99 protein-coding genes and 11 pseudogenes (2 of these 110 cut by a window edge) are annotated in these 114,017 nt (G+C 70.3%); 51 read left to right on the top strand and 59 right to left on the bottom strand.

The features are described from left to right. Positions 1 to 606: the 5' portion of a LysR family transcriptional regulator gene (locus OG519_RS29975; RefSeq protein ID WP_405590371.1), read on the bottom strand. It extends 288 nt beyond the left edge of the window; the window shows 606 of its 894 coding nt (coding positions 1–606); the start codon lies at positions 604 to 606; the stop codon falls past the left edge of the window. Positions 607 to 757: 151 nt separating this feature from the next. Between OG519_RS29975 and OG519_RS29970 the strand changes: the two genes are divergently transcribed. Then, positions 758 to 1,846 (top strand): alcohol dehydrogenase catalytic domain-containing protein, encoded by a 1,089-nt coding sequence (locus OG519_RS29970; RefSeq protein ID WP_405590368.1) that lies wholly within the window; start codon positions 758 to 760, stop codon positions 1,844 to 1,846. A gap of 402 nt (positions 1,847 to 2,248) precedes the next feature. Here OG519_RS29970 and OG519_RS29965 read toward each other — a convergent pair whose 3' ends face one another. From OG519_RS29965 to OG519_RS29940, 6 genes and pseudogenes are all read right to left on the bottom strand, one after another. After that, the gene (locus OG519_RS29965) at positions 2,249 to 2,695 is read right to left on the bottom strand and encodes a MarR family winged helix-turn-helix transcriptional regulator (RefSeq protein WP_405590365.1); all 447 of its coding nucleotides are present in this window, start codon (positions 2,693 to 2,695) and stop codon (positions 2,249 to 2,251) included. 207 nt (positions 2,696 to 2,902) lie between these two features. Further along, positions 2,903 to 3,877, bottom strand: a complete 975-nt coding sequence (locus OG519_RS29960) for an amidohydrolase family protein (RefSeq protein WP_405590362.1) — start codon at positions 3,875 to 3,877, stop codon at positions 2,903 to 2,905. A gap of 134 nt (positions 3,878 to 4,011) precedes the next feature. Next, a pseudogene (locus tag OG519_RS29955) lies at positions 4,012 to 4,188 on the bottom strand (transposase); the annotation flags it as partial. 199 nt (positions 4,189 to 4,387) lie between these two features. Next, positions 4,388 to 4,780: a hypothetical protein gene (locus OG519_RS29950; RefSeq protein ID WP_405590359.1), complete on the bottom strand. Its 393-nt coding sequence runs from the start codon at positions 4,778 to 4,780 to the stop codon at positions 4,388 to 4,390. Between the two features lie 126 nt (positions 4,781 to 4,906). Continuing rightward, the gene (locus OG519_RS29945; RefSeq protein ID WP_405590356.1) at positions 4,907 to 5,893 is read right to left on the bottom strand and encodes an SMP-30/gluconolactonase/LRE family protein; all 987 of its coding nucleotides are present in this window, start codon (positions 5,891 to 5,893) and stop codon (positions 4,907 to 4,909) included. 76 nt (positions 5,894 to 5,969) lie between these two features. Further along, a complete protein-coding gene (locus OG519_RS29940) occupies positions 5,970 to 6,827 on the bottom strand; it encodes an NmrA family NAD(P)-binding protein (RefSeq protein WP_405590353.1) in 858 nt (285 codons plus the stop codon). A 127-nt stretch (positions 6,828 to 6,954) separates the two neighbouring features. Between OG519_RS29940 and OG519_RS29935 the strand changes: the two genes are divergently transcribed. Beyond that, positions 6,955 to 7,356: a winged helix-turn-helix transcriptional regulator gene (locus OG519_RS29935; RefSeq protein WP_405590351.1), complete on the top strand. Its 402-nt coding sequence runs from the start codon at positions 6,955 to 6,957 to the stop codon at positions 7,354 to 7,356. 81 nt (positions 7,357 to 7,437) lie between these two features. Here the strand turns inward: OG519_RS29935 and OG519_RS29930 are convergent. The 3 genes and pseudogenes from OG519_RS29930 to OG519_RS29920 form a co-directional block, all read right to left on the bottom strand. Next, positions 7,438 to 7,860: pseudogene (locus tag OG519_RS29930) on the bottom strand (SDR family oxidoreductase); the annotation flags it as partial. Then, positions 7,767 to 8,060, bottom strand: coding sequence for a MarR family transcriptional regulator (locus OG519_RS29925; RefSeq protein WP_405590348.1), 294 nt, complete (start codon positions 8,058 to 8,060; stop codon positions 7,767 to 7,769). The pseudogene OG519_RS29930 and the gene OG519_RS29925, both read right to left, overlap by 94 nt. 171 nt (positions 8,061 to 8,231) lie before the next feature. Beyond that, on the bottom strand, positions 8,232 to 8,798 hold the full coding sequence (locus OG519_RS29920) for a TetR/AcrR family transcriptional regulator (RefSeq protein ID WP_405590346.1): 567 nt from the start codon (positions 8,796 to 8,798) through the stop codon (positions 8,232 to 8,234). A 112-nt stretch (positions 8,799 to 8,910) separates the two neighbouring features. Between OG519_RS29920 and OG519_RS29915 the strand changes: the two genes are divergently transcribed. Both OG519_RS29915 and OG519_RS29910 read left to right on the top strand, forming a co-directional pair. Beyond that, positions 8,911 to 9,651: an SDR family oxidoreductase gene (locus OG519_RS29915; RefSeq protein ID WP_405590343.1), complete on the top strand. Its 741-nt coding sequence runs from the start codon at positions 8,911 to 8,913 to the stop codon at positions 9,649 to 9,651. A 47-nt stretch (positions 9,652 to 9,698) separates the two neighbouring features. Beyond that, positions 9,699 to 9,899, top strand: coding sequence for a hypothetical protein (locus tag OG519_RS29910; RefSeq protein WP_405590340.1), 201 nt, complete (start codon positions 9,699 to 9,701; stop codon positions 9,897 to 9,899). A gap of 642 nt (positions 9,900 to 10,541) precedes the next feature. Here the strand turns inward: OG519_RS29910 and OG519_RS29905 are convergent. Beyond that, entirely contained in the window at positions 10,542 to 11,570 is a 1,029-nt protein-coding gene (locus OG519_RS29905) for an aldo/keto reductase (RefSeq protein ID WP_405590337.1), read from the bottom strand. 104 nt (positions 11,571 to 11,674) lie between these two features. On the opposite strand from OG519_RS29905, the gene OG519_RS29900 reads away from it, so the two are divergent. Further along, complete coding sequence (locus tag OG519_RS29900) at positions 11,675 to 12,616, top strand: AraC family transcriptional regulator (RefSeq protein ID WP_405590334.1); 942 nt, start codon at positions 11,675 to 11,677, stop codon at positions 12,614 to 12,616. Between the two features lie 196 nt (positions 12,617 to 12,812). On the opposite strand, the gene OG519_RS29895 is transcribed toward OG519_RS29900, so the two are convergent. The 3 genes from OG519_RS29895 to OG519_RS29885 form a co-directional block, all read right to left on the bottom strand. Beyond that, positions 12,813 to 13,256, bottom strand: a complete 444-nt coding sequence (locus OG519_RS29895) for a PAS domain-containing protein (protein ID WP_405590332.1) — start codon at positions 13,254 to 13,256, stop codon at positions 12,813 to 12,815. Positions 13,257 to 13,867: 611 nt separating this feature from the next. Next, positions 13,868 to 14,476 carry a TetR/AcrR family transcriptional regulator gene (locus tag OG519_RS29890; protein WP_405590329.1) on the bottom strand — a complete coding sequence of 203 codons (609 nt, stop codon included), beginning with the start codon at positions 14,474 to 14,476 and terminating at the stop codon, positions 13,868 to 13,870. Between the two features lie 225 nt (positions 14,477 to 14,701). After that, positions 14,702 to 15,067, bottom strand: coding sequence for a DUF1330 domain-containing protein (locus OG519_RS29885; protein ID WP_405590326.1), 366 nt, complete (start codon positions 15,065 to 15,067; stop codon positions 14,702 to 14,704). 202 nt (positions 15,068 to 15,269) lie between these two features. Here OG519_RS29885 and OG519_RS29880 point away from each other — a divergent pair, with 202 nt between their 5' ends. After that, positions 15,270 to 15,464 carry a hypothetical protein gene (locus OG519_RS29880; protein WP_405590323.1) on the top strand — a complete coding sequence of 65 codons (195 nt, stop codon included), beginning with the start codon at positions 15,270 to 15,272 and terminating at the stop codon, positions 15,462 to 15,464. Positions 15,465 to 15,728: 264 nt separating this feature from the next. On the opposite strand, the gene OG519_RS29875 is transcribed toward OG519_RS29880, so the two are convergent. Together OG519_RS29875 and OG519_RS29870 are read right to left on the bottom strand one after the other, a co-directional pair. Next, positions 15,729 to 16,388 (bottom strand): response regulator, encoded by a 660-nt coding sequence (locus OG519_RS29875; protein WP_405590320.1) that lies wholly within the window; start codon positions 16,386 to 16,388, stop codon positions 15,729 to 15,731. Further along, entirely contained in the window at positions 16,385 to 17,575 is a 1,191-nt protein-coding gene (locus tag OG519_RS29870) for a sensor histidine kinase (RefSeq protein WP_405590317.1), read from the bottom strand. The genes OG519_RS29875 and OG519_RS29870 overlap by 4 nt, the downstream gene beginning before the upstream one ends. Before the next feature lie 171 nt (positions 17,576 to 17,746). On the opposite strand from OG519_RS29870, the gene OG519_RS29865 reads away from it, so the two are divergent. Both OG519_RS29865 and OG519_RS29860 read left to right on the top strand, forming a co-directional pair. Next, complete coding sequence (locus tag OG519_RS29865) at positions 17,747 to 17,974, top strand: hypothetical protein (RefSeq protein WP_405590314.1); 228 nt, start codon at positions 17,747 to 17,749, stop codon at positions 17,972 to 17,974. Between the two features lie 407 nt (positions 17,975 to 18,381). After that, a complete protein-coding gene (locus OG519_RS29860) occupies positions 18,382 to 19,104 on the top strand; it encodes a polysaccharide deacetylase family protein (RefSeq protein WP_405590312.1) in 723 nt (240 codons plus the stop codon). Positions 19,105 to 19,345: 241 nt separating this feature from the next. Here OG519_RS29860 and OG519_RS29855 read toward each other — a convergent pair whose 3' ends face one another. After that, complete coding sequence (locus tag OG519_RS29855; RefSeq protein WP_405590310.1) at positions 19,346 to 20,284, bottom strand: NADP-dependent oxidoreductase; 939 nt, start codon at positions 20,282 to 20,284, stop codon at positions 19,346 to 19,348. 103 nt (positions 20,285 to 20,387) lie between these two features. On the opposite strand from OG519_RS29855, the gene OG519_RS29850 reads away from it, so the two are divergent. From OG519_RS29850 to OG519_RS29820, 7 genes and pseudogenes are all read left to right on the top strand, one after another. Beyond that, positions 20,388 to 20,954, top strand: coding sequence for a TetR/AcrR family transcriptional regulator (locus tag OG519_RS29850; RefSeq protein WP_405590308.1), 567 nt, complete (start codon positions 20,388 to 20,390; stop codon positions 20,952 to 20,954). 154 nt (positions 20,955 to 21,108) lie between these two features. Continuing rightward, positions 21,109 to 21,834, top strand: a pseudogene (locus tag OG519_RS29845) (transposase); the annotation flags it as partial. A 271-nt stretch (positions 21,835 to 22,105) separates the two neighbouring features. Next, entirely contained in the window at positions 22,106 to 22,366 is a 261-nt protein-coding gene (locus tag OG519_RS29840; RefSeq protein ID WP_405593217.1) for a hypothetical protein, read from the top strand. A 395-nt stretch (positions 22,367 to 22,761) separates the two neighbouring features. Then, positions 22,762 to 24,366 carry a glycosyltransferase family 2 protein gene (locus OG519_RS29835; RefSeq protein ID WP_405593113.1) on the top strand — a complete coding sequence of 535 codons (1,605 nt, stop codon included), beginning with the start codon at positions 22,762 to 22,764 and terminating at the stop codon, positions 24,364 to 24,366. Beyond that, on the top strand, positions 24,363 to 25,403 hold the full coding sequence (locus OG519_RS29830; protein WP_405590305.1) for a glycoside hydrolase family 26 protein: 1,041 nt from the start codon (positions 24,363 to 24,365) through the stop codon (positions 25,401 to 25,403). Before OG519_RS29835 ends, OG519_RS29830 begins: the two co-directional genes overlap by 4 nt. After that, complete coding sequence (locus OG519_RS29825; protein WP_405590303.1) at positions 25,403 to 26,992, top strand: ArnT family glycosyltransferase; 1,590 nt, start codon at positions 25,403 to 25,405, stop codon at positions 26,990 to 26,992. The genes OG519_RS29830 and OG519_RS29825 overlap by 1 nt, the downstream gene beginning before the upstream one ends. Before the next feature lie 186 nt (positions 26,993 to 27,178). Then, positions 27,179 to 31,522 carry a choice-of-anchor D domain-containing protein gene (locus tag OG519_RS29820; RefSeq protein WP_405590301.1) on the top strand — a complete coding sequence of 1,448 codons (4,344 nt, stop codon included), beginning with the start codon at positions 27,179 to 27,181 and terminating at the stop codon, positions 31,520 to 31,522. A gap of 283 nt (positions 31,523 to 31,805) precedes the next feature. Here OG519_RS29820 and OG519_RS29815 read toward each other — a convergent pair whose 3' ends face one another. Next, positions 31,806 to 32,639 (bottom strand): SDR family NAD(P)-dependent oxidoreductase, encoded by an 834-nt coding sequence (locus OG519_RS29815; protein WP_405590299.1) that lies wholly within the window; start codon positions 32,637 to 32,639, stop codon positions 31,806 to 31,808. Between the two features lie 145 nt (positions 32,640 to 32,784). On the opposite strand from OG519_RS29815, the gene OG519_RS29810 reads away from it, so the two are divergent. Continuing rightward, positions 32,785 to 33,459 (top strand): TetR/AcrR family transcriptional regulator, encoded by a 675-nt coding sequence (locus tag OG519_RS29810; protein ID WP_405590297.1) that lies wholly within the window; start codon positions 32,785 to 32,787, stop codon positions 33,457 to 33,459. Here OG519_RS29810 and OG519_RS29805 read toward each other — a convergent pair. Then, positions 33,451 to 33,819, bottom strand: coding sequence for a hypothetical protein (locus tag OG519_RS29805; RefSeq protein WP_405590294.1), 369 nt, complete (start codon positions 33,817 to 33,819; stop codon positions 33,451 to 33,453). The two genes, OG519_RS29810 and OG519_RS29805, sit on opposite strands and share 9 nt — an antisense overlap. Before the next feature lie 113 nt (positions 33,820 to 33,932). On the opposite strand from OG519_RS29805, the pseudogene OG519_RS29800 reads away from it, so the two are divergent. Then, a pseudogene (locus tag OG519_RS29800) lies at positions 33,933 to 34,211 on the top strand (transposase); the annotation flags it as partial. 25 nt (positions 34,212 to 34,236) lie between these two features. On the opposite strand, the gene OG519_RS29795 reads toward OG519_RS29800, so the two are convergent. After that, complete coding sequence (locus OG519_RS29795) at positions 34,237 to 34,545, bottom strand: hypothetical protein (RefSeq protein ID WP_405590292.1); 309 nt, start codon at positions 34,543 to 34,545, stop codon at positions 34,237 to 34,239. Between the two features lie 52 nt (positions 34,546 to 34,597). Between OG519_RS29795 and OG519_RS29790 the strand changes: the two genes are divergently transcribed. Continuing rightward, positions 34,598 to 35,077: a hypothetical protein gene (locus tag OG519_RS29790; RefSeq protein WP_405590290.1), complete on the top strand. Its 480-nt coding sequence runs from the start codon at positions 34,598 to 34,600 to the stop codon at positions 35,075 to 35,077. 173 nt (positions 35,078 to 35,250) lie between these two features. Here OG519_RS29790 and OG519_RS29785 read toward each other — a convergent pair whose 3' ends face one another. Further along, positions 35,251 to 36,162, bottom strand: a complete 912-nt coding sequence (locus OG519_RS29785; RefSeq protein ID WP_405590287.1) for an SDR family oxidoreductase — start codon at positions 36,160 to 36,162, stop codon at positions 35,251 to 35,253. A 144-nt stretch (positions 36,163 to 36,306) separates the two neighbouring features. Between OG519_RS29785 and OG519_RS29780 the strand changes: the two genes are divergently transcribed. Next, entirely contained in the window at positions 36,307 to 37,263 is a 957-nt protein-coding gene (locus tag OG519_RS29780; protein ID WP_405590285.1) for a LysR substrate-binding domain-containing protein, read from the top strand. Between the two features lie 409 nt (positions 37,264 to 37,672). Here the strand turns inward: OG519_RS29780 and OG519_RS29775 are convergent, their stop codons facing one another. Next, a complete protein-coding gene (locus OG519_RS29775; protein WP_405593111.1) occupies positions 37,673 to 38,167 on the bottom strand; it encodes a TetR family transcriptional regulator in 495 nt (164 codons plus the stop codon). Between the two features lie 141 nt (positions 38,168 to 38,308). On the opposite strand from OG519_RS29775, the gene OG519_RS29770 reads away from it, so the two are divergent. The 4 genes from OG519_RS29770 to OG519_RS29755 all read left to right on the top strand — a co-directional run bounded on the left by OG519_RS29770 (position 38,309) and on the right by OG519_RS29755 (position 41,224). Continuing rightward, positions 38,309 to 39,280: an SDR family NAD(P)-dependent oxidoreductase gene (locus tag OG519_RS29770; RefSeq protein WP_405590282.1), complete on the top strand. Its 972-nt coding sequence runs from the start codon at positions 38,309 to 38,311 to the stop codon at positions 39,278 to 39,280. A gap of 817 nt (positions 39,281 to 40,097) precedes the next feature. Then, on the top strand, positions 40,098 to 40,439 hold the full coding sequence (locus OG519_RS29765; RefSeq protein ID WP_405590279.1) for a CocE/NonD family hydrolase C-terminal non-catalytic domain-containing protein: 342 nt from the start codon (positions 40,098 to 40,100) through the stop codon (positions 40,437 to 40,439). Further along, positions 40,436 to 40,621, top strand: coding sequence for a hypothetical protein (locus OG519_RS29760; protein ID WP_405590277.1), 186 nt, complete (start codon positions 40,436 to 40,438; stop codon positions 40,619 to 40,621). The genes OG519_RS29765 and OG519_RS29760 overlap by 4 nt, the downstream gene beginning before the upstream one ends. A 165-nt stretch (positions 40,622 to 40,786) precedes the next feature. Next, a complete protein-coding gene (locus OG519_RS29755) occupies positions 40,787 to 41,224 on the top strand; it encodes a MarR family winged helix-turn-helix transcriptional regulator (RefSeq protein WP_405590274.1) in 438 nt (145 codons plus the stop codon). 21 nt (positions 41,225 to 41,245) lie between these two features. Here the strand turns inward: OG519_RS29755 and OG519_RS29750 are convergent, their stop codons facing one another. Continuing rightward, positions 41,246 to 42,556 carry an amidohydrolase family protein gene (locus tag OG519_RS29750; RefSeq protein ID WP_405590272.1) on the bottom strand — a complete coding sequence of 437 codons (1,311 nt, stop codon included), beginning with the start codon at positions 42,554 to 42,556 and terminating at the stop codon, positions 41,246 to 41,248. Between OG519_RS29750 and OG519_RS29745 the strand changes: the two genes are divergently transcribed. Both OG519_RS29745 and OG519_RS29740 read left to right on the top strand, forming a co-directional pair. Beyond that, the gene (locus OG519_RS29745; RefSeq protein WP_405590269.1) at positions 42,555 to 43,121 is read left to right on the top strand and encodes a nuclear transport factor 2 family protein; all 567 of its coding nucleotides are present in this window, start codon (positions 42,555 to 42,557) and stop codon (positions 43,119 to 43,121) included. The two genes, OG519_RS29750 and OG519_RS29745, sit on opposite strands and share 2 nt — an antisense overlap. A gap of 132 nt (positions 43,122 to 43,253) precedes the next feature. Continuing rightward, the gene (locus tag OG519_RS29740) at positions 43,254 to 44,417 is read left to right on the top strand and encodes an epoxide hydrolase family protein (RefSeq protein ID WP_405590266.1); all 1,164 of its coding nucleotides are present in this window, start codon (positions 43,254 to 43,256) and stop codon (positions 44,415 to 44,417) included. 201 nt (positions 44,418 to 44,618) lie between these two features. On the opposite strand, the gene OG519_RS29735 is transcribed toward OG519_RS29740, so the two are convergent. Continuing rightward, positions 44,619 to 44,747, bottom strand: a complete 129-nt coding sequence (locus OG519_RS29735; protein WP_405590263.1) for a hypothetical protein — start codon at positions 44,745 to 44,747, stop codon at positions 44,619 to 44,621. On the opposite strand from OG519_RS29735, the gene OG519_RS29730 reads away from it, so the two are divergent. The 4 genes from OG519_RS29730 to OG519_RS29715 all read left to right on the top strand — a co-directional run bounded on the left by OG519_RS29730 (position 44,739) and on the right by OG519_RS29715 (position 49,666). Next, complete coding sequence (locus tag OG519_RS29730) at positions 44,739 to 45,713, top strand: ISAs1 family transposase (RefSeq protein ID WP_405590260.1); 975 nt, start codon at positions 44,739 to 44,741, stop codon at positions 45,711 to 45,713. The two genes, OG519_RS29735 and OG519_RS29730, sit on opposite strands and share 9 nt — an antisense overlap. 688 nt (positions 45,714 to 46,401) lie before the next feature. Continuing rightward, positions 46,402 to 47,874: a non-reducing end alpha-L-arabinofuranosidase family hydrolase gene (locus tag OG519_RS29725; protein ID WP_405590257.1), complete on the top strand. Its 1,473-nt coding sequence runs from the start codon at positions 46,402 to 46,404 to the stop codon at positions 47,872 to 47,874. Between the two features lie 694 nt (positions 47,875 to 48,568). Then, positions 48,569 to 48,712 carry a hypothetical protein gene (locus OG519_RS29720; protein ID WP_405590254.1) on the top strand — a complete coding sequence of 48 codons (144 nt, stop codon included), beginning with the start codon at positions 48,569 to 48,571 and terminating at the stop codon, positions 48,710 to 48,712. 78 nt (positions 48,713 to 48,790) lie between these two features. Beyond that, positions 48,791 to 49,666 carry an integrase core domain-containing protein gene (locus OG519_RS29715; RefSeq protein WP_405590251.1) on the top strand — a complete coding sequence of 292 codons (876 nt, stop codon included), beginning with the start codon at positions 48,791 to 48,793 and terminating at the stop codon, positions 49,664 to 49,666. A 116-nt stretch (positions 49,667 to 49,782) separates the two neighbouring features. Here the strand turns inward: OG519_RS29715 and OG519_RS29710 are convergent, their stop codons facing one another. Then, a complete protein-coding gene (locus tag OG519_RS29710; protein ID WP_405590248.1) occupies positions 49,783 to 51,264 on the bottom strand; it encodes an arabinofuranosidase catalytic domain-containing protein in 1,482 nt (493 codons plus the stop codon). Between the two features lie 96 nt (positions 51,265 to 51,360). Next, entirely contained in the window at positions 51,361 to 53,145 is a 1,785-nt protein-coding gene (locus tag OG519_RS29705) for a glycoside hydrolase family 27 protein (protein ID WP_405590245.1), read from the bottom strand. Positions 53,146 to 53,821: 676 nt separating this feature from the next. Here OG519_RS29705 and OG519_RS29700 point away from each other — a divergent pair. From OG519_RS29700 to OG519_RS29680, 5 genes and pseudogenes are all read left to right on the top strand, one after another. Continuing rightward, positions 53,822 to 54,920: pseudogene (locus OG519_RS29700) on the top strand (integrase core domain-containing protein). 766 nt (positions 54,921 to 55,686) lie between these two features. Next, positions 55,687 to 55,875, top strand: a complete 189-nt coding sequence (locus OG519_RS29695; protein WP_405590243.1) for a hypothetical protein — start codon at positions 55,687 to 55,689, stop codon at positions 55,873 to 55,875. A gap of 1 nt (position 55,876) precedes the next feature. Beyond that, positions 55,877 to 56,683 (top strand): flavoprotein, encoded by an 807-nt coding sequence (locus OG519_RS29690; RefSeq protein WP_405590241.1) that lies wholly within the window; start codon positions 55,877 to 55,879, stop codon positions 56,681 to 56,683. Positions 56,684 to 56,825: 142 nt separating this feature from the next. Continuing rightward, entirely contained in the window at positions 56,826 to 58,496 is a 1,671-nt protein-coding gene (locus OG519_RS29685) for an ATP-binding cassette domain-containing protein (protein ID WP_405590238.1), read from the top strand. Continuing rightward, a complete protein-coding gene (locus OG519_RS29680) occupies positions 58,493 to 60,217 on the top strand; it encodes an ATP-binding cassette domain-containing protein (RefSeq protein ID WP_405590235.1) in 1,725 nt (574 codons plus the stop codon). Before OG519_RS29685 ends, OG519_RS29680 begins: the two co-directional genes overlap by 4 nt. 42 nt (positions 60,218 to 60,259) lie before the next feature. Here the strand turns inward: OG519_RS29680 and OG519_RS29675 are convergent, their stop codons facing one another. The 11 genes from OG519_RS29675 to lanM form a co-directional block, all read right to left on the bottom strand. Next, entirely contained in the window at positions 60,260 to 62,617 is a 2,358-nt protein-coding gene (locus OG519_RS29675) for a LuxR C-terminal-related transcriptional regulator (protein ID WP_405590232.1), read from the bottom strand. 204 nt (positions 62,618 to 62,821) lie between these two features. Continuing rightward, complete coding sequence (locus tag OG519_RS29670; RefSeq protein ID WP_405590231.1) at positions 62,822 to 62,947, bottom strand: hypothetical protein; 126 nt, start codon at positions 62,945 to 62,947, stop codon at positions 62,822 to 62,824. A gap of 126 nt (positions 62,948 to 63,073) precedes the next feature. After that, entirely contained in the window at positions 63,074 to 63,199 is a 126-nt protein-coding gene (locus OG519_RS29665; protein ID WP_405590228.1) for a SapB/AmfS family lanthipeptide, read from the bottom strand. Between the two features lie 60 nt (positions 63,200 to 63,259). Beyond that, positions 63,260 to 65,815, bottom strand: coding sequence for a class III lanthionine synthetase LanKC (gene lanKC / locus OG519_RS29660; RefSeq protein WP_405590226.1), 2,556 nt, complete (start codon positions 65,813 to 65,815; stop codon positions 63,260 to 63,262). A 231-nt stretch (positions 65,816 to 66,046) separates the two neighbouring features. Then, positions 66,047 to 67,306 carry an MAB_1171c family putative transporter gene (locus tag OG519_RS29655; RefSeq protein ID WP_405590223.1) on the bottom strand — a complete coding sequence of 420 codons (1,260 nt, stop codon included), beginning with the start codon at positions 67,304 to 67,306 and terminating at the stop codon, positions 66,047 to 66,049. Then, positions 67,299 to 67,871: a ParH-like protein gene (locus OG519_RS29650; protein ID WP_405590220.1), complete on the bottom strand. Its 573-nt coding sequence runs from the start codon at positions 67,869 to 67,871 to the stop codon at positions 67,299 to 67,301. Before OG519_RS29650 ends, OG519_RS29655 begins: the two co-directional genes overlap by 8 nt. Positions 67,872 to 67,923: 52 nt before the next feature. Further along, a complete protein-coding gene (locus tag OG519_RS29645) occupies positions 67,924 to 68,397 on the bottom strand; it encodes an XRE family transcriptional regulator (RefSeq protein WP_405590217.1) in 474 nt (157 codons plus the stop codon). A gap of 22 nt (positions 68,398 to 68,419) precedes the next feature. Beyond that, entirely contained in the window at positions 68,420 to 70,486 is a 2,067-nt protein-coding gene (locus OG519_RS29640; RefSeq protein WP_405590214.1) for an AAA family ATPase, read from the bottom strand. Positions 70,487 to 70,655: 169 nt separating this feature from the next. Continuing rightward, the gene (locus OG519_RS29635; RefSeq protein WP_405590211.1) at positions 70,656 to 70,832 is read right to left on the bottom strand and encodes a hypothetical protein; all 177 of its coding nucleotides are present in this window, start codon (positions 70,830 to 70,832) and stop codon (positions 70,656 to 70,658) included. A gap of 82 nt (positions 70,833 to 70,914) precedes the next feature. Beyond that, positions 70,915 to 71,100: a hypothetical protein gene (locus tag OG519_RS29630; protein ID WP_405590208.1), complete on the bottom strand. Its 186-nt coding sequence runs from the start codon at positions 71,098 to 71,100 to the stop codon at positions 70,915 to 70,917. 129 nt (positions 71,101 to 71,229) lie between these two features. After that, positions 71,230 to 74,595 carry a type 2 lanthipeptide synthetase LanM gene (lanM, locus tag OG519_RS29625; protein WP_405590205.1) on the bottom strand — a complete coding sequence of 1,122 codons (3,366 nt, stop codon included), beginning with the start codon at positions 74,593 to 74,595 and terminating at the stop codon, positions 71,230 to 71,232. 338 nt (positions 74,596 to 74,933) lie between these two features. Between lanM and OG519_RS29620 the strand changes: the two genes are divergently transcribed. The 5 genes from OG519_RS29620 to OG519_RS29600 all read left to right on the top strand — a co-directional run bounded on the left by OG519_RS29620 (position 74,934) and on the right by OG519_RS29600 (position 78,119). Next, the gene (locus OG519_RS29620) at positions 74,934 to 75,365 is read left to right on the top strand and encodes an XRE family transcriptional regulator (RefSeq protein ID WP_405590202.1); all 432 of its coding nucleotides are present in this window, start codon (positions 74,934 to 74,936) and stop codon (positions 75,363 to 75,365) included. Between the two features lie 68 nt (positions 75,366 to 75,433). Continuing rightward, positions 75,434 to 75,808, top strand: coding sequence for a transposase (locus tag OG519_RS29615; RefSeq protein ID WP_405590200.1), 375 nt, complete (start codon positions 75,434 to 75,436; stop codon positions 75,806 to 75,808). A 596-nt stretch (positions 75,809 to 76,404) separates the two neighbouring features. Beyond that, a complete protein-coding gene (locus OG519_RS29610; protein WP_405590197.1) occupies positions 76,405 to 76,659 on the top strand; it encodes an integrase core domain-containing protein in 255 nt (84 codons plus the stop codon). Positions 76,660 to 77,148: 489 nt separating this feature from the next. Beyond that, a complete protein-coding gene (locus OG519_RS29605) occupies positions 77,149 to 77,655 on the top strand; it encodes a hypothetical protein (protein WP_405590194.1) in 507 nt (168 codons plus the stop codon). A 308-nt stretch (positions 77,656 to 77,963) separates the two neighbouring features. Next, positions 77,964 to 78,119 carry a hypothetical protein gene (locus OG519_RS29600; protein WP_405590192.1) on the top strand — a complete coding sequence of 52 codons (156 nt, stop codon included), beginning with the start codon at positions 77,964 to 77,966 and terminating at the stop codon, positions 78,117 to 78,119. Between the two features lie 48 nt (positions 78,120 to 78,167). Here OG519_RS29600 and OG519_RS29595 read toward each other — a convergent pair whose 3' ends face one another. Beyond that, the gene (locus OG519_RS29595; RefSeq protein ID WP_405590190.1) at positions 78,168 to 78,842 is read right to left on the bottom strand and encodes a hypothetical protein; all 675 of its coding nucleotides are present in this window, start codon (positions 78,840 to 78,842) and stop codon (positions 78,168 to 78,170) included. A gap of 222 nt (positions 78,843 to 79,064) precedes the next feature. Between OG519_RS29595 and OG519_RS29590 the strand changes: the two genes are divergently transcribed. Then, positions 79,065 to 79,838 (top strand): IS701 family transposase, encoded by a 774-nt coding sequence (locus OG519_RS29590; RefSeq protein ID WP_405590188.1) that lies wholly within the window; start codon positions 79,065 to 79,067, stop codon positions 79,836 to 79,838. Between the two features lie 234 nt (positions 79,839 to 80,072). Here the strand turns inward: OG519_RS29590 and OG519_RS29585 are convergent, their stop codons facing one another. Then, positions 80,073 to 80,261 carry a hydroxyethylthiazole kinase gene (locus OG519_RS29585; protein ID WP_405593109.1) on the bottom strand — a complete coding sequence of 63 codons (189 nt, stop codon included), beginning with the start codon at positions 80,259 to 80,261 and terminating at the stop codon, positions 80,073 to 80,075. A gap of 94 nt (positions 80,262 to 80,355) precedes the next feature. Then, positions 80,356 to 80,940: pseudogene (locus OG519_RS29580) on the bottom strand (hydroxyethylthiazole kinase); the annotation flags it as partial. Between the two features lie 507 nt (positions 80,941 to 81,447). On the opposite strand from OG519_RS29580, the gene OG519_RS29575 reads away from it, so the two are divergent. After that, the gene (locus tag OG519_RS29575) at positions 81,448 to 82,392 is read left to right on the top strand and encodes an NADP-dependent oxidoreductase (protein WP_405590186.1); all 945 of its coding nucleotides are present in this window, start codon (positions 81,448 to 81,450) and stop codon (positions 82,390 to 82,392) included. A gap of 304 nt (positions 82,393 to 82,696) precedes the next feature. On the opposite strand, the gene OG519_RS29570 is transcribed toward OG519_RS29575, so the two are convergent. Together OG519_RS29570 and OG519_RS29565 are read right to left on the bottom strand one after the other, a co-directional pair. Further along, the gene (locus OG519_RS29570) at positions 82,697 to 82,930 is read right to left on the bottom strand and encodes a hypothetical protein (protein WP_405590184.1); all 234 of its coding nucleotides are present in this window, start codon (positions 82,928 to 82,930) and stop codon (positions 82,697 to 82,699) included. After that, positions 82,927 to 83,187: a nitroreductase/quinone reductase family protein gene (locus tag OG519_RS29565; protein WP_405590183.1), complete on the bottom strand. Its 261-nt coding sequence runs from the start codon at positions 83,185 to 83,187 to the stop codon at positions 82,927 to 82,929. The genes OG519_RS29570 and OG519_RS29565 overlap by 4 nt, the downstream gene beginning before the upstream one ends. Before the next feature lie 159 nt (positions 83,188 to 83,346). On the opposite strand from OG519_RS29565, the gene OG519_RS29560 reads away from it, so the two are divergent. From OG519_RS29560 to OG519_RS29535, 6 genes and pseudogenes are all read left to right on the top strand, one after another. After that, on the top strand, positions 83,347 to 83,958 hold the full coding sequence (locus tag OG519_RS29560; protein WP_405590181.1) for a DsbA family protein: 612 nt from the start codon (positions 83,347 to 83,349) through the stop codon (positions 83,956 to 83,958). Positions 83,959 to 84,006: 48 nt separating this feature from the next. Beyond that, on the top strand, positions 84,007 to 84,546 hold the full coding sequence (locus tag OG519_RS29555; RefSeq protein WP_405590179.1) for a cupin domain-containing protein: 540 nt from the start codon (positions 84,007 to 84,009) through the stop codon (positions 84,544 to 84,546). A 141-nt stretch (positions 84,547 to 84,687) separates the two neighbouring features. Further along, positions 84,688 to 85,671 (top strand): alpha/beta hydrolase, encoded by a 984-nt coding sequence (locus tag OG519_RS29550; protein WP_405590177.1) that lies wholly within the window; start codon positions 84,688 to 84,690, stop codon positions 85,669 to 85,671. Between the two features lie 768 nt (positions 85,672 to 86,439). Continuing rightward, positions 86,440 to 87,051: an HD domain-containing protein gene (locus OG519_RS29545; protein ID WP_405590175.1), complete on the top strand. Its 612-nt coding sequence runs from the start codon at positions 86,440 to 86,442 to the stop codon at positions 87,049 to 87,051. Between the two features lie 93 nt (positions 87,052 to 87,144). Further along, positions 87,145 to 88,127, top strand: a pseudogene (locus tag OG519_RS29540) (transposase family protein); the annotation flags it as partial. 171 nt (positions 88,128 to 88,298) lie between these two features. Then, positions 88,299 to 88,935, top strand: a pseudogene (locus OG519_RS29535) (integrase core domain-containing protein); the annotation flags it as partial. Positions 88,936 to 89,189: 254 nt separating this feature from the next. Here OG519_RS29535 and OG519_RS29530 read toward each other — a convergent pair. The 5 genes and pseudogenes from OG519_RS29530 to tpg all read right to left on the bottom strand — a co-directional run. Beyond that, a complete protein-coding gene (locus OG519_RS29530) occupies positions 89,190 to 89,855 on the bottom strand; it encodes a hypothetical protein (protein WP_405590173.1) in 666 nt (221 codons plus the stop codon). 394 nt (positions 89,856 to 90,249) lie between these two features. Further along, positions 90,250 to 90,849, bottom strand: a complete 600-nt coding sequence (locus tag OG519_RS29525; protein ID WP_405590170.1) for a hypothetical protein — start codon at positions 90,847 to 90,849, stop codon at positions 90,250 to 90,252. Between the two features lie 357 nt (positions 90,850 to 91,206). Further along, positions 91,207 to 91,719: a hypothetical protein gene (locus tag OG519_RS29520; protein ID WP_405590167.1), complete on the bottom strand. Its 513-nt coding sequence runs from the start codon at positions 91,717 to 91,719 to the stop codon at positions 91,207 to 91,209. A 217-nt stretch (positions 91,720 to 91,936) separates the two neighbouring features. Beyond that, positions 91,937 to 92,266, bottom strand: a complete 330-nt coding sequence (locus tag OG519_RS29515) for a hypothetical protein (RefSeq protein WP_405590164.1) — start codon at positions 92,264 to 92,266, stop codon at positions 91,937 to 91,939. 145 nt (positions 92,267 to 92,411) lie between these two features. Next, positions 92,412 to 92,822 (bottom strand): annotated as a pseudogene (tpg, locus tag OG519_RS29510) (telomere-protecting terminal protein Tpg); the annotation flags it as partial. 1,883 nt (positions 92,823 to 94,705) lie between these two features. On the opposite strand from tpg, the pseudogene OG519_RS29505 reads away from it, so the two are divergent. Continuing rightward, a pseudogene (locus OG519_RS29505) lies at positions 94,706 to 95,107 on the top strand (RICIN domain-containing protein); the annotation flags it as partial. A gap of 240 nt (positions 95,108 to 95,347) precedes the next feature. On the opposite strand, the gene OG519_RS29500 reads toward OG519_RS29505, so the two are convergent. Both OG519_RS29500 and OG519_RS29495 read right to left on the bottom strand, forming a co-directional pair. Then, positions 95,348 to 95,560, bottom strand: coding sequence for a hypothetical protein (locus OG519_RS29500; protein WP_405590163.1), 213 nt, complete (start codon positions 95,558 to 95,560; stop codon positions 95,348 to 95,350). Next, positions 95,542 to 96,066: a hypothetical protein gene (locus OG519_RS29495; RefSeq protein ID WP_405590160.1), complete on the bottom strand. Its 525-nt coding sequence runs from the start codon at positions 96,064 to 96,066 to the stop codon at positions 95,542 to 95,544. The genes OG519_RS29500 and OG519_RS29495 overlap by 19 nt, the downstream gene beginning before the upstream one ends. Before the next feature lie 236 nt (positions 96,067 to 96,302). Here OG519_RS29495 and OG519_RS29490 point away from each other — a divergent pair. Further along, positions 96,303 to 97,420 (top strand): annotated as a pseudogene (locus OG519_RS29490) (IS701 family transposase); the annotation flags it as partial. A gap of 784 nt (positions 97,421 to 98,204) precedes the next feature. Here OG519_RS29490 and OG519_RS29485 read toward each other — a convergent pair. Then, positions 98,205 to 99,662 carry an arabinofuranosidase catalytic domain-containing protein gene (locus OG519_RS29485; RefSeq protein ID WP_405590158.1) on the bottom strand — a complete coding sequence of 486 codons (1,458 nt, stop codon included), beginning with the start codon at positions 99,660 to 99,662 and terminating at the stop codon, positions 98,205 to 98,207. A 468-nt stretch (positions 99,663 to 100,130) separates the two neighbouring features. On the opposite strand from OG519_RS29485, the gene OG519_RS29480 reads away from it, so the two are divergent. Beyond that, entirely contained in the window at positions 100,131 to 100,265 is a 135-nt protein-coding gene (locus tag OG519_RS29480; RefSeq protein ID WP_405590155.1) for a hypothetical protein, read from the top strand. A gap of 1,072 nt (positions 100,266 to 101,337) precedes the next feature. On the opposite strand, the gene OG519_RS29475 is transcribed toward OG519_RS29480, so the two are convergent. From OG519_RS29475 to OG519_RS29435, 9 genes are all read right to left on the bottom strand, one after another. Beyond that, complete coding sequence (locus OG519_RS29475; protein WP_405590152.1) at positions 101,338 to 104,259, bottom strand: NEW3 domain-containing protein; 2,922 nt, start codon at positions 104,257 to 104,259, stop codon at positions 101,338 to 101,340. Positions 104,260 to 104,761: 502 nt separating this feature from the next. Further along, complete coding sequence (gene kduD / locus OG519_RS29470; protein ID WP_405590149.1) at positions 104,762 to 105,535, bottom strand: 2-dehydro-3-deoxy-D-gluconate 5-dehydrogenase KduD; 774 nt, start codon at positions 105,533 to 105,535, stop codon at positions 104,762 to 104,764. Continuing rightward, positions 105,532 to 106,575, bottom strand: coding sequence for a zinc-binding dehydrogenase (locus OG519_RS29465; protein ID WP_405590146.1), 1,044 nt, complete (start codon positions 106,573 to 106,575; stop codon positions 105,532 to 105,534). The genes kduD and OG519_RS29465 overlap by 4 nt, the downstream gene beginning before the upstream one ends. Continuing rightward, a complete protein-coding gene (locus tag OG519_RS29460) occupies positions 106,572 to 106,913 on the bottom strand; it encodes an L-rhamnose mutarotase (protein ID WP_405590143.1) in 342 nt (113 codons plus the stop codon). The genes OG519_RS29465 and OG519_RS29460 overlap by 4 nt, the downstream gene beginning before the upstream one ends. Before the next feature lie 55 nt (positions 106,914 to 106,968). Continuing rightward, positions 106,969 to 107,916, bottom strand: a complete 948-nt coding sequence (locus OG519_RS29455; protein WP_405590140.1) for an aldo/keto reductase — start codon at positions 107,914 to 107,916, stop codon at positions 106,969 to 106,971. Then, on the bottom strand, positions 107,913 to 109,871 hold the full coding sequence (locus tag OG519_RS29450) for a hypothetical protein (protein WP_405590137.1): 1,959 nt from the start codon (positions 109,869 to 109,871) through the stop codon (positions 107,913 to 107,915). The genes OG519_RS29455 and OG519_RS29450 overlap by 4 nt, the downstream gene beginning before the upstream one ends. Before the next feature lie 79 nt (positions 109,872 to 109,950). Beyond that, the gene (locus OG519_RS29445; RefSeq protein ID WP_405590134.1) at positions 109,951 to 110,901 is read right to left on the bottom strand and encodes a carbohydrate ABC transporter permease; all 951 of its coding nucleotides are present in this window, start codon (positions 110,899 to 110,901) and stop codon (positions 109,951 to 109,953) included. Continuing rightward, the gene (locus tag OG519_RS29440) at positions 110,891 to 111,805 is read right to left on the bottom strand and encodes a carbohydrate ABC transporter permease (RefSeq protein WP_405590132.1); all 915 of its coding nucleotides are present in this window, start codon (positions 111,803 to 111,805) and stop codon (positions 110,891 to 110,893) included. Before OG519_RS29440 ends, OG519_RS29445 begins: the two co-directional genes overlap by 11 nt. Then, complete coding sequence (locus OG519_RS29435) at positions 111,802 to 113,145, bottom strand: ABC transporter substrate-binding protein (RefSeq protein ID WP_405593107.1); 1,344 nt, start codon at positions 113,143 to 113,145, stop codon at positions 111,802 to 111,804. Before OG519_RS29435 ends, OG519_RS29440 begins: the two co-directional genes overlap by 4 nt. A gap of 392 nt (positions 113,146 to 113,537) precedes the next feature. Here OG519_RS29435 and OG519_RS29430 point away from each other — a divergent pair, with 392 nt between their 5' ends. After that, positions 113,538 to 114,017, top strand: the 5' portion of a protein-coding gene (locus OG519_RS29430; protein WP_405590131.1) for a FadR/GntR family transcriptional regulator. The gene runs 318 nt beyond the window's last position; 480 of the gene's 798 nt are visible here — the first part of the coding sequence; the start codon lies at positions 113,538 to 113,540; its stop codon lies off the right edge, out of view.

The following is a 114,017-nucleotide window of genomic DNA, read 5'->3' as shown; positions in this document are numbered from 1 at the left end:
GGCGGCGATCCACGATGCGTCGACCAACTCGTCGACGTCCACCGTGGTGCGTCCGGCGAACTGCCCGTTCGACGGCACCGCCACGACCAGTTCGGTGTCCGCGACGGTCTCGACGTGCAGGCGGGGCGACTCGCCGTCGAAGGGCCGGTGGGGCGGGCGGGACGTGAGTACGGCGAGGTCGAGGGAGCCCGCGCGTAGCGCCCTGATCAGGGTGGGTGTGGTGCCCTCGCTGGTGGTGATCGTGATCTGCGGGTCGGCCGCCGCGAGGTGTGCGAGTGCGGCGGGCAGGATCGCCGCGCCCGCGCTCAGGAACATGCCGAGCCGTACGGGTTCGGTCTGCGGGACGGTGCCGGTGAGCTCACGCTCGGCCGCCGCGAGCGAGGCCAGGACCGTGTGGGCGTGACGTAGCAGGGTCAGGCCGGCGGGGGTGAGCCGTACCCCGTCCGGGCGGCGTTCGAACAAGGTGGTGCCCGTGCTGCGTTCGAGGGCGGCGGCCTGGCGTGAGACCGCCGACTGTGTGTAGCCGAGTCGGGCGGCTGCCGCGGTGAAGCTGCCGGATTCGGCGATCTGCCGCAGGACTCGCAGTCCAGCGCTGGAGATATCCATGCTGCCTACGCATACCACGGATGCCAGATCATCGCTTCCCGCATGCTCACTCGGCTCGTAGTGTCGATCTCACAAGCACGAAGAACCACAAAGAACCATGAAGAACCACAGCGATCCATGATGAACATGGACGAACACGGAGGCCGACAAGGTGCGAGCAGCAGTCCTGACGCAGTTCGGCGCCCCGCTCACAGTGCGGGAGCTGCCCGACCCCGAGGCCGGGGGCGGTGAGGTGCTGGTCGAGGTCCTCGGCACGTGCGTGGCGCCCTACGCGGCCGAGGTCTTCAGCGGCGAGCGGAACTACCCCCTCGTCCTTCCCGTCGTGCCCGGTATCGGTGGCGTGGGGCGGATCGTCCACGTCGGCCCGGACGCCACCCGGCTGCGCGTCGGCGACCTGGTGTGGTGCGACTCGACGGTACGTTCGCGGGACGACGCCCTGACGCCCGACATCACGCTCCAGGGCTGGAGTTCGCGCGGCGAGGGTGGCGCGCGGCTCGCCCGGCACCTGCACGACGGCTCGTTCGCCGAGCTCATGCGGGTCCCGACGGAGAACGCCTTCCCGCTGCCCACCGCGGCAGGGGACGATCCGGCCCGCTGGGCCGCACTCAGCGTGCACGCCATCCCCTACGGCGGCCTGCTGGCGGGCGAGTTGGCAGCGGGCGAGACGCTGCTCGTCAGCGGAGCCACCGGCAACCTCGGCAGCAGCGCGGTCGCAGTCGCGCTCGCGATGGGAGCGGGCCGTGTGGTCGCCCCGGGCCGCAACCGGGCAGCGCTCGACCTTCTCGCCGACCGGTTCGGTCCGCGTCTGCGCCCCGTGCCGCTGACCGGAGACGAGGCCACCGACCACGCGGCGATGTCCACGGCGGCCGACGGCCCGATCGACATGGTGATCGACCTGCTTCCGCCGAGCGCGCCCAGCTCGGCCTCGCGGGCCGCGGCCATGACCGTCCGCGAGTACGGCCGCGTCGTCCTCATGGGCGGCGTCGGCATGCTCGGTGGAGACGACCTCGCACTCCCTTACCCATGGATCATGCGCAACTCGATCACCCTGCGTGGCCAGTGGATGTACCCGCGTACAGCCAACGTCGGCATCATCCGCCTCCTCTCCTCGGGCACTTTGGATCTCGCCCCCGAACGGGTCCGGTCGTTCGACCTCGACTCCGTCAACGACGCCATCACGTACGCCTCCGCACACGGCGGTCCCTTCGACCGCACCAGCCTCACCCCGTCCGCCGGCTGACACCGCCCACCGGTCCATGACATACAACCGCGCCTCATACACAACGCCAGGAGTCAGCCCCGGAATCGCACCAGCAGCGCACCGACCGGAGCGCCTGCGGATGTTCCCACGACTGCCTCAGCTCCCGCCAGGTCGACACCGGCCTCGCGCAGCCCTGTGAGCAGACCGGTCTGCCAACCGACACCGACGGCGCCGCCGCCTCCGAGAACGAGAGCGCGTGTTGGTGAGCCATTTTGCGGAGAAGTCGTTGTTGTTCCTTCACGGTGATGTCGATCGTCCCGTTGCGCGTGTTCGCAGGCCGGGCCTCTTCCGCCCGGTATCAGAAGTGGGAATCTTCACAGCGGGTCCTTCGACCCTGTGCGGTGGCGCAACGGCAGATCGGACGGGGCACGATCGCCGGATCTACCGGGCCCCGGGGCGGGTTCGGGCGACCAGCCTGGTCTCGATGTTGCGCAGGGTCGAGATCGCGGCGTCGATGTCGTCGGAATCGGTCACGGCTTCCTCGAGAAGGCGGCTCCAGGCCTCATGCAGCCGCTGCAGGTTCTCCTGGGCCTTCTCGGTGGGATAGAGGCGTACCCGCCGCGCATCGTGCGCATCGACTTCGCGGCGCACGAAGCCCGCCTGCTCCAGGCGGCGGATCGCCCGGCTGAAGTTGCTGGAGATCAGCTGGGTGGCCTCGGCGGCCGCGCTGGCCGTTCCGCCGGGGTGGCGGTCGATATAGCGCATCACCGCTCCCTCCAACGGCGTTCCCGACTCGGCTTCGGCCTCCTTCGACGCCTGGATGTGGCGACCCACCGCCAGGATCAGGTCGGCGAGCTCGAACAACCTCGAAATCTGCTCCTCATCCATCTGCCAGGACCTCCGTAGGCGCCGCTTATTAGTATCAATTGATAGGGATTTTGGAATTTCAGCCGCGCGGTGGCTAGCCCTGCCGAATGACAGGCAATGGCAGGGCTGGTGCCGCCCGAGCCGCCGTCCGATGCACTGGGTATCGCTGCGGTTCATGCGTGCCGGGCGGCGCTGACGGCAAACGCGGACGTGTCCTGTTGCGACTGGTCAGGCTTCGAGGCCGTAGAGCGCTGCCGCATTGGCGTAGGTGAACTTCTGCCGGTCTTCGTCGGATGCGAAGTGCCCGAGGAAGGCGGCGATCTCTTCCCGGGTCGGGTGCTGGAACGGGTAGTCGGTGGAGAAGACCAGCCGGTCGACGGAAGTCACCGACAGGGCGTGCTGCAGCAGCGCCGGGTTCAGCATGCCGGAAGACGTGATGTAGAAGTTCGTACGGATGTAGTCCGAGACGGACCGTTGCAGGCCGGCGATGCGTGAGAGACTGTTTGCCCGGTCCAGCCAGAACAGCAGCATCTCACCCCAGTGGCCGAGGACGATCTGCAACTCCGGGTGCCGGTCGAAGGTGCCGCTCAGGATGAGCCTGAGAGCCGCCGTCGCGGCGTCCAGGTGCCAGCCCCATCCGAAGGTCGCGAGGCCGAGCTCGGTGATCGTGTCGAAGCCTCGGTAGGAGGCGTCGCGTACCGCGTCCGAGGGGATCTGCGGGTGGAGGAACACTGGCTGGCCGAGCTCCGCGGCGGCCGCGAAGAAATCCTCGTAGGCCAGGTCATCGAGGAAACGGTCGCCCGATCGGCCGTAGACCATCGTGCCGACGTGGCCTTGCCCGGCGGCCCGGACGAGCTCGTCGGCCACGTGCTCCGGGGCGGACATCGGCAGGGTCGACAGCGTCCGGAACCGCGTCGGGTTCTTGTTGGCGGCCGCGATCGCCGTGTCGTTCGCGGCGCGGCTCAGGCGCAGGGCGTCTTCGGGTGGCAGCGGATGTGCCCCTGGAGGCGTCAGAGCGAGGATCGAGACGTCGATCCCTTGCGCGTCCATCGCGGCGATCCGGCCCTCACCCAAGTCCTCCAGCCGCTGCCGGTGGTCGCCCATCTCGTTGAAGGCGAGGCTCTCGTCCCGACGAGGCATAGCGTTGAGGGCGGATGTCAGTTCCGGCGAGATCCAGTGTTCTTCGATGGCGACGAGAGGCATGGCGCTCGATCCGATCGCAATAGGTATCAATTGATAGTTAACCTAGCGCCCACAGAGGACGGCTGTCAAATGATACTAATCAACTGACAGGTAAATTGGCTCCATGGGCACGCACCGGACGGCGGCAGCCTGGGTCAGCGAGAGCGTCTTGGTTTGTCCCCCGGTCTGGTCCGGCGGTGAGCGGGGCGGATCGAGCCCGGGCAGCGGCCGGTCCCCGTCCGTTCGTCGTTCCGCTCGGCCAGCACCGCGCCGACCAGGCGGATCAGGGCGGTGCGGTCGGGGAAGATGCCGACCACGTCGGTGCGGCGGCGTGGCCACCCACGGCTGGGCGGCGTACGCAGCCGCACGGCCAGATCGGCAGTACACCGCCGCTGATGGGTGGGCGACTCGACCAGACAGGCGGCAGCGGACTGACGGCACGTCGAAGCTCCGGTCGAACAAGGTGACTTGGCGAGGTCACCCCTCTCAACCGGAGCTTCGTCGCGTTCGCAGCGCCCCACTGGCACGTCGTCACGCCGCCGTGACCAGTACACCTACATGATGAATCCGATTCTCAAACGCCCTGCGGACGATCGTCATGTCGCGGAGTTCATTGAGCTGCCGGATGTGCTGCGCTGTGCCGGACGACCACAGGGTTCGGCCATCCTCATCGCCAAGTTGAAGCTCACCTCGATGAGCCCATCGGGCAACACGCGAGACTCCCGTCCGTTCAGTGTCGGCCGACGAGCGAACAGCGTCGCAGCCGGTCTCGGGCAAGGAGAGGCAGAACACCAGCAGGACCGTCACCTTCAGCGACGGCCAGGGCCGGAAACTGTTCTCCGGCGTGGGAGAGGTCCGGCCGGCCGTGTGCACGACCCGACCGTCCTGCGCACCGAGGGCATCCCCGAGCAGTTCCACCAGCATCCGACGGTGACGGCGAAGGTCGACTCCGTTTACCAGGGCCTGGCCAGGAAGTTTCCCGACCAGGTGGCCGCCCTGCCGAAGGAACGCCCACCCGCCGCGAGCACAGCACCGAACCGATGGTGCGGGTCAGTGCAGTGGCAGGCTTTCGAGGGTGAAGACCGGGCTGGTCAGCGGGTCGCCGTACAGGTAGGTGTCCATCTGGGAGTTGGTCACCAGCAGCCGGTCCCGGCTCACGGCGACACCGGTGGTGGTGTCGGCGCCGGGGTAGGTGCGGGCGGAGACCACGGCGGCCCGGGTGTTGTCGCCGGACAGCCGGACGGCGTCGACCTCGTTGTTCACGGAACGGGCGATGTACAGGGTGTTCCCTTGCCTGGCGATGCCGTCGGCGCTGGTCAGGGCCAGTGCGGCGATCTTGCGGATCTCACCGGTGGCGAGGGTGAGCCGGTAGAGCGCTCCGCTGTACCAGTAGCCGATGATCAGCGACTTGCCGTCGGGGGCGGTGACGATGCCGTTGCCGTTGGACTGGCCGGCCACGTAGTCCGGCAGGCGGTATGCCACCTCCAGGGTCCGACGGGCGCCGGTGGCGGGGGCGTTCACCTCGGCGGCCGGGATCCGGTAGACGACGGCGCGGAAGGAGTCGGTGATGTAGACATCCCCGTCGGGGGTGACGGTCTCGTCATTGACGAGAGTCGACTCGCCCGTGTCGGGGACGGTGTAGGAGGAAACGAGCTTCCCGGTCTTCGTGTAGACGAAGAAGTGCCCGGTGAAGGCTCCGGCGACCAGCAGGCGGTTGCCGGTGGCCTTGATCCCGGTGGCCTGGGTGCGGCCGTCCTGGCCGGCCGGCAGGAAGGGTTCGAGCCTCTGCGCCCCGGGGCGTCCGCGGTAGACGGTGCCGTCGGCGATGCTGGCGGTGTAGACGTAGTGGCGGTCGGCCGCGACGCTCTCGGGGAACGCCTGACCGCCGTTGACCGTGATCGTGTAGCCGTTGCCCTCATGGTCGTGGGCGGGCGCGGCGGCGGCGGGAAGCGCGAGGGCCGCCAGAGCGGCGGACGTCGCGGTGAGGGTGAGGAGCGCGCGCCGCCACGTGGCGTGCGGGGTGGTACGGGTGGACATCGTGAAGGTCCTTTCCCCCGAGTGACCGGGAGGGACGTAGGCAAATGGGAGAAGCGAGCCGGGGGTCGGCGGGCTGTCAGCGCAGCGCGTCGGCGATCGCGTCGGCCGGCGAAGTGGTCGGCCGTTCGATCAGGCGCCGCAGGTCACCGGAAGCGGTGAACAGCTCGCCGCGACTCATACCGAGGTCGGCGTCGGCGAGGACGTGCGCCAGCTCGGCGGGCAGGCCGGCGCCGGTCAGCACCTGGGCGAGGCCGTCGGCCGGGAGGTCGGTGTACGTGATCTGCTTCCCGGCGGCGGCCGAGATCGCCGCGGCGAGTTCGGCCAGGGTGAACGCCTCGTCGCCGCCCAGCTCGTACACCTCGTCGGCATGGTCCTCGGTGGTCAGCACGACCGCGGCGGCGTCGGCGTAGTCGGCGCGGGCCGCGGCGCTGATCCTGCCTTGGCCGGCCGACCCGGCAACGCTTCCGTTGCGCAGCACCAGCGGGAGTTGGGCGGTGTAGTTCTCCAGGTACCAGCTATTGCGCAGCATCACACTGGGGACTGCGCGTTCGCGCAGGTACTGCTCCGTGGCGCGATGGGTGGAGGCGAGGACCGTGGTGGCCGTGTCCGCGTGCGACATGCTCGTGTACGCCACCAGCGACACGCCTGCCACCACCGCGGCGTCGATGGCGCGGCGGTGGTTGGCGACCCGCTCGTCCACGGTCGTGGTCGAGATCAGCAACAGCTTGTCCGCGCCCTCGAAGGCCGCCGCGAGACTGTCCGGCTCCGCGAAGTCGGCCCGACGCACCACGACGCCACGGTCGGCGAAGTCCTTGATCCTGGCGATGTCCCGGCCGGTCGCGACGATGTCCGCGGCCGGCACCCCGCGCGCCAGCAGTGCCTCCACGGTGAGCCCGCCCAGATGGCCAGAGGCTCCGGTGACAACGATTGACATGGGTTCGCCCCTTCCTGCCACGGACCTCCCGCAGCACGAATCCCAGGGTGACCTGGTCACTCTCTTTTGGTAAGTAGCCACTTCGAGGTAAGGTGGCCACCCGGACGAAAGGATCGAGGTGAGGTCTGTGGCGACCGCCGAGGATGTGATCGAGCCCATACCGTCATGGGACCCGTACACCCGTGGCTGCCCCTCGCGTGACGTGCTCGACCAGATCGGCAGCAAGTGGGCGGTTCTCATCCTGGGCGAACTCGGCAAGCACGGGGCATGCCGGTTCACCCAGTTGCGGCAGCGGCTCGCGGGAGTCAGCGAGAAGATGCTCACCCAGACGCTGCGCACGCTCGAACGCGACGGCCTGGTCCTGCGGACGGTGTACCCCGAGGTGCCGATCCGGGTGGAGTACGAGTTGACCCCGCTCGGCCAGACACTGAGAGGTCCCCTCAGGGAGCTCACGGAATGGTCAGTGCGGCACATCGAGGAAGTCCTCGCCGCCCGCGAGAAGTACGACGACCACACCGGAAAGCGTTAGTACGGCAAGGGGCTTCGTCACGACGAATGGGGCGACTCTTCTTTTGAGGTTTACTCCAGGTTGAGCATTTCTTCCGCGCCCTCAGCCGGCGGACTGACCGCCGTCGGCGGAGAGGGTGATTCCCGTACTGAAGGTGGCGTCCGCGAGCAGGTACACGATCGCGGCCGCGATCTCGCTCGGGTGGCTGATGCGCTTCATCGGCGACAGGCTCGCCAGGAAGTCGCGCTGTTCTTGCGTACCCGAGGCGAGCATTTCGGTGTTGGTCCCGCCGGGCGCGACCGCGTTGACCCGAACGTTCCGGGTGGCGAATTCGAGACCCACGCTCTTGGTCAGGCCGATGACCGCGTGCTTGGCGGCGGTGTAGGCGGACAGGCCCGGCACGCCGACCAGGCCGCCGACGCTGGCGGTGTTCACGATCGCTCCGCCGCCATTGTCGAGCATGACGGGGATCTCCGCGCGCATGGCGAGCATGACTCCGCGCAGGTTGACCTCGACCGCCCGGTCGAAGTCCTCTGCCCCAGGATGACGGCCCCAGCCTCCGTCAGTTCCAGCCGCTGCTTGCGCCGGTCGTGCACGTCGGCGGAGTACTGGGCCAGCTCGTCGGCGACCAGTGCGTCTGCGACCCGCTGCACGGCCTGGCGGGAGTATCCGGTGGACCTCGCGACAGCCGCCACCGATGTCTTTCCGGCGGCCACCCACAGCATGACCCCTACTGGTCGCCGCCGTGCTGGCGCTGATACTGGTCGGCATACGCAAGCCGGTACAGCCGACGGTCCAGGTCGAGCAGTCGGCGGACCCCGCCCCAGCCCCGGAGAAGACAGCCCGACAGCGGCGGCGCCAGACCGGCCCTGGCGAAAGCAGAGACGTCCCCTCTGTCACAACGCGCTGTTCCTGAGGCCGTCGAGGATGACCGAGAGCAGGTGGCGGGTGCGTTCTTCCCAATCCGGGCCGGTGTCGCTCTTCCACAGGAACGAGACGAGCAGGAGCAGGTCGTCTGCGTCGATGTCGTCGCGGATCTCGTGGCTCGCCTGGCCTACGGCCACCAGGCGTCCGAGAGCCGCGATGACCGGCGGATAGTAGTGGCTTCCGAGGTCGGCCCGGGTCGCGGCCTCGACGGCAAGGGAGGCGCCGTGCTTGATCCGGCCGTAGGCGGCGAGCTGGTCGAGCCACAGCCGCAGAGCGTCGACCGGCGGGTGCGCGCCGAGCAGGTGGTCGGCCGCGTCGATGAGGGCTTCGACGTCGGCGCGGTAGACGGCGAGAAGCAGCGCCTCGCGGTTCGGGAAATGCCGGTAGATCGTTCCCTGGCCGATGCCGACTGCCTTGGCGATCGACTGGACAGTGGCGTCGGGGGACTCGGTGAAGGCGGCGCGCGCGGCATCGAGGATGCGTAGTTCGTTGTTCTGCGCGTCCGAGCGCCGTGCACGCTTCCGGGGCTGGGTCATGGAGCGATTCCGATCTCGAGTACGCCGCCTAGCTATACGGACATATGTCCGCTACGGTTCTCTCTAGCGGACTCATGTCCGGATAGTCGATTAGCGTACTGGAGGACGGGCGATGGCGGGGACTCTCGAGCAAAAGGTCGTGGCTGTCACGGGGGCGAGCAGCGGGATCGGCGCATCCACGGCCCGGCTGCTCGCGCGGTCGGGGGCCCGATTGGTGCTCGGAGCGCGGCGCGAGGATCGCCTGGCCGAACTGGCCGAGGAGCTGCGCGGCGCCGGAGCCGAGGTCGCCTACCGTGCGGTCGACGTGCGTCGCCGCACGGACCTCGCCGCCCTCGTCGAGCTTGCGGGCAGCCGGTTCGGACGCCTCGACGTGCTGATCGGCAACGCGGGCATCGGTCCGATCTCCGAGCTCGACGAGCTGCGCGTTGACGACTGGGACGCGATGGTCGACATCAACCTCAAAGGCCTGATGTACGGGGTCGCCGCCGCCCTGCCGGTATTCCGGCGCCAAGGCCGCGGCCAGTTCGTGCACACCGTCTCGACGGCCGCCTACAAGACCGTGCCCGGCCAGGTCGTCTACTCGGCGACGAAGGCCGCCGCCAGGACGTTCACCGAGGGTCTGCGCCAGGAGGCCGGCCCGTCGATCCGGGTCACGATCGTCTCACCGGGATTCGTCGGCACCGACTTCCTCGAGTCGGTTCCCGACGCCGACCTGCGCCGGAAGATGCTGGAGATGCGGGACCGGATCGCGCTGACGCCCGATGCCGTCGCCCGGGCGATCTCCTTCGCCGTCGAACAGCCCGACGAGGTCGACATCAACGAGATCGTCCTGCGCCCCACCGCGCAAGCCTGAACCCGCCGACCCGACGCCAGTCGCTACCAGGAACGAAGCCTATTCCCATGAAGTTCGACACCAGGGCCATCTTGTCCGGTCTGCACTTCCTTGAGTCACCGCGCTGGCACAACGGTCGCGTGTGGGTGAGCGACATCTACGGCCGCCGCGTGCAATCGGCTGCTGAGGACGGACGCGACCTGCGCGTCGAAGCCGGGTTCGACGGGCTGCCCTCCGGTCTTGCTGGCTTGCCGACGACACGTTGTTGATTGCGATGACCGGCCACGACCACCGGCTGCTGCGTCGCAGTCCGACTGGAGAGCTCAGCGCGCACGCCGACCTCGGAGACGCCCACGGCCCCCTGTGTGACGTGGTCACCGACTTCGACGGCAGTGCATACATTGTGTGTCGCTCCCGACAGCAACCCGACACGTCGTACGGAGCTGACCGAATCCAGTCTGCTCGTAGCCCACGTCGATGTGCCCGTCGCAACCAGCTGACGCGGAGGCTGTGATCCCCGTGCATCCCACTGACCGGCAGTTCGACGTGCCAGTCCCCCCAACGGCGAATCGGCCGGCCTCACACGCCGTGATCACCGGTTCGATCAACGCCCAGCGTTCGTCGGTCACATCGCTGCGGTAGGGCTTGCGCTCGCTCATGCCGCCGCCCCAAAGGCCGCCGACCTGCCGCTTGTCCCCGGACTCACCCGTCCTAGCGGTATCAAAAGGGCGACTGTGCACCGTAGATGGCCAGAGTTTTCACGCTACTTGGCCAACCGGCGGGCAGCTCGTGGTCGGCCAGGTTGACGTTCATGAGAACGGACTCGTGAACGGAGCCAGGTGGGTCTGGCGGCTGGGACTCCGGACCGGCAATCCTGAGCCTCCGCACCGCGCTGTGCCGTCGCGCTGTTGTCACGCCGCTGCGCGTTCGACCGGCGGCCGGCGCCTCAATTCCCGCTGGCGGATGGCTGGCGGCTGGTAGGCCATGTCGAGCGTGCCCGTGTCCGTGCCGGGCGGCACGATGGCGTCGATCCGGTCCAGGACGTCGTCCGGGAGCGTGACCTCCGCGCCCGCGAGCAGATCGTCCAGGTGTGCCATGGTCCGCGGTCCGAGGAGCGCGGATGTGACGCCGGGGTGAGCGAGCACGAAGCCCATCGCCAGATGCGTCAGCGGCATGCCCGCCTCTTCGGCGAGCGGGATGAGCTGTTCGACGGCGTCGAGCCGCCGGTCGTCCTTGAGGTGTTCGAAGCCGTACTGCGAGCGGTGCGTCGCGGCCTCCTGGCCCTTCCGGTAGCGCCCGGTCAGCAGCCCGCCGCCGAGCGGCGACCAGACCAGAGTGCCCATGCCGAACTCCTGCGCCACCGGGAGCACCTCGCGCTCGATGCCCCGGTTGAGGACCGAGTACACCGGTTGCTCGGTACGCGGCCGGGCGAGGCCGCGCCGCTCGGCGACCCAGTGGGCGCGGACGAGCTCGGAGGCGGGCATGGCCGAGGTGCCGAAGGTGCGGATCTTGCCGGCTCGCTGCAGGTCGGTGAGGGCCCCGAGCGTCTCCTCGATGTCCGTGTCGGGGTCCGGGCGGTGAATCTGGTAGATGTCCAGGTAGTCGGTGTCGAGGCGGCGCAGCGAGTCCTCCAGCGCGCGCACCAGCCAGCGCCGGGACGCGCCTTGGTGGTTCGGTTCGTCGCTCATCGGGAACCGGGCCTTCGTCGCGAGCACGATGTCGGCCCGGCGCCCCTTCAGCGCACGGCCGACGATCTCCTCCGACTCGCCGTGCGCGTACATGTCGGCCGTGTCGATGAGGTTGATGCCGGCGTCCAGGGCCCGGTGGATGATGCGGACGCAGTCGTCGTGGTCGGGGTTGCCGAGGGCACCGAACATCATGGCGCCGAGAGCGTAGGGGCTCACCTTGATCCCGGTCTTGCCGAGGCCGCGGTAACGCATGTTCTCTCCTGAGGTCCGTTTGCGAGGTACTGCCCCCAGTCTGGCGGGGAAACGACGGACGATGAATACTTGTAAGTCCAGGTTATTTGAGCGAGAGTACGGGCATGACCCCCGACCGACTCTCCGAAGCACTCGATCTGGTCGAGGTCCGCGGCATCCTCACCGGCGGCATCGCGGCCCGCGGCGGATGGTGGGGCCGCGGACCGCTCTCCGACCCGGTCAAGTTCTTCGCGCTCGTCAGCGGTCGGGCTCGCCTTACCACCGACGGGATCGACGAACCGGTCGACCTCGTGGCGGGTGACGTGGCGATCCTCACCGGCCGCTCCTGGGTCGCGTTCGAGGCCGGCGCGGAACCCCGCCAGGAGGTGCGGCCGGAATCCGACTTCTCCACCGACCGCTTCGCGCGCTCTGACCGCGGCGCCGACGACATCGTCATCGGTGGCTGCGTCAGTCTGAACGAGGCCGGAAGCACGCTCCTCCTCGAATCACTGCCGCCACTGGCCCACATCAGGTCGGCCGGTGACGACGACCGGCTCCTCGCCGCCCTGCTGCGTCTCTTCGACGAGGCGACCGCGCGGCGGCTCGGCTCGGCCTTCGCGATCCGGCAATACGGTCAGCTCTTCCTGCTGGAGCTGTTGCGGACCTACGTCGACCAGTCGGTACTGCCGTCCGGCTGGCTGCGGCTGCTCGTCGACGAGCGCCTCCGTCCCGCTCTCGACCTGCTGCACGGCCGTCCAGGGTACGCCTGGGGGCTCGAGGAGTTGGCGCGGGCCGCCGCGATGTCCCGGACGACCTTCGCCGAACGGTTTCGGGAGGCGGCCGGTGTGCCACCGCTGACCTACCTGGGACGGTGGCGCATGCTGCTCGCCCAGCGGGCGCTTCGGGACGGTGACACGCGCGTCGCGTCGCTCGCCGAGGCGTTGGGCTACGGCTCGGAGAGCGCGTTCAGCACGGCGTTCAAACGGGTCGTGGGCGAGTCGCCGCTACGCTACCGGGCCCGCCTGCGACAGGACGCCACCGGCCGCGTTCGGACCGAGACGCTATGACGCGTCGGTTCCGCTCAGCTTCCTGCGACCTAGGGCGTGTTTTAGAAGTAGCGTCGTCCGCCCGCAGGGCGGGGCTCACGGCGTCTGGTGCGTGCGCTCGCAAGGCGGAGGGTCGTCCTCGTAGTGGGCCGACAACGCAGCGAGCGTGCGTGCCAGGCGCCGTGAGACAGACGGGACTTCTAACACACGCCCTAGTTCAGCCCACGGCTGCTCTCCCGTGGAGAACAGCCCTGATGTGGCTGGGCTTGGACGACTTTCCGTCCATACTGGCGAACCCGATCACGGAGCCTTTCCGATCATGGAGACGGGAGGCTGAAGCCGAAAAGACGTATTCGTGGTCGGGGTCGTCGGGCGGATAGCCGCGCTTCTCAAAGCCGATCATGGGGTCCCCGGTCTCCAGTAGATCCGACAGCAAAGGCTCCTGCGAACCGGCGTTGGACCGGGGCCAGATCTCAGAAGGGCGGAGACCGAGGGACTGCGGAGTGAATATCCCCTTCAGGCTCTCCGCCGCGGGGTTGTACCGGCGCAGCCGGGGATCGGGGCCGAAAACCGCCAGCCCGGTGGGTGACTCTCGGAAAAGAGCTTCGAGAGTGGCATCATCCACTTCGTGCGCGTCCGAAACCACCGGGGTGAGCTTCACCGACCAGGCACCACGCTCTCCCGGAGGAGTCGGCCGGATCCGCACCGCGCAGCGAACACCGGCGCCGCCCTTGGATCGGAGGACGGCCTCCGTGCCCGATGGCGGGAGTCCGGCCACTCCACCGCCCCCACCGCCCAGCGTCACAAAAAGCTCAGCGGCCGGCCGCCCAGAAACCACCGAACGCCCGTAAGCGAGAAGTCTTTCGGCCCGCTCACTCCAATGAACGATCCGGCCGCCCGCGTCGACCACGATTTCTGCCTCTGCGTCCGGTTCACAATGGGAGATCTCCCGGTCGTTCCCCTCAGGGCCATCCATGCCATCGACTCCCTCCGGGCAGGTGGGCATCTTCCGGCTCATTTCTTAGTTTGCCAGTCACCGCAGCGCAAAAGGCTGTGCTGCGCCCAGCCGGGAGTCGCTTGACGGTACGGCGGACCGGGCCCGGGTCTGCCGTCGAGCGGTGGCCCCGGCCGCGGCCGGGGCCACCAATCCGGCGAACGATTCCGATCACCGCACTGCGGGTCACCGACAGGTGGGCGTACCTCGTTCGTTCCTGTTCGGGCGGAGCCCGGCCGGATCGGCCGCGGCGTGCCGGGGCGCCGGTCCGGGCCCGGCTAGGCGGCGTCGACCGCGCCGTCCGCAACCGCTTGGCCCCCGTCGTCGGTCCGGGCGCCTTCGACGGCCCCCATGACGGCCTCCTGCGCCGCATGGAGAATGCGCTCCGACAGGGCCGTTCCGGTGGTGGCGCGGGCGAGGAGAATGCCGCCCACGAGGGTGGTCAGGGCTGCCAGACCGGCGTCCCCGGGTGCTATCCATGCCGCCATTTCCGCGACGCCGTCGGCGTACGTCCTGCTGTACTCGGGGTGGCGCGCGGTGTCGCCGGCGAAGCCTGCCGCGGGGCAGCCGCTGCCGGGGTCGTCGCGGTGCTCGACGGAGAGGTAGGACTCGACCAGCGACCGCCAGGCCGCGCCGTGCTCGCCTGCGTCCTCGTCCAGGGACGTCAGGTAGTGGATGTTGTCGGCCAGGCCCTTGGCTATCGCCTCCTCGACCAGCGCGGACTTCGAGGCGAACTGCTTGTAGAAGCCGCCCTGGGTGAGACCGATCGACTGCATCAGGTCGATGATGCCGACCTCGGCGATGCCTTTCTCGCGCATCAAGCGGGAGGCGGCCTCCACCGCTCGCTCCCGGTTGGCCCTCGCTTCTGCCTGTGAGACGCGGCCCATCGTTCATCCTTCCCTGCTTCGGCGGTCACTTGACATGACGCGATCTGCGGTGCAGGCCCCCCCATGGAGCCCTGTCAGGCCTGGGGCGCGGGGGCGGGAGCCCCTCCGACCAGTTTTGTGGGCCATCATGGCCCAACTGTGGTGCCGGAGTTGAGTCCCGGCCGTGCGTGCCCCCTCGAAGTCGGCGGCCCGTGTTCACGGGGGCGGGGGCCTGCTCCTGCGTGGTCAGTCCTGAGGGGCGGATGCCGCCTGGACGGCAGCCCTGACCTGCTGGGCGAATCCTCGGACCGTGTAACCCTCGGGAAGGCTGTCGACCAGCACGATGTCGGCGATCGAGTTGTTGGTGCGCAGGGGCAGGATCGCCTGGTATTCGGGCGAGTTGTACCAGGCGTCGACGGCGGCGCGGTCGGGGAACTCCATGAGGACGACCAGGCCCGGCCACGCTCCCTCCACGACGCTGACCTCCCCGTTGGCCAGCCACTTGCCGCCGTGGGGATGGACGGCGGCCTCGACCTGTTCCAGATAGGACAGCGCCTGCTCGTTCGGGACGCCCCCGGGGATACGAAGGTGGTTGATCAGGTACGTGCTCATGTCGGTCCTTCCTCCGGAGGGTGCCCGTGCGCCCACCCTCCCCCATTAGATGACGTGGATAATCTTATATCCGATGGGCTGCTTGCAGAGTCCGGCGGAGAAAGATTATGGGTGACATCTATCACATGGACGCCTCACGGGCAGGACGGAACGATGGGCGGGTAGGCCGTCACGTAGGAGATGTGAATAGATGGCATGGTCCATGACGGGCAGTCCCGAGGTGTTCCGGTCAGAGGCGGAGGCCTTCGTCGCCGCACGTCCCGACCTGCACACCATGCTGCTGTCCGGACTCGACACGATCGAGCGCCTGAGATCCGGGGGAACGGCGCCGACCATAGCGGTCCACCGGGGCCGGACAGTCCGCGCCCTGCCGGCGGACGCCGGTGGTGGGACCTGACGGGTGAGCCCCGGACCCCCGGGTGGGGCGGTCCGGGGCTCACCCGTTGCGGATGGTCGGCCGGGGCCGACCTACCGGGCGGGCGTCAGCTGTGGATAGGGGGGATCGTCCCCTGCATTCGATGGCCGCCCTCCCTGCGGAGCGCTTCCGCCGTGTGGCCGAGCCGGGGCCCGTACGCGGTACGGCACGCCGCTGCGGCGGACCGGGTCACCGCCTACCCGACCGTCCCCCAGCAGCCCTGGTCGAGCGCGCCCGCTGGGACCGTCAGGTCAGGCCCGCGGAGTGAACGGCCAGGGCGATCTGCACCCGGTTGGTGAGTTCCAGCTTGGTGAGGATGTGGGAGACGTGGGCCTTCACCGTGGCCAGACTCATGTACAGCTCCGCGGCGATCTCCGCGTTGGTCTTGCCCTGCCCCACGGCCACCGCGACTTCCCGTTCCCGGGGGCCCAGCCGATCGAGTCGGGTGCGCGCCTCGGCGCTCCCCGGGCGCCGGTCCGTTCCGATGCCCCGGGTGACGCGGGCGATGAGCTGCTCGGTCACCGCGGGTGACAGCACCGGCTCGCCCGCGTGCGCCCGGCGCACCGCCGCGACGATCTCGGCGGGTGGGGTGTGCTTGAGCAGGAAGCCGGCCGCGCCGGCCTGGAGCGCGCGGAGGACCTGCTCGTCCTCCCGGAAGGTCGTCAGCATGACGACGGTCGGCGGATCGGGGCGGGTACGGAGCGCCGTGGTCGCTTCGAGGCCGTCCACGTCGGGCATCCGGATATCCATCAGCACCAGGTCGGGGCGGTGCTCGTCGACCAGCGCGGGGACCTCGCCGCCGTCCCCCGCCTCGGCCACGACGTCGATGTCGCCGGCGCCGCTGAGCATCAGGCGGAGCCCGGCGCGGACCAGCGGGTCGTCGTCGACGAGCAGTACACGGATCATACGGGCCAGGGTAGCCAGGCCCGGAGCACGTAGCCGGTCGTGGTCCTGCCGTGGCTGAGCCTGCCCCCGGCCAGTGTGACGCGTTCCGCCAGGCCGATCAGTCCCTGGCCGGCGCCGGGGATGCCGTCACGCGTCGTGCCGCCCGCGGCCGGGTTGGTCAGTTCCAGGCTGAGCCCCGCGCCGGGGCCGCCTTCCACCGTGATCCTGACCGGGGAACCGTGGGCGTGCTTTCTGGCGTTCGTCAGGCCTTCCTGGACGATCCGGTAGGCCGTGAGGCCGGCGAGACCCGTCGGACCGCCCGGTTCGGCGCAGCGGATGTCGAGATCGACACGCATGCCGGCACTCTGCGACTCCTCGACCAGGTCGGGTACCTCGGACAGACCGGTCTGCGGGGGCCGGGTTCCGTCGCCGGTGGAGTCCTCGGCCGGCGAACGCAGGACGTGCAGCACCACCTGGAGGTCCTCCAGTGCCTGGTGCGCGCTCTCCCTGATCACGGCGGCCGCGCGGGCTGTTTCCGCCGCGGAGGCGTTGGAGTTGAACTCCAGCGCGCCGGCGTGGACGCTCAGCAGCGAGAGCCGGTGCGCCAAAACGTCGTGCATCTCCCGGGCGATGTCCTCCCTGGCCTGCTGCTGGGCGCGCTGGGCACGGAGCACAGCCTCCGCTTCGGCCCGTTCGGTGCGCTCGTTGAGGGAGCGGACGAACAGCCCCCAGCCGACCGCCGCGGCGATCAGGACCGCCACGATCACCGCGCCGGCGATCGGCCCCCCGGAGACGGAGGGGTGCATGAGGAAGTAGACGGGTATGGGCAGCAGCGCCAGCAGGCCGACGGTCAGGATGGTGCGCGGTGGCTTGAGGACGGCGACCGTGAAGAGCGCCACGACCAGGGGCACGACGGCCGGGGTGACGCTCGCGGCCGCCGCGGCCACGACGGCGACAGCGGTCGGCCACCGCCTTCGCCACCACAGCATCCCGGTTGCCGCCAAAGTGATCGGGTTCACCACCCAGGTGAGACCGAAGAGCAGCGGCGACGACAGGCTCAGCGTGCGGGCGGGCCACGTACCGGCGCCGAACTCCGGACTCAGATCCAGGGCGCCCCTGCTCCGCCCGTGGGACAGGGCAGCCGACAGCACCACGGTCAGGATGACTATGCCGAGGTCGATGGTCTTCTCGCGCCGGGAACCGCTCACAAGGGACAAAGGTAAGCGACCGGCCGGGATCGCCCGGGGCGGAAGAGCCGGCCGGGGAGAACCACAGACTTTGGTCTGCGCGGGAACCGACTTTGAGCCGAGGCGGCCGGCGGACCGGCACACCTAGCGTTCGGGGAGTCACCTCACAGGTCTTCCGAGAAGGGTTCGGCCATGAAGAAATACGTCCTGCTCCTGGTGGGTGCGCTGCTCGCGCTCTCCGGCGGTGTGCCGCTGGCAGAGCGGCTCTACGCACACCTCACGCTCTGGGGATTCGGCGTACCCGGCTACGGGCCGCCGTTGATCAAGCTGGCCCTGGCGCTCGCCGGTGTCGCGGCGCTGGTCCTCGCGACGCGGCTGCCCGGCTCCCCCTGGCGCCGTTCCCGCCCCGAGGAGGGGTAGCGGCGCCGCGACCGACCGATGGGCGCGTCCGCCCCCGTCCCTCCCCGACGCCTACGCCCAAGCCCACGCCGCAAGGCCGGGCCGGCCGTCACCGCGCGCCGGCGCGACGGCCGGCCCGATCCGGCGGCGTACCCTCCACGCGGTGGCCGCGACCTGGGCGCGGGCGCGCCGCGTCCGGCCCGGTCCGGGCTCGCCTCCGGCCACGATCCTGACCGCGGCCCGACACTCCCGGGTACCCGCCCGGCCCCTTCCGGACCGCAGAACAGCACCACCCGGTGAGAGGTTTTCCGATGTCCCTGTACGACCGCATACGACGAACGCGCCTACGGCGGGAGTTCATACCACCGTTCCGCACGCCACGGCCCCGCATCCGGCGACCGCGCCTCGTCATCGCCCTCGCGACGGCCGTGACCGCCGTCGTGGCCGTGGCGTTGACCCTGTCCCTGACCGTCACGACGTACGATCACACGTCTCCCGCCGCTGCCCGGGGCAAGGCTTCGGGAGCGGCCACCGGGCCTGTCGACTGCCGCGAGACGAAGTGTGTGGCCCTCACCTTCGACGGCGGTCCCAGCCCGACCACTCCCGGCCTGCTGGACATCCTGAAGCAGCAGCACCTGCACGCGACGTTCTTCCTACAGGGCAAGGGCCACATCGACACATACCCCGAGGTCATCCGCCGTATCGCGGACGAGGGGAGCGAAATCGGCAACCACACCTGGAACCACCGGGTCCTGACGCAGATCGACGCGGACGACGCCCGTCAGGAACTGACCAGTACGCAGGAGGCCATCGAGAAGATCACCGGCACCAGGCCCGTCCTGATGCGTCCGCCGCAGGGCCGCACCGACCGCCAGGTGTCCGAGATCTGCCGGGAGCTGGGCCTGGCGCAGGTGCTGTGGAGCGTCACGGCGAAGGACTACGAGACGACCGACCCGGCCCTCATCACCCGGCGGGTGCTCGACCAGACCCACCGCGACGGCGTCATCCTGCTGCACGACCTGCACAAGGGGACCGTGCCCGCCGTCCCGGGGATCATCAAGGCGCTCAAGCAGCGCGGCTACACCATCGTCACGGTGTCCCAGCTCCTTGCCCCCGCCCAGCCCCAGCCGGGAATGGTCTACCGGCCCTGAACCGTCGGCGCTCCGGAGTCTGACGGTCCGTCGGGCACATCTCTGCTCGGTCCAGATGGTCATGCCGCGCTGCGTGTATCTCGTGCCCCAGCGTTGCGTCAGCTCCGCGGTCATGAAGAGCCCGCGGCCGAGGGCTTGCCCGGGCCTTGACCAAATATCCGGAGAGTGCTCCTGACCTGCGACGATGAGACTTGTCTAGGGTCCGGCCGGGTGCGGGGCAACCGCAAACGAAACGCGGAGGCTAACTGGTATGGGTCATGTCGAGGACGATCTTTCCCCGTCGGGGCGGTCGTGCGGCTGTCTCGTGTGCCTGTGCTGCCTGATGGGCCGGGTAGGTGTCCCGGACTGGAACACGGAAGCGGCCCCGGTCGGCGAGTGCTGTGGCTGACGTGAGTCCGTGGACGCCGTCGGGCTGGCCGCCGATGCGGCCCATGGACAGCCGAACTCCGTAGGTTGAAGCCTTGAAGTCGGCCAGTGTGACGACGCTGTCCGCGGTACCGGTCAGTTCGATCAGTTCACTCAGCGATCCGGCTCCCGCGACGTCGAGTGCCCGGTCGACCGGAGCGGCGGTCAGCGCGCGGATCCGGGCGGGCAGACTGTGCCCGTAGTCCACTGGTTCCACCCCCAGTTCCCTGAGGAACGGGTGGCTGTCGGGGCGTGCGGTGCCGATCACGCGGGCGCCGCGTGCCACCGCAAGCTGCACGGCAATGCTGCCGACGCCGCCGGCCGCACCGTCGACCAGCAGTGTCGTGTTCTCCTTGATGTCGAGCAGGTCGAGGGCGCGGGTTGCGGTCTCGATGCCGGTGCCCGCCGCGCCGGCTTCGGCCCACGACATGCCGTGTGGTTTGTGCGTCCAGAAGTCCAGGACCGCGTACTGCGCGCTCGCGCCGCCCAGCCGTGCGACATCGACCGCGCCGAAGACCTCGTCGCCGACGGCGTAGTCCACTACCCCGGCGCCGATCTCGTCGATCACTCCGGCGGCATCGACGCCGGGAATGTGCGGCAGGTCGAGGTTCTTGCTCATGGGGGACGAGCCGGCGCGCAGTCCGAGGTCGACGGGTGAGACGGCCGCGGTCCTGACGGCGATCCGCACCTGGTGAGGACCGGGGTGCGGCTCGGGCGCGGGGCCCAGAGTCAGGACCTCGGGCGGGCCGAACCGCTGGAACTGCACAGCAAACATGATCACCTCTCCCGCCCGGAGTCTCCGGGCGCTTCGATGAGGTAAACATGTTTCCGGAGCGCCCGTTCCAATTCGGGAGCAACTGAGAGGGACGCGGAGAAAAGTGACTCGGAAAGTCAGGGCCGACGCGACCGACAACCATGCACACATCGTTGCGACCGCCCGTCAGGCCATGGCCGCGGAGGGCGTGGACCTTCCCATGCGCGAGATCGCGCGGCGTGCCGGCCTGGGCATCGCGACGCTGTACCGACACTTCCCCACCCGCACGGAATTGGTCAGCGCGGCCCTTGCCGGGGACGTGGCGGCCTGCCGGGCTGACATGCAGGCCGCACTGGCGGAACCGGACGCATGGACCGCGCTCAGCGGAGTCATCCGCCAGTTCGCGGAACACCAGATCCGGGCCCCCGGCCTCAATGAGGCCCTGTTGGGCTCACACACGGCAGGCGACGCGTTCCACAACGACCGGCGGGCTCACGCCGCAGCACTGGAACAACTCGTCGCCCGCGCACACCAGCAGCGGGTCCTGCGGCGAAAGACCTCGGTCACAGACGTCCGCGTAGGCCTGATGGCGATCTCCTCGCTGCGCCCCACGCAGGCCGATCGACGGCCCGATGCGATCCGCACCTTGCTGGGTCTGCTTCTGACGGGACTGCACTCGCCCGATCACTGAACTGCCGAGGGCTCAGGCCGCGCCGCGCCCCTGCCCTCTACCGTAAGCGGCCATCGGTCGAGGGCATACGTCGGCTTCGGTAGGAACATCGGAACAAAACCGGCGCTACCCGGCAGCCTCGGGCCATGGGCGTCACGCACGGTCATTCTCATACATGTTCATCTGTGAGAGTTCTGCGACTCGAGTCATGGCACGTCCTTCTTCCTATCCGCCTGAGCTGCGCCGCCGTGCGGTGCGCATGGTCGCAGAGGTCCTCGGGGACTATCCGAACGAGTCGGCCGCGCTGCGGGCCGTCGCTGAGAAGCCGGGCATCGGCTCCGCTGAGACGCTCCGCAACTGGGTGCGCCGGGGCCAGGTCGACTCCGGGCAGCGTGCGGGGACGACCACCGAGGAATCCGCGCAGATCAAAGCGATGAAGAAAGAGATCACCGAACGGCAATTCATCGCAACTGTCCTGTCCTTCGGTGGACGCCGTCGGAGCGGCGTCCGGTTCCGTCGTCCGCTCACCCTCGGGGCATGCGCCGCGGCGCAACCTCGTCGCCGAGCGGCCGCCTTTGGTGAGCCGGGCCCAGTGGGGGAACCGGTCGTACTGGTTCTGCACACCGGCCGGCCTCGCGGAGGCGGCCGCGTCCGGACTGCTGCCGGCCCTCAACGGATCCGCCGCCGGCCGCACGACGGGCAGGAAGGCCGCGTCGGCGAAGACGGGACTGTGCGAGCACGGCTGGCCCTGGTCGACACCGTCCTCGCCTTCCACCGCGCGGGAGCCGCCGACGCGGCGGACTGGCAACTGGAGGCCGCGCATCCGACTCCGGCCGGGCAGCTCATCCCCGACGCCGTGGTCTTGCTCACCTCGGGGAAGTTCGCGTTCGTGGAACTGGACCGCACGATGTCCTACGCCCGGCTGCCGGCCAAGCTCGACACCTACGCCGCCTACCGCACTGCCCCGGCCGCCGGGGCGCCGCGCTCGCACTGGCAGGAGCACTACGCCGGACTCGGATCTGTCGCGGCCGTTCCCGCCGCTGCTGCTGGTGTTCGCCCCCGCACCGCGCCGCGCGGCACCAGCGGCGAGGCCGGGCAGACCACGCGAAGCGTGGTCGCGCAGAGCGAAGCGAGGCCGGTGGGCAGTCCTGAACTGGCGATGGTGCTCGCCGGTGTCCCGGACTCCCTGGCAGAGCGGCGGCGACCTGTACAGCGTCATTGCCAACGTGGCGGTCAACGCGTGGATGGCCGGCCGCATCCACGGCGAGGACGGCTGCACCGGGTGCGACCGCAGCCGCGGGCCGGCCGGCCACGACTGGCAGGCACGGATGCGCACCATCACCGACCTGCAGCCGGATATCACCGAGTGGTTCGACCGAGACGTGCGGACCACCGCCGTCAACGACGCTGGTTCCACTGTCAGCCGCTGCTGACTAGCCCCCGGGGATCGGCCTCGCAGGATTCACGGGGGCCGGGACGAAGGGAATCCACGAACGGTCAGCGGACGACCGCAGCGAAGCCGACCCGGCCGCGGCCCAGCGCGGCAGTGTCCCCGTTCCCGAAGTCCTGCGTGCTTCCACTTCGGCCACCGTCGTTTGAGGTGGACCGCCCCACGGGCCACTCCGGCACCGCCCAGCGTCCGTTCCCGTTGGGCAAAGGCTCCCTCCAGCGTGACCGCCTTCGTATAGGCTCCCTGGCCTCGGCTCCGTGTTCGAACGCGGTCAAGGCGTCTTCGGCAGCCGGGTGCGAGACGCCGTGGGGACGGTGGCGTTCGTTGCTTGGCGACGGGCAGGGCGGTCACGGGTATGCACCCGGGGGGAAAGAGAGCATGAGCGCAGTGACACCCGGTCGCGCGGCCGGGCAGCCGGTGGCGTCTGGCGGACGGCGGCGGGCGGTGCGGGCGGTGCCCGACACGGGGCTGCTGCCGCAGCCTCCGTCGGACTACGAGAAGTACACCTACGCCAAGCGGCACCTGTGGATCCTCACGGTCAGCTCGCTGGTCAGCTTCTGCTGCCTGCTGGTGAGCCAGGTCGCGCTCGCCACCACCACCGTGTGGATGTGGGCGTACCTGCCGGTGCTGGTCTTCACCGTCGTCTACTACCTGATATCCCTGTGGGTCAACGGCTTCTCCCGGGACTTCGACGTCAAGGCGCACCGCAAGCTGGTCCGCGAGTGGCACCCCGAGCACTACCCGTCGGTCGACGTCTTCCTCCCGGTGTGCGGCGAACCCATCGAGGTGCTGCACAACACCTGGTCGCACGTACGGCAGCTAGCCGACCGCTACCCGGGCACCGTCGTCCCCTTCGTCCTGGACGACGGCGCAAGCCCCGAACTGGCCGCGATGGCCGCCGACTTCGGCTTCCGCTACGGCAGTCGGCCCGACCGCGGCTGGTTCAAGAAGGCCGGCAACCTGCACTTCGGCTTCGGCTGCTCGGCCGGCGAGTTCATCCTCATCCTCGACGCGGACTTCACCCCCCGCGCCGACCTGCTGGAGGAACTGCTGCCCTACCTGGCGCTCGACGAGCGCATCGGCATCGTCCAGTCGCCGCAGTACTTCCGGGTGCTCGACTCGCAGAACTGGATCGAGCGCGGCGCCGGCGCGGTCCAGGAGCTGTTCTACCGCTCGGTGCAGGTGTCCCGGCAGGGTAGCGACGGCGCGATCTGCGTGGGCAGTTGCGCGGTGTACCGGCGGGCGGCGCTGGACACCAACGGGGGCACCACGCTGATCGAGCACTCCGAGGACGTGCACACCGGCTTCGACCTGCGGGGCCTGGGCTGGGACCTGCGCTACGTGCCGATCGCGGTGTCCACCGGGGTCTGCCCGGACACCGCGGGCGCCTTCTTCAACCAGCAGTACCGCTGGTGCTCGGGATCGATGAGCCTGCTGACCAGCCGGAAATTCTGGCAGCGCAAGCTGAACCTGTCCAGCCGGCTGTGCTATATGTCCGGCTTCTTCTACTACATCCACACCGCGCTGTTCACCTTCGCGGCGCCGATCATCCCGATCGCGCTGCTGCTGTTCGCGCCGGACCGGCTGCGGCTGCGGAACATGCTGTTCGTGCTGCCCAGCATCGTCTACACCACGCTGGTCTTCCCGCTGTGGCACAAGTCCCCGTACCGGCTGGAGGCCTGGTCCGCGCGCATGATGTACGGCTGGGCACACGTCTTCGCGATCTGGGACATCCTGCGCAAGAACCGGATGGGCTGGCAGCCCACCGGTTCGTCGGCCGCCAAGAAGAACAGGACCCGGCGGTTCTGGCTCGGCCTGTCGCTGTGGAGCGGCGGCACCGCCGTGGTCTGGGTCGTGGTGGCCGTGTGGCGGACGTTCACCCTCTACCCGCCGGACTTCGCGCTGATCCTGTCCTCCGGGCTGTTCTACGCGGTGGTGGTCGGCCGCGCCCTGGTGCAGCCCCGCACCGGGACCGCCGCGTGACCGCCCGACGCCCCGGCGCGGTCCGCGCCCTGCGCCGGCGGGTGACCGGCGCGGCGGCCGCGCTCACCGCCGGCGCGCTCCTCGCGCTGACCGGCTGCTCGGCGTCGGCCGGGTCCGGCGGCAAGCAGGCCGACCAGCCGCCGGGGATGGTCACCGGCTCCGGCAAGGTACCCGCCGTGCCCTACGACGTGCGCCCGCTGATCCGGCCGGCGAAGAAGTACTTCGGCGCAGCCCTCGACCAGGCCCCGCACTCGCTGGCGCCGGTGACCGCGTACACCGCCATGGTCGGCAAGCAGCCGAACCTGCTGGAGTACTACGCGGAGTGGGGCGCCGGCTTCGACGCCTCCGGGGTGCGCCGGGCCTGGCAGCAGGGCTCGCTGACGCTGATGTCCTGGGAGCCGTTCCACATCACCCTCGCCAACATCGCCGCCGGCAAGGGCGACACCTACCTCAAGCAGTACGCGACGGCCGTGCGCACCCTGAACCTGCCGGTCGTGGTGGACTTCGCGGACGAGTTCAACGGCAACTGGGATATCTGGGGCACCAAGCACGTCACGCCCGCCCAGTACGTCGCCGCGTGGCGGCACATCCACGACGTCTTCGTCGACGTGGGCGCCGGGAACGTCATCTGGGCCTGGTCGCCGAACATCGTCAACCCGGTGCCGGGCGTCGACCTCAAGCCGTACTACCCCGGTGACGGCTACGTCGACTGGGTCGGCATGGTCGGCTACTTCACGCTCGGCTCGGACAACGCCTTCGCCAGCGTCTTCGGGCCGACCATGAAGGAGGTCCGGACCTTCACCCGCAAGCCGTTCATCATCATCGAGACCGCCTCCGAACCGGGCCAGCGGCGGCGCGCGGACGTGCGGAACCTGTTCGCCGGTGTCGCCGCCCGCGACGACGTGCTCGGCTTCATCTGGTTCAACTACCGCAAGAAGGCCGACTGGCGGCTGCAGGTCAGCCCGCTGGCGCTGGCCGAGTTCAAGAAACTGGCCGCCGACGACCGGTTCGGCTTCGACGTACGGAAGCCCGCCTGATGACCTCCAGCCATGACGCTCAGGCGACCTGGGACGACACCGGCCGGCGGGCCCCCGCGTACACCGTGCCCGAACCCCGGGAAGCGGGCTGGGACATGGCGCCCAGCCGGCGCCGGGACTGGCTCAGCCGGGCGCTGCTGGCCTGCATCCTGCTGCTGCAGGCGACGCTGTCGCTGCTGCTGACCAACACCGCCTTCCAGGACGAGGCCCTGTACCTGTACGCCGGGCACATGGAGATCGCCAACCTCCTGCACGGCACCCGGCTGCCGGTGGACTACAACGCCTACTTCTCCGGCTCGCCGGTGCTCTACCCGGTGCTCGCCGCGGCCGTCGACTCGTCGTTCGGACTGGCCGGCGCCCGCGCGCTGAGCCTGCTCTTCATGCTGGGCACCACCAGCCTGCTGTACGCGATGACCCGGCGGATGTTCAGCGAGCGGGCGGCGCTGCTGGCCGCCGCACTCTTCGCGGTCACCCAATCGGCCATCGTGATGGGGCACTTCGCCACCTACGACGCGGCCGCGCTGTTCCTGCTGGCGGTCACCGCGTGGATCGTGGTGCGCACCGACCGGGCGCCGGTGGCCGCGGTGCTGCTCGCGGTACCGTTCGCGGTGCTGGCCGTCGCGGTGAAGTACGCCTCGGCGTTGTACCTGCCGACCATCGTCGTGCTCGCCGTCCTGACCGGGTGGCCGCACCGGCGGATGCGCGCGCTGTGGCGGGCGGTCCTGATGTGCGCCGGGGTCGGCGTGCTGGTGGCGATCGGGCTGAAGTACACCGGGCTGCTGGCGGGTGTGCAGCAGACCACCACCAACCGCCAGCACGGCACCGACTCCACCGCCTCGATCCTGGACAAGTCCTGGCAGTGGGGCGGGGTCCTGTTCGTCACCGCGTGCGTGGGCGCGGTGCTCTTCGCCTGGCGCGGCCGGATGAACGAGTCGCCGCTCACCCGCGCGCTGACCGGTCCCGGCCGGCGCTGGCGGTCGCTGCTCGGCATCGTGCTGTGCGGCACCGCGCTGCTCGCGCCGGCGTACCAGGTCCACCTGCACACCAGCGTCTCGCTCTTCAAACACGTCGGCTTCGGCCTGTTCTTCGCCGCGCCGATGGCCGGCGTCGGCGTCACGCGACTGGTCGGGCGGCACTTCCGCTATCCCCAACTGGGCATCCTGCTGTGGGTGGTGCTGCTGTGCATGGGCATCGCGCAGTCCGAGTGGCGCTTCGACGTGTGGCCGGACTCGCGCGGCCTGATCACCGCGCTCAAGCCGCAGGTGAACGCCAAGGGCCACTACCTCGCCTCGACGTCCGAGGTGCCGGTGTACTACCTGCGCCACCAGACCAGCCAGCGGCAGTGGACGTCGACGTACACCATCACGTACCAGGACAAGGACGGTGTCACGCACACCGGCCGCGACGGCTACACCCGGGCGATCAAGGACGGTTACTTCGACCTCGCCGTGCTCGACGGGGTGACCACCGCGGGCACCGACACCTTCCTGGCCGGGCAGCTCAACGCCAGCCCGCACTACCGGCTGCTCGGCACGGTGCCGTTCCCGTCGGGGCACGGCGTCTACCGGATCTGGGTCAAGACCCGCTGACGCGGCGGTGGATGCGATCGGCCGTGCCGGTCCGCGCCGCCGCCGGTGACGATCGAGGAGCAAAGCGCGCGAACCCGCCACCGCGGCGGGTCCGCGGGTGATAGGAACACCTCTGCGATATCGGGACGGGCGCCGCGTCCCCGGCCAAATCCCGGCGCTCCACGCTCCACCCCGAGGAGGTCCGGCTTGTCCCGGTTCGTCATACTGTCACGCCGTGACCGCCGACGGGCGGAGCACCGCCCCGGCCGGCCCCGCCGCCGCTGGCTGGCCGCCGTCTCCGCGGTGGCCTCGGCCGCCCTGCTCGGCGCGATGACCGTCCTGGTCGCACCGCAGGCCCTCGCCGACCAGGGCACCCAGGGCGTCGACGACCTGCGGACCAACTGGGACGCGAGCGAGCCCGGGCTGTCCCCCGCCCTCGTGCAGTCCTCCGCTTTCGGCCAGCTCTTCGCCACCAAGCTGGACGGGCAGATCTACGCGCAGCCGCTGGTGATCGGCGACGAAGTGGTCGCGGTGACCGAGAGCAACACCGTCTACGGTCTCGACCGCACCTCCGGCGCGATCCGCTGGTCCCACACCTACGGCGCGACCTGGCCAGCGTCGGCGATCGGCTGCGGCGACCTCACCCCCGACGTCGGCGCGACCGCGACACCCGTCTACGACCCCGCCACCAGCACCCTGTACTTCACCACCAAGGTCGACGACGGCACCACCACCCACCGCCACCCGACGTGGCTGATGCACGCGGTGGACCCGGCCTCCGGGGCCGAGCGCACCGGCTGGCCGGTCAGCATCGCCGGCAGCCCCGACAACGACCCGGGCAACACCTTCGACGCGTTCTACGAGCAGCAGCGCCCCGGCCTGCTGTTGATGGACGGCGTCGTCTACGCGGGCTTCGGCGGGCACTGCGACGTGTCGCCGTACCGCGGCTACGTCGTCGGGGTCGACACCGCCACGCACAGCATCACCTCCCTGTGGGGCACCGAGACCGGCGCCGGTGTGAACGGCGCCGGCATCTGGCAGGCGGGCGGCGGCCTGGTCTCCGACGGGCCCGGCCGGATCTTCTTCAGCACCGGCAACGGCATCAGCCCGGCCCCCGGCCCCGGCGGCACCGTCCAGGGCACGCTCGCCGAGTCGGTGGTCCGGCTCCAGGTCAACGCCGACCGCAGCCTGAGCACCGCCGACTTCTTCAGCCCCAGCAACGCCGCCACCTTGGACCTGAACGACCAGGACATCTCCTCGGGCGCCCCGATGGCCCTGCCCGACGGCTTCGGCACCACCGCCCACCCGCACCTGATGGTGGAGCAGGGCAAGGACGGCCGGATCTTCCTGCTCGACCGCGACCATCTCGGCGGCATGGGCCAGGGCGCCTCCGGCGGCGACGCCGCGGTCGGCGTCACCGGCCCCTACCAGGGGCTGTGGGGCCACCCGGCCTTCTTCGGCGGCGACGGCGGCTACGTCTACGTCATCGGCAACAACGGCCCGCTGCGCGCGCTGAAGTACGGCCTGAGCAGCCTGGGCACTCCCGCGCTCACCCTCACCGGGCAGAGCCAGGACATGTTCGGCTACACCAGCGGCTCGCCGCTGGTCACCTCGGACGGCACCGACGACTCCACCGCCCTGGTGTGGGTGGTGTCCGCCAACGGCGCCAGCGGCGCCGGCGGCGTGCTGCGCGCGTACAGCCCCACCCCCGACGGCAACGGCCGGCTGCAGCCGCTGTGGTCCGCGCCGATCGGCACCGCGACCAAGTTCAGCACCCCGACCGCCAACGCCGGCAAGATCTACGTCGGCACCCGCGACGGCATCCTGTACGGCTTCGGCAGCCCGGCCCGGACCGCGCTGACCGCCGGACCGCTCGACTTCGGCCAGGTCGCCGTCGGCAGCCCCGCGACCGGCACGACGACCCTGACCGCCACCCAGGACGTCGCCATCACTGGCCTGACCGCCTCCGGCCCGTTCACGGTCACCGGCGCCGTCCCGACGCCCACCAACCCGGAGCCGCTGGCGTCCGGCCTGTCGCGGGCTGTCCCGATCGGCTTCACCCCGACGACCACCGGCGGTGTCAACGGCACCCTGACCGCCACGCTGTCCGGCGGCCAGCGGCTGGTCTTCGCGCTGCACGGCGTCGGCACCAGGGCCGGCCTCGGCGCGGCCCCCGGCACCGTCGACTTCGGCCAGATCCCCACCGGCACCACCTCGACGCTGAACCTGCAGATCACCAACACCGGCACCGCCGTCGAGACGGTCACCTCGGTCACCTCCCCGTCGGGGGCGTTCGTCGCCTCCGGGCTGCCGGTCGCGGGCGCCGTCGTACCCGTCGGCGGCTCGTTCGTGGTCACCGTCATGTACACGCCGACCACCGGCGGCACGGCCACCAGCACGCTGGCCGTCGCCAGCAGCAGCGGTGGCACCCCGCACACCGTGACCGTGCCGGTCACCGGCTCCGCCATCACCGGTCGGGGCCACCTGGAGTTCACGCCCACCTCGCTCGCCTTCGGCGCGGTGCCGGTCGGCAGTTCCAAGACGCTGCCGTTCACCATCGCCAACACCGGCAACATCCCGGTGAGCGTCACCAAGGCCAAAGCGCCGACCGGTGACTTCACCAGCCCGGTCCAGCTGTCCGAGGGCCTGGTCATCGGCCCCGGCCAGACCGTCGTGCAGAACGTGACCTTCACCCCGCGCTCGGCCGCGGCACAGAGCGCCTTCTACGAGGTCACCGCGACCGGCTCCAACACCGACGGCACACCCCAGGGCGCCCAGACCGTCCCCATCACCGGCTCCGGCACCGGCGCGGCGACCACCGTGTCCACCAAGGACGGGCTGTGGCAGGCCAACGGCACCACCGTCTTCGGCGCCGACGGCAGCGCCCAGCTGACCTCGGCGGTCCAGTACCAGACGGGCACCGCCGTCTACACCAAGGCGCTGCCCACCGAGGGCCTGCGGGCCACCTTCACCGCGCAGTTCGGTCCCGGCAACGGCGGTGACGGCACCACCTTCGCGCTGCTGGACCCGGCGCAGAACACCCCCGGCGCACTCGGCGGCTGGCAGGACGGCGGCCTCGGCATCGGCGGCAGGCCGGGCGTCGTGGTCGCGCTCGACACCGGCTGGAACAGCACGCTGCGGATGCAGAACTTCGTCGGCGTCGGCTACACCACCGCGGGCGCCACCGGCATCACCTACACGGCGGTCGCCAAGCTCAGCACCTCGCTGCGCCAGGGCACCCACCAGATCGACCTCCAGGTCACCGGCGGCCACGTGCACGTCCGGGTCGACGGCACCCAGATGCTCGACGCCACCGCGACCCTGACGGCCAACGCGCTGATCGCCTTCTCCGGCGCCACCAGCTACGGCTACGACGTGCACGCGGTCAGCGGCCTGGTCGTCAGCGTCCCGCCGCCCCCGGTCCCGCCGAGCTGGAGCGGCTACAGCCCGGTGGCACCGGCCCGCGCGCTGGCCACCCGGTCGATCCCCACCCACGGCAAGGTCACCGTCGCGCTGGCCGGCCACTACGGCGTCCCCGCCGACGCCACCTCGGTCCTGGTCGACGTCGGCGCCAGCGGCACCAAGACCGCCACCGGGGCGGTGATGGTGCAGCCGCACGGCGCGGCCGTACCCGGGACCGGGACGGTCTACTGGAACAGCGCCACGCAGTACGCCGTCCGCTCGGCGGCGGTCCGGCTCGGCGGCGGGGCGGTGGACGTCTACAACGGCAGCACCGGCACCGCGCCGGTGTTCGTGGACGTCCTCGGCTACTACGCGCCGAACACCGGCAAGCGGCTCACCCGGCTGCGCGCCGGGTACGTGCTGAACACCGCCCAGGCGGGCGTGGGCCAGCCGAAGAAGGCCCCGATCGCATCGCACGCGACGATCACCGTGCCCGTCCGCGGGATGGCCGGCGTCCCCAGCACCGCCACGTCGGTGGTGCTGAGCCTGGCGAGCGGCACCCCCGGCACCAGCGGCAGCCTCGCGGTGTGGCCGCACGGGGGAGCGCGCCCCGCGGTGCCGCTGCTCGCCTGGACCGCGAAGGGCGACCAGGCGTCCAACCTGGTGACCGTTCCGCTCAGCGCGGACGGCCGCATCGACCTCTACAACTCCGGTACCAGCGGTATCGACGTGACCGCGGCGGCGGTGGGCTACTACGACAGCACCGCCGGCCGCACCTTCGTCCCCACCACGACGACCACGGTGCTGGACACCCGCCACGGCATCGGCCGGGCCGGCACCAGCCCGCTGGCCGCGGCCGCCACGCTGGTCCTCCCGGTCGCCGGCCACGGCGTCGTCCCCACCGGCGCGACGGCCGTCCTGATCCAAATGGCCACCGTCCCGACCGCCTCCGCCACCGGCTCCCTGACCGTCTGGACGGACGCCACCACCCGCCCGGCCCCGGCCAACGTCTCCTCCAACCTGAGCGGCCACACCACCACCAACCTGGTCCTGGTCCCCCTGGGTTCGAACGGGAAGCTCGACATCCGGAACAACGGGACGAAGAGCGCGGCGGCGTTCGGAGCGGTAGTCGGCTACTGGATCGGCTGACCCGCCCACGGTCGGCGGCGGCTTCCCGACCCTCGGGCCCCGGTAGCCGCCGCCGACGGGCGGGCGCGAAGCGCCTTCCCGGAGTCGCCGTCGGGCCGCCGGGCGGCGGCTCGGGGCAGGCACTGCGGGCCCTTTCCGTACCTTCACGCTGACCGCCTGGCCCGCCGACGACTCGGGAGCCGCGCTGACGGTGTCGCGCACTCGTGCTGTTCCGCGTGGTCGCCGCCCGCCCAACCCTGTCCTTGCCGATTACCTCATCCGCCCTGCTCAGACGGGGCGGCGATCAGTCCCAGACGGACTCGGAGACTTCGCGCCACTGCTCGTCGGATTCGGCCAGGGCCCGAGCGGCAGCGTCGGCGTACTGGACGGCGTCACGACCCAGAAGGAGGCGGACGGGGGCGTCGTTGCGTCCGGCCAGCTCCACGACGGTCTGCGCGACCCGGGCGGGGTCGGCCGAGTTCACCTGTGCTTCGGGCCCCGGGTTCCGGAACATGTCGGCGAAGGCGCCGACTGTCTGCTTGTAGGCGGGGCTGATCGGGGGAATCGTCATGGAGGAGCCGCCCCAGTCGGTGCGCATGCCGCCCGGTTCGAGCACGGTGACCTTGATGCCGAAGGGTTCGACCTCCTGGGCGAGGACGGTCGAGAAGCCGCCGACGGCCCACTTGGCGCTCTGGTAGGCGGCCAGGCCCACAGTGCCGATCCGGCCCCCGAGCGAGGAGACCTGAAAGATGTGCCCGAAGCCTTGCTCGCGCAGGATCGGCACCACGGTCTTGCTGACGTAGTAGACACCGTAGAAGTTGGTGTCGATCTGGGCGCGGAAGTCCTCGACCGTGGCGTCCTCGACGGAGGCCAGGTCGCCGTAGCCGGCGTTGTTGACGACCACGTCGTAGTGGCCGTAAGTATCCAGGCCCTCCTGGACGGCGCTTTGTACCTGGCCTTCGTCGGCGACGTCGAGGGCGACGGGGTGAATCCGGTCTCCGTAGCGGGTGACGAGGTCGTCGAGTGGGGCGGGCTTGCGGGCAGTGGCGACTACCCGGCCACCAGCTTCCAGTGCCGCGATGACGAGAGCGCGGCCCAGGCCACGCGAGCTGCCGGTGATGAACCAAACCTTGGACATGAGACTGCTCGACTCTCTCTGGAGGGACGGGCCAGCAGTGGCCAAACGTGAGGCGCGGTTTTCAGACCGCCGGTCCGTTGTCTCCTTCGAACGTAAGGTACCGCAGGTCTGATGTCAAAAGACCTAGGGTCTGTAATATGGTGGGATGACGACTTTCCAACGCGCACGCAGCCAGGAGCAGCGCGAGATCCGCCGCCAGGTGATCCTGGAGACGGCTGCCGCCATGCTTGAGGAGATGCCTGTCGCCGAGGTCACTCTGAACGAGCTCAGCCGTCGCGTCGGTCTGGCCAAGTCCAATGTGCTGCGTTACTTCGAGTCCCGCGAGGCAGTGCTCCTGGAGCTGCTTGACCACTCCTGGAAGCAGTGGATGGCCGGCCTGCCCGAGCTGCTGGCCGCGGCCGTCGACACGAAGGCGACTGTGGGTGTACGCGGAGAGGAGTTCGCCGCCGCTGTCACCCTCTCCCTTGCGGAACGCCGGGTGCTGTGCGACCTGCTCAGCGCACAGGCCGGCGTCCTGGAGCACAATGTCTCTCCCGAGGTCGCTGCCCGCTACAAGAGAGCCGCGATCGCCAACGTCGGCGAACTGGCCGCCCTCGCACGCGCACACCTACCCGAGCTGGGTGCCGGCGCCGCCCAGCTCGCCGCATCCACGATCATGGTGATCGGTGCGGTGTGGACCCACTCGCGCCCGTCTCGGGCCATGGTCACCGCCTATGAAGCGGACCCTTCCCTGGCCGCCTTGAAGCTGGACTTCGGCACCTCCCTGCGGCACATGGTGGCCACTCTCATCGCAGGCACCCTGGCCAGAACCTCACCCTGAACCGGCCCGCCGCACCGCTGTCGCAACTGCGACGGGCCGATCTTCGCACGCCGCCCGACCACTACGGCTTTGTGCAGGCGTTATTCGAGGCCGGCAGGTGAGCGTCAGCGTCCCGGTCCGACTCCAGGCCGGCGCCATCCTGTCGAGGTGGTAAATGGTCGGCCCAATCTGCCACGTCGCGTCGTCGAGGGAGCAGAATGCCGCACGGAAGTCTCCCGCCGCGTTCTGGCTGATGGCGGTCGCCGTCATCTGGTCCACGGTCTCCAGCGGTGTCCCGGTAATGTCGGCGAACTGCGCGCAGTCCGGGCCGTGGACGGCGGCGAGAAGCCCGTCAACCTCGGTGAAGTCGGCCTGCATCATTCGCCCACCTTGTACTCCACGTCCTGCAGCGCGAACTGAAGGGTGAACAGTTCGTTCACACAGGCGTGGCCCGCCTGCAACTGCCGCCGGGGCCCGAAAGAGGCGGTCCTCGGCCCCGCGTCGGCCCCGGGCGACCCCGCACCTGGCTGCGGCGTCGGGGCGTCGCCCCTACCATCCCCGAACGTGCTGACCAGGTCCGAAACCGAGCCCGGCGCGGCAGCCGCGGCGGCCGGCCACCGGCCTTCGACCGTGAGATCTACAAGCGACGCAAGGTGGTGGAACGCTGCTTCAACCGGGTGAGGCAATGGCGGGGCATCGCCACCCGCCACGAGAAAACCGCCGAGTCCTACCGCGCGGCTGTCACCCTCGCATCGCTCTTGATGTGGGCGTGATGTCCCGCGAGGACTGCCGGCTCATTCACGGACCGTGGAGTTCGGTCTCCCAAGCCTGGAACGGCGGCTCGACCTCGTACGTCGGGTCGCAGGAGCGGCGAATCCACTGTGCGGCACGGTACTGCGCGTCCCCGTCGTTCAGCACCTCGCCGTCCGCGTCGACTTCCAGCACATTGCCATAGATCGCGAAGACCTGCTCCAACGACGAACCGAACTGGAAGAGAACCGGTCGATAGTCAAAACCGTCGAGCAGGTCAACGTCGATGGTGCCGTTGGCCAAGTAGAAGGCGAAGAACCGAAGCGAAGCCCGCACGTCGACAGGAAGATGTCCCACCAGCACATCATGCCTGGTGTCGGTGCCCCCCAGGCAAGGTCTTTTGACGACAGTGCCTAGCACCGCGGCCCCGCTCGCGCACGTGCGCTCCCGCCATCTCACCCGACAACAGCTCTGTCTGTGCGGCGTGCTGCTGCCGGCGGTCGAAGAGCTCGGCATCGTGGGCCGTGAGGTGCGCGCCGCGGCCCGCGCGCAGCTGCGCCTCGTGGTCGGCGAAGCGGGCCAGCGCTGCCGCCGAGTGCGGCAGGCCCTCCAACAACGGGAGCAGCAGGTCCTGGACGCCGTCGGCCGCAACCGCGCACAGCGGATCAGGACACGCCTACTGCGCCGCCGGACCGGGAAGCGGGCGACGGCGACACGGTGGGCGGTGCGGGACCAGGCGCTCAGCGCCTGGTCCCTGTCGCGCCACGCGGCGGCCAGGTCACCGGCGGGCAGGGAAGCGGACAATCTGCTCCTGGCCCTCGTTGAAGGGGCCTGCGGACACGATGACGACGTCACTGTCCTGCGGGTCGGGGTCCTCGGCGCTTTTTGAGGGCCGGCGGTCAGGTGGGCGAGGGCCGTGCCCTGGAACTCGGCGGTGCTGTCGGCGAGTTCGGACAGGTTCTGCGGCAGGCCAATGGTCGCCATGCTCGAACTGCTGGACGCGCCGGTCCGACCCGAGCCACACCGGCCCAACCCGGAGGGACGACGTCAACATCCCGCTCCTTACGCCGCGTCCTTGAAGTAGTGGCCATCCTCGATGTCCGCGATCAGCCCGGGGTGCGCGGGAGCCCAGCCGAAGCGCTCCCGGGTCAGCGCGCTGGACGTCGGGTTGTCGAGCGACACAAGCGGGGCGAGAAGGCCGAAGTGCCCACTTGCCTCCGCAGCCGTCAGACCCACCGCCGGAAGCTTCAGCTGACGGCCGATGGCCTCGGCGATGTCCCGGAACCGCACACCCTCCTCCGCGACCGCGTGCACCGGAGTGCCGGGCGGGGCGGATTCCACGGCCAGCCGGAACAGGACCGCGGCATCACGCCGGTGCACCGACGGCCAGCGGTTCGCCCCCTCGCCGACAAAGGCCGAGACACCCTTCGCACGAGCGATACCGATCAGCATCGAGACGAACCCGCGCGCGTCCCCCCGACCGTGCACGGTCGGCGCCAGCCGTACCGACGACGAGCGCACCCCGCGCCCGCCCAGGGCCAGAACGGACGTCTCAACCGGGAGCCGCAGGCCGGTGACGGCATGGGGAACAGCCGGGGTCTCCTCGGTCAGCACCTGTCCCGGCGTGCGGCCGATGACCCCCGAGGTGACCACGAAGGGCTTGCCGGTCTGCTCCAACTCCGAACCGATCGCCTCCACAGCCTTCAGCTCGACCCGCGCACGAGCGGCAGAGTCGGTGGTCTCGGAGATGTGCTGGTTGGCGGCGAAGACCACGCCGTCCGCCTTCGCCGCGCCGGAGCGCAAGCTGTCCAGGTCACCGAGGTCACCTCGGTGCACCGCGATGCCTGCCCTGGCCAGAGTCGCGGCGGAGGCGTCGGAGCGGGCGAGACCCACGACCTCGTGGCCCGCTTGCAGCAACTCACTCACGATGGCCGATCCGACGTACCCGGTTGCCCCTGCGACGAAAATACGCACGATGAGAATCCCTCGATGATCTCAAGTTGGCCCGCCGCACGGCGCCGGGTTCGTACCGTGACGGTAGGAGCGGCCGGAGCACGGCGTCCAAGACCTGTTCCGCACCGCGCGATACGGATCAGGTATCACGAGTACGATGCGGGAGTGCCCAGCGCCCACGTACCCCCGGTCGACTTCGACCTTCGCCTGGTGCGGTACTTCACGGTCGTGGCCGAGCACGGCAACTTCCGCCGAGCAGCAGCCGAACTGCGGCTTGCGCAACCGTCGTTGAGTCGGCAGATCCAGAGCCTCGAGAAGCGGTTGGGCGTCCGCCTGCTCGACCGCACCACCAGGGGCTGCCACCTCACCGCGGCCGGACAGACGTTTCTGCCCCAGGCGGAAGCACTCCTGCGCTCCGCGGAACTGGCCGCGACGACGACCCGCGCCGCAGCGGCATCCGGCGCCGTCACCATCGGGTACGTGGGCGGACTCATCATCACCACCGCGGTGCGCGAACTGCGCAGCCGCCATCCGCAGGCCGAGGTCACCACCCTGCACCTGGACTGGAGCGATGTCCACACGGCCCTGCTCGACCACCGCGTGGACGCGGTCATCGCCCGAGAGCCGTTCCCGACCGACCGGCTGCGGGTGACGCCCCTGTACCAGGAGCCCCGGGTGCTCCTGGTACCGACGACGCACCGCCTCGCGGGCAGGGAGTCGGTCACCCTCGACGACTTCGCCGGCGAACCCCTCGTCCGTTACCCGGACCCCGCCTACGACGCCTTCTGGCGCCTCGACCCCCGACCGGACGGACGCCCGGCACCCGACGGCCCGCTGGTCACGGCGCACGCGGACAAACTCGAATCCATCGCCGGCGGCCAGGCCATCGCGCTAGCACCGGCCGCCGACGGGAACAGCACGCCCAGGCACGACCTGGCAGCCGTACCCGTCCAAGGGATCCAGCCGTGCCACGTCGTTATCGCCACCCGCACCCGCGAACGCAACCCCCTGGTCACGACCTTCCACGAAACAGCCCGGTCACATCTCACCGGTCGCGACACGCTCCCAGCCGTCTCCATCGCCCCTACCAGCCGCGCGGGCCATTCCGGACCGCGGAACTGAACCGCCCGGCGGACGCCCCCGTACCTGTGGCGGGAAGGGGTTCTCCTCCCGTGGCACGCCGCCGCGGGCGGCCGCTTCTGTGGATCTTCGAGTTGATGATGGGGTGGTGGACGTCATGCAACGTCACACAGCGAGTCGGAAAAGACAGCGAACGACGGCACGAGGCCGCATACGACGCGGACGCCGCCGAGGAGCCCAAAAGGGAGCCGGGTGTGTCCTCCGAGGAGGTCGACGATGTACTCGAAGGCATGGCCGAACCACTCACCGCGCACTCAAGGCGCTGACGCTGAGACCGAGGCCGCTGGGACCGGGAAGTCATCGACACACCCAAGCAACGCCCACAGCCCTGGCCGGGTGGGCGGACCTGGCTGTTCGGCCTGGGCTCTCTCCGCGGCTTCGGTAAGCGTCCTCAGCGCACCAGGAGATCGATGGCGACCTCCATCCGTTCGAGGTAGAAGTCCCGTGACGCGGCCTGGTGCTTGAGGCCGGTCGATGCGCTGATCATCGTCTGGGCGACTTGGCGGGCCGCCGCTTGTCCCGCCTCGACGGCGATCGCGTCTGTGATCAGTTGCTCGAAACGTTGCGGCGTGGTCTCAACGATCTCCCCCAGAAGGCCGGGGTTGTCCTCGATGACCACCGCCACATCGCGTGTTAGCGGGCCGATGTAGCGGCCCGCCCACTGGTCGAACGCATCGAGGAGGCGCTCCGCAAGGGGTCGGCCGGTGTCGGCCAGGACGTGTTCGACCGCGGTGATGTCGCGCTCCAATGCCTGGGTGACGGCGGCGCGGAACAGGCTCTCCTTCGAGGAGAAGAGGAAGTAGAGCCCGGGCCGGGAGATGTCCGCCGCCCGCGCCACCTCCTCCATCGAGGTCTTCCGGTAACCGAATCGCGCGAACGTGACCATGGCGGAGTCCAGAACCATGGTCCGACGGTCGGTGTCGGCGACTGCCGACGGCGGGTGGCTGGCAGCGAGACTGTTCACGGACCGAGCATACGAGCGAGAAGCTCACTATACAATTAGAGACTAGCGAGTATAGTCACCGTCATGCTTGCTCGCGAACCCATCTCCATGCCCTTCACCGCCTCCAGCACCGCGGACGAGGTACTGCGGGGCGTCGACCTCACCGGCGTCCGCGCGATCGTGACGGGAGCTTCCTCCGGAATCGGGATCGAGACGGCTCGCGCGTTGACCGCTGCCGGGGCGGAGGTGACGCTCGCTGTCCGGAACACGACGGCGGGGGACGCCGTCGCTGAGACGATCGGGAAGTCGACCGGAGGGATACGGCCCCGAGCCGTCCGGCTCGACCTTGCCGACAGGACCACCGTCAGTCGATTCGTTGACGCGTGGGACGGCCCGCTGCACCTGCTGATCAACAATGCGGGCGTGGTCACTGGTGGCCTCGAACGCACGCGTGAGGGCTGGGAGCTGCAATTCGCGACGAACCATCTTGGCCACTTCGCCCTCGCCGCCGGCCTTCATGGCGCCCTGGCCCTGGGAGCGGCCGACCGCGACGGAGCACGGATCGTCTCGGTCAGTTCGACGGCGCACATGCGGGCCGGCATCGACTTCGACGACCTCCACTTCGAGCGTCGCAGCTACGATCCGCAGATTGCCTATGCCCAGTCGAAGACGGCGAACTCGCTATTCGCCGTCGAGGCAAGTCGCCTCTGGGCGTCCGACGGCATCATTGCCAATGCGGTGAACCCCGGCGGTGTCGCGACGGGACTGCAGCGGAACTTCACAACGCAACAGAAGGAGTCGCTCGATGCGGCCGAAGCCGCCGGAGTCTTCACGTACAAAACGGCCGAGCAGGGGGCTGCCACCAGCATCGTTGCGGCCGTCGCCCCGGAGTTCGCGCACTCCGGAGGCCACTACCTCGACGATTCACAAGAGGCCTACACGGTGACGAACGACGCCGACCTCGCGCAGCACCCGCACGGTGTCAAGGAATGGGCGCTCGATCCCGCCACCGCCAAGCGCCTCTGGACGGTCTCGACCGACCTGCTCCGCGTCTGACCTCTCGACGCCACAGCAAGCGGTATCGCCGCCTTCTTGCCTGGTCACCGCATCGACCCACAAGGCCGGTAGCACATGGCCTGCGAAGATGGCCATGTCCGATGCGCAGAGCCAAAAACCCGGTCGGTTCCTCTCCGAGAGCCCGGTGCGGGGTCCCGCCTTCGGGACACCCCGCAAGTCCCCCGGCCATGGCGGGCCTTGCTCGGCCTTGACGCCGTACGTGCCCAATATTGCATCCTTGCTGGTCACAGCTCTGAAGGGTGTGCGGTCGGCAGCCGAGCGTCCCATGCGAGGAAGGATGCTGGTGGAGAGCCGCGGGCGCCTGAGGATGTTCAACTGTGCTGTTGCGACTGCCGTACCTCTTCCTGACGACTTCCTGACGACCGTCGTCAGCCACTCCTCGCGGCGCTCCCGCACCGCCTCCCCCGCGGGCGGCTACGTCAACTCCACCTGATCGTCTCCCCCCACACCCTGCTGCGCTGGCACCACGCGCAGACACGACCGACTCGGCGGCATCCTCCACGAGTACCATCACGCCGCTTGACCTGCGCGGACATAATTCTCGGCACCTACAGGGCTTAACGCGGGTCGGCGAGGTGGTGGCCGGGATCCGGAGCCGACCGCGGCGCTGACCGTAGCTGCGCCCCGGCGTCGGCGCCGAGTAATCGTCAAATCCTGTGGATCACTGTCTGCGCCTCGGTGCGGGGCGGGCGGATCAACAGGGATCGGGCCTGCGGTGCCCGGTGGTATGCAAGCGTGAAGCCCCTGGTAGGACGGTTCTCATCACAAGATCGTCCGCTGAACCAGAGGCTTCACGTTGATCACCTATGTTGCCACGCTCGACATCCCGCGCCGGACCGTCGAGTTCCTTGCCGGGTTGCTGGCCGCCCCCTGGAGCCCGGTGCACATGCACCGGCGACTGTCCGAGGTGGTGTCAGGCCGGCGCTACCCGCTCAATGTCGAGATCTGGTCAACAGCCCTTGTGGTGCCACCCGGCGGCGTGCTGCGACTGACGGTTCTCGGTCGAGATCCTTTCCATGTCGGGGAGTGGCAACACGACGACCCCGACGACCGCCCCAACACGTCCTTCACGGACTTGGCCACGATCCACAGTGGACCCGACGCTGGGTCGCACCTGCTGGTGCCGGTCGTCGCGTGAACCAGGCACTGCTCGCGGCCAACGCACTTGTGTCCGCGGCATCGGGGGTCTTCTGCCTGATCGCGGCGGTCAGGCCGTCGATCCTGCTGCGCCGCGACGGTCCCGCCACCGCGGACACCCGGTTCTATGCGCGGTTTTACACATTCCGGCAGCTACCCCTGTCCGTGGCTGTGGTCGGATGAGTAACGATCGGCACAGTAGGGCCTGTATCGAAGTCGGTCAGAGCCGTTCGTTGATTGCGGCGATGTGCCGCCGAGCCTCACTCGGTGTCTGGCCAGCAGGAACCGCCAGACTGAGCGAATGAGCTTCTCCGGACCCGCGTATACGTGTTGTTATATGCTGTCAGGATGTCGACTGATCAGGACGTGCCCAGCGGTGTCGATGTCGCGATGCTGCTGCGGCGAGCGCAGCTGCGCAAGCAGACGGCCTGCGAAGCCGCGCTCGCCGAGGTCGGGGTGACGTTGCCGCAGTGGGGCATGCTGTACGCCGTCGCAACCGAGCCCGATTCCTCGACCCACGCGCTCGCCCTCTTCATCGGACAATCCGACCAGTCCGCCGGCGCGGTGGTCGCCCGTCTGGAACAGCGCGGGTTGATCGAACGGCGGCCCGGCGTCGGCAAGGCGATCCTGCACCGGCTCACGCCGGACGGCGACGAGCTCGTGCGACGTTGCAACACCATTGTCGAGGACGTGATGACCCAGCTGCTCGCCGGCCTGTCCGAGCAGAGCCGTCGGGCACTGAGGACCTCGTTGCGGTCGATCGCGGAGGCCGCCCTCCCTGCGTGACCAGGCCGGACGCCGGGGATCTCAGCGGGCTGTCAGGGCGCCGCCGCGCCACACGTCCCTGATCGAGAGGGTGTCGTCGATCCTGCTGGTGGGATCGCCGTCGACCAGCAGCAGATCGGCGCGCGCACCCGGCGCGATCCGGCCGCGGTCGTGCAGGCCGAACGTGGTCGCGGGCACGCTGGTCGCAGCCCGAAGTGCCTCGGTCGGGGTGAGGCCGGCCCGAACGAGCAGCCTCAGTTCGCCATGCAGGCTGGCCCCGTGGGCCATGCCGAGGGCGCCGAAGTGGTGGTTGGCGTCCGAGCCGGCCAGGATCGGCACCCCAGCCGCGTGCATCGCCCTCACCGCGGCCAGGGCGTCGTCGAAATTGCCGGCCGGAACCGTGTCGAATTCGCGGCCGAGGTTGTCCAGCCAGGACTGCGGTAGGCGATCGGCGACCCGGCTGTCGCGCGCGAGATCGGCGCCGAGGTGCTGGTTGGTGAGCGAAGCCAGCAGGTTCAGCGTCGGGGTCAGGAACACCCCTCCCGTACGGAACTCCTCGATCAGATCGGGCGTGCACGGACCGTCGATGAACAGGTGCGCGAACCCGTCGACACCGGCGGCCAGCGCCTGCCGGGTCGCCTCGATGGTCAGCGCGTGGGCGATCACCATGCGGTCGCGGTCGTGTGCGGCGGCCACCGCCGCCTTGACGATGCGCTCCTCGACGACGGGGACGTTCTTGCCGAGTGTCTGGCCGCTCTCGATGAGCACCTTGATGTAGTCGGCGCCTTCCGCGATCCGCTCGTCGACGAAACGCGCGGCGTCTTCGGGGCGGGTGACCGTCGGCAGCTCCGGGTCGTTCAGGCCCCCGTGGAGCTGGGTCGGGTGCCCGCCGGGTGCGGTCAGGCCGATCGAGGAAGAGCGGACGTCCGCGATGTCGGTCCGTTCGGCGGCGGCGCGACGTACCGGGTGCATCGCGTGCGGGAAGGAGAACAGGTCGAACTCGGTGGTCACGCCGAATCGCAGGGCTTGACCCAGTGTCTCCACGTCGGCGTGGGTGTGCGCGTCGATGAGGCCGGGCAGCAGGGTGGCGCCGCTGCCGTCGATCCGCTCGGCCGCTTCGGATGCCGGCGCATCGACCGCGACGATCCGTGCTCCCTCGATCTCCACGGTTCGCACGCCGATCGGCTGCTCGCCGTCGAACACTCGGGCACCTTCGATGACATAGCGCGTCATGACCCCTCCGATGTATGAGTTGTTATATACTAACCCATAGATACGACGACCGGGTTTCGGTGCGAGCGATGGAAGGTGTGCGGCTGCAATGCCCAACAACGAATCCGACTTGACGAGCATGCTGGCGCTGGTCACCCACGAGCGGCAGGCACGAGACCGGGGCTGGTGGTCCGCCCTCGCGCGCTGCTACACGCCGGAGGCGACCATCCGGACGAGCTGGTTCGACGGCACCGCGGTGGAGTACATCGAGGTGTCCAAACGAGCGTTCGGCCACACCCCGTCCAACCATCGCCTCGGACTGCCCGTCATCGACGTCAACGACACCCGCGCGATCGCCGAAGTACCGATGATCATCGAGATGCGCGGCACCTTTCGCGGCGTCGAGACCGACCTCACCGCCCACTTGCGGATGCTGCACCGCGCAGCAAGAGGAGCCGATGGCTGGCGGCTGGCTGCGTCGGTCGCGATCTTCGACCACGACACGATGACTCCTGCCATACCCGGCACCGCGCCGACGCTGACCCCGGACGACCTGCAGGGCGCGCGGCCGTCCTATCGCATGTTGGCCCTGTGGATGACCGAGCGCGGCTACACCGTCGCTGCTGATCGCCCCGGCATCGACCGGCCCGCCGAACTCACCACGCTGTATGACGACGCCTACGCCTGGGCCGGCCTGCCCCGCTGACCAGGCCCATCACGCCCCAGAAAATGAGTGTGCCGGACAGTCCGAAGCGGACAAGCGGCGGACCGCCGACAACGTGCGGACCAGAGAACTCGCGGCCACAAAGTGCCGCGCATCAGAGGTAGTGAGGTAGTTGTGCCGGAATCCGAGTTTCTTCCTGAGCCGTTCACTGTCCAGGCCTCCCCCGAGGCGCTCGCGGACCTGCGCGCCCGGCTGCGGGCCACCCGCTGGCCAGACGCACCCGAGGACGCCGGCTGGTCTCTCGGCACGGACCTCGTCTACCTCCGCGATCTGGTCGCCTACTGGGCCGAGGGCTTCGACTGGGCAGCCCAGGAGAAGGCTTTGTCCGCGTTCCCGCGCTTCCGCGCCCGGCTCGACGGGTTCGGCATCCACTACGTACACGCCCGGGCCGTCAACCCGGCCGGTCCGGTGCTGCCGCTGGTGCTCTGCCACGGCTGGCCCGACTCGTTCTGGCGCTACACGAAGGTCATCCCGCTGCTGACCGACCCCGGCGCGCACGGCGGCGACCCCGCCGACGCGTTCGATGTGGTCGTGCCCGACATGCCCGGCTACGGGTACTCCGACCGCCCCGCCGGCCCGCCGCTCGACACGATCGCCGTCGCAGACCTGTGGGCCCGACTGCTGGACGGCCTCGGCTACCAGCGCTTCGGCGCCGTCGGCGGGGACATCGGCGCCGGCGTGAGCAACTACCTCGCGCTGAACCACCCCGAACAGGTCGCGGCCGTCCACCGCATGGACGCGGGAGTGCCGGCCTACTCGGGAGACCCCGCCGACCTGACACCAGAGGAGCGTGCCTGGATGGCGGACATGGCGGCCTGGGGTACAGCCGAGGGCGCCTACATGGCGATGCACCGCACCAAGCCGCAGACCGCGGCGGTCGGGCTCACCGACTCCCCGGCAGGACTCGCCGCGTGGATCGTCGAGAAGATGCGGGCGTGGAGCGACTGCGGCGGCGACATCTCGCGATCGTTCACGATGGACGAGATCCTCACCAACGTCACGATCTACTGGCTCACCGAGACCATCGGATCGTCAATGCGGATGTACCGCGCGAACGGCGAGATCCCGCCCGCACAGCAAGCCCGCCGAGTCGAGGTCCCCTCCGGCTTCGCGGTGTTCCCCGCCAACATCAGCCGGGCGCCGCGCGCGTGGCTGGAGCGCACCACCAACCTCGTCCGGTTCATGCAGGCTCCGTGCGGCGGACACTTCGCGCCGTTCGAAGAGCCCGAGTTCTACGCGGAGGAACTGCGCGCCTTCTTCCGCCCCTACCGGGCCTGATTCCGCCAACTACCGGGCATCTCCGGCGCGGCTTCCTTCAGCAGCGCTGTCGTGCCTACGGCAGGGCTTCGGCGTAGTCGGCCGCCGTCCCGTTCGTGACGGTTCGTTGGGTGGGATGGAAGCGGGACAGGCACGGGCCTCCAAGATCATGGAGTTCTCGACGCCCCGTGACCCGCTTGGAAGACCCTGCCTGCCGACGCATCATCCCTGATCCCGCACGCCCTTGACCGGCTGCGTGAGCAGCCGGACGTCGGGCCCGGGGAGGCGCCCGGCCGGCTGGAGCGGCTGGCGCAGGTGCCGGACCCGCGCGACCCGCGTGGTGTGCGGCATGCACTGTCCGTGATCCTCGCGCTGACCGCGTGCGCGGTGCCGGCCGGGGCGACCTCGCTGCTGGCGGTCGGCGAGTGGACCGCGGACGCCCCACAGCACGTGCTGGAACGGCTCGGCGTGCACCCCGACCCGGTCCTGCCACGGCCGCTGGTGCCGGCCGAGGCGACGGTTCGCCGGCTGCTGACCCGCGTCGACGGCGACGCTCTGAGCCGGGCAGTGGGCGGCCGGCTCGCCGACCGCAGGCCCGCGAGTTCCGGGCCGCGCGGGCTGTCCGTGGACGGCAAGACATCGCTCGGTGCGGCGAAGGCCCAGGGGCGGAAGATTCACCTGCCCGCCGCGGTGGAGCACACCACCGGCCTGGTCCTGGCCGAGCTCGATGTGGGTGAGAAGACCGGTGAGACCACCTGCTTCCGGCCGCTGCTCGACATCGTCGCCGCCCTCGCCGGCATGGTCGTCACCAGCGACGCCCCGCACACCCAGCGCGAGCACGCCACCTACCTCCTCGGCCGCCGGGCCCACTACATCACGATCGTCAAGGGCAACCAGAAGAAGCTGCGCAAGCAGCTCAAGTCACTGCCATGGACGGACATCCATCTCCAGGGCCGCACCCGCGGCACCGGCCACGGCCGCTCCGAGATCCGCCGGATCAAGGTCGCCACCGTCGACAACCCGCTCTTCCCCAGCGCCCGGCAGGCCGTCCAGATCAAGCGCCGCCGCACCGAACGCAAGTCCAGCAGGACGACCATCGCCACCGTCTACGCGGTCACCAGCCTGACCGCCGCGCAGACCACCCCCACCCAGCTCGCACGACTGAATTGGGACCACTGGAAGATCGAGGCCCTGCACCAGTCTTCCGCAGCCTGGTTCTTCAAGCCCCAGTCGTCATGGAACTCACCGGAATCGGTCCAGCTCATGCCGGCTGTTGGGAAGCCAGGTGGAGCGAGACTCCGGCCTGGCGGTTGGTGACCCCGCCTGCGATGCCGGTACGGCGTTGAAGGGCCGACCTGTGATGCCGACGGCCTTGGCGGGGTGGTGTTCGGCAGGCTCCCGGTGTGGGGATCGTCGAGCGGCCGGGGAGCACTGCGCCAAGGGTTGACACCGCACACCCCGGTCCCGCACAGTGCCGTCGTTAGAGCTGATGCTCCTCCCACAGACCGTCTCCCGGTTCATGTTAGCGCTAACAAGTACCTCGCGCCCCCTTGCCCACACCCCCACGCTGCAAGGAGATCCCCGCGTGAACACTCGTGACTCGCGCCTGTCCGACCACCTCGACACGCGACACCATTCGGCCCGCGTGCGCCGCTGAAGCCCCTCGGGCGGTGTCACCGCGCGAGCCCGGCCCGCCGGTGCGCGGTGAGTACAGGCGCCGACAGCCGTCTCGCTCGCCGCCTCGGGCCCGGTCGGGCCGGCACGCCTCCCTCGCCGCCTCCGGCCGGGTCGGGGCCTGCTACGTCCCTGGCGTACTCGCGGAAGCCGTCGGCCCAACGCGCCTGCCCGGTAACACGTCGTGCGGGCCGGCTTCCTCGCCGGTCAGGGCACCGCGCCCCGAACACCTTCCAGCTCAACGGCGGCACCCGCACGACCGCCTGACAGCCGCCGACGCGCCGCGGCGCGGCCGATGGCCTCCATGCCCCCCACTCAAGGAGAGTGTTCTGTGAAACGCAGGTATACGTTCAAACGCTACAAGCCGATGCTGATCACCCTGCTTTCCATGGTGCTGGCCGCCGCGGGGATCTCGTTCGCGACGACATCGGCGCAGGCAGCCACCGGCTGCAAGGTCGACTACAGCATCACCAGCCAATGGTCAGGCGGCTTCGGCGCCAGCGTGAGCGTTACCAACCTGGGTGACACGGTCACCAGTTGGCGGGTCGGCTGGACCTTCCCCTCCGGGCAGACCGTCACCCAGTTGTGGAACGGCACCTACACCCAGAGCGGCTCCCAGGTCACCGTGACCAATGCCTCCTACAACGGCAGCCTGGCCACCGGCGCCTCCACCAGCTTCGGCTTCAACGGCGCCTTCACCACCAGCAACTCCGTACCCAGCACCTTCACTCTCAATGACACCACCTGCACCGGCAGCACCACATCCGGCGGAGCCACGACCGGCGGCACGACTACCGGTGGCTCGACCACGGGTGGCACGACCACCGGCGGCTCGACCACGGGTGGCACCACGACGGGCGGTACCACCACCGGCGGTACTACAGGTGGCACTGGCGGTACGTGCACCCTTCCGTCGTCCTATCACTGGTCGTCGACGGGTCCGCTGGCGCAGCCGGCGAACGGATGGGTCTCGCTGAAGGACTTCGACACCGTGGTCTACAACGGCAAGCATCTGGTCTACGGCTCGACCGTCAACCAGTCCGGGTCGTACGGCTCGATGGCGTTCGCGCCCTTCACGAACTGGTCGGACATGGCGTCGGCCCAGCAGATCGGAATGAACTCGGGCACGGTGGCGCCCACGCTGTTCTACTTCGCGCCCAAGAACATCTGGGTGCTGGCGTCCCAGTGGAGCCAGTGGCCCTTCTTCTACCGGACGACGAGCGACCCGACCAACCCCAACAGCTGGTCCTCGCAGCAGGCGCTGTTCACCGGCAGCATCTCCCCGTCCAACCCGATCGACCAGACCCTCATCGGTGACGGACAGAACATGTACCTGTTCTTCGCCGGCGACAACGGCAAGATCTACCGGTCGAGCATGCCGTACGGGAACTTCCCCGGTAACTTCGGCTCCTCCTACACCACCGTCATGAGCGACTCGCAGGCCAACCTCTTCGAGGCGGTGCAGGTCTACAAGGTCCAGGGTCAGAACCAGTACCTGATGATCGTCGAGGCGATGGGCGCGCACGGGCGCTACTTCCGCTCGTTCACCGCCTCCAGCCTCGGCGGATCCTGGACCCCGCAGGCCACCAGCGAGTCCAGCCCCTTCGCGGGCAAGGCCAACAGCGGCGCCACCTGGACCAACGACATCAGCCACGGCGACCTGATCCGCAACAACCCCGACGAGACCATGACCATCGACCCCTGTAACCTCCAGTTCCTCTACCAGGGCAGGAACCCCTCCTCGGACGGCACCTCCTACAACCTGCTGCCCTGGCGGCCAGGTCTGCTCACCCTCCAGCGCTGACCCGCACGCCCCCCGATCCGCCGAGGGGCCCCGGCCGCACCCCGGCCAGGGTCCCTCCTCGGTAACGCCATGTCGATCCCTTCGCGAAAGGGCAGCCCCCGGACCAGGTCAACCGAGACAGCGGCTGGCATTCACGGGCCAGGGGACCGGAACATCCGAGATCTTCCACAGGCCCGCGTCTCAGACAATCTGGTCGTCGCACTTTGCCGCCTTGGACTCAGCCCAGATCAAATGAGACGGGACACACGGACTCCCCAAGCCGGCAGCGCGTGGGCCGAGCACCGAGCACCGAGCACCGAGCACCGAGCACCGAGCACCGAGCACCGAGCACCGAGCACCGAGCACCGAGCACCGAGCACCGAGCAACCCTTCATGCCCTCGCAACTCAAGTCAACGAGGCGAAGACGGCGGCAGCCGCCACCGGCTCGGGCTGAAAGGGGGCGGCAGCAAGATTTCTCCGGCCCCTACCTTGTAAGGAGGCGATCACTGGGGAGTGATACTGGGGGCACATTCAGTTCGAGCAGCGCATGTTCGCGCATCTGAAGTTCTTAGAGGTCATGGCGGACCTTGTCCTTGCTGATTACCTCATCCGCCCTGGTCAGAACGATTGTGTCCTGATCTCCGAGCTACCGGGCATGGAGGCTGATCCGGAACCGTGGCGGACATGACGATCACCTCGGCATGATGATCGTTCGTGATCTGGAAACTCGCTCACCTGGGCGTGACGAACGCCTCCGCGATGCTGCCCCCGCTGCCCATGACGGACCGGGACAAGGACACACATATTCTGGCCCTACGCCATCAGATCGCCGTGCTGGAGCGGCAGCTGAACGGGTAACGAGTCGGGTTCACAGCCAGCGATCGAGCGTTCCTGGCAGCGCTCCTGCACGGCATCCCGAAGGATGTTCTTCCGCGCATGCGGTTGCTGGTGCGGCCGGACACGGTCCTGCGCTGGCACCGTGACCTGGTCGCCCGCCGGCACGCCGCCCGGTCCCGACCCCACCGCGGAGGCCGACCCCGCACCGTCCAGTCCATCCGAGCCCTGGTCCTGTGCCTGGCCCACGAGAACCCCGACTGGGGCTACCGGCGCCCACACGGCGAACTGCTCGTACTCGGAGTGAAAGTAGCAGCCTCCACGGTCTGGGAAATCCTGAAGGACGCCGGCATCCCACCAGCCCCCGAACGCGCGTCGAGCACCTGGGCGGACTTCCTACGCTTCCAAAGCGACGCCATCCTGGCCTGCGACTTCTTCGAAACCGTCACCCTGTCAGGAACCCGACGCTACGTATTCGCGGTGATCGAACCCACAAGCCGCCGCATCCGGATCCTCGGTGCCACACCCCATCCCACCGCGCCCTGGGTCACACAGACAGCGAAGAACCTCCTGACGGACCTCGAAGACGCGCGCAGCCAAGCGCGGTTCCTGATCCGGGACAGGGACGGCAAGTTCCCCCCTCTGTTCGACGCCATTCTCGCCGACACCGGGATCGAGGTGGTCCTCAGCGGCGTGCGCGTACCGCGCATGAACGCGATCATGGAACGCTGGGTGGCGACCTGCCAACGAGAACTGCTGGACCGCACACTCGTCTGGAACCACCAGCACCTCCTCCATGTCCTCAAGGAGTTCGAGACCTTCTACAACGAACATCGGCCACATCAGGGCATCACCAACGCCCGACCACTGCACCCCCTGCCCGCGCCAATCACCGATCCAGAGCAGATCGCCCGCCTCGACATTCGAAAACGCGACCGACTCGGCGGCATCCTCCATGAGTATCAGCATGCCGCATGACCAGCGCGGATGAGGTTTTCGGCAAGGACAGCGGTGCGGAAGGCTCTCCGACCGCGGACGCCCGGCACCGAGGCAGTCGGCCTCGGTGCCGGGCGTCCGCGGTCGCGGCGCGGCGGTCAGGACAGGGACCACCGCTGATTGGAGCCGCCGTTGCAGGCCCACAGCTCGACCAGCGCGCCGTTCGCGCTGGAGGCGCCGGTGACGTCCAGGCACAGGCCCGACTGCGCCCCGGTGACCGACCCGTCGGAGTTGACGTTCCACTGCTGGTTGCTCTGGCCGTTGCACGTCCAGGTGACGACCTTGGTGCCGTTGGCCGTGCCCTGCCCGCTGGCGTCCAGGCAGAGCTGGCTGCCCCCGCTGTAGACGGTCAACTGCCCGCTGGAGGTACGGGTGAACTGCTGGTTGGCGCCGCCACTGCAGTCCCAGATCTGCAGCTGCGTGCCCGTGGCCGTCGAGGAGTTGGGCACATCGAGGCACTTGTTCGCACCCACGGCGTGCAACGCCCCCGAAGTGCCGCCGGTGCCGGTCGACGAGCCCCCGTATCCGGCGGCCGCGATGTTCGCCTGCACCGCGTTCTCCGTGGCGTCCGACGGATAGCCGGAGGTCATGGCGCCCTCGTAGAAGGTGCCCTGCGACTGGTTGGTGTTGCCGTTGCAGCAGTCGCCCCCGCTGCCGAGGATGATCGCGCCCTGCTTCTTCATCGGGCTGTAGCCCGGTGGCAGAGCGCCGTCCCACAGTGTACTCAGGCCCCCTGACTGGGCGTTGGCCCCCTTGATCGCGAATCTGGAGGTGCCGTTGTTCTTGAGCATCGCGGTGACGTACGGATTGGTGAACGCCTTCTGGTTGCTGTTCCAGGACTGGCTGCCGCCGGAGTACAGGCCGTATTCGAGATCGGCCTCGACCCAGGGCCCGCTGCCGGAGCATCCGCCGAACCAGCAGCTGGTCCCGAAGTAGATGGCGTCCATGGCACCGGCGCCGTCTGCCCTGCGGTCGGTCTCGCTGTTGCCGTAGTCGAAGCAGCAGCCGCTGTTCACGTGGGTGCCGCTGGTCACCATGTACTCGCCCTCGGGCGCGCTGCCGGTCGGTACACCGGTTTGGTGGCCGTCACGCCAGTAGCTGTTGCCCGGTTTGATGTAGAGCGGGTACGCCTTGCCGCCGGCCACGGTCAGCGACTGCGTCGTCGCGCTGGCCGGGGTGTCCGAGCCGCCCGCACCGCCCGGGCCCTGGTACTTCAGGTCGTTGCCGTGGCCGGACTGGTCGTAGACGGTGGTGATCACGCAGGACGTACCGGTGCAGAAGGAGTCCTGGGCTGCCGCGTCGGCGCGGCCGCCGACCGCCACCACGCCGATGTCGCGGGTCGTGTTGTCGGACGACCGCCGCACCTGGTAGAGGCTGCCGCCGAAGGAGGCGTACAGCGCGCGGACGGTGCTGTGCGCGGCCACGCAGGGCGTGCCGCCGGCGGCGTAGATGTCGCACGGCCCCTGTCCTGCGGCGTGCGACGGCGCGGCCGTCCCGGCCAGGACACCGGCGGCCAGTGCCACCGCGGCACCGCCGCTCAGGACGCTGCGCCTGAATCTGCGCAGCCATGTTCGGATCATTGCTGGGTCCTTCCCTTCTGTCGGGATGTCACGGGACCGCCGGCCGTCGGGACGGCGTCGGTCGGGTCGCTCCTGGGGGCGGCGGCACCTGCCCGGTCAGGAGGAGCTGCGCAGGCTCCACCGCTGGTTGGCCTGTCCGTTGCAGGTCCACAGGTCGAGCTTCGTGCCGTTGGCCGTGCCCTGGGCGGACGCGTCCAGGCACAGGCCCGACTGCACGCCGGTGATGGTGCCGTCGGAGTTGACGTTCCACTGCTGGTTGGTCTGGCCGTTGCAGTCCCAGATGATGGCGGCCGTCCCGGGGGCCGTTCCGCGGTTGTCGGCGTCCAGGCACTTGTTCCCGTAGACGGTGAGCTGCTTCCCCGCGGTGTAGGTCCAGGACTGGTTGGCCTGGCCGTTGCAGTCCCAGAGCTGGGCCTGGGTGCCGTTGGCCGTGCCGGCGTTCGGCACGTCCACGCAGCGGCCGGACTGTCCGCCGACGATCTGCTTCCCCTGCGCCGGCTGGCCGCCGTCGGTACCCGTGACGGTGAGCAGCACCGCCTGGTTCGCCGGGACGCTGGTGGTGTAGCCGGTGGTGGAGCTGCCCAGGTCCGTGGCCGTCCAGGGGTCGCGCACCGCGGCGGAGCCGGTCAGGCCGAGGGACGACCAGCGCACGGTGACGGCGGCGGCCGCGCCGGTGCGGTTGAGCAGCACGACGGCCCGGCGGCCGCCGCCGGAGAGTACCTTGCTGTAGACCTGCAGGCCGGAGGAGTCCTCGGCCACCTTGGTGCCCTGCTTCCCCAGCGCGTCCTGGTCGATGGCGACGACCTCGCGGTTGGTCAGGACCGCCCTGGTGTCACTGCTCATGGCGGCCAGGTCGTTCCCCGCCAGCAGCGGGGCGCCGGAGATCGCCCACAGCGCCATGTGGGTGCGGTTCTGCGCTCCGCTGAAGCCGGACATCCCGACGACGAGCATGTCCGGGTCGTTGGAATGGCCGGGACTCTGCGCGGAGGGGTGCTGCGCCGCGTCGAAGTTGGCCAGGACCCGGCTCATCGACGGGCTCTCCCCGTAGTAGATGATGTCCTGGCTGGTCCGCCAGAGGTTGGAGATGCCCGGCGCCCAGTTCCACGGGGAGCCGTTGCCCCAGTCGCACACCGAGAGCACCATGGGCCGGCCGGTCTGCGCGGTGGCCCGGCCGATCGCCGCGCTGATCGCCGAGTAGCTGCTCGCGGGGTCGAGCCCCTCGGCGTTGCCGCCGCACCAGTCGACCTTGACGTAGTCGAAGCCCCACTGGGAGAACTGCAGGAAGTCCTGGTCGTAGTGGCCCTCGCTGCCGCTGCCCGGCGCCGCGGGGCGGCCGGTCGGGTAGTAGTAGCCGCAGCCGTTCCTGCCCGCGTCGGTGTAGATGCCCGCCTTCAGGCCCTTGCTGTGCAGGTAGTCCGCGATCGCCTTCATGCCGCCCGGCCAGTCGGCGGGGTCGACGGTGATGTTGCCGGCGGAGTCGCGGGTGCCCTGCCACCAGCCCTCGTCGATGTTCACGTACTGGTATCCGGCGTCCTTCATGCCGGAGGAGACCAGGGCGTCGGCCTGCGCCTTGATCACGCCGTAGTTGATCTTCGCGGCGAACGAGTTCCACGAGGCCCATCCCATGGGCGGCGCGGTGAGCGACGCCACCGAGGACCGGGCGGCCGACGAGCCCGCGGCGGGGGCACTCGCCGCAGCCGTCACGTGCGCGGGGCGCTCCGGTGGCCCGGCGTTCGCGGCCTGGGCGGTCTGCACTCCGGTGAGGGCGGAGAGGGCCAGCGCGGCGGCGGCGGCCAGGGCGCCGGCGGCCCGTCGCCAAGGGGGACGCAGGGTTCGGCGGCGGCGGGGTACGGCCATGGGGCGCCGGTGGGAGTCGGTCATGATGACCTCCGGTGTGGGGGGAGGGACTGAACGCGGGTGACGGCGCGAGGACACGGTTGCGCGGCTGGCCCGATTCATGAGAACGCTCACACTTCAGCGCCACTGAGCCTAGGAAGAGGCTGACCGGTCGTCAATGTTTCTGTCCGGCTTCTTGTTGACTCGTGTGGGGTTCTTTTGCGTTCCGGCCATCCGGGGTGCGAGAGGGCGCCGGCTCGGTGGCCGCGGGGCGGCCTGCTCGCAGGGTCGGAGAGGGCGCCGACCGGCCTGCGGATACCGGCATGTTCCGCGTGACGCGTCGCGGGAAGGGTTGACACGGATCGCGGGGTGATGCACGCTGCCGCCGTCACCAGTACGACACATACTCCCCCACCCCGCGAGGACATGCGTCGTACCGATCTGTGCGTTAGCGCTAACAGAAATAGCGGAGTGAACGCGCACATTCCTCGGCCCCCGCCCTTTCACGTGCGCACCGGGAACGGGAACTGCCGCCGCCGCTCTCGTTCGGCGCGGGCGGCAACCCGGAGCGGGCGGGCCGCGGATGCGTCGCGGCCCTGTCCCTGCCGATAACCTCATCCACCCTGGTCAGGGCCGGTTTCGTGGACTCCGCGCTGTCGCGTCCCAGAGCGGGCCTGGCGCTCTGGCGGGGATGACGGTCTCCTCGGCATGATGATCACTCGTGCTGCTGAAACTCGCCTACCCGGGCATGCCGAATATGTTCGCGGCCTTGCGCCTGCTGCCGATGAACGAGCGGGACAAGGACGCGGAGATCCTCGCCCTTCGGCCAACAGATCACCATGCTGGAGCGGCAACTGAACGGGCAGAGAATCGGCTTCACAGCGGGCGATCGGGCCTTCCTGGCAGCTCTGCTGCACCGGCTCCCTATGGACGCATTGCGACGTATACGGTTGCTGGTTCGGCCGGATACGGTCCTGCGCCGGCATCGGGACCTGAACGCCCGCCGGCACGCCGCCCGGTCCCGACCCCACCACGGAGGCCGCCCCCGCACCGTCCGATCCATCCGAGCCCTCGTACTACGCCTCGCCCGAGAGAACCCCACCTGGGGATACCGGCGCGTGCACGGGGAACTGCTGGTCCCCGGAGTGAAAGTGGCTGCCTCTACCGTCTGGGAAATCCTGAAGGAAGCCGGCATCCAACCCGCTCCTGCGCGGGCCTCCACTACGTGGGCAGACTTCCTGCACTCCCAGGCCGATGCCCTCCTGGCCTGCGACTTCCTCGAAACCCTCACCCTGTCCGGGGCACGGCTGTACGTCTTCGCGATGATCGAGCACGCCAGCCGCCGCATCCGGGTCCTGGGCGCGACCGCGCACCCCACCGCAGCGTGGATGACACAGCTGGCGAAGAACCTCGCCATGGACCTCGAAGACACCGGCTGCCGCGCACGGTTCCTCATCAGGGACCGCGACCGGAAGTTCCCCGCGCTCTTCGACACCATCCTCGCCGACACCGGGATCAAGGTGATGCTCAGCGGCGTACGCATACCGCGAATGAACGCGATCATGGAGCGGTGGGTCTACACCTGCCGACGTGAACTCCTGGACCGCACCCTGATCTGGAACCACGGGCACCTTCTCCACGCATCACGCGAGTTCGAGGGGTTCTACAACGAGCACCGTCCACACCAGGGCATCACCAACGCCCGACCACTGCACCCATTGCCCCCGCCGATCACCGATCCAGGCCAGATCGCCCACCTCGACATACGAAGACGCGACCGGCTCGGCGGCATTCTCCGCGAGTACCAACATACCGCCTGACCTGCACGGACGAGGCTATCAGCAAGGACACCGCCGTGAGACCGAGCGGCTGGGAGGCGTAGTAGTCGGCGACGCCCGGCCGGCCGGCGCTGTGGGGGTGCAGGCCCTGGAAGATAGCTTCCTCGGTGAACTGGGCGGCGGCCTGCTCGGGTTCGTGTGCGCCGACGGCAGCCTTCCACCGGTCCAGGACGCCGCGGAGGGTCGACTCGTCACCACGATGGACACTCTTGGTAGCCGCCACATCCGTCGTACTTGACACTGGAGCGGGCGACGTGAGGGGCGTCAAGTCGGCGTCGTAGGAGGTCTCCTCACGAGCTGGTGGCCCGTAGCCCCGCAGGACGCGTGAGCGTTGGGCTTGTCCCGCGACACCGACAAGCAGCGGCGGCGGCCGGCCCCGCACTGGAACGGCGCGGCCGGAACCGAAGTCCCGCTGCCGGCCGACACGTTCGGCCGGCAGTGCGCCGCCCTGCGCCCGCACCAGGGGCCTCGCCGTAGTCGATGACGCCTTCGGCAGCGGCTCCATCCTCACCCGCCGGCCTTCCGGGCCGACTGCCACTCCCGGCTTCCCACCCGCAACCGTGGCGGTCAAGGGTTTTCCCCAATGCTTCTCCGCTGCTCCCCAAGCACTGTGGTCGGGTCGGACGCCACGGCCGGCCCGACGGACGGAGGAGAGATCCACGATGGAGTTCGAACCCGGAATGTTGCTGGTGCCGCCCGGTGGGCGCGCCCGCCTTCGCCGTCCCGACTCCCGCTTCGGGGACCCGCGGTGAACATGAAGGTGTACAGCCCCGAGGGGGTGGTCCTGCTCACCTCCCACCGCTGTCTCCCGGCCGAACCCGCCACCCCGGACAGCGGAGTCCGGCACGATCCGACGCACCACCCGGTGGCCGAGGACAACCGCACCACCGCCGAGCCGGTGGACCGGCCCGTGGGACGTACCCCGGGGAAGGACTGACGTGCCGGCCGCCCAGGAGGCGAACACGGCCGGAACGGTCCGGGCGCGCCCGGACGCGTCGCGCCGGCTGCCGCCGATCGACCTCGACCGGGGCCGGGTGCTCCTCGTCGCCTCGGGCGCGATCGGTGTCACCGCGCTGCCCGACTGGGCGATGCTGCTGCGGGTCCAGTACGGCTGGTCGGTGCGCATCTGCCTGACGTACTCCGCGGACCGGCTCGTCTCCCGGGAGGCGCTCGCGGCGGTGACCCAGGCGCCGGTCGCGGGGCCCGGCTGGCAGACGGCACAGGGCATCGTCCCGCACCAGGAGCTGGCCGAGTGGCCCGATCTGGTCATCGTCGCCCCGGCCACCACGAATTTCGTCGCGAAGGCCGCCGCCGGCATGTCCGACAGCCTGGCCCTGACCACGGTGCTCTGCACGGCGGCCCCGGTGCTGATCGCCCCGAGCATCCCGGAGAACGCGCTCGCCCGCCCCGCCGTCCGTCGCAACCTCCAGTGCCTGGCCGACGACGGCTATCACGTCGTGCCCATGGGACCGGGGGTGTCCGTGCACCGCGGCGCGGTCAGCGCCGCGGCCATGCCCGGCCTGCCGGTCATCCTGCGGGTCGCGGCACGCGTACTCGGAACGGGCCGGGGCGCGGCGGGCGGCAACGTGTCGGCCAACGACCGCACGCCGGAGAAGATCCGCGCGGTAACACCGGATCCCACACCGGACCAGGACCGCACCGCGCGGCAGGACCGTACGCCGGACCGGAGCCGGGTCGGGCAGGACCTTGCCGCGGACCCGGTGGAGGCGGCCGGCCATGGCTGACGTCCTTCGGGCACCCGACCCGGCTCCTGGCCTCGTACCCGACGTCGCCCCCGCCGCACCACCCGGCCCCGCACCCGCCCCTGTGCCCGGCTCGCCGCCCGGTCGGACACCTGGCGGCCCACCTCCCCCCTCCGGTACCCCCTTGCTGCGCGCCGCCGCCCGCCGAACCCGGGGCCCGCTGGCCCTCCTCGCCGGCCTGCTGATCGTGACCACGGTGACCGGGCTCGCCGCCCCCGCGCTGCTGGCGACCGCCGTCGACGCGGTACTGCGGGGCTCGGGCGCCACCGGCCCCGCGGTCGCCTGGGCGGCGGTCGTGGTGCTCGGCGCCGGCTGCGAGGCCGTCATGGCGCCGCTGGGTACCGCCTGCGCCGCGTACGGCGCGCGCTGGATGCGGGTGCGGACCGTCGGGCACCTCGTCGGCCTGGGGGCCAGGCCGCCGCTGCCGGCCGGGGAGGCGGTCACCCGGGTCGTGCAGGCCGCCTCCCAGGCCGGCGCGCTGCCCGCCGCTTTCGCCCAGTGGGCGGTGACGGTCGCCGGATCGCTTGCCGCGCTCTGCTGGCTGTGGCTCCTGGACTGGCCGTCCGGACTCGCCTTCACCCTCGCGGTGCCGGCCGCCGTGCTGGTCGCCCGTCGGTTCGTCGGCCGGGTCACCGAGGCGCACGCCGAGTACCTGGCGGCCCAGGGCGCCGTCGCGACCCGTCTGCTCACCGCCCTCGCCGGGGCCCGTACCATCCGCGCCTCGGACACGCTGGACGCCGAGACAGCCCGCGTGCTGGCGCCGCTGCCCGCGGTGTCGGCCGCGGGGTGGCGGATGTGGCGACTGCAGCGCGGCACGGTCTGGCAGTTCGGCCTGCTGATGTCGCTGACCGAGGCGCTGGTGCTCGGGGTCGCGGGGTTCGGGGTCAGCGACGGCCGGCTGACCGCCGGCCAACTGGTGGCCGTCGCCGGTTACCTGCAGCTCTCCTTCCAGGCGGTGGAGCAGATCGACGGGATCCTCGGGCTGGCGCAGTCCCGCGCGGCGGCGGCCCGGGTCGCCGCCGTCCTCGCGCATCCGCCGCTGCGGTACGGCCTGGGCGGCGCACCGGACGGCCCCGGCGCGGTGAGCCTGCGCCAGGTGACGGTGCGCCGGGAGGACGCGGTGCTGCTCGACGGCGTCGACCTCGACCTGCCGGCCGGCGCCTCGATCGCACTGGTAGGCCGTACGGCGGCGGGCAAGAGTCTGCTCGCCGGGCTGCCCGGCCGGCTCGTCGACCCGGACCGGGGGGAGGTACTGCTCGACGGCGTACCGGTCCGCGAGTTCACCCGTACCGAGCTGCGGCGCGCGGTCACGTACGCCTTCGAGCAACCGGTGCTTGTCGGGGAAACGCTGCACGACGCCATCGGGTACGGCTGGCCGGGGCTGCCGCGAGCGGAGGTGGAACGCGCCGCCCGGGCCGCCCGCGCCGACGGCTTCGTCCGGCGGCTGCCCGACGGCTACGACACCGCGCTCGCGGAGACCGCGATGTCCGGCGGTGAGCGCCAACGCCTCGGCCTGGCCCGCACGCTGGCCCGGCCGGCCCGCGTCTACGTACTCGACGACGCGACCTCCGGTCTCGACACGGTCACCGAGGCCGAGGTCGACGCTGCCGTCACCACCAGCCTGGCCGGCCGGACCCGGCTGGTGGTCGCGCACCGTGTCACCACGGCCGCCCGCTGCGACCTGGTCCTGTGGCTTGAGGCCGGCCGGGTCCGCGCGCTGGCCCCGCACACCGCGCTGTGGACCGACCCGGCGTACCGAGCGGTGTTCGCCGCCGTCGAAGGGGTTCCGGTATGAAGGCCGGCGAGGTGCGCTCCGGGCTGCGGTTGCTGCGGGAGGCCCTGCGCGGCTCCCGGGGAGCGCTGCTGCGGGTCGGGGTGTGGTCGGCGGTGGAGGCGGCGCCCGCGCTCGCGGCCGGCTGGGTGCTGGCCGCGGCGCTCGACCGCGGTTTCCTCGCCGGCCGTCCGTCGGTCGGCGTGGCCTGGCTGCTCCTGCTGGGCGGGCTGTACGTGATCCGGGCACTGGCCGAGCGCGCGGTGTTCGAGCCGCTCGCCCGGATCGTGGAACCGCTGCGCGACGAGTTGGTCCGCCGGGTGGTGCGCGGGACGCTGCACGCCGCCGCGTACCGGACCCGGCCCGCGGACGCGGCGGGCGTCTCCCGGCTGACCACGCAGGTCGACGGCGTGCGCGGCATCGTCGGCTCGATCCTGCGCACGGCCCGGCCGCTGGCGGTGACCCTGGTCGCCGCGCTCACCGGGCTCGCGACCCTCGACCCGCTGCTGGCGGGGCTGGTCGCGCTGCCGCTGGCCGCGGCTGTGGCGGTGTTCCTGCTGAGCATGCGCGCGGTGACCAGGCGCCGCCGGGAGTACCTGATCGCAGAGGAGCGGGTCGCCGCCACCACCGGAGCGGTGCTGGCGGCCGGGCGGGATCTGACCGCGCTGGGCGCGGAGGAGCAGGCGGTGGCCGATGTGCGGCGGGCCGCGGACGCCTCGACGGCGGCGGCCCTGTCGGTCGCCCGGGCGGCCGCCGTCCGGGTGCCGGTGCTGCTGATCGGCGGGCAACTCCCGCTCCTGCTGCTGCTGTTGACAGGCCCCGCGCTGGTGGCGCGAGGCGCTGTCCGGCCGGGGGTGGTGGTCGCGGCGATCCTGTACGTCACCGCCTACCTGATCCCGGCCCTCCAGTTGATGACCGGCTCGGTGGCGGGCTATTGGAGCCAGTTGCGCGTGCTGTCCGGTCGGCTGGCCGCCGCCTCGGCGGTCCCCGAGCAGCCGAGGGAACCCGTACCCGCGGTGGAGACCGAGGCGGGCGACCTGGTGGTGCGCGGCCTGACCTTCGCGTACGGGCCGCACGCCGAGCCGGTGCTGCGGGACCTGGATCTGACCGTCCCGGACGGCGACCACCTCGCCGTGGTCGGGCCGAGCGGCGTCGGGAAGTCCACGCTCGCCGGGCTGCTCGCCGGGATCGAGACCCCGCTCGCCGGATCGGTGACCCTCGGCGGGCACCCGGCCCGCGTCGGCCCGATCGCCCTGCTGCCCCAGGAGGCGTACATCTTCCCCGCCACGGTCGGGGAGAACCTGCGCTACCTCGCGCCGGAACTCGACACCGCCGCCCTGGACCGGGCCGTCGCGGCGGTCGGGGCGGCCGGACTCGTCGCCCGGCTGGGTGGTCACACCGCCGAACTGGCCGACCCGGCGAGCACCTTGTCCGCTGGGGAACGCCAACTGATCGCCCTGGCACGGATGTACGCGTCCCCGGCGCGGGTGATCGTCCTGGACGAGGCTACCTGTCACCTCGACATGGCCGCCGAGGCGGTCGCCGAAGCCGCGTTCGCGGGCCGGCCCGGCACCCTGATCGTCATCGCGCACCGCCTCACCACCGCGGCCCGCGCCCGCCGGATCCTCTTCCTGGACGGCGGCAGCCCCGCCCTCGGCACGCACGCCGAACTCCTGGCCACCAGCCCGGCGTATGCGTCACTGGTGGGCCACTGGTCGATGCCGAAGCCGGCGCCGAGCACGTGAACACGCCTGCCCCCGCAGGACTTCGGCTCACCTCGCCCGAAGTCAGCCAGATCCGGCGGCGAGCGGCGGGGCGGCGGCCAGCGCGGTGCGGGAACGGGCCCCGGTCTTGCGGAAGATACGAGTGAGATGGGCCTCGACCGTCTTCACCGAGACGAAGAGCGCAGCCGCGATATCCTGGTTGGACCTGCCCGCGCGCACCATCCGGACGATCTCCGACTCCCGGACCGACAGCGCGGCCCGGGGCGCCGCGGCCGACTGCCGGGGCAGGCGGGCGCCGATCGCACGCTGCCGGTCTACGGCGAGGCGGCGCAGCCAGTGCGAACCCGCCGTCACCGCGAGCGACTTGGCCCGGCCCGCTTCGGCCGTGGCCTCTGTCAGCCGGTCGAGCGCGGCCAGCCGGCGGGACAGCAGGAGCCGCGTGTGGCTTTCCCACAGCGCCATCCCGCGGTCGGCGAACCCCGCGGCGGCCTCGCTCAGCAGCAGCGACGCGTCCGCGTCGTTCGCCTCGGCCGCCCGCGCGCACAGGGCGGCGGCGCGCCGACCGGCTGCCGAATCACCCGGCTGGGCCGGCCCCGCGAGGGTCGCCCCGGGGTCCATGACGGGCCACCACAGCCGTGCCACGCCGTCGGCCGCCGGTGCCCCGGCGACCGCTGGTGCCGGGCCGTCCCGCCAGGCCAGGGCCGAGGTGCGCACCGTCCGTGCGAGCCGGGCGAGATCGGCGCGGTCCTGGTCCGCCGCCGCCGCTTCGGCGTCCTCCAGTGCGCGCAGCGCCTCAGCCGTGCGGCCCAGCGCGAGGAGCGCGTACCCGTGGCCGAACAGCAGCCGCGGCAGCAGTCCGGTCCAGCCGGTCTCCCGCGCGGCCTGTACGCCACGGGCGAAGAGGTCGGCGGCCGCCGGATAGCGCTCTGCCAGGTTGGCGGCCCAGCCGAGGCGCACGACGGTGTGCTGCCTGGGGGCGAGGTCCGCGGGGGCGAGCCCCGCCAGCCCCGCGATCGCGGGGGCGGCCTGCGCGCGGTAGACCGTGTCGTCGCCGGCGATGGCCCCGGCCAGGGCGAAGACGGCCGCGGCGTCCGGCCCGGTGTCCTCGGCGAGCAGGGTACGGACGGTGGGCAGCCGGCCGCGAACCGCGGCCAGGACGGCCAACTGCCGTCGCAGGTCAGCGGCTTCGGCTCCGTCGGCGGTCCGTAGCGCGGTCCTGAGCAGGTCGTGGGCCTGCCGGTGGCGGCCGAGGTCGGTCGCCAGCCGGGCGTGCAGTGCGATGCTCGTGACCGCGTCGGCGGGGCCGCCGAGATGGTCCAGTTCGGGCAGCAGGTCGCGGCGCTGCCGGTGGTCGCCGGTGCGCTCCGCGGCTTGCCACAGGGCGTTCAGGACGCGGCGGCGCAGAGCGGCGGCTTCGGCTTCGGCGGGCAGGATCCGGCGGGCGGCCCGCAGCCACTCGGCGGCCCGCGCCGGCTGCGTGTCGAGAACGCGGTCGGCCGCCTCGGCGAGCGTGCGCACGGCCGGCAGGTCGCCGGGCGCGGCGGACCGGGCGAGGTGCGGCGCGCGGTCGACGGCGGCGGCACCGGCCGCCCGCAGCACTCGAGCCGCGCGGGCATGGGCGGCGATCCGCGCACCGGGCGGGGTCCTGGCGTACAGGACGGCCCGCAGCAGGGGGTGCCGGAAGCGGAGGAACGGGACGGCCGCTGAAACGGCGCGGACCACGCCGCGTTCGGCGAGGGCGTCCAGCACGGGCAGGACGGAGTCGAGGTCACGTCCGGCGACCGCTGCGGCCTGCGCCGGGTGGAAGACGTCGCCCAGCACGGCCGCGGCCCGGGCCACTTCGCGTTCCGCGGGGGTGAGCCCGGACGGCTCGCGGGCCCCGGCCGGGGCCGGGCCGGGAAACAGGCCGTCGCGGGCCAGCGCGCGCAACTCGGCGTCGGGGAGCGGGGCCAGCGCACGCGCCCAGCCCGGGACGCCGCCGGTGAGGCGGTACAGCAGCGCGCCGCGTTCGGCGAGCGTCCGCGACCCGAGCATCTCGTCGAACGCCGCGCGGTCCAGGGGCGCGAGGTCGATCCGCTCCGCCCCGTCGGCGACCGGGTGTTCGGGCAGCACGGTGCGGGCCACGACGAGCAGGCCGCCGTGGCCGCCCCAACTGCCGGGTTCAAGGGCAGTCGGACGGCCGGCGCCGTCGTCCAGACAGACGACGGCGCCGCCGGCTTCCGGTGGCATCCGCACGGGATTCCACCGGACGGTCAGCCCGTGCAGCCGGGCGTGTTCGGCGAGTCGGGAGAGCGTGCGGGTCCGGCCGGTGCCCGGCTCGCCGGCGATCTCGATCTCCCGCGGCTCGCCGGCCGGCCCCGGGGCGGCGTCGAGGGCCCGGGCCAGCGCGGCGGCGGCCTGCTGCCCGGGCTCGGCGGTCATCCGCAGTGGGCGCTGAAGATACTGCCATCGCAGTTACTGGTACTGGTCAGCCCCGGAGCGTCCGGATCGGGCGCGCCGTCGGTCTTGAGTTCCTGGAGCAGGAGGACCTGGGACATGGTGATCGCTTCCTTTCGAGGGGGCGGGGGATGATGCGGGCGCCGACACGGCGCGTCCGAGCGGGCCCACCGGGCACCGGGCGGCGCCTCAGCAGAGCAGGACGCTGAAGGCGCTGGAGCAGTCGCCGAGGCTGATGGCGCTGATCGGGATCAGGGCGTCCGGATCGGCGCTGTCGTCGCCGGCGAGTTCCTGGAGCAGCAGGACGCTGGGCATACGGGGTCTCCTCGAGGAGGCGCGCGGGTGACGCGCACGGAACAGGCGCCGCGGCGCATGTCGTGGGCGGGGAGGGAGTGCGCCCGGCGGCGGGTTCGGCCGCCGGGCGCACGGCAGGCGCTCAGGTCAGCAGACGATGATGCTGTAGCCGCTGTCGCAGGCCGCGCCGCTCAGCGAGCTCTCGGCGATGACGCCCTCCTCATCGGGGCCGAAGTCGGTGTCCAGTTCCTGAAGTTCGAGGATCTCGGGCATGGTGGTCTCCTTGTCTCGGTGCGTGCTGCTTTCCTCGCCCGGCCGGTGCCGGCCGGGGGTTCAGGGGGTGGATGTGCCGGTGAGCGCGTCGACGGTGAAGAACGGGTCGGGCCGCGGCTGGAGGAGCTGCGTCAGGAACAGCAGCACGCCGGCCGAGCCGCTCCACAACTCGCCGCTGTGACGGAGCAGTTGGTCGCCCAGGAACCGCACCCCCGTGGGGTGCGGGACGGCATGCTTGAACAGTCCGCGGGCCACGCCGAAAGCCGCTTGCCGCGCGGCGGCGTCGTCGCAGAGCCGGCCGTGCTCGGACAGCATCAGGCCCAGGCCGGACAGTCCCTGGTAGAGGCCCGCCATCACGGTGAAGCGGGTGTTCAGCGTGGCCAGCAGCGCCGGCGTCGCGGCGGTGAGCCGCTCGTCGCCGGTCGCCCGGACGTAGCGCGTCACCGCGTGGGTGAAACCGGCCGTTCCGCTGAAGATGTAGGGCACCGACCGCTGATCGGTGTCGGAGATGGGGAACGCCAGCCCTTCGGCCGCCGGATCGGTCGCCCGGTCCAACTCCTCATGCAGCAACCGCAGTCCGCGGGCGAGCGGGGCGCGCTCCCCGGTGACTTCTGCCAACTGCTGGAGCAGCAGGGCGACTCCGGCGCGGCCGTGCAGCAGGCCGGTGGCGGCGTCGGCGCCGAGGTGGCCGGTGAGGATCGCGTCCGGCGGCAGCGCGGCGACCAGTGCCTGCGCGGCCGTGATGTGCCGGTCGTCGCCGGTGTGGCCGAAGAGGGCGAGCCGGGTGAGGGCGACGCCGGCGGAGCCGCCGGCGAGGGTGGCGTCGGTGGCCGTCAGTGGATGCCGCTGCGCGCGGTCGAGCAGCTCGGCCGCCTCTTCGGTCAGCCCGAGGTCGGCCAGTACCCAGGCGATTCCGGAAAGGCCCACGTGCAGCCCGGGGCCGAGGGTGTCCCGGGCGTCGAGGGCGTCACGCCGGAAGCGGTCCAGGAGTTCGCCGGGGATCGGCCGACCGGCGTGGCGCAGCGCGTGCAGCACGCCGGCCGTTCCGTAGGCCACACAGAGGGAGTTGGTGGTGTACCCCTCGGGGACGGTGGGGAACACCCGGGCCGGGTGGTCCGGTTCGGCCATCGCCGTCAGCGCGTCGGCGGTGCGGTCGCGCAGGTCGGCGAGACGGGCGGGCAGGTCGTCGTCGGCGATCGGCGGGGCCGCGGAGTCGTCGGGGTGGTGGAAGCGGACGGTCCGCGCCCACAGCGCCGGCGGCACGGCGGCCACGCCCGACAGGTCCCGGTGCAGGTGCGCCAGCGCGTCCGGGGTGCGGCGCACCACCTGGTGCAGGGGGAACAGCACCAGTTGCGCGAGCGCGGCGACGCCGTAGTCGTCGTGGATCCGGGGGTCGTCGCCGACCAGCTCGCGCGGCGGGGCGTATCCGGGGGTGTTCAGCGGGGACAGCTCTCCGCCGGCGCGGGACGCCGCCTCGAAGTCGATGAGGCGGACGCCGTGGTCGCCCCGCACGATCACATTGCCGGGGCTGACGTCGACGAATATCCACCCGCAGGCGTGCAGGCGGTCCATGGCCTGCTCGATCGCGGCGAGGATCCGCTCGCACTTCGCGTGGTAGACGGCGAAGTCCTCGGTCGTGGACCCGGTCCTCACCAGCGGGTTGGCGCCCACCGTCCAGGAGTTGAGGTTCCGTCCGTCGATGAACTCGGTGACCAGGAACTCGTGTTCCCACTCCCGGAAGTACGCGATCGGCTCCGGCGCGAGTCCTGGGTCGGCGGTGTGCAGAGCCTTGAGCGTCTCCCATTCGGTGCGCAGCCGCTCGGCGGCGGTGGTACCGCCGGCGAGCCCGGTGAAGGCCCGCGCCTCTTTGATGAACACGGTCCGGCCGGTGGCCGTCTCCCGGCCGCGGTAGGCGCCGCCGGCGTTGCTGTGCCGCAGCGCCGCTTCGAACGCGAAGCCGTGGAAGGACAGTTCGCCGGCCGATGGGGTGTCCGGCGCGGCGAACGGGTCGGTGATCCCGGCTGGCAGCACGAAGGAGGCGCCGCGCCGGTCTTCGACCAGGTCGCCGTGTCCGTCCCGGACCAGCGGCAGCCGGGTGCCGTCGGCCTGGATCCGCTCCCGGCGGCGGAACGCGCCGTACCGGTAGTGCACCGTGCGGGAGTCGCCGAACCGGCGGTCGGTGAGGATGTACGGGCCCTCCTCGCCGGACAGTTCCTCGCTCAGCCGCTCCATGAGCTTGCGCGCCGCGGCCACGTCCGGCGGGTAGGCGGCGATGAACTTGCCGCTCTGCGGTCGGGCCGCGTGCTTACCGTGTATCCACTGGTGGAACAGCTGAGCGCTGATGTGCTTGAAGGGGATGTCCTGCTCGAAGCAGACGGCGGCGGCGGTGTCGAGAACCGCGTCCAGCCGGTCGGGACGGGCCGACACGTGCACTTTCCAGCCGTCCTCGGCGAGCGTCGCGCCCGTCGGCCGCCACATCGTCCACACACCCGAGGCGCTCTCCGTCCACCCGTCCGGCACCACGGCCGGCAGGAACCGCCGGCCGAGTTCGGAGGCGGTCTCCAGCGGCGCGTAGAAGTCCGGGTCGGCAAGGGCGAAACCGTACGGCTTCCTCATGTGATCCTCCAGCGGTCCGCGCGAACAGGGCCGTGAGCTGCCAGGAAGGAGCAGGAAGGGAGATCGCCACTCCGTGCGCCGGCTGACAGCCAAACGGTGGCAGACGGCGGGAGTGATGTCAACTGATGTGGATGACTTTGTAGTTGCTATTCATTCTAGCTAATCTTGGCCAAAGGGAAGGAGCGGCGGCCGAGGCCGGCCTGCTCCCCATCGCGACGGGCAGCCGGCCCCTCAGCCGACCCGTTCGGCCGACCCGCCGGCGCCCCGGGCCTGCGCGCGCACCCGGTTGCGGACGTCCTCGACCGCGGGTGACCGCGCGAACGCCCGGGTGACCTGGACCAGCCAGGCGGCCTCGTCCTCGACCGTCTCCAGCAGCGCGGTCCGCGGCCCGTGGCCGTACTCCCGCGACTCGGGCGGGCCGTCCGGGAGCCGGCCCGCCCGCCGGTTCTCCAGCGCGGCGGCGATCACGGCGGCCTCGACGACGGCGTCGGGATCCAGCGCGCCGCCGCCGGTCCCGCGCGGCGCCTCCGCCACCCAGGCCGGCGCCCGCGGCTGGAGATAGGGCCGCAGGGCCACATGACCGTCGCGGATCTCGATGACCCGGCGGTAGAGGGCGAACTCCGCGTGCCGCAACCGGGGTCCGCCGGCCGACGCGGACGAGCTGAGCGCGATCTCCGGCAGGGTGGCGTGCAGTTCCGCCCACAGCGGCTCCAGCGCCCGGTACGTGCGGTACGCGCGGAGCCACCGCGCCGGGGCGGCAATCCGGTCTCCCCATAACGTGGTCGTCGCCCCGCCGGTGGCCAGCAGCGAGGTGGCCGCCGCGAGCGCGGCGGAAACCGGGTCCGTGCCCAGACCCTGCCGCCCGTGGACCAGGTCGGCGACGACATCCTCCTGCACCCACAGCGTCCAGGCCGCGCCGACCGCGGCGGCTATCATCATCAGCCGCAGCCCGGTCCGCAGCAGGCTCGGCGCGATCCGGCGGGTGTGCCGGGCCAGCGCCCGCACCAGGCCCAGCAGACACCACCAGCCGTAACCGGCGTAGAGCGTGTTGTACAGCGCCAGCACCCAGCCGCGGCCGTCGGCGGCCGCGACATAGCCGTCCCCGGTCCTGGTCCCGGCGGCCAGGAAGAGCCCCGCGGCGCCCGCCTGCACGACGACCGCCAACCGGATCTGGCGCCGCCTGCTGCGCCGTTCGGCGTCCGGCCCGGCGGCCGGCGGGTCCAGCGCGAGGGCGAGGGTGGCCAGACAGGTGAAGGCACCGGTCTTCAGCCCGTGCGTGACCAGCAGCGCCACCCCCCACGGGGGCGCGATCGCGTCGACGGCGGCCGACGCTGTCGGCGTGTTGAGCAGCACCGCGGCGCCCATGCACAACGCGAAGCCGGCGACCCGCAGTTGCGCCGGGTCGGCGGCCTCGCCGCGGGTGACGGTGAACCGGTGCACGGCGAAGACCAGGAAGACGGCGGCGGTGAGGCAGCCGGCGACATCAGTCATGCGCGCCTGCCTCCCGGGCCTTGTCCTCCTGGCCGCGCTGGTCCGGGGTGCCGAACAGGGAGCGCAGCAGGATGTCGCCGGCTCCGGCCGGCGGCGGCACGGCACCGCCCGCCCGGGCCAGCCGGGCGGCGCGGTTGAGGATGAGCGAGGCAACCAACTCGGCCTCCGCCTCCTGCGGTTCGGAGTAGACGCTGCGGCCGAGCACCCGCCGGATCAGCGAGGGAGGCAGGTTCGGCAGCAGCATCTCGGCGGCCGCGGAGGCGGCCGGCGAGGTCTCGTGGTGGCCGCACAGCAGATGGGCGGCCTCGTGCAGCAGGATGTGCTGCCGGTGCAGCAGGGTGGTGTCCGCCGTGTAGAGGATGCAGTCGGCCCGGTCGGTGGTGACGAGCAGTCCGCACGGGATGTGCGGGCGCGCGGTGACCGGCACCACGTCGATAGGGCGCCCGCGGGCCTGGGCGAGCATGCCGATGAAGCTCTCGGCGTCGAACGGGGTGGGCAGTACAAGGCCGTCGACCAGGTGGCGACATCGCTGCCACAGCTGTCTGTGGCTCCGAGCAGTGTGCACGTGCCGTTCCTCTTCCCCGTGCCGTTCGATGGGGCGGCTTCCGTTCGGTCGTTCAGCTCTCGCCGCCGCCGGCGTCGTCGCGCGGTGGTTCGGAGTGGTGGCCCTGACGTCCGCCGGCGCGCTCGTGGCGGGCGAGGACGTCGATCATGTCCCTGATGGTGTTCGCGCCCGCGGGCGAGAGGTTGACCGCGCGGAACGCCACACCGCGCACCCGCGCATCCCTGAGCGCTGCCAGGAGTTCCAGCTCCCGGGCGATCGCGACACCCTGGTCGTCATCGAAGAAGTACGCCACCGGGACCTCGAAGAACCGTGCCAGGGCCTCCAGATGGCGCTTGGTCGGGTTGTCCCGCCGCCCGGTCCGCAACTGCCACAGGTAGGTCGCGGAGAAACTCTCCCCGGTCGTCTCCCGGCACACCCGGGCGACCTCCTCGTGGCTGAACTGCTCGCGGTCCGGCCGCCGTACGATCCGGAACAGCGCGTCGACCCTGTCCGCCAGGGTCGACCCGACCGCATCGGAATCGTCCACGCCGCCTCCCTCCACTGCCCGTTCAGCCTGAGTGTGGCTGCACCATACTCCGTTTCATCTTGGCTGCCGAGCCCCCCGCGGGCGGCTCCGGGCCCGCCGCACGGAGGCCGAGCGGTGGCAGTGAACGCGCGCTCCGGTCCGGCGCGAAGAGCGTCCCGAGGTCCCGCCGGTTGACCGCGCCGGTCTTGGCCAGCAGGTTGGCGACGTGGCGCTCGACCGTGCGATGGGAGATGTGGAGTTCGGCGGCGATCTCCCGGTTGGTACGGCGCTGGGCGAGCCGGACCAGCACGTCGTACTCGCGGACGGTGGCGCCCATCACCCACAGCTCCCGCGGTACGCCGACGCTGCCGCTGCGGCGCTGGCGGACGCGCGCCCCCAGGCCGCGCAACACGTCACGGCAGTGGCGGGCGGCGACGGGGATGCCGAGTGCGGTGAAGAAGGACTCGGCCTCCAGCAGCCAGCCGATCGGGTCGCCCCAGCCGTCGCGGGCGGCGGACCGCGCGACGACGACGAGGCCGAGGCGGCGGGCGAGCGGGAACGGCTCGGCGGCGGACCGGGCTCGGGCCACCGCCGCCTCGGCCGCGGGGCAGTCGCCGGCCCGCCCGGCCAGGACCGACCTGGCGAGGTGGACGAACTGGCTGTTCCAGGGCAGGAGGGCGGCCGGGTGGCGAGCGGCCGCCTCGTGCTCGGCGGCGTCCGCCGCGCCGTCGACGGCCGCCAGCAGGAGGGCGAGGCCGTGCCGCCCACCGAGGCGGTCCGCCGGGTCCGCTTTTTCGCCGGCCTGCGGCAGGCCGGCCAACTGGGCGCGGGCGGCGGCCACGGCGCCCGACAGCAGGGCCCGGACGGCCAGGCCGAGCCCCTCGACGAGCGGGACCTCGTCGGCGCGGGCGCCCCGCCACCGGTCGAAATCCGCCCGGGCCGCGGTCAGTTCGGCGTCGTGCCCGCGGTGCGCGTGCAGGAGGACGGCCAGGGCCCGGGCGCGGCTGCCGAGTTCGGGCAGCCCGAGGCGGTCGGCGCTCTCGCGGGCAGCGGCGACCAGTTCCTCGGCCTCGGCGAACCGGGCCCGCAGCAGGGCGTCGAGAGCCAGCGCGAGCCGGAGCCGGCAGGCCGCGGCGGCCGATACGGGGCCCGGCCCCGCCCGGTCCGCAGCGGCGCGGCGGGTCGGCGCCCGGCCGGCGACCGCGGCCCGCATCGGCTCACCGACGGCCGGCGGGTTCCCGGCACCGCGCGGGAACAGCGCGTCACCGAGCCCCGGGGGCAGCAACCCATCGTCAGCGCCGAGGAGGGCGGCGGCCGGCTCCGCCGTGGCCGGGATGTCGAGGCGCGGCAGCGTCAGCAAGGCGCCGGGGGCCCGTCGCCCCGCGTACCGGGCGAGATCCAGCGCCGGGCAGCCGACGTCCCGCAGGGTGCCGATGACGGTGACGGGCCGGCCCGCGACATTGTCGACGAGGTACTCCAGGGCGGCGATGGCGGTCGGGTCGGCGTCGTGGAGGTCCTCCAGGATCAGCACGCGGGCCCGCTCGCCCGCCGCAGTGAGGACCCGTAGGACCGCCTCGCCGTAGACGAAGGGCTCGTCCGGGGGCGGCCCGACAGGATGGGCGACGGAATCCGCGGCGGCCGCTTCCTCCGTCCGCCAGTCCGGGACCAGTCGGCCCAGGACACCGCGGTAGGGGGCGAGGCCGCGCGGCGGCGTCCAGCCGTCACGGGCGAGCCCCAGCAGCGCCTCGGCGAACGGCCGCATGCCCGAGCCGCCGGACAGTCCGGCCCGCCCGCGCAGGACTCCCAACCCCCTGGCACGCGCGGCCAACGCCGCGTCGTCCACCAGCCGCGACTTCCCGATCCCGGCCTCGCCGACCACGAACAGCACGCTGCCCTCCCCCGCGCGGGCCGTACGGATCGCGGCGAGCAGCGCGGCGGACTCGGCCTCCCGGCCCACCAGCCCGGCGGTGCGGGCGAACCTCGTGATGCGGTAGGACTCTTCGCGCGGGGGCTCTTCACGGTGGGGCTCTTCGCCGCGGGCCGCTTTGCCGGGATGCCCGCGCGGGTCCGGGGCCGGTGACTCCCGCGCGGCGGAACGGTCCTCACTCATCGCAAGCAGGCTCCGGTCGATAAAATCAGCAGTCATTGACGTCGACGGAGCTACATTAGCTGAAATGAATGGGTTGAGGGAACAGTGCGGGCCGCACCCGCCTTCGGTACGGCCCGCGCCACGGCCGGTGGCCACCAGCCGTCACTGCCCGGTGGTCAGCTGCCGGCGGTCACCAAATGCTGCAGTCCGAGCACAGCGTCGAGTCGCAGCAGCTGAACGAGCCGGCCCAACTGTCGACCATACGGCCCCCGTTCGCCACCTCGTCGATGTCGATCGCCAGGACCGGGCTGGTCCCGGCCGCAGCCGTGGCGTAGGTCTTCCAGGCACGCACGGTGCTGTTGTCCATGTCCATGAGCGGTCCTCTCGTCCCGATGGCTGGTCGACCGAGCCTGCCAGGTCTGTCGGGGCCTGCCCGGTCCGCCGGGTGGTCAGATGGTGCAGCCGGCGCAGATCGTCGTGTCGCAGCAGCTGAACGTCCCCGCCCAGCTGCCGAACAACTCGCCGCGCGCCACGTCCTCGACATCTATGGCGAGGACCGGGCCGGTGACGGGCGCGGCGGCCGGGCCGTACGCCTTCCAGGCGCGGACGGTGGCGTTGTTCATCGTCATATCCATGGGGAACCCTTTCGGTGCTGCGGTGATGGGGGAATCCGAGGTGGTGCCGGTGCCGCCGGGCGGCACCGCCGCACCCGCCCGGTCTCGGGGCGGATGCGCGTCTGGGAGGGTGAGCCGGGCAGCCGCGCCTCAGACCGACGGCAGCAGGAGCACCGGCGCCACCCGGTCGGGCGCCGCGATCCGCAGCAGTCCGTGGCCGATGCCGGACAGGCCGGTCATCAGGCCGGGCGTGGCGATGCCGCCCGGCGTTCCGCACAGCGGTCCGTCCCGCTCGATCCGCGCGACCACGGCCGCGGCCCGGTGTCGCCACGCCTCGTGAGCGCCGGGCACAGCCAACTTTCCTGCCGCGGCGAACAATTCGAGGTTGCCCAGCTCGCCGTGGCACAGGCTGTGGTTACGGTGCCGCCCGAACGCTCCGGTACTTTCCAGCGCGCGCCGCAGATCCGATCCGAGGGCAGGCCGGCCGGGATCTGCGGCGAGCGCGGCGGCCCTGGCCAGGCCGACGCCCGGTGCGCCGTGGCACCACGAGTGCTGACTGCTCGGCTCCGGCTTGCGGTGGTCGGGCCAGTTGCCCGACTCCTCGTCGTACGCGCCGTGTTCGTACGCGAACGCCCCCCGGCCGGCCGCTGCCGCCGCCTCGTCGCCGGTCCGCCGCGCGTACGCCAGCAGGGCCCAGCCGATCCCGGCGGCGCCGTGCGAGAAGCCGAGCAGCGGGCGCGCCCCGGCCCCGGACCAGCCGAGGCCGTCGCCGGCCGGGGCCGCCCCGGCCACCAGCACCTCGGCGCAGCGCTCGGCCAGGGTGTGAGCGGCCGGGCCGTACCGGGCCGACAGCGCCTCCGCCAGGGCCAGGCACCCCGCGGTCCCGCCGATCACGTCGTACCCGGCCGCCGGCGACACCGGCCGTGCGACGAGGTCGAGCAGCGGGGCGACGACGGCGCGGGCGGCGTCGTCGTCGAGCAACTCGCCGCAGGCGGCAAGTGCGTAGGCCATGCCGGCGGTCCCGGTGAACGCGCCGACGACGCCCGCCGCGTCCTGCGGGCCGAGCCCGTCCAGCACCTCCCGCGCGCAGCCCGCCACCGGGGCGAGCGCGCCGCGGGCCAGCTCCGCGTAGCGCTGCTCCCCGGTGACGTGGGCCAGTTGCGCCAGGAACAGGGCGACGCCGGCGTAGCCGTTGTAAAGGTCCACGCCCAGCGGCTGGACCGACCAGCGGGCGTCCTCCCACAGGTCGAGCCCGAGCCAGCCGATCCGGCCGCCGCCGCGGCAGGCCGCGGCGGCCAACTGGCCCGCGACGTCCCGCGCCGCGGCCAGTGCCCGCCCGGGCAGGTCGGCGCCGTCCGCCGGACCGGCCGGGTCGGCGTCGGACGCGCCCGGCGCGGCGCCGGTCACCCGGGTCGCCAACTGGGCCGAGATGATCCACTGCTGGTCCGTCAGGTGCCGTCCGTCCATGGCGGCCAGGGTGCGCCGGACGCGCTCCACCCCCGATTCGGGCAGCAGGTCGCCGACGGACGTGAGGTCGGCGGCCCGCACCTCGCGGGCGCCGGCCGCGGCGGTGAACAGGGGGACGTCGCCGGCCCACAGGTCGGCGACCTCGTGCCGGGTGAGGCGGGCGCGGACCGGATCGGTCGCCGCACGGGCCCACAGCACGCCGAAGACCTGGTCCCGGTCCAGGGCGTCGCGCAACACGTCGGGATGGGTGGTCTCGGTGAGCAGCGTCGCGTACTCGTGGGTGGCCCGCGGGATGATCCGGACCGTGTCGGCGGCGAACCGGTCCGGCGCCGGAAACTCCCCGGCGCCGTCGGCGAGGGCCCGGTAGCCGGCGCGGTAGCCGTCCTGCAGTTCGGCCGCGTACCGGACCCCGTCCAGGTCGGCGCCGTCGAGGCGGGGCCGGTTCTGCCCGGCGCGCAGCACCGGGGTGACCCGTTCCATCCGCATCGCGTCGGTCCCGCCCCCGGTCCAGTCGGCGACCCGGTAGGGCAGCGCCGCGTCGGTGTCGCCGCCCATGCCGCCCGCGTCGAACGCCTGTCCGTCGGCGCCGACGACGACGGACGGGAGCAATCCGACCCGGCCGACCGACTCCCGGTAGGCCCGCGCCGCTGGATCCGCGTCCCGGGTCGGACTGCCGAAGGAGCGCGGGAGGTCCGCGCAGAGCAGCGTCTCGAGGTCGATCGGGACCGGCTGGTCGCCGGCCGCGATGAGGTTCTCGAAGTGGAAGTCGACCCCTGCCAGGCAGTGCAGCAGGGCGAGGAGCGCGCCCTGGCGGCGGAAGTACCGGTGCGCGGCGGCGGCGTCCTCGCACGGCTCGGCGTCGACGAACTCAACCCATCCGTGGTGTCCGCGGTCGACGACCGCGACCGTCCGCAGCCGCAGGTCCGCCGGGAGGCGGGCGTTGTACCCGTCGACCACCTCGTTGAAGTGCCGGTGGACGGCCATCGGCCGGGGCTTGTAGACGGCCCGGGCACCCGAGGCGAACAACGCGATCCCCACCGAGCGGCCGCCGGCGTGCGTGTCACCGCGCCCCAGGTCGAGGGAGGCGAGGGGGCCCGGGTCGGCCCCACCGAACAGGTCCGCGCGCAGCGCCGGGCGATCGCGGGCGAGCCGGTCGAGGAACTCGGCGTGCGCCGCGGCGATCCGGCCGGCGGTGGCGATCGACAGGCGGGCCAGGACCGCGTACTCGTCCAGCAGCGCGGCCAGCCCGGCGGGACGGCGGAAGTGCCGGACGAACGATCCGAAGCGCTCCTCGGGCGAGCTGCCGTCGAGGGCGCCGGTGACCCGCAGGACGTTCAGTTCGAGGACGAGGACGCGGGTGGCCAGCCGGACGAGCCGGCGGGTGGCCTCGTGGCGGACGGCGGCACGGACGGCGGCCCGTTCGGTGGCGCGGTCGGCGGGGCGGTCGGCGGGGCGGTCGGTGGCGGATACGCCGGTCGCTCCGGGGTCGCCCGTCGTCCGGATCTCGTCGGCCGTCAGGGGGTCGTCGGACGGACGGCGGCCGGGGTCCGTCCGGGCGTCGAAGTCACGCAGCGCCTCGCGGACGAAGGGTTCCACGATCAGGGCGAACCCCTGCTGCCAACTCCCGTCCGGCGCACCGGCGTCCTCCGGGCACGGCTGCCCGGGGGCCGGGCCGTCCTGGGCGAGCGCCGCGACCCGTTCGACGTCGGCGGCCCAGGCGGGCTTGGGCACCCGCCGTGCGAGCTGCTCGGCCGGCTCGGCCAGCAGCCCCCGGAGCTGGCGCGGGGTGCAGCCGTATGCCGCCGTCTGCCGGTCGAGCGTGTCCGCGGCCAGGTGGGCGAAGGCGTCACGCCACCGCTGCATCCGGATGTCCGCCACCGCCGCGGCGTCGAAGTCCTCGGGCCGTTCGGCGTCCGGCCAATCTGCCGCGCAGCGCTCGTCGAGCCGGAGCGCCCTGGCCCACCAGGCCCCCGTCAGCGCCGGCCTGCCACGCCGCTCCCAGGGCATGACAAGCGGACGCGCCGCGTTCGAGCCGTTCTTCGACACCATCGTTGCCTTCCTGGTCGGCGTGCCCCGCCGACGCCGGGTCGGCGCGGGCGCGGGCGCGGGAACGTGCCGGGACGGCCGGCGCCGAAGCGAGACGCCGTCGTGTGCCCACGTCTGAGTTGACCGCGCGACGGGCCCTTCCCACATGCGCGTTCACCACCCACATTCGCGCCGCGTGCGCGTGGGGCAGGGCCGACGGGGACGGGAGTGGCGCCGGGCGGGACCCGGCCGTGGTCCCGCCCCCTGCTCTTCCGGGCCTTCTGACCGTAAACTGGGCCGAGCCCTGTGCCGGAGCAGGGCCATGTTTGCTGCCGCCGAAGGAAAATGGGTCGGTTCCGAAAATGAATGAAACCGGGGGCAACGGGACACTCGCCGCCAAGGTCGAACGATTGTTCGATGTCGTCCGGCGACCGGACGGCGAGCGCTACACCAACGAGCAGGTGGCCCAGGCGTGCCGCGACTCGACCGGCGAGAGCTTCTCGACGACCTATCTCTGGCAACTGCGCACGGGGAAGCGGGACAACCCGACCAAGCGTCACCTCGAAGCGCTCGCGCAGTTCTTCCAGGTGCCGCCCGCGTACTTCTTCGACGACGAGCAGAGCGCCAAGCTCGACGAGGAGATCGCCCTGCTCGGCGCCCTGCGCGAGGCGGGCGTCCGGTCCATCGCCCTTCGCACGGTGAATCTCTCGGTCGACGGCCAGGCCGTCATCAGCGACATGGTCGAGGCCATCGCCCGCCGCGAAAACCCCGGTGCCGGGAGTGCTCCGTCCTAACGCCTGTTCGAGGTTCGGATCTTTGAAAGGCCCGGCGGCCTGTTGGCGATGGCCGGTAGAACTCGGGCGTGGCGCGTTTTGACGTGACGGATGCCGGATGGGCTTTGATCGAGCCTTTGTTGCCGGTGGCGGCCGCCGGACCGTTGCCGCGGCGGGTGCGGGACCAGTTCAACGGGGTGCTGTGGCGGTTCCGCACCGGCAGTGGCTGGCGTGATGTCCCGGACCGGTACGGGCCTTGGTCCACGGTCTACTCCCGGTTCAGCGCCTGGGCCAGGGCCGGGGTGTTCCAGGATCTGATGGACACGTTGATCGCCGAGGCGGCCGCGCGGGGGCAGGTCGGCCTGGAATTGGTCAGCGTGGACTCCACGATCGTGCCGACGCATCACGAATCGGCGGGTCTGGCGGTGGCCGGGGAGACCCTGGACGCCCTGAACAGGCCCTGAACAGGCCCTGAACAGGCCCTGACCGAGAAAAAGGGAGGCTCCGCCTCCGAAGCAACCACCCGTGCCGCGGGTGATCCGCCGAACGGCCAGCGCTTCGGCGACCGCACTACAAGTGCACACCTTCCCAGGTTCGCCTGAGACGCTGTTGTCGTTCCGGCCATGAACGGTGGGCTCCGAACTGGGGTCCCGTTCGGGTGGTGGCGGCGGAGTCGGCGCATCAGGGTGGGGCCTTCTGAACAGTTCGATGGTGTCGAATCAACGAACAACGTCAGGAGGCCCCGGTGTTGGAGTGTTCCGTGTCGATGGGCGGGCAGTCCACCTCGGTCACTCCTTCGCGCCCAGGCCTCCGGACTGCTCGCGGCCGACTTCTTCCACGTCGACACGGTGACCCTGCGGCGGCTGTACGTGTTCTACGTGATGGAGGTCGGTACCCGAACCGTGCACATCCTCGGCGTCACTGCCCACCCCACCATGGCCTGGACCACCCAGCTCGCCCGCTCCTGCGTGACCGTGACAGCAAGTACACCCAGGCCTTCGACGCCGTCTTCACCGCAGACGGCATCGAGATCCTGAAGAGCGCGCCGCAGACCCCGCGGATGAACGCCCACGCCGAAAGAGTCATACGCACCATCAGGGCCGGGTGCACCGACCGGCTCCTGATCTACAACGAACAACACCTGCGGCACGTCCTGACCGAGTACGCCGAGCACTACAACACCGGCCGGCCCCACCGCGCACTGCAACTCCGCGCTCCCAGCGACGACCCCGACGTCATCCCCTTCCCAGCACACCGCATCCAGCGCCACAACATCCTCGGCGGACTCATCCACGAGTACCGCCAGGCCACTTGACGAAGATCAGCGCCGCTGACGAAAAATCAGGTCAGCGCACATGCACGAGTTTTGGCACCCTACAGGTCTCGCCGTCGCCCTGCAGGCCGTACGGTCCGGCCCCGCGACGTACGCACACCTCGATCGGGGGGAGCTCCACCGGCTCCGCGCATCTGCTGACACCGCGGAGCCGTTGAGCGGCGTCCGGCCTGCGACGTCGACACGTTCTCGGATGAGCGTTGATGGCTGCCAGGTACGAGATGGTCTACGCCGAAGAGCCAGGACACCCGCACGAGCCGACCACCGCACCCCTGTTACGCCCGTACCGGTCGGTGGCATCACCCGGCGCCAGGTCCTGCACGGGCCCTGGCCGTCCGCGCGCACCGGACAGGCACCAACGGTGCGGACACAGGGCGGACTGCCCCGCGTGGCCGTCACCACCCCCATGGACGCAGCGCGACTGCTCGATTACTCTCGCGCCCGCCCCCCATCCCCACAGGAGGTACGTCGATGAAGACGCTCAGACGGCGCGTCGCGAGCATGCTGGCCACGGGCGCCGCGGTGCTTGGCGGCATTCTGGCAGCACCCACTCAAGCGCATGCCGCGTGGGGAACGACGTACAACGTGTCGGTCCAGGTCACCTACACCTCCCCCACCGGCTTCACGCTGCAACTCGGCCGCGCGGACGGCTGGGTGCAGTTCGACGACGGCGGCAACTCGTTCCGCTACTCGCTCGCCGTGTGCCGCCAGTCCAGCTACACCTGGCCGAAGCTGCAGGTCGCGGTGAACGCCGGCTACGTCGGAAACACCTGGCAACAGACCACCCTGGAAGCCGTCTTGCTGCCGAACGGAGCGGCCACCACACCGACCGCGCCCTGCTACGGCGACACCGACACGGTGACCGGCCAGGACACCTACACCAACTTCTCCAACGTTGAGTTCTCCCTCAGCGGTGACATGTTCACCCCCTCGTACACCACGGTCAGCCGCAGGTCCGTCCTCACCAACCCGTACTGAGCCGGCAAGGGTAGGACGTCGCGCGGGCCGCACAGCCCCGGGCCCGCGCGGCGCTCAGATCCGATGGCCGTGGACTGCTGGGGCCCGGCGGCCGCGGAACGCAGCTACGGCGCCGGCCTGGTTCGACCCGGCCCGGCTGCTGAACCGTACGACGTCGCTGACCACTATCGTTATCGACAGGGGCAGTAGTGACCGCACCGACCCCAGCAGCACCCCGCGGCGCCGACCGACACCGCGTCGGTGACGCCGTCCGGTGGGCCTGGCCCGGGTCGGGCTGCAGGTCGCCAAGGAAACCGCCCGTAAGCGCGGTGAGCAGCCCGGGCCCGGGCAAGCCCTGCCGCTCCCGCGCCGACCGGACGTTGCGCGGCGACGGCCGCGAACCCCGCGGCCTGGCCGCAGTGTTCCAAGAGCTCGTCACCGAGCGGGCCTGGGAGGTCCCGGCCGCCGGCGGAAGCGTCCTGTAGCAGTGGCCGGCCATCGCGCCCGACCTGGCCCCCGCAGCGGTCAGCGGGTCAAGGCGTCGACCACAGGTCGGGGTAGTACTTCGCGCAGACGCAGTGCGGGTTGTCCGTCGGGGGGTCGATGATGCGCTCGGCGAGGACTTCGAGCACCGGTTCGATGTTCTGTGCTGAGGCGACCTGCCGTTCGGTGACCTCGTATCCGTCGCTGAGGATCAGTTCCAGCCGCGCGGAGTGCACGTAGACGAAGACGTCTTCGCCCGCTATCCGGGTCCACCCTGGCTGCGCCAGCCGCGGGAATTGCCCGATGCGGTTCGGGAAGGCGAGGAACTCCGCAGCCGGGTAAGCGACGCCAGGTGTCGGCCGGCCCTTATCCTCAGGTACGACCACCGGGGAGATGCCGAGCAGGTCGAACACAGCCAGCACTTCCGCCTCGGTCTCGGCCCGGATCGCCACCTGCAGGGTGTCGCCGTCGTTGGCGTGCCCGCCAACGGCCCGGCAGTACCGGAACAGTCGCAACCGCCGCGCCCAGTCACCCAACTGCCCCCTGGAATGCCGTCCGTACAGCCAGCTCTCCCAGCGCGGATCGTAGATGCGCTCGGCCCACCGCTTGCCGTAGCGTTCCCGGTTCCACCTGTCGGCTTGCTCGCGATCGTCTGGTGTTTCGGAAGCGATGGGCAGTGTGAGCTCAGTGATCGTGATCTCGGGCGTCCGCGCCTCGTCAGTCATGACAGCAATCTAACTAACGCTGGCCGCCCCGCGAACAGCCCCGAGAGTCGTCCGTCGCAGCGGCAGCGTCCCGGCCGCGATCACGTTCAGTGCGGACGGCAACGCACCCACCGCGAGTTCCGGCAGTTCCTAGTAGTGCTTGGTCAGGTTGTTTGTGGTGTTGCGTGTCCTTCGGGTGGTGTGTTGCGTTGGGTGGGTGTGACTCCGGAGGAAATCGCTGCGGTGCGTGTGGAGTTGGAGGCGTTCGCGGAGGAGGTGTTCGAGCCGTTCGCGCGTAGGGACCGGCGCCGGTGGGGGCGGGTCTACCTGCGGGGACTGCTCACGGACGGGAAACGCAAGTCGGTGGAGCCGATGGCCGCCCGGCTCGGGGCGGGCGGCAACCGGCAGGCCCTGGCCAACTTCATCACCACCAGCCCGTGGGATCCCGCGCATATCCGGGCCCGCCTGGCCTGGCGGATGGAAACGGCGATCCGCCCGAAAGCGCTGATCTTCGACGACACCGGGTTCCTCAAGGACGGACAGGCGTCGGCGTGCGTGTCCCGGCAGTACACCGGGACCGCGGGCAAGGTCACCAACTGCCAGGTCGGTGTCTCCCTGCACCTGGCCTCCGACCACGCCTCGGCCGCGATCGACTGCCGCCTGTTCCTGCTCGGGACCTGGGACCCGGCCTCCCCGAAGGCCGACCCGGACAAGACCGCCCGCCGAACGTCCTGCGGCATACCCGAGGACGTCGGACACGTGGAGAGATGGCAGCTCGCCCTCGACATGGTCGACGAGACCCGCTCGTGGGGCATCGAGGTGCCCCTGGCCGTCGCGGACGCCGGATACGGCGACTCCGCCGCCTTCCGCCTCGGACTGGGCGCCCGCGGGATGCACTACGTGGTCGGGATCTCCACCACCATGTCGGCCCAGCCCGGCCAGGCAGTGCCGATGACCGAGCCGGCCGGCAGTGGGGCAGGGTTTCGCTGTTGGGTGGGCGGCGTCTCGCGTTGGTAACCGAGTCGTCTGCGCCGATGTGGCGAGGATCGGGATGCTCTGCGCACACAGATCCGGATGATCTTTTGGGTGCGGCTGCCGCTGTCAGGTCGTCACCCCTCCGGTGGCCGCTGCGAAAGGCGCGATGGCGGTGGACCACCGTCCTCTGGGCGCGCTCAGTTGGCCCGGGGGCCAGGCGGCTGGTGTGCGGTCAGCGTCGGGTGGGAGGGGGCCGCGTGGAGGCGGCTGCTCACCTCACGAGAGGGCCGCCCGTTCGAGGAGGTCCTGCTCCGTCAGCGCGGCGAGTGCATCCAGGAACGCGAGGGCGAAGCTCCCTGGCCCGGTGACCTGTTGTGCGGCCTTTTCGGCGGCGACCTTGTAGACGGTGACTGCTGCCACCGTCGTGGCGAGCCGGTCTTCGTCGATCGCCGCGAAGGCGGACATCACCGCGGCCAGTGCCGCCGGCGCCCCCGGCCACTTGGGCGAGCAAGGCGGCCCCGTTGGTGATGCGCGAGTCGCGCGTCCCGTCGGTGACGAAGTCCACGGGTGCGGAGACGGCGACGACACCGCTGGTCTGGCGGGCGAGCGTGTGCGCTGTTTCCTTTGCAGCCTGGAGGGCCTCGGTAGAGTCATCCGCGCCGTGGGTGCCGGCACGGGCACCCGCGACCGCGATGATCTCCGATGGGGTGCCCCGGATCACCGTGGGCCGCAGCTCCACGAGCTGGTGCGCCAGCGCGGTGCGTACCGGCAACGGGCCGATGGTGAACGCGTCAAGGACCCACGCCGTGCCGGCGGAAGCGGCTGCCTGGGCCGCTTCGACCATGGCGGTCCGCTGTTCTGCGTGCGGCGTCGCAAGGTTGATCACGACAGCGGAGGCGACCCCTGCGAAAGGTCCGGCCTCGTCCGGAACGTCGACCATGGCCGGTGTGGCGCCCAGTGCGTACAGGACGTTCGCGGTGAAGTTGGTGACCACCGTGTTGGTCAGGCACTGGACAAGAGGGGTGCGGGTCCTGACCTGTGCGAGGGCCTGCGGGACGAATGCGGTGAGTTCGGCAGGAGTCGTGTACACGTGGTCGCTTCCGGGGGGAGGAGGGGAACCCGCGGCGCAGGCAGGACGGCCCATCGGCGAGCGGTGGATCAGGCTCGCGCGAGCGCAGCCGGAGCGGCCAGTGGCGGCCAGAACATCAGGAACGATAACCGACAAATCGCTGCGTGTAGGGGATGCTGGTCAGGTGTCGGCGGGGAGCGCCGATCTCCTCGGGGAAGCTGTGGGGGACTGATCATCGACAGTTCCCGCTCTGGCCCGGAAACGGGGGAGCTGACCAGCAGGTCCTTCACCGGCGGGCCGCTGATGCTGGCGATGAGTGTGGGGTGACGGGACTGGGGAAGCGTCCCCGAACGTATCCGTCGGGCTCGCTGGTCGGAGCCTTCCTTCATCCCGGGTGACCAGGCGATACGGCAGGCATTCGCGTCCCGCAGTTCTCGGCGACGGCTGGGAGGTGGTCCGGGTGAATGCTGGTTGTTGGCCCGTACGGTCGAGATCATGTCGTGGCAGGAGCCATGACTGCTCGCAGGGGGCACCGGTGTTCTCGACTGTTCCAGCACAGCTCCTGAAACTGAAGGCAGGCCCATGAAAGCCATCACCGTCCGCGACCGGGAAGCCGGTACCGGCGGCCTCACCCTGTCGGAGTTGCCCTATCCGCACGCCGCCGAGAACGACGTCATCGTGCGTGTGCACGCTGCGGGATTCACACGCGGGGAACTCGCCTGGCCCGCGACGTGGACCGACCGCGCCGGCCGCGACCGGACGCCGAGCGTGCCGGGCCACGAGCTGTCCGGGGTCGTCGCCGAACTGGGCTACGGCACGACCGGCCTTACGGTCGGCCAGCGGGTCTTCGGTCTGACCGACTGGGCCAGGAACGGGTCGCTGGCCGAGTACACCGCGGTGGAGGCCCGCAACCTTGCCCCTCTCCCCGTCGGCATCGACCACACGGTGGCCGCCGCGCTGCCGATCTCGGGCCTGACTGCCTGGCAGGGCCTGTTCGACCACGGCGGGCTCGCGGCGGGGCAGACGGTGCTGGTGCACGGTGCCGCCGGAGGTGTCGGATCGATCGCGGTCCAGCTCGCCCGCGAGGCGGGCGCCCGGGTGATCGCCACCGGCCGGGCCCGCGACCGGGACACCGCTCTCGGCCTGGGCGCCGAGGTCTTCGTGGACCTCCAGGCGGACCGGCTCGCGGACACCGGCGAGGTCGACGTCGTCTTCGACGTCATCGGTGGTGACATCCTCGACCGTTCGGCGGGCCTGGTACGGGCCGGCGGCACCCTCGTCACCATCGCCGCGCCGCCCACACACACCCCCGAAGGCGGACGGGCCGTCTTCTTCGTCGTCGAACCCGAACGGGCCCGGCTCGCCGACCTCGCGCAGCGGCTTCGGGACGGCCGGCTCAAGCCGATCGTCGGCGAGGTGCACCCACTTGCCGAAACCCCGGCGGTGTTCGCACCCGGCCGCCGAGGCCGTGGGAAGACGATCATCCGCGTCGCACCAGGCGAGCCCATTCGCGGCCGATCCGGATGATGCGGTCATGCGCTTCCGCAGGGCCGCGAGTTTGTGGATGGGCAGGCGGGTGAAGGGATTGCCGAGCTTCGGGCGGTGGCCGTCTGGACTACGAAGCCCTCGTCGTCATAGCTGAGCAGGCGGGACGGCCTCGCCTCTGAGGAATTCCACCTCCATGGGGTCTGGAAGAACCCGCGGCGCCTCCGCCGCGGCCTCGCGAAAACCGGCCTTGTGGAGCGTAGAGGCGAAATGCTCCTTGGAGCACTGCATTGTCATCACCCGCCGAGTCGTCCCGTCGTGTCTGACATATCAGACCTTCGTGGAATCACTGGTGCCGGTAATGCGCGGTATCGTCGGCGTCGGCGTCGGCATCGGCGCCGTCGAGGTCGACGCGAACAGACAGTGCGTCCGTGTCCCCGACTGCCGCCGCAGTCATGCACATCCGCCGCGCCCGGCTGCCAAGGCCGATCAGCCGGCGCCGATCCTGCCGGTCGTCGTTGTCGAGGATGTGCGCCGTCCCGGCCCGCCAGCCGAGGCTCGAGCCGGTGCGGACCCTCACTCGGACCCGCCGATCCGCCAGATGGTCCGGACCCAGTCGGTCTCGTAGCTGCGCTGGGCCACCAACCAGAAAACCTCGCCGGCCAGCCCGTCACACACCGGCGTACGCCGGGGAAGCCCTGTACGCAGCCCGGTCGTCTCCAGCAGTGCGTCGCCCCGCGGCGGGTGATCCCCTTTGTGCGCGAGCATCACCACGGGGTTGACAGCATGAGTCTGCAGCAGGTGGAACAGTCGATCCCCGCTGGCTGACCTGGTCATCCGGCTCGTCCAATCCGGTCCGCCTGAGACCACCGAAGGCGGCCGTCGGCACACCTTCACTCAAAGCCCAAATTATCTGGAGATGCGCAGGGACACCATCGCACCTGTGCCGCCAAGGCCGGACTTGCAGTCGGGGGGAGTGCGCGCGACGCTGGGATTATGTCCATCGGCGATTTCTCGCCGGCAGGAGCGGAAGCCACCGCGCCTGTCCTGCACTGGTACGACTTCGTCTGCCCCTTCTGCTACGTCGGACAGGACCGATCGCGCATTCTCACCAAGCGTGGTTTCACGGTTTTGAGCATCCCGCTTCCGATCCACCCGGAGATCCCGCAGGAGGGCGTCGAGGCGGGCCCTCGGCAGGGTCCGATGTATGAGTTTCTGCAGAACGAGGCGCGCGCCGCCGGCCTTCCGCTGCACTGGCCAGCCCGGCTTCCCAACACCATTCTCGCGCTCACCGTCGCCGAATGGGTACGCCGTCATGAGCCCGGGGCTTTCCCCGCGCTCTACGCGGAACTGTTCGAAGCCCACTTCGTCCGCGGCGAGGACATCGGCGCACTGGCGGTGGTGCAGCAGCATGCGGCGGCCAGTGGTGTCGACATACCCGCACTGACGGTGGCGATGACTGAACCGGGGCCCGCGCAGGACGTCGAGCAGTCGTCCGGGCTGGCCGAACACTTCGGCATCGCCGGCACGCCCGCGTGGCTGGTGGGTTCGCTGGCGATATCAGGCCTGCGCCCGCGGTCGGAGTTCGAAGAATTCCGCTCCGCCTGAGGAGACGCCCGGTGAACCAGAGACGTGACAACGACGGAAGGAGAGATCATGACGGGCAAAGGTGCGCGTGGCGTCAACGTGGTCCTTCCGGGCAAGGGAGAGGAGGTCGCGATCCCCGGATTCGGGGCCACCTACAAGCTCCATGCGGGTGATACCGGCGGCGAGGTGGCGATTGTGGAGCATCCCTTCGCTGTCGGCTTCATCTCTGCACCCCACAAGCACGCTGGAGAAGACGAGCACTCCTTTGTCCTGGAAGGCGAGATCGGCTTCCGCTCGGACGACAGCGAAGTGGTTCTCGGGCCGGGCAGTTACATAACGAAGCCACGCGGCCAGATGCATGCGATGTGGAATGCGGGAGACGTACCCGGGCGAATCATCGAGATCATCACGCCGGGCGGATTCGAGGACTATTTTCGCCAACTCGGTGAACTTCTGGTCGACGGCAAGAAACCCGAGCCCACCGCTGGAAGCCTCCACGACACCGACGAGTTCACCGCCCTGGCCACCAGGTTCGGCCTTACCTACGGAGAGCCGGACTGGCTCGATGACGTGATCAATCGATATGGCCTCCGGCGGCCGACACACTGACGCGAGGGGACGTGGCATGAGGCGTACAGGCCTTCGAACAAAACCTGCGATCCACAGTAGTGCAGGCGGAGTACAGCGCCGCTGGGAAAACGCCCGGCGGCCAGGCGCCCACCCCTGCGACACGGGAAGGGCACCCGTCACATGACCGGATTTCCACCACCCCCCGTACCGGTTCTCGAACAGCCCGCGCTGGCAGCGGCCCATGCGACCTTCCCCCACCCGCGCAGCTACGAGCTGCCGCCGGAGGAGGGGCGTGCGCGTCTGGTCGCTCTCCAGGCCGGGCGGGGAGTGGGGAAACCGGAGGTCGAGGAGACCTGGGTGACAGTCGACGCCGGCCGGTACGGGAGGGTCCGCACCCGCATCGTCCGCCCCGCGGGCGCCCGCGGCGAGCTGCCTGTCGTGCTGTTCCTCCACGGCGGGGGCTGGGTCTTCGGCGATGAGACCACGCACGACCGTCTGGTCCGTGAACTCGCCACCGGCGCGGGTGCCGCCGTCGTCTTCCCCCTCTACGACAGGGCGCCCGAGGCGCGGTACCCGGCGCAGATCGAGCAGAGCCACACGGTCGGCGCATGGATCGCCGGGCAGGGTGGCTCTCACGGCCTGGACCCCGCGCGGATCGCCCTCGCCGGGGACTCCGCCGGCGGGAACCTGGCCGCGGCACTCGCCTTCCTGGCGGAAGAACGTGGCACCCCGCGGTTCAGGGCGCAGGTACTGCTCTACCCGGTAACCGGCGCGGGGATGGACACCGGGTCCTGCCGGCAGTTCGCCGACGGCTACTACCTGACGCGCGAGGGCATGGCGTGGTTCTGGGACCAATACGTCCCCGACCCGCGACGGCGGGCCGAACCGTACGCCTCCCCGCTGCGGGCGCGGGCCGAACAGCTCAAGGAGTTGCCGCCCACTCTGGTCGTCACCGGTGAGGCGGACATCTTGCGGGACGAGGGCGAAGCCTATGCCGCCCGACTCCGGGAAGCCGGTGTCAACGTCACGGCCGTACGGGTCCTGGGCACCGTCCACGACTTCCTCATGCTCGACAGCATGCGGGCGACCCGTGCAGCCACCGTTGGCCGGGAGCTCACTGTCGACGCTCTCCGCCAGGCCCTCCACGGACACCCCCCGGCGTGATCGGACGACGCATGTTCGCAGAGATTTGATGTCCGCCACCCGGCACTCCACCGGCCGGGGCGGCGCGGAATCACGATCGACGCCGGTGTCACGCAGCGTCCCGTGGCCAAGATATCTTTGCTTTCTACCGGAACTTTGGGTGCGCGTTTCCTCAGGGGCGTCATGGCTGTCGAGCCTCTGGCACCCGAGGGGTCCCGGTGGACGATCCAAGACCCGTGGGGAGTCGGCTTGTACTGGACGGTCGAAACGACGGGGGTACGTGACAACACCCTGATCCGCTACCAGACGAAGGCGCCGCGCGGACTGCAGACGGGCGGGGTGGGAGATGGGCCTCGCCCAGGGCGCACATCCGGGCCAGACCCGGGTCCGCGAGCAGATGTCCGCGCTCGATGCGGGTCGTCCCTGAACATGATGGGGAAGCCGCCGCTGGAAGAGATGCGGGCCCATCTCAGAAGGCTGAAGGAGATTACGGAGACCGAAAGGGTGATCCACACCGTCTACTCCGCGCCGGGGAAGTTCGCCGGACCGGTGTCCCCTGGGAGCAGCCAGGGCAGGCCACGAAAGGGCCAGGGCCGCCGCCGTATACAGGGGACCCGGCTGGGTGGAACGGTGTCCTCGGGTGACCCACGGTGCCGCACCGCGCTGGCAGGTCCGCCGGAACGAGGCATCCATCTCGCTCACGACACCCGGATGTCACCCGGGCTATTCGCCCCTCGCGGGCAGGACGATCAGCTATGTCACCCATGACCCGGCCGGAGGAGAGCACTCATGACCCGCACCACTCTCAATGAACTCGTACTCCCCGGCACCGCGGTGTCGGCTGCCGCCCGAGAGGTGGCATCCGCCTACCTGTCGCCCGCACTGCTCAACCATTCCCTGCGGTCCTACGTATGGGCAGCAGCCCGCGGCACCACCCGCGGCATCCCATTCGACCAGGAACTGCTCTATGTGGCGGCTCTGTTCCACGACCTCGGCCTGGTTACAGCCTTCGACAGCCACACCCTGGCGTTCGAGGAAGCGGGCGGCCACGTGGCGAGCGTGTTCGGGGCCGGCGCGGGATGGACGGCACAACGCCGCGAACGCCTCTCTGAGGTGATCATCCGACACATGTGGCCCGAGGTCGACGCATCCACCGACCCCGAGGGCCACCTGCTGGCCCACGCCACCGCCACGGACGTCGTCGGCGCGGACCTCGACGACTTCGACCGCGACTTCCGCCGGGAAGTGGTCGCACGCTACCCACGCCTCGACTTCACGAAAGCCTTCCTCGCCTGCTTCCAGGCACAGGCCGCCCGCAAACCGGACAGCTCCGCTGCCAGCGCGGTGCACTCCGGCCTCGACACCCGCATGACGGCCAACCGCCTGGACACCCTCACCTGAGGGCCCTCACCCTCACGCCCGGCGTTCGGGTGTGTCCATTTAACGGCCCTGTCTTACTTTCGGTGGTGACGGAGAGTCGTAGGGATCGTTGTTATTGGCGTGAGGGACGTCAACGAGCTTTTCCAGATGGTGTTTTCGGGGTTGTTCCCGCTGGTCGTCGAGGACGTGGTCGACGAGGGTGAGCGGATCGAGGTGCGTGCGGGACTCCGCAGGAGGATGCGGTCTGCCCGGTGTGTGGGGCCTCATCGGGGCGTGTGCACGGCTATCGGCTGCGGACGGTGGCCGACGTGCCGGTCGACGGCCGGCGGGTGGTGGTCCGTGTGCGGGTGCGGCGTCTGCTGTGTCCTACGTCCGGGTGCCGCCACACCTTCCGCGAGCAGGTGCCCGGGGTGCTGGAGCGTTATCAGCGGCGCACGGCCCGTCTGACCAGGCAGGTCAAGGCCGTGGTCGAAGCCGCCCTGAGCGAGGTGAAGGCACACAGCACCTGCTGGGCCACCGTCCTGGACGCGCCGATCTACGACGGGCCCCGCGCACCGACCGCCCTGGAGCGCTGGCATCAGGTCCACGGCCTGATCGACCAGGGCGTGGGCCTGCTCGAATCCGCCCGACGCCTCCAACTGGCCCTGAACACCGTCAAGCGCTACGCCTGCGCCGAGAAGCCCGAGCGGATGCTCCGCGTCCCCAAATACCGCGCCGGCCTCGTCGACCCCTACCGCGACCACCTGCGCAAACGCCGGACCGAAGACCCCACCGTCCCCGTCAGGCACCTCTTCGACGAGATCAAAGCCCTCGGCTACGAAGGCTGCCTCAACCTCCCGCACAAGTACATCAGCCAGGGCCGTGCGGACGCCGACCGCAGCCACATCTCCCCGCGCCGGCTCGCCCGGATGCTGCTGACCAGGCCCGACAACCTCAAGGCCGGGCAACACGAACTCCTGGCCTAGCTCACCGCGGCCTGCCCCGAGATGACCCAACTGGCACAGGCGATCGCGGACTTCGCCCCACTCCTGGCACCGCAACCCGGCAATGCCGACGCGCTCACCTCCTGGATCGCCCAAATCCGAGCGGCCGACCTTGTCCCTGCCGATAACCTCATCCACCCTGGTCAGGGCCGGTTTCGTGGACTCCGCGCTGTCGCGTCCCAGAGCTGGCCCGGCGCTCTGGCGGGGATGACGGTCTCCTCGGCATGATGATCACTCGTGCTGCTGAAACTCGCCTACCCGGGCATGTCGAATATGTTCGCGGCCTTGCGAGCCGGCATCCAACCCGCTCCTGCGCGGGCCTCCACTACGTGGGCAGACTTCCTGCACTCCCAGGCCGATGCCCTCCTGGCCTGCGACTTCCTCGAAACCCTCACCCTGTCCGGGGCACGGCTGTACGTCTTCGCGATGATCGAGCACGCCAGCCGCCGCATCCGGGTCCTGGGCGCGACAGCGCACCCCACCGCAGCGTGGATGACACAGCTGGCGAAGAACCTCGCCATGAACCTCGAAGACACCGGCTGCCAGCGCACGGTTCCTCATCAGGGACCGCGACCGGAAGTTCCCCGCGCTCTTCGACGCCATCCTCGCCGACACCGGGATCAAGGTGATGCTCAGCGGCGTACGCATACCGCGAATGAACGCGATCATGGAGCGGTGGGTCTACACCTGCCGACGTGAACTCCTGGACCGCACCCTGATCTGGAACCACGGGCACCTTCTCCACGCATCACGCGAGTTCGAGGGGTTCTACAACGAGCACCGTCCACACCAGGGCATCACCAACGCCCGACCACTGCACCCATTGCCCCCGCCGATCACCGATCCAGGCCAGATCGCCCACCTCGACATACGACGCGACCGGCTCGGCGGCATTCTCCGCGAGTACCAACATACCGCCTGACCTGCACGGACGAGGCTATCAGCAAGGACGGTGCTGCGGAGATGGTGGCAGTGACGCTGCTGAAGGCGGACGTTAGGCGGGCAACGGGCCAGGAGGAGCTGCGGGTGAAGCCGGCGGTCTCAAGATCACTGTGGAGCGGGCGGCGGCCGAGGATAGTGGGGGGAGGTGGCGGCTGCCCTATGGCGGTCGGCGTCGAGGAACGCGCCAGCCCCCTCCGGTCGGTGGTGGCTGTCTGCGTGATGCGCATCGGTTGCTCAGCAGTCACCCGTTCTGACAGTGACAGCGTCGAGCTGAACGGCGCCTGCGGGGGTATTGACGGGGTTCCCCGCCCACCACTTCACGGTTTCCGGGGCCGCACTCGGCGGCAACCAATAGGTGAGGAGCTGAAGCCGGCCGCGCTCCTGGCACATGGTGTAGAGGTCGAGTTCCTTGGCCCAGGTGCTGCCACTGACCTCCGTGGAATTGCCAGGTTGGACCTGGGATTCGGGGTAGAGCCGACCTTCGAGTACTGGGCCCTGAATGTTGCTGAGAAATCTGGTGAATACCCAGAGTTGCCCCTGTGAGCCGTCTTCGGCTGGGTAGCGGGGCACGTCGAGAGTGATCTCGGGGTAGTTCAACGTGATCATCGCGCCGTTGCAGGGGTCGATGAAGGCGGCGCTGAAGCCGTGGGCTTTCTTGGGAGCAGCGCAGGGGAATGTTGGTGTGACCGGTTCGGTTCCGTCGCTGTCCGGGGGCGTAGGGGTTGCTGTTGATCCGGGGCTTGCGCCCAGTATCGGACTGGTCCGGTCCGGCGTCGGGCTCGTCGTTACCAAGTCGCACGGAATGTCTCCGCATCGGTCGCGGTTGGCGCCTGCGGTGAGCTCATGCGGACCCACGTAAAGCAACATGGTCAGGCTGCCAATGATGCTGAGTAGAGCCAAAAAGAAGGCTCCCCGAGGCAGAGTGTAATTGGTTGATATGGCGCTCGGGCGCGGACGGATTCTGGAACCTGCTGCCGGCCGCCGATTCACGGGCTGCCGTGCGCCCCTCGCCGTCGGCAGCGTGCCTACGCGGACCGGAGGGAGCCGAGTACCGGGTCGGACTTCGGTCGTCGCGCCTGACGGAGCTGTCGGCACCTTGGCTGCTAACCCTGTGGCGTCGCTGTCGGCTTGGTTGCCGGATCGCCGGGTTGTGGGTTGGCGGAATCGGGCTGACCGCAGCAAGGCGAGGCGTTCGGCGAGCGTGTCTGGTTCTCCCGGCGGTGGTCGGAAGGCCGGTGTGCGGTGGGAGAGTACGGCTATGACCTGTCCGGCGAGCGAGTCAGCACGCATGGTGTCAGGGCCCCCCTTCCTCTGACGTCGCTGGCACGTCGAAGATGCCGAGCTGCGACGGGGTGCGCGGCAGGGCGATTCCGTTTGCCGGGCCGTCCGCCGACTCGGTCGGATGTCCGTTGGACGTAGCGGGGGGCGTATCGGATCCCTGCTGTTCCGGCGCCTGCCCTGTCTGTTGGGCGGGGGGGCCGGTGGCGCCGGGGAGCCCGTCCGGGGCGTTGGCGAGTTGGCGTAGGACTAGGGGTACGAGTGCGGACAGTTTGTCGAGCACCGTTGGGCCGGCGGCCCCGAGGGTTAACGCGATCCATGCCGACAGGTCGCTGATGGTTCGAGCGGCGGCGGCGGCTAGGACCGCTCCCAGTCCGAGTTGCAGCACGATCGAGATGCCGTACGCCAAGGGTCCCGCCGGTACAGCCGGCTCTTGTTGGCTGTTGCCGGGTGCGCTGGTCACCGTGTTGGCGGCGGCGGTGTCCTGCCCCCGACCAGCGCTCTCGGTGATCGCCCAGGGCATGCGCTTGTGGCGGCGTACGGCCTTGATGTAGTCGCTGGACGCCAGGGCGAATCCGCCCAGAGCTCCCCAGACCGCTGCTTCCACCCACCCCATGCCGTCAGGCTATTACCTGACATCCAGTCAGGAGTAGGAACGCATCAATCAGGCCCTCGGCGCCGAGGAACACGGCAGCCCCCCACCGTTTGGTGGGGGGCTGTCGGATGTCCCCCAGGCCGGACAGGTCTGGCTCCGGCAGGCTCGGGTCCACCGCCACAGCGGCGCTGGCGGGCAGCATCTCCACCACGATCCGCCCCTTGTCCGATCCGCGGTCGAACACCTTGAGTTCGTCCAGCGCCTCCGCCTGGCTCTCGCAGATGGGGAGGTCGACAGCGAATCTGCGGGCGCGGCCGTTGCGGGCGCCGGTTCGACCAGTTCTGCGTTCCCGCCTGGTGCTTGTATGTGGCGTCGCGATCAGTTCAGGGGGATCGCTGTTCGAGGGTCGCTCTTCTTCAAAAACTTCTCCGCGAGGTTCGGCGTGGAGAACAGCTGGACCTTGCCGACATCGTGCGTGTCATTGATCGGCGAAACGGACCCGAAATAGCCGCGTACGGTCCAGGTCCCGCCTGGCGGAATAGTGGAGGTCTCTGGGTCCGAGCCGAGGCCGTTCAGGTCGTCTGTGCCGCCATCTGCATCGGCGTGCGTCCACCTGCCGGTGCGCAGGCACATGCCGTGGTCCTCCAATTCGCACGCATAGGCGCGTCCCCCGTCCGGGACAACGGCCTGCGGCACGGCGATGAGGAGATCGGACAGGAGGACGCCGAGCGGGCCGCCGCGGTCCTTCTGCAGGTTGGTGACGTCGATCTCGGCATACACGTAGGCCTGCCCCGGGGACGCCGTGTTCCCGTCCGGGTCCGTCGGCGTCGTGTGCGCGCCCGCACCGCTCACCTTGAAGCGGAAACCGTCCGAGCTCGTCAGCACGGTCACCGGGTGGTGAACGGCAGACGGTCTGGGAGCGGCACCCGATCCGTGACCGGTTGCCGCCGGGTCCGGTGACGAAGCCGAACCACAGCCGACGACGAGACCACACACCACCGCTGACACCAGCAGGTTCCCTAAGCGTATTTCCATCCTGTCCCTCTCCATCGTCAGACCCACGCCTGATGTGCGTTGCCATGCTGGCAGCCCTACAGCACTCACACACTCACACCGCGTCAATGCGCACGATTCCCACATGCCCTGCTCCTGTGCGCGGCCGCGGCGACGAGCAGCTGCGCGATCCTCTCCCACTCCCGAGCTCCGCGGGCCTGTGTTCGTCGCCGGCCAGGTCTTCGTGCTGGGAGTCCTGCCGCGCGTCGAACCGGGCTTCCGCGAGGGCCCGCGCGACGGCGCCGGCGTCCATGCCGCGGGCGCGGCGGTGCACCCAGCCCCGGGCGGCGCGGACCGGATCGTAGAGCGGGGCGATGCGCGATGCTGCCGGCCGGCGCGCGGCGAGCCAGGGCTGCCCGGGTGTGGTCATCTTCGTCTCTCGCATTCATCGGCCGATTCCGAGAACGGGCCGCCTCGGGCGCCTGGCCGTCGTTGGGCCGACCTTGCGTGAGCATCCGGCTCCGCGGCTACGCGAGCGAGCCCGGACCAACTGGTCCGGGCTCGCGGCCTGTTCAGAGACGCCGACCTGGCTACAGGTCGAACTCCAGGTGCTCGATGTCCGTGAAGCGGACTTCCTCGAGGGAGCCGGCGCGGCGGCCGCCGTCCTGGAAGTACACCTCCTTGAGCGCGTCGGCCGCGATCTCCTGCAGCCGCGCATCGGTGGCCCCCTGCTCCTGGGCGTCGAAGAGGCGGGCGGCGTACTGGAGCGGCAGGGCGACAGTCAGGTGCCGGATGCGGTCCTGGTCGGTCGAGCCGATCGGCGCGGTATAGCCGAGCCGGGCGCGGGTGTCGATGACGATGCCGCCGGTGCTGGCCGCCTTCGCCTTCGCCTTGGCGCGGATCTGCGGCTGCCACCGCTTCTTGACCTCGGTCTCCAGCCGGGCGGCGAGGTCCGCCCGGGGGCGCTTGATCTGGTCCCTCGCGTACCGCTCGACGGTGCGGGGAGTGTCTAATAAACGGCTCTGTCTCACATCCGGTGGTGACGGTAAGTCATTGAAGAATGAGCTGGTCAAGGCAGTGGATTTCCATCCGGGCCAGGCGTCTCTCCTCCCACAGACCCGGAGCATCAGGGTCCTGAGCGACGAGCCGAACTGGGCTTATCGCTACGCGTCACTATCGTCGCGGTACGTCACCACCGGATGTGAGACAGGGCCGATCATTGAACACTCCCTCCGCCCAAGATCGAACCGCAGGCCTGCCGCCCGAGTCCCCAACCTCAGGCTCCACCCCTCACCCACCCACCAAGACCGAGATCGAAGGCATTCACCCAATTGAGCAACGGGATCATCGAGGGCTGGTACAACTTGCACCGACTGCACAGCAGCCTCGGCTACCGCAGCCCCGCCGAGTACGAGACCGCACACGCAGCCTGACCACCACACCAATGGTGTCCGTCAAAGCGGAACAAGCTCAGAAGACCCCGAAACGCATCGAAACCCCCACCGAACAGATCCGCCTGAAACAGCAGCGAGGTTAATGGTCAAGCTGAGACATGGGATGTGTCGGCCGTTCTTTGGCCGCATACCAGGTCAGGGGGCTGATCAATCGGGTCTCCGTGCCTATGGGACGGAAAGTTTCACCGGGCGGGAGGCGGCGCGCAGGAGTTGAACGTCGATAGATCCGAAAGGCAATGGTCAGGTACCTCGCGAAGACCGGCTGATCTTCAGCGGGTCCCGGCGAACTTATGGCCGCGCCATTGCGTGCTCGCCGATGTCCTGCCATCTTTACCCACACGGTCCGACAACTCGTGTACACATCCCATCTCTTCTGGGCAAGCTGTGCGCCCGTCTGACCGCGCGGGCGGTGAACGCTGCGCAAGTCCTGAGGAGGCCGGGTCATGCAGTGGCAGAGGCGATCGGCGGCGCCGATCGGCGGCGCGCGGACGGGAGCCAGGTCGGCGCTTCGGCGGTATTCGCTTCGGCTGGCGGTCGCCGTGGTCGCGGCCGTCGCGGCATTGCTCGCGGCGGTGTTCGCGGCCGGGGCGGCCGTCGCCCGGCCGGGTGCGTCGGGCGCGGGCGCCGCGGTGGTGCAGGCGGCGGGGACGCAACGTGGTCCGGACCCGACGATCGCGATGATCGAGGCGAGTCGCGGTCCGTTCGCCACCGCGCAGCTCAGTGTTCCGGCCGGCAACGGGTTCGGCGGCGGGGTGGTGTACTACCCGACGGACACCGGCCAGGGCACGTGGGGTGCGCTGGCGATCGTGCCGGGATACAGCGCGCTGTGCTCGGCCGAGGAGGCGTGGATGGGCCCGTGGCTGTCCTCGTTCGGGTTCGTCGTGATCTGCACCGAGACCAACACCCGCACCGACAGCGACAGCCAGCGCGCCGCCGAACTGCAGGCCGCGCTGACCTGGTTGACCACCCAGAGCCCGGTCAAGAACCAGGTCGATCCGGCCCGGCTGTCCGTGCTGGGCCATTCCGCGGGCGGGGCCGGGGCCATGGAGGAGGCCGAGCAGCATCCCGAGCTGCGTGCGGTGATCGGGCTGGCTCCCGGCTTCCCGGGCCAGGGGTTGACGCTGGCCACGGACACGGTGCCCACGCTGATCGTCGGCGGGCAGAACGACGGGACCGTCACGCCGTCGTATCTGAGCAATCTGTACAGCACGCTCCCGGCTTCGACGCAGAGCGATTTCGCGCAGATCGCCGGGGCGGATCACGTGTACTACACGCACCCTAACAACGTCGAGATGAAGCTGATCATCCCGTGGCTGAAGGTGTTCGTGGACAGCGACACCCGCTACACCCAGTTCCTGTGCCCGACGCTTCCCGACCCGTCCTCGATCTCCGCCTACCAGCCCAAGTGCCCGTACGTGCCTGGCACCGGCACGCCCCCGCCGCCGACGTCGGTGGCGATCGTCGGTGCCGGTTCGGGGCGGTGTGTGACCGTGCCCGGTGGTACCCAGGCCGGCGGCACCCAGGTGCAGCTGGTGGACTGCACCGGCGGGACCAATCAGAAGTGGACCAACACCGCCTCGGGCCAGTTGCAGGTGTTCGGCACCAGCTGCCTGGACGCGAACGCCAAGGGCACCAGCCCCGGCACCAAGGTGGTCATCTGGTCGTGCAACGGCCAGCAGAACCAGCAGTGGACGGTGCACGCCGACGGCACCATCACCGGAGCCCAATCAGGGCTCTGTCTCGACGCCACCGGCGCGGGAACGGCCAACGGCACGCCGCTGGAGCTGTGGACCTGCAACGGCGGCAGCAACCAGAAGTGGACCTTACGGTAGAAGGCTCGCTCCACATGCCCATTTCGGATTCGTTCCCAGAGCACCAGCACCGGCTTACGCGACGACGGCTGTTGGCCACCGGTGTGGGCGCGGCCGCTGCGAACGCCGGTGCCCGCAGCTACGCCGCGGCTGGCGCCGCCGTCGCGTCCGTCGACCTGTCCGGGTCGTGGAGATTCACCCCGGCCGGCCAGAGCACGAGGTCGATCATGGTGCCCGGGGGCGGCTGGTACAAGCAGGGCTTCACCACCGTGGCCGAGGCGGTGTACTCGCGCAGCAGACCAGCACCTCGCTACGCTGGCCGCGGCCGACGCAGGCGATATTCCGCAGCCTGCGGTAGGCCCGGTACTGCTTGCGCTCGATCCGCCGCACGTCCTCGCCCAGCGACACCAGCACCTCGTCCAGGGCATCCCTCAGCTCGCCGATCCCGTCACCGGCTAGCTGTTTCTCCGGCATGCACGCGGCGCGACCGGGGCCCACTCCCGGGCTGTGGTCGCGGGCCGCATCGGTGACGACCGGCTCAAGGCCGAGCAGGCCGGCGCCGAAGAAGCGGTAGCGGACCAGGTCGATGCAGCGGCGGATCCACCGACCGGGTGCCGATCGTAGCGAGTGAAGTCCTCCGCGACGCAGATCAACCTCGGCGCGCTCCTTAGCACCTGGGACGCGGCCGGAACCCCGAGCCGGGCGCGGACCAGGGCCTCGAACTCCGCCCGGTGATCAGTCAGCCACGCCAGATAGAACAGCCCCTGCGTGGTCACCCCCGGGTCACGCCCGCGCTTGTACTCCACCACCACCGGAGCACCGTTCTCGTCGATCCCCAGCGAATCGATCCGCCCACCGTGCACCGGACCCGAGCTGTACTCGCTCGCCAGGAAGCGCACGCCCAGCGACGCCGGCATATTCGCCTCGACCAGCCCCTGCAGATCCCGCTCGAACGCCAGCGCCTGCGGCACGATCTCCACAGCGTTTCCCTCACCCAGCGTGAACAGCCTCAAATGCGCCCCTTGCGATCCTTCACACCGTGATCATCGACGCGACATCAACGCGGCAGGGAGGCACAATTGTTTCGCGTACCAGTACTCCAGTGAAAGTTCTCCGTATGTCCTGGTCAGCGGCCTGGTGGCGGTGAGTGTAGCCGGGCGGCTGCGGGGCCGGAGGCGGTTTCGCGGGGAGGTCGCACGAAGGTGTGTCCCGGCGCATGCGGTGGCAGCCCGGTGGACAGGCCACCGGTGTGCTCAACGATCTACCCGCGGAAGAGTGGGACCAGGAACTCGACGAACTGCTCCTCCGCGTCGGTTCCCGCTTCGGCCGGGTCGAGCCCCGGCGGCGGATGCGGGACTACGTGCGCGGACTCCTTGGCCCGGTGGGCCGCACGAATAGCTGGCAACTGGCCGAGTACGCAGGCCATTCGGCCCCGCACCGGCTGCAGCACCTGCTTGCAGGAGCTCGCTGGAACGCAGACCAGGTCCTCGACGATATCCAGGCCTACGTCGCCGAGCCTCTCGGCGCCCCCGACGGAGTCCTGATCATCGACGACACCGGCTTCATCAAGAAGGGCACCGTCTCCGCCGGCGTGCAGCGCCAGTACTCCGGGACCGCAGGCAGGACCGAGAACTGCCAGATCGGCGTCTTCGCCGCCAACGCCTCGGACAAGGGACACGCCCTGGTCGACCGCGAGCTCTACCTGCCCAAGTCCTGGACCGAGGACCGCGAACGCTGCAAGGCCGCCCGTATCCCCGACGAGCGCGAGTTCGCCACCAAGCTCGAACTGGCACGGGCCATGGTCCGACGCGCTCTCACCTCGCCCCTGCCGATCGCCTGGGTCACCGCGGACTCCGCCTACGGCCAGGACTCCCGCTTCCGCCGCTTCCTGGAAGACACCGGATCCTACGTGGTCGCGGTCCCCAAATCCCAGCAGGTCCACGGCCCACGCATCGACCACCTCCTCGCCCAGGCCCCGCCCAAGGCCTGGCGGCGTCTGTCCGCCGGACCCGGTGCGAAGGGCGAGCGCCTCTACGACTGGGCTGCCGCCTGCCGTCGGTATGGGAGTTCGACGGTGACGAGCCCACCCGCCAGCGGTGGATGCTGGCCCGCCGCAGCATCGCCAAGCCCGATGAGGTCGCCTTCTACCTCGCCTGCGCCCCTCTGGACGCCACCACCGCCGACCTCGTCCGCATCGCAGGTTGCCGCTGGCGCATCGAGGAGTCCTTCCAGAGCGCGAAGAACGAATGCGGACTGGACCAGTACGAAGTCCGGCGCTTCGTGGGCTGGTATCGGCACATCACCCTCGCCATGCCCGCCCACGCGCTCCTGGCCGTCATGGCCGCCCAGGAACGCGAAAAGGGGCAGACCACACGACACACCCGAGCTCGTGGACCTCACACCAGCAGAAATTCGACGTTTGCTGGCAACTGGACCCGGCCACGGTCCTACATCCCGCGATCGCACCCTGACCTGGTCCAACTGGCGCCGCCAGCACCAAGCACACGCACGCCGCTGCCACTACAAACGGCGCGGACACACCTTCGTGCGAGCTCCCCGCGAAACGGCCTCCGGCCCCGCAGCCGCCCGGCTACACTCACCGCCACCAAGCCGCTGACCAGGACATACGGAGAACTCTCACTGGAGTACTAGGTCCGCGCGCGGCAGCCTGATGGGTAGGCAGTTTTCAGGTCGGAGCGCGTGACGTATTTGTGCCGTGATGAGCCCAACGGTCCGTCAGATAATTCGGTTGACCTGCGGAAACGTGCGGGAGAGCCTCCGGAGCTCTGTTCCGTGCGAGAACCCTTCAAACGGGAAACGAGCGCACTCGATGTAGCCGATCCCGCAGGTCGGCAGCCAATCGTCAAACGACGGCCACCCTTCCGTCTCGCCGAGGGCACCTTGGGGACCGCATTCGGGCGTCGGGCAGGAGCGGGACCCCTGCCCTCGGCCGCCGTCCCGAGCGTGGTGCCGTTCGATGCTCGGCTCCGGCCTTCCGGCCGGGCCGACGGCAGGAGGCCCGGCCGCGGGGAGCCCGTGGCCCCGCCGAGGTGTCCGGGCCTCCGCCCGAGGTGTGTTTCATCCGATTACCGTCATGCGGCGAGCCGGCTGGTCGAGGTCAGCTGCGCAGGGCCCACTGCTGGTTGGACTGGCTGTTGCAGGACCAGAGGATGAGCTTTGTGCCGTTCGCGGTGCCTGCACCGTTGGCGTCGAGGCACAGCCCGGACTGCGCGCCCGTGACGCTGCCGTTGCTGTTGACGTTCCACTGCTGGTTGGTCCCGCCGTTGCAGTCCCAGATGATCACCTGGGTTCCGTTCGCCGTGCCCTGTCCGGAAGCGTCCAGGCACTTGTTGCCGTACACCTGGAGTTGCTTGCCGGATGTGTAGGTGAAGCGCTGGTTGGCGCCGCTCCCGCAGTCCCAGATCTGCACCTGGGTGCCGTTGGTAGTGCTGGAGTTCGGTACGTCCAGGCACCGGCCGGACTGACTGCCCACGACCTGGGCGCCCTGCTGCGGGGTGCCGCCGCCACCCGCCGGCGCGTAGCCGGCCGCGGTGATGTTGGCCTGTACGGCGGCCTCGGTGGCCGCCGACGGGTAGCCGGAGGTCATGACTCCTTCGAAGAAGGTGCCCTGGCCAGAGGTGCTGTTGTCGCCGCCGGTGCCGAGGACGATGGCGCCTTCCTTCTTCATCGGGTTGTAGCCGCTGGGGCGCTGTCCGTCGAAGTAGGTGGTCAGGCTGCCCGACTGGGCATCCCCGCCGCGGATCGACCAGTGGTTCGGCTCGCCCTTGACGATCGCGGTGACGAAGCGGTGGTTGATCGGGGCGAGGTCGTTGTAGCCGGCCTTCGCTCCGGAGAACAGTCCCCATTCGAGGTCGCCCATGATCCAGGGGCCGGCTCCGGAACCCCAGCCCCACTGCTTGTCGGCGCCGAAGTAGACGGTCTCCATGATGGCGGGGGAGTCGGCCTGGCCGTCGGTCTGGGCGTTGCCGTAGTCGAAGCAGCACCACTGGTTGTAGTGGGTGCCGTCGACGACGGCGTAGATGCCCTCGGGGTTGTCGCCGGTGACGATGCCGTTGGTGTGGTTGTTGCGGTAGCCGGTGCCCGGGGCGATGTAGACGCCGTAGGCCTTCTGGCCGCCGACGGTGATGGGGGCCGCCTTCGCGTCGGCGAAGTTGTCGTATCCACCGGCGGCAGGACCGGGCCAGTACCCGGTTGCCTGCCCGAGGTTGTTCTTACGGCCGGACTGGTCGTAGATGACCGTGATGACGCACGACGTATTGGCGCAGAACGAGTCCTGGGTCGCGGCGTTGACGACCCCGCCGGCGCTCAGGACGCCGATGTCCCGGGTGGTGTTGTCCGACGCGCGCCTGACCTGGTACAGAGGGCCGTTGTACGTGCCGTACAGCGCCCGGGTGGTGCTGTGCGCCGCCACGCACGGCGTCCCGCCCGCGGCGTAGATGTCACACGGCTGGGACGCCGCAGCCTGGGCTGTTGTGCCACCCCCGACCAGACAGGCGGCAGCGATCAACGCCCCCGCCCCGGCGGCCAGAGCCTTTCTCAAGGTCCCGAAAGCCATGATGGCTTCTCCTTTCGATCAGTGAATCAGGATCGGACAGCGCCGATACGGCAGCTCTGACCAACGCCATGCAGTTAGCGCTAACATCCCCCGGCTCCTGATGCTGGCCCGCAGCCGACAGTGTTGGGCGCTTCTTCCACTTCGTTCCTCCCGGCACATTTGCGTCACGCCTTCCGTCACCCCCACCGCGTGAGACAGTTGCCGCGACGTACACCCAGAAGGAGGGTCAGGCCAAGGCGTCGAACGCAAATCAGCTCCCCTGGTTGTTAGCGCTAACTGCATGCGGCCTGCGTATTCTTCTTTCCAGAGCTCATATAACTGGGACGGGGCGACCGATGACCCGGTGGCAAGGAGTGAATCTATACGCAGGGTGCGGGCCGGTGTCCATAGGTGCGCAGGCATTCGTTTCTGTCCGTGGTGAACCGTTCCGGGTTCAGCGAAGGCTCGATTCTTCGAGAAGATCGAGTCATGGCACGTCCCTCCCCCTATCCCGCTGAACTGCGGCGTCGCGCGGTGCGTATGGTCGCCGAGGCCCGTCCTGCCTACGAGACCGAGCGTGCCGCGATGAAGTCCGTCGCGACCAAGCTCGGGTCTGTACGGTGACCGGTGTATCTCCTGATCAAGGAAGCACCTGATGAGCGACGTGATCGCCTCTGTCGAGTCGCATGAGGATGGACGCCCGGTCGAGTTGCCGGCGGACGTGCTGGACGGGCAGTTGATCGGGCAGCTGGTCGAGCGGGCCCGGAGCGAGGGTGGAGTGACCCCCGAAATTCCGGCACCTCCAACAATGTCAAACCCGCCGATCTCTCAACCAGCGGCACCAACACCTCCCCGAACGATCTCTACTATCAGGACCTCGCACAGCAATACCTCATCGACAGCGCCCCCAGCGACGGCAACGTCGGCATCCAGCCCAACTTCGTCGGAGCAATGGTCGCGACGACCCAGTCACGGGTCAAGTGATCCCTGCAGTTCGAGCCGCTGACCTGCGGGGATGCCGCCGGGGGGACGGCTTCTCACAAGCTCTCACATCTGAAACGGACAATCCAGACGCCAAAAGCCTGCCCCCGCGACGCGGAGACAGGCTCTGACCTGCGAAAACACCGTCGGGACTACAGGATTTGAACCCCCTGCGACCCCTTGACCCCCAGTCGCGAAGAGGACCGGGATTTCCCCGCCATTCGGGACGAATTCCCTGCGCATTACGTGCAGTTATGCGACGATCGATCACCAACCCGAACGGCGTGTGGTCCCCAATCGGTCCCCAGCAACCTCTTCTGATACTTCACAAGACGTCTCTATTTGAGTACGCCTCGCTTGGCCACACCTGACAATCGAACATCGGCATCGCAGTCCAGAGGTCCGTGCCATCATCAGGAAACACCGGTCCCACTCCCCCACGCCGGGTGCGGCCTCGGTAGCGAGCCGTGGGCAGGATCGAAGATCCGCATCGCCGCTGAACACGCGGGCCGCCTTGTTACGCCGTCCCCGGTTCCCAACGTCCGCCCACTGCACCCGTTGCCCTCACCGACCACCGATCCATGGCAGATCGGCACCTCGGCAGCCGAAGACACGACCGACTCGGCAGCATCCTCTACAAGTGCCGCCATGCCGCTTGACCTGCACGGACGAGGTTTTCGGCGAGGGCAGGGTCCCGGCCCGCCGGCGTGCGGGATCAAGAGACGGTGAAGGCCGCGAAGTCGGCCTCGCCCCGGGCGCTCGCGCTGTGCGCCGTGGCGATGAGGCCCGCGTCCTCGGTGGCGGCCGCACCCGTGAGGGTGACCGCCGAGCCGACCTGGGTCCAGGTCGTCCCATCGGTGGAGTAGGACCCGCTCACCTGGTCACCGCTGCGCTGGAGACGCAGCCAGACCGGCGCCTTGACCGACTTGTCGACGGAGCTGCTGAGCTGGTCGAGGTAGCCGGGCGTCGCGGCGTCCTGCCATTGGAGGGAGACCCCGTTGCCCGGGGTCACCACCAGGGCCGCGTACCCCTGCGAGGAGCCGGGGGCGGTGAGGTCGTCACGCAGGACCACACCGGCCTTCGACCACGGGTCGACCGCCTGCTGGGCGGTGACCTGGGCGGTGACCGTCGCGTTCTCGCCGGCCGCCTTGGGGCTGTAGAGGGCGCCGTATTCGTCGAACCGCTGCCCGCCGGCCCCCCAGATGTCGTTGCCGCCGGTCAGGATGGCGTAGCGGCCTCCCGCCTCACCGAAGACGGAGGGCACGGAACCGAAGGAGTGCAGCGTGGTGACGGCTCCCGCCACAGTGACGCTCGCCGCGGACGACCCGGTGTACGAGGACCGGCCGCTGCGGTAGCCCGTGTGGAGGGTGAAGGACGCGGTACCGAGCGGATCGCTGACGGTGGCCGGAGGGGTCACCTGCCAGGAGACGGTGGTGGTGCCGCCGGCCGGCACCCGGGTGCGCGGCCGGGCCGTCTGCCGCGCGGTCCAACCGGTGGGCACATCCAGGCTGACCGTGAGGTGGGACAGCGCGCGGGTGGAGAAGTTTTGCACGGTGCCGGTCAGCGTGGTTGCGCCGCCGGAGCCGACCGAGGACTGCTCGGCGGTCAGCTCCGCGCCGGCCGGCGCCGGCCGGCTGTCGGGGGCGGTGCGCAGGGCCGGCTCGATGCCCGCCTGGTAGATGACCTGCTGGGCGGCGAGCGGCCAGTTGGTCCCGGTCACCTGGACGTTGCCGGTCAGCACGTTGTTGTGCGGTGTGCCGGTGGCGACCTGGGTGGCGCCCCCGTTGTACCAGTTGGTGTCGAAGGTGCTGTCGTTGGTGTTGTTCGTGCCGCTGGAGTTGGTGAAGGCCCACACGCCCGAGTCCTGGATCACGTTGTGGGACAGCTTCACGTACCGCGAACCCTCGTCGAGGTACAGGCCGACGGTGTGCTGATTGTCGTAGATGTAGTTGCCCTCGAAGACCGCGCCCGGGTTGGCGGAGAGGTTGTAGAGGCTGCCGCCGTCGTGGAAGACCTTCTTGGTGCCGTGGATCAGGTTGTCGGTGACCACCGTGTCCTTGAGGGTCGTGGGGGTCGTGTAGACGGGCTGGTAGCCGTAGAGGCCGCGGTTGCGGTAGTCCTGGCTGCCGCCGGGGTCGTTGGAGCCCCAGCCCCAGCCGACGTCGATGCCGTCGTAGGCGAGGTCCGAGACCTCGTTGTGGGTGATGACGGCGTGCGTGACGTAGGTCGACAGGATGCCGGACATCTCCTTGTAGTCCTCGGCGACCTTGGTCACGCGGTTGTCGGAGAGGGTGATGTCCTTGTCCACCATCGCCGGGTCGGACGGGTGGTGGGCGTCGGGCTGCACGCCGCCGACCACGATGCCCGCGCCGGAGGCGTCGGTGAAGGTGTTGTGGTGCACGGTGATGTCCGAGGCGCCGAGCCCAACGCCGGAGGCGTGGGCGTCCGCGTCGTTGCCGATGCCGAGGCCGACCTGGCCCAGGTGCGCGAAGGTGTCACCGCTGAAGGTGATGCCACTGGCCGCGGAGACCTGCACGGCCGCCGGAATCTGGTTCCAGCCGTTGCGCGTGCCCTCGAACTGCGGGCAGCCGCTGCGGCAGGACGTGATGAAGTCGGCCGGCTGCGGATACGCCTTCGGGATGTAGGCGCCGTTCTGCTGGTCGGCGTAGCCGATGGAGGTGCCGGGCACCAGCCACGTGGTGTGCTCGAACGCGATGCCCCGGAAGGCGATGTCGTGGACGGGGTCGGTGTAGGTGCCGCCGACCTGCACCAGTGACGTGAGCCGCGGCAGTTCGACATCGTGCTGGGCGGGCTTCCACCCGGCGGGCGCCTTGAAGTAGAGCTGTCCCGCCTGCGGGTCGAGGTACCACTGGCCGGCGGTCTTGAGGAAGGAGTAGGAGTTCTCCAACTGGAGGGTGCCGCCGGCGAAGGGGCTGGCCAGGGTGTCGTAGCCCCAGTTGTTGTTGTTCCAGGCCGGCTGCTGCATGGTGACGGTGGTGCCGCTGATGGACTGCACCGGGGCGTAGCGGTCGGTGAAGGAGTTCTGGCTCTCCACCTCGATGCGGTTCTGCTGCGGCAGCGTGGCCAGGTAGTCCAGGGCCGGGTTGACGATGGTCATGCCGCTCGGGGTGACCTTCACATCGCTGCGGGCGATGGTGACGGCGGCCCGCGGCGCGAGCGCGCCGTCGACGTACAACTGCCGTGCGTCGGCGCCGGCCGGTACGGACGCCGCGTAGATGTTGTCGGCGGTGTCGTGCAGCGTCCAGCGGGTCACCTGCTGTCCCCCGGACAGCACCGGCTTCTGGCCCGGCAGCGCCTGCCAGGTGACCGTGTGGCCGTTGCGCCCGGAGTCGGCGCTGGTGAGCTTCCACGGCTCGGTCAGGCGGTAGGTGCCGCCCGCCAGGGACACGACCACGTCGGCCTTGCCCGACAGGGTGCGGGCGAGCTTCTGGGCTTCTTGGATGGTCGTGACATGGCGGCCGGCGGCTCTGGACACGTGGTCCCCCGCGGGGGAGACGACGATCCGGTCCATCCGGCTGGCGGAGGCGTGGGCGGGGGCCGCGGTGAGCGCGGTTCCCGCCCACGCGGCGAGTGTCGCCGCGAGCGTGGCAGTGGCCGCCCGTGGGTAGCGGTGCATAACAGTCCCGTCTGTCGAGGGTGAAGCCGATGATGACCAGAAGGAGACGCAGGAAAAGGAGGAGGAGGAGAGGAACAGGAGGGGGGAGACCGGGCGCGGTCCTCGTCGCACGGGGCGGTCGCGTGGCGGTCGGCCCGTGCGGGGCGGGTTCGCCGGTCTCGGTGGCGGTCGTTCCCGTGCGGGGCGGGTTCGCCGGTCTCGGTGGCGGTCGGCCCGGCCTGGCTGATGCCGGCCGGCCCTGGATCGGACCGGCCCTGGATCGGACCGCCGTGGACGGCGGCGCTGGTGGGAATGGCGTCCGGGTCCCGCAGCCGGGCGTTCCGGCGGGGGCGCGGAGGAGTACCGCGAACGGTGCTTGCTGGTGGAGCGGATCCGGTTGGTCACCGAGTCCCGGACCGGCTTTCGTCGGTGGGCGGGGCGCGTTCCCGTCGGGGCGGGAGATCAGGCACTGTCGTCCGCTGTCCTTTCGACTGTTTGAACCCTTTCAATCCTTTCCGGGGCGTCAGCGGCCGAGCCAGCCCCCGTCCACGGGGAGGAGGGCGCCGTGGACGTAGTCGGACGCGGAGGAGGCCAGGAAGACAGCGGCCCCCGCGATGTCCTCGGGTGTGGCCCACCGGCCGGCCGGGATACGGTCGACGATGGCCGCGTTGCGGACCGGGTCCGCACGCAGCGCCTGGGTGTTGTCCGTCGCCACGTAGCCGGGCACGATCGCGTTGACGTTGACGCCGCGCCCGGCCCACTCGTTGGCCAGGGCGCGGGTCAGGCCGGCGATGCCCGACTTCGCCGCGGTGTATCCGGGGACGTTGATCCCGCCCTGGAAGCTGAGCAGCGAGGCGGTGAAGACGATCTTCCCCCGGCCGCGTTCGAGCATGCCGCGCCCGACGTCGCGGGTCAGCATGAACTGGCTGCTGAGGTTCACGGCGAGGACGTGGTCCCAGTCGCTGTCGGGGTGCTCGGCGGCGGGGGCGCGGGCGATGGTGCCGGCGTTGTTGACCAGGATGTCGACCGGGCGGCCCAGCTCTCCCAGGGTCGCGGCCAGCCGGGCGACTTCCGCCCGGTCGGCGAAGTCGGCGCGCAGTGGCGTGAAGTCGCGGCCCAGCGCGGTGACGCGCTTGCCCACCTCGCTGCCCGACTCCTCCAGGGAGGCGCTGACGCCCACGATGTCCGCGCCGGCCGCGGCCAGCCCCTCGGCGATCGCCAGGCCGATGCCACGGCGGGCACCGGTGACGACGGCGAGCTTTCCGGACAGGTCGAACGGTGTGCGGGCGGCGGTCATCGGGCACCCCCGTCCCCGGTGGCCCGGCAGTCGACCAGGACCTTCATGACGCCGTCGCCCGACTCCAGCGCCTGGAAGGCGCGTTCGGCGTGTTCGAGCGGCTCGATGCGGGAGATGAGGGTGGCGGCGGGGATGCTGCCGTCGGCGATCAGGCCCACCGCCGTCTCGAAGTCGCTCCGGTCGTACAGGCGCGCGCCGATCAGGGTGAGTTCCCGCCAGAACACCCGGTGCAGGCTGATCTCCCTGGGCTGGGGGTGGATGGCGACCTGCACCAGGCGTCCCCGGGTGGCCAGGGCGTCGACGGCGGTGGTCACTCCGGCCGCGGCTCCCGACACCTCGAAGGCCACCGCGGCCCCCGCGCCGTCGGTCCAGCGGTCCAGGGTGTCGGTCAAGTCGTCGCCGGGGCTGACGGCGGTCAGCTGGAGGCCTTCGGCGATGGACCTGCGGTAAGGGTCCGGCTCCACCAGCAGCACGTCCGCGCCGGATCGCCGGGCCACGACCGCGATGAGCAGGCCGATCGGCCCGCCGCCCACGACCAGTGCCTTCTCCCCCGGTTGCAGGGCGGCCCGGCGGACGTCGTGCACGGCGACCGCGGTCGGCTCGACCAGTGCGGCGTGGTCGAGCCGCAGGTCGTCGGGCAGGCGGACCAGCGTGTCGGCCGGGACCGTCCAGCTGTTCTGGAGCGATCCGTCCGCGTCGATGCCGATGAACACCAGCCGGTGGCAGATGTGGGTGTGGCCGGCCCGGCAGGCCGGGCACTGCCCGCAGGAGGCAAGCGGCATGACGGTGACGGGCGCGCCCGCCTGCCATCCGCTCACACCCGGGCCGGTCTGTGCGATACGTCCGGACATCTCGTGCCCGATGACGCCGGGCGGCTTGACGCGCGCGTCCATGGCGCCGTGGTAGACGTGCAGGTCGGTGCCGCAGATGCCGGTGTACGCCACGTCGATGCGGACGTGGCCGGCGGGCGGTGGGGCGGTCTGTGCGTCGTCCACCGTCAGCGTTCCGGGCGCGGTGTACAGGACGCGTCGTGCGTTCACGCGGGCGACTCCTCGGTCAGGTGCCAGATTTCCGCAAGGTCGGACCAGTTCCCGCCGGCTCCGGAGTCGGGCCACGGCTGCTGGCAGGGGTCGTCGGTCAGGGTCCGCCAGCGCCGGGTGTCCGGATCGTCGGCTATGGACGCGAGGTCGGCGGCGAAGTCGTCACCGTGGTAGTCGAAGTAGCTGAACAGCGTGTTCTCACGGAGGAAGATGCTGTAGTGGCGGATGTTCGCCGCCCGCGGGGCGGCCTCGACGCCGGGCCACACCTCCCGGTGCAGGGCGAGGTACTCCTCTCGGCGTTCGGGCCGGAGCCCGATGGTCTGCGCGACACGTTTCACGCGGATTCCCTTTCTGCGGTGAGCGGGGCAGCGGTCGGGGCCGGCCGGGGTGCCGTCATGGCCGCGGCTCGGGGTGCTGGTTCTCGGGGCGGCCGTTGGTCCAGCCCTCGTCGCGCACCGGAGCCAGGCAGTTCTCGACGGCCCGCAGCAACTCCTGGTCCGGCAGCTCGCTCGACCACTGGACGGCGGTGCGGACCTCCCCCGCGTTCGAGGTGCCGACCACGGTGGAGGCGAAGCCGCCGGTGGCGACGGCGAACTGCACGGCGAGCCGGGCGATGTCGGCGCCGCGGGCACGGCACAGCGCGGCCGCCGCGGCGCAGCGTTCGAGCACGGCCGGGGACGCCGGGTGCCAAAGGGCCGGCCCCCGGTCGGTGAGGGCTCCCATCGCCAGGGGCGAGGCGTTGATCACCGCCGCGCCGTGCTCGGCGAACCGTGGGGCGTACCCGGCCAGCCGGCGGTCCTGCACGGTGTACTGGCAGTACGACAGGACCGTGTCCACCGGCACGCGGGCGGCCACGTACGCCAGGGCGTCCAGCGGGTAGCCGGTGACGCCCACCGCGCGGACCAGGCCGGCGTCCCGGAGTTCGAGCAGGGCGGGGAGCGTCTCGTGGACGATCCGGTCGAGGTCGCCGAACTCGATGTCGTGACACTGGATCAGGTCGAGGTGGTCGGTCCCCAGACGCGTCAGGCTCTCGCGCACGCTCCTCCGGACCCGGTCGGCGGAGAAGTCGAAGTCGTCGTCGCCGTAACGGCCGACCTTGGTGGCCAGCACGTAACCGGAGCGTTCGACACCGCGCAGCGCCTTGCCCAGGGTCGTCTCGGCGAGCGTGGCCCCGTAGTACGGCGAGACGTCGAAGAAACAGATGCCGAGGTCCAGCGCGGTGTGCACGGCCTCGATGCCGTCGGATTCGGCGAACGCCCCGTGGACCGCGCCCAGGGGCGAGGCGCCGAATCCCAGCTCGGAGACCTCCAGACCGGTCCCGCCGAGGGCGTGGCGCTTCACGACGCGCTCGGCTCGGCCGGCCGCTGGTCGAACGGCGAGCGGTAGGAGGGTGCCTGGGTGCGCAGCTCCAGCCGCAGCGACAGGCGGATCCGGGACGAGCGCGGCAGCTCCACCCGCAGCCAGGGACCGCCGACCTCGGCGGTGGCGGACTCCACGGCGGGCTCGCGGTGGCCGTAGTCGTAGAGGTCGCCGATCCAGGAGGGATCCGGGCAGGTGGTGTATTCCACGGCGTGGATGGTGTGTTCGGCGAAGGCGCCGGCCTGGATGATCAGCGGGCGCGCCTGGTGGGGGTCGAGGTTGACCAGCTCGACGACGGTGCCCTCGGGGTCGATGGAGGAGACCAGGGCGGCCACGGACGGGGGCAGGCCGGCGCGGCCGGCGGCGGCGTCGTAGTAACGCAGGCGGGCCTGCTGGAGGCCGCCGTTGTAGACGACCTGGGGGCCGCCCCAGGTGAGCTGCACCAGGGCCTCGGTGACGACGGGGTTGGACTGCTGCCACAGGTGGATGTCCGCCTCCGGCACGTCCGTGCCGCGGTAGAGCTCCATCCGGGTCAGGCGGTGGCGCACCTGGGCCTGGGCGGCGGCCAGGATCTTCTCGGGGTAGTCCGGGTTGTCGCCGGCGAGGAAGGCGAGCCAGGGCTCCTCGTGGCCGGCTTCCTCCTTGCTGCGGAAGGAGCGGACCGTTCGCCAGTCGTGACCCGCGGCCGCGCGCAGGTGCTCGATGCGCTCCCGGTCGGCGGAGCCGGCGGTGTGGTGCCACAGCGCGGTGGGGACCGCCATCAGCATCGGGCTGTGGTCGAACCAGCCTTCGTCGCCGTACCGGAACGGTACGTGGAAGGTGGGGGTGTCCACGTCCTGCGCCAACTGGGGGGTCCACTTCGAGCGGATGGAGGAGTCCGCGTCGGTGAAGGCCATCACCTTGCCGTGGGAGATGATCTCGTCCAGGGCCGGGCGGACCAGGTCCAGGTAGGAGTCGTCGTCGGTGACGGCGGCGCCGGCCAGCGCGGCGACGATGGCGGCGTGGCCGACGCTGTACCAGCCGTGCGGCCAGGACCAGCCGTAGTGGCCGCCGTACCAGCGTCCTTCCAGCAGTCCGCCGACGGTGCCGTCGGGCGCGACGTTGTCGGGCAGGACGCCGCCGTTGGCGGCGGCGCGTTCGCGCCAGGCGCCGACGTACTGGGCGATCCAGTCCGCGTAGCGGGAATCGCCGGTGAGTATCCACGCGTTGAGGACCAGTCCGGTGGCGGCGAGGTTGACGGCGGTGTCGCCGGTGCCCATCCGGCGGGTCATCTCGGCGCCGAGCCGCGGGTCGGCGTCGAGCGGGGGCTCCTCGGCGCCGGGCGGCAGTATCCAGCCGAGCGGGAAGCCGTACATCCGCGCTTCCTTGGGCAGCCAGGGGTAGGCGTCGCCGTCGAACAGACCTTCCCGCTCCGGGTCGCTGCCGTTGTGCGGGCGGCGGATGACGCGGTGCTCGGGGTCGTAGTTGCCGTGCCGGGGATCCACGTACAGCTCCGCGAAGCGCAGCGCCCGCCGCTGCCACCGCTCGGGGGCCGCCATGCACAGGAAGTACAGCAGCAGCAGGCTCTCGCCCTGGTGGAACCAGTCGTAGCCGCGCTCGTACTCGTCCTTGAGCATTCCCAGCTCGGTGAGCTGGCGGGTGACGCCCGCCCAGTGCTTCTCGGCCTGCTCCAGGAGGTCGTCGGCGCCGCCGAGCAGGTAGAGCTGCGGCCAGTTGAAGAAGACCTCGTAGAAGTCGTCGACGCCGTCGCGGGAGGTGAGGCCGTCGGAGTAGCGCAGCCGTCCGTCGGGGCCGGTGAAGTCGCGGGCGAACCGGCGCCATGCCTGGTCGAGCAGGTCGAACAGCTCACGTTGCGCTGTCGCCCAGCCCGGCGGCTCCAGCAGCGGCACCGAGGCCGTGATGACGGGATGCATGAGGAAGATCTCCAATTCAGGCATGGCGGCGGACCCCACCCGTACGGGACGGCGGAGGAACGCCGCGTGTGCGCACCTGCGCGGCGGGGGGCGGGGGTGCGGGTCAGTCCTTGGTGGCCCCGGCGAGCATTCCGCTGACCAGGAAGCGTTGTGCGAACAGGAAGACCACCAGGACGGGTGTGATCGCCAGCAGGGTGGCGAGGGCCAGTTCGGGGCGCTGGACCTCCAGCGCGCCGGCCGTGGGGTTGAACTGCGGGACGGAGTCCAGCAGCGTGCCCAGACCCACCTGGACCGGGAACTGGTTGCTCTGCGGCAGCATTACGTACGGCAGGTAGTAGTTGGTCCAGTTCGCCACGAAGCTGAAGAAGCCCACCAGGGCGACGACGGGCGCCGCCAGCGGCAGGGCCACCCGCCGGAAGACGCCGAACTCCGTGCAGCCGTCCAGCCGGGCCGCGTCCAGCAGTTCCTTGGGCAGCGCGGTGCTGAAGTAGATGTACGTCAGGTACACGCCGAAGGGGTAGAACGAGTACGGCAGGACGATCGACCACATCGAGCCGATCAGGTGAACCGCGTTGACCTCCAGGAACAGCGGTACGACCAGCGTGGCGTTCGGCATCAGCATCACCACCAGGGTGGCGATCAGCAGCGCCCGACGGCCGCGGAACTCCGTCATCGCCATCGCGTACCCGGCGGGTACCGCCACGCACACGGTGATGACCAGCGCGGCGAAGGAGTAGAGCGCGGAGTTGCGCAGCCAGCCGAAGATCGCGTCGCCCTGGTAGGCGGTGAGCGCGTCCCAGTTGGCGCGCAGCGCGTGGAAGGAGCCGAAGGACAGCGGATTGTTGCCGACCAGCTGGTCGTCGGTCTTCGTGGCGGCCAGCAGCAGCCACAGCACCGGCAGCACGAAGAAGACGGCGAACGCCAGCAGGACCAGGGCCGGCAGCGGATTGACGGGGCGCCGTGCGGGACGGCCGGTCCGGGCCCGTTCGCTCCGTCGGGCTCCCGCCTGGGTGCCCGGGTCGGCGACGACGCGCCGCTGGGTGTCAGTCCGCATCGAAGAACCCCGATCTGGCCACGAAGACGCCCGCCACGGCCAGTCCGACCACCAGCAGTTCCACCGACACAGCGGCCGCGGTGTTGACGTCGTTGTTCTGGAAGGCGAAGTCGTAGGCGAGTTGGTTGAGCGAGTAGTCCCGGCCGGCCACGCCGGTGCTGGCCTGGGACAGCAGTTGCGGTTCGACGAAGAGCTGGGTGCCGCCGGCGAAGGCGAGGATGACCATGTAGACGATCCACTTGCGCAGCATGGGGATCTGGATCCGCCAGGCCGTCTGCAGGGCTCCGGCGCCGTCGATCCGCGCGGCTTCCAGGATGTCGGCCGAGATGTTGTTCAGCGCCCCGTACATCACCACGATCCAGCCGCCCGCGCCGGTCCAGAAGGCGATGAGGGTGAACAGGATCGGCAGGTGCCCGGGGGCGATGACCTCGCCGAAGGAGTGGAAGCCCAGGGCCCGTAGCAGGAAGCCGACCGGGCTGACCGTGGGGTCGAGCACGAACAGCCACACCAGCACGCCGGCCGCGCCGGCCAGCGCGCCGGGCACGTAGAACAGGAAGCGCAGGGCCTTGCTCACGCCTTTCATCGCCATGCGCTGCAGCAGCAGGGCCAGCCCGACGACGAACACGACCAGGGAGACCAGCCACCACAGCAGGTAGAGGGCCACGTGCTCGACCGCGGGGACGAAGCGGAAGTCGTCGACGGCGGTGGTGAAGTTGGACAGGCCCGAGAAGGAGCCGGCGTTGTCGGTGAAGGCGAAGTAGATCGCGTACCCGGTGGGCACCACGCCGAAGGCGATCAGCAGCACCGTGTAGACGGCCACGAAGGTGTGGCCGGCCCGGCCGGGCCACAGCGTGCGCGTGGAGCGCGCCGCGGCCCGGCTCGGATCGGTGGACGGTGAGGTCACTGTGCCACCTTGTAGCCATCGGCGCGGGCGTAGTTGACGATGGCGTCCTTCCAGGTCGGCAGGAGAGAGGTGACCGTCTTGCCGGCTGTCAGCTTCGGGGTCACCGACGCCGCCCAGATGCTCTCCTGGCTGAACTGTCCGTAACCCCAGCCCGACCAGACCTGGTTGGCCGCGGCCTGCAGGGTGCTGTTGACGTCGCCCACGAAGTAGCCCGAGGAAGCCTGCTTGGTGAGCCAGGTCTTCGCGGCGGCCTGGTAGGCCGGGTAGCCGGGCGCCAGCTTGCCCTGGTAGTCGTCGGAGGTCGTCGCCCAGGTCAGGAAGGCCGTGGCGGCCTTGAGGTTGGCGCTGTGCGCGGACATCAGCCAGGTGCCGCCGCCGACGTTGCCGGTGGACGGTACCGTGTCGCCGGACCACTGGGGCATCGGAGCGGCCGCGATCTGGTGCGCGGGCGTCTTGAACGTGCCCTGGAAGATCGAGCCGCCGTACCAGGAAGGGCCGGGCAGCATCAGGACCTTGTCGGCCTGGTTCTTGTCGAAGTCAGAGCTGAACACGCTGCTCAGCGACAGGGACTTGTTCTTGATCAGCGTGTCCAGGAGCGACGCCATCCGCGTGCACTCCGGGCTGCTTGTGTCGACCTTGACCGCCTTGGGCCCGGTGATCTGGTTGGCGCCGCACTTGCTCGCCCACATGTAGATCTCGGGGGTCCACGGGTCGCCGGCCGAGCCGATCAGGTAGCCGGGGTGCTCGGTGGCCACCTTCTGACCGAGGGCCTGGTACTCCTCCCAGGTCTTGGGAACCTGGTAGCCCCACTGCTTCATCAGCGGCGCGTTGTACCACAGCACCGCCTGGGACAGGTCGTTGCGCAGGCAGTACAGCGTGCCGTCGACGGTGCAGGGGTCGTTGGCCCCCTTCGCCCAGCCCGACAGCGTCGAGGCGGGGATCTGGCCCTTGTTGAGCGGGGCGGCGAAACCGTCCTGCACCGCCCACGTCGCCTCGTTGTTCTGGCTGCTGAAGACCACGTCCGGCCAGCCCTTGCGGGTGCGGTCGAACAGGCTGACCTTCGTACGCAGGTAGTTGGAGCCGTTCGCGTCCCCGTCGTACGTGACGATGTCCATCTTCACCGACGGGTTCTGCTGCTGGTACAACTTCGCCGCCGGCAGCCGGGTGGAGTCCACCCACACCGTCAGGGTGCCTCCGGACTGCTTCACGGGGTGGAAGCCGCCGGAACCGCTCGTGCTGCTGCTGCCACCGCCGCCACCGCACGCCGCGGTGGCCGCCAGGAGGAGTGCACCGCCTGCCGCCAAGAGCCCGGTCCGTCTGCGGACCCTCCCGGATGCCATTGCGCCGACCGCGCGGACCTTCGTTCTCATGAACACTCCACTACGTCGTGGGCTCGTCAACCCGAGGGGTTACGGGCAGGTGATATGGCGGCCCGGCCATCACCCGTCGAACATCCGTCGAAAGGTGACCGCCGCGTCCTGATCACACATAAGAAGCGGTATCGGGCGTCGACGTCAACACAATGAGCGTGCATATTTTCGAGATCTCTTCCACGCCCCGGCGGAATTTTGTGCCCACTCAGGGGTATTTGCGAGGATCTGCACGCTAGGGTCGGCAAAATAAGTACGACTCATCTTGACACGGTGGGTCGCCAAAGTAGGCTTACGACAGCGCGGCCGGGAACATCACACCGTCCCGCGTCTACAGGGCCCTTGATCGAGGAGGCAGGCCGTTGGACGGCAGTCCCGTACTGGCGGCAGGCGCGACCGGCGCCCTCGAAAAGAGCGGCGAAGGCGGCGAGGGCACGGAGCGGTCGGCGGGGGCCTACCGGCCGGGTTACGAACTCGTCGCGGAGCAGATCCTCCAGCTTATCGCCGAGTTGCGGCTGCGGCCCGGGGACCGGTTGCTGACCGAGGTCGAGTTGGCCTCGCGGCTCGGCACCAGCCGGACCGTGGTCCGGGAAGCGGTCAAGATCCTGTCGGCCATCGGCCGCATCCGGGCTCAGAAGGGCCGCGGACTGTACGTGGCCGACGACGAGGGGATGCTGGGTTCGTCGCGGTGGGGAAGGTTCTTCCTGCCGACCGACCTGGAGCATGTCTACGACCTGTTCGAGTTCCGCCGGGTGCAGGAGGTGGCGGCCAGCCGGCTGGCGGCGTCCCGGGCGACACCCGCGGAACTGCGGGCCATCGAGACCGCCGCCGAGACCTGCCGC

This window comes from Streptomyces sp. NBC_01190 (assembly GCF_045039895.1).
Classification (GTDB): Bacteria; Actinomycetota; Actinomycetes; order Streptomycetales; family Streptomycetaceae; genus Actinacidiphila.
Note: the sequence above shows the minus strand (reverse complement) of the source record. Positions and strands in the feature narration are given on the sequence as shown.

Excerpts from the sequence above, each read along its gene's own strand:
- OG519_RS29940 (WP_405590353.1), bottom strand. The coding sequence starts at position 6,827 with ATGTCAATCGTTGTCACCGGAGCCTCTGGCCATCTGGGCGGGCTCACC.
- OG519_RS29640 (WP_405590214.1), bottom strand. The coding sequence starts at position 70,486 with ATGAGTGAGGACCGTTCCGCCGCGCGGGAGTCACCGGCCCCGGACCCG.
- OG519_RS29475 (WP_405590152.1), bottom strand. The coding sequence starts at position 104,259 with ATGCACCGCTACCCACGGGCGGCCACTGCCACGCTCGCGGCGACACTC.
- OG519_RS29560 (WP_405590181.1), top strand. The coding sequence starts at position 83,347 with ATGTCCATCGGCGATTTCTCGCCGGCAGGAGCGGAAGCCACCGCGCCT.
- OG519_RS29775 (WP_405593111.1), bottom strand. The coding sequence starts at position 38,167 with ATGGTCACGTTCGCGCGATTCGGTTACCGGAAGACCTCGATGGAGGAG.
- OG519_RS29745 (WP_405590269.1), top strand. The coding sequence starts at position 42,555 with ATGCTGGCGCTGGTCACCCACGAGCGGCAGGCACGAGACCGGGGCTGG.
- OG519_RS29885 (WP_405590326.1), bottom strand. The coding sequence starts at position 15,067 with ATGAGCACGTACCTGATCAACCACCTTCGTATCCCCGGGGGCGTCCCG.
- OG519_RS29770 (WP_405590282.1), top strand. The coding sequence starts at position 38,309 with ATGCTTGCTCGCGAACCCATCTCCATGCCCTTCACCGCCTCCAGCACC.
- OG519_RS29545 (WP_405590175.1), top strand. The coding sequence starts at position 86,440 with ATGACCCGCACCACTCTCAATGAACTCGTACTCCCCGGCACCGCGGTG.
- OG519_RS29670 (WP_405590231.1), bottom strand. The coding sequence starts at position 62,947 with ATGCCCAGCGTCCTGCTGCTCCAGGAACTCGCCGGCGACGACAGCGCC.
- OG519_RS29755 (WP_405590274.1), top strand. The coding sequence starts at position 40,787 with ATGTCGACTGATCAGGACGTGCCCAGCGGTGTCGATGTCGCGATGCTG.
- OG519_RS29825 (WP_405590303.1), top strand. The coding sequence starts at position 25,403 with ATGACCTCCAGCCATGACGCTCAGGCGACCTGGGACGACACCGGCCGG.
- OG519_RS29855 (WP_405590310.1), bottom strand. The coding sequence starts at position 20,284 with ATGTTTGCTGTGCAGTTCCAGCGGTTCGGCCCGCCCGAGGTCCTGACT.
- OG519_RS29450 (WP_405590137.1), bottom strand. The coding sequence starts at position 109,871 with ATGCCTGAATTGGAGATCTTCCTCATGCATCCCGTCATCACGGCCTCG.
- OG519_RS29805 (WP_405590294.1), bottom strand. The coding sequence starts at position 33,819 with ATGATGCAGGCCGACTTCACCGAGGTTGACGGGCTTCTCGCCGCCGTC.
- OG519_RS29925 (WP_405590348.1), bottom strand. The coding sequence starts at position 8,060 with ATGCTGTGGGTGGCCGCCGGAAAGACATCGGTGGCGGCTGTCGCGAGG.
- OG519_RS29585 (WP_405593109.1), bottom strand. The coding sequence starts at position 80,261 with ATGTCCGCCTTCGCGGCGATCGACGAAGACCGGCTCGCCACGACGGTG.
- OG519_RS29515 (WP_405590164.1), bottom strand. The coding sequence starts at position 92,266 with ATGCGAGAGACGAAGATGACCACACCCGGGCAGCCCTGGCTCGCCGCG.
- OG519_RS29595 (WP_405590190.1), bottom strand. The coding sequence starts at position 78,842 with ATGACTGACGAGGCGCGGACGCCCGAGATCACGATCACTGAGCTCACA.
- OG519_RS29485 (WP_405590158.1), bottom strand. The coding sequence starts at position 99,662 with ATGGCTTTCGGGACCTTGAGAAAGGCTCTGGCCGCCGGGGCGGGGGCG.
- lanKC (WP_405590226.1), bottom strand. The coding sequence starts at position 65,815 with ATGAGGAAGCCGTACGGTTTCGCCCTTGCCGACCCGGACTTCTACGCG.
- OG519_RS29735 (WP_405590263.1), bottom strand. The coding sequence starts at position 44,747 with ATGCCGCACACCACGCGGGTCGCGCGGGTCCGGCACCTGCGCCAGCCG.
- OG519_RS29875 (WP_405590320.1), bottom strand. The coding sequence starts at position 16,388 with ATGATCCGTGTACTGCTCGTCGACGACGACCCGCTGGTCCGCGCCGGG.
- OG519_RS29610 (WP_405590197.1), top strand. The coding sequence starts at position 76,405 with ATGAACGCCCACGCCGAAAGAGTCATACGCACCATCAGGGCCGGGTGC.
- OG519_RS29960 (WP_405590362.1), bottom strand. The coding sequence starts at position 3,877 with ATGCCTCTCGTCGCCATCGAAGAACACTGGATCTCGCCGGAACTGACA.
- OG519_RS29480 (WP_405590155.1), top strand. The coding sequence starts at position 100,131 with ATGGCACGTCCCTCCCCCTATCCCGCTGAACTGCGGCGTCGCGCGGTG.
- OG519_RS29675 (WP_405590232.1), bottom strand. The coding sequence starts at position 62,617 with ATGACCGCCGAGCCCGGGCAGCAGGCCGCCGCCGCGCTGGCCCGGGCC.
- OG519_RS29950 (WP_405590359.1), bottom strand. The coding sequence starts at position 4,780 with ATGCTGGTGGAACTGCTCGGGGATGCCCTCGGTGCGCAGGACGGTCGG.
- OG519_RS29865 (WP_405590314.1), top strand. The coding sequence starts at position 17,747 with ATGAAGAAATACGTCCTGCTCCTGGTGGGTGCGCTGCTCGCGCTCTCC.
- OG519_RS29890 (WP_405590329.1), bottom strand. The coding sequence starts at position 14,476 with ATGGGCCGCGTCTCACAGGCAGAAGCGAGGGCCAACCGGGAGCGAGCG.
- OG519_RS29910 (WP_405590340.1), top strand. The coding sequence starts at position 9,699 with ATGAAGTTCGACACCAGGGCCATCTTGTCCGGTCTGCACTTCCTTGAG.
- OG519_RS29965 (WP_405590365.1), bottom strand. The coding sequence starts at position 2,695 with ATGGATGAGGAGCAGATTTCGAGGTTGTTCGAGCTCGCCGACCTGATC.
- OG519_RS29810 (WP_405590297.1), top strand. The coding sequence starts at position 32,785 with ATGACGACTTTCCAACGCGCACGCAGCCAGGAGCAGCGCGAGATCCGC.
- OG519_RS29575 (WP_405590186.1), top strand. The coding sequence starts at position 81,448 with ATGAAAGCCATCACCGTCCGCGACCGGGAAGCCGGTACCGGCGGCCTC.
- OG519_RS29555 (WP_405590179.1), top strand. The coding sequence starts at position 84,007 with ATGACGGGCAAAGGTGCGCGTGGCGTCAACGTGGTCCTTCCGGGCAAG.
- OG519_RS29630 (WP_405590208.1), bottom strand. The coding sequence starts at position 71,100 with ATGGATATGACGATGAACAACGCCACCGTCCGCGCCTGGAAGGCGTAC.
- OG519_RS29880 (WP_405590323.1), top strand. The coding sequence starts at position 15,270 with ATGACGGGCAGTCCCGAGGTGTTCCGGTCAGAGGCGGAGGCCTTCGTC.
- OG519_RS29655 (WP_405590223.1), bottom strand. The coding sequence starts at position 67,306 with ATGACTGATGTCGCCGGCTGCCTCACCGCCGCCGTCTTCCTGGTCTTC.
- OG519_RS29710 (WP_405590248.1), bottom strand. The coding sequence starts at position 51,264 with ATGATCCGAACATGGCTGCGCAGATTCAGGCGCAGCGTCCTGAGCGGC.
- kduD (WP_405590149.1), bottom strand. The coding sequence starts at position 105,535 with ATGACCGCCGCCCGCACACCGTTCGACCTGTCCGGAAAGCTCGCCGTC.
- OG519_RS29945 (WP_405590356.1), bottom strand. The coding sequence starts at position 5,893 with ATGTCCACCCGTACCACCCCGCACGCCACGTGGCGGCGCGCGCTCCTC.
- OG519_RS29500 (WP_405590163.1), bottom strand. The coding sequence starts at position 95,560 with ATGCCGGAGAAACAGCTAGCCGGTGACGGGATCGGCGAGCTGAGGGAT.
- OG519_RS29705 (WP_405590245.1), bottom strand. The coding sequence starts at position 53,145 with ATGACCGACTCCCACCGGCGCCCCATGGCCGTACCCCGCCGCCGCCGA.
- OG519_RS29605 (WP_405590194.1), top strand. The coding sequence starts at position 77,149 with ATGAAGACGCTCAGACGGCGCGTCGCGAGCATGCTGGCCACGGGCGCC.
- OG519_RS29550 (WP_405590177.1), top strand. The coding sequence starts at position 84,688 with ATGACCGGATTTCCACCACCCCCCGTACCGGTTCTCGAACAGCCCGCG.
- OG519_RS29750 (WP_405590272.1), bottom strand. The coding sequence starts at position 42,556 with ATGCTCGTCAAGTCGGATTCGTTGTTGGGCATTGCAGCCGCACACCTT.
- lanM (WP_405590205.1), bottom strand. The coding sequence starts at position 74,595 with ATGGTGTCGAAGAACGGCTCGAACGCGGCGCGTCCGCTTGTCATGCCC.
- OG519_RS29920 (WP_405590346.1), bottom strand. The coding sequence starts at position 8,798 with ATGACCCAGCCCCGGAAGCGTGCACGGCGCTCGGACGCGCAGAACAAC.
- OG519_RS29635 (WP_405590211.1), bottom strand. The coding sequence starts at position 70,832 with ATGGACAACAGCACCGTGCGTGCCTGGAAGACCTACGCCACGGCTGCG.
- OG519_RS29445 (WP_405590134.1), bottom strand. The coding sequence starts at position 110,901 with ATGCGGACTGACACCCAGCGGCGCGTCGTCGCCGACCCGGGCACCCAG.
- OG519_RS29565 (WP_405590183.1), bottom strand. The coding sequence starts at position 83,187 with ATGACCAGGTCAGCCAGCGGGGATCGACTGTTCCACCTGCTGCAGACT.
- OG519_RS29620 (WP_405590202.1), top strand. The coding sequence starts at position 74,934 with ATGAATGAAACCGGGGGCAACGGGACACTCGCCGCCAAGGTCGAACGA.
- OG519_RS29835 (WP_405593113.1), top strand. The coding sequence starts at position 22,762 with ATGAGCGCAGTGACACCCGGTCGCGCGGCCGGGCAGCCGGTGGCGTCT.
- OG519_RS29900 (WP_405590334.1), top strand. The coding sequence starts at position 11,675 with ATGACCCCCGACCGACTCTCCGAAGCACTCGATCTGGTCGAGGTCCGC.
- OG519_RS29905 (WP_405590337.1), bottom strand. The coding sequence starts at position 11,570 with ATGCGTTACCGCGGCCTCGGCAAGACCGGGATCAAGGTGAGCCCCTAC.
- OG519_RS29525 (WP_405590170.1), bottom strand. The coding sequence starts at position 90,849 with ATGGGGTGGGTGGAAGCAGCGGTCTGGGGAGCTCTGGGCGGATTCGCC.
- OG519_RS29680 (WP_405590235.1), top strand. The coding sequence starts at position 58,493 with ATGAAGGCCGGCGAGGTGCGCTCCGGGCTGCGGTTGCTGCGGGAGGCC.
- OG519_RS29715 (WP_405590251.1), top strand. The coding sequence starts at position 48,791 with ATGCGGTTGCTGGTGCGGCCGGACACGGTCCTGCGCTGGCACCGTGAC.
- OG519_RS29915 (WP_405590343.1), top strand. The coding sequence starts at position 8,911 with ATGGCGGGGACTCTCGAGCAAAAGGTCGTGGCTGTCACGGGGGCGAGC.
- OG519_RS29435 (WP_405593107.1), bottom strand. The coding sequence starts at position 113,145 with ATGGCATCCGGGAGGGTCCGCAGACGGACCGGGCTCTTGGCGGCAGGC.
- OG519_RS29665 (WP_405590228.1), bottom strand. The coding sequence starts at position 63,199 with ATGCCCGAGATCCTCGAACTTCAGGAACTGGACACCGACTTCGGCCCC.
- OG519_RS29815 (WP_405590299.1), bottom strand. The coding sequence starts at position 32,639 with ATGTCCAAGGTTTGGTTCATCACCGGCAGCTCGCGTGGCCTGGGCCGC.